The organism is Nocardiopsis sp. NPDC007018 (assembly GCF_040635075.1).
GTDB lineage: Bacteria > Actinomycetota > Actinomycetes > Streptosporangiales > Streptosporangiaceae > Nocardiopsis.
Genome location: NZ_JBEYHA010000008.1, coordinates 56,836 through 152,652 on the forward strand (window position 1 = coordinate 56,836; position 95,817 = coordinate 152,652).

At 72.0% G+C, this 95,817-nt stretch carries 82 protein-coding genes, 2 tRNA genes and 4 pseudogenes (1 of these 88 only partly in view); 38 read left to right on the forward strand and 50 right to left on the reverse strand.

Features of this window, described 5'->3' with window-relative positions; genetic code table 11:
- Positions 1-288, forward strand: partial view of an aldo/keto reductase gene (locus ABZ635_RS06115; RefSeq protein WP_357759672.1) — the final stretch only. It extends 660 nt beyond the left edge of the window; 288 of the gene's 948 nt are visible here — the last part of the coding sequence; its start codon lies off the left edge, out of view; its stop codon occupies positions 286-288.
- A gap of 30 nt (positions 289-318) precedes the next feature.
- Here ABZ635_RS06115 and ABZ635_RS06120 read toward each other — a convergent pair whose 3' ends face one another.
- Entirely contained in the window at positions 319-1,536 is a 1,218-nt protein-coding gene (locus tag ABZ635_RS06120; RefSeq protein ID WP_357759674.1) for a homoserine O-acetyltransferase, read from the reverse strand.
- Positions 1,533-2,849 carry a bifunctional o-acetylhomoserine/o-acetylserine sulfhydrylase gene (locus ABZ635_RS06125; RefSeq protein WP_357759677.1) on the reverse strand — a complete coding sequence of 439 codons (1,317 nt, stop codon included), beginning with the start codon at positions 2,847-2,849 and terminating at the stop codon, positions 1,533-1,535. Before ABZ635_RS06125 ends, ABZ635_RS06120 begins: the two co-directional genes overlap by 4 nt.
- A 224-nt stretch (positions 2,850-3,073) precedes the next feature.
- Between ABZ635_RS06125 and ABZ635_RS06130 the strand changes: the two genes are divergently transcribed.
- Positions 3,074-5,572: an ATP-dependent Clp protease ATP-binding subunit gene (locus tag ABZ635_RS06130; protein ID WP_357759680.1), complete on the forward strand. Its 2,499-nt coding sequence runs from the start codon at positions 3,074-3,076 to the stop codon at positions 5,570-5,572.
- Between the two features lie 96 nt (positions 5,573-5,668).
- On the opposite strand, the gene ABZ635_RS06135 is transcribed toward ABZ635_RS06130, so the two are convergent.
- From ABZ635_RS06135 to ABZ635_RS06185, 11 genes and pseudogenes are all read right to left on the reverse strand, one after another.
- The gene (locus tag ABZ635_RS06135) at positions 5,669-6,760 is read right to left on the reverse strand and encodes a glycoside hydrolase family 5 protein (RefSeq protein ID WP_357759682.1); all 1,092 of its coding nucleotides are present in this window, start codon (positions 6,758-6,760) and stop codon (positions 5,669-5,671) included.
- A 241-nt stretch (positions 6,761-7,001) separates the two neighbouring features.
- Positions 7,002-7,208 carry a hypothetical protein gene (locus tag ABZ635_RS06140; protein ID WP_357759685.1) on the reverse strand — a complete coding sequence of 69 codons (207 nt, stop codon included), beginning with the start codon at positions 7,206-7,208 and terminating at the stop codon, positions 7,002-7,004.
- A 21-nt stretch (positions 7,209-7,229) separates the two neighbouring features.
- On the reverse strand, positions 7,230-8,399 hold the full coding sequence (locus tag ABZ635_RS06145) for an SDR family oxidoreductase (RefSeq protein WP_357759688.1): 1,170 nt from the start codon (positions 8,397-8,399) through the stop codon (positions 7,230-7,232).
- Positions 8,400-8,570: 171 nt separating this feature from the next.
- Positions 8,571-10,391 carry a hypothetical protein gene (locus ABZ635_RS06150; protein WP_357759691.1) on the reverse strand — a complete coding sequence of 607 codons (1,821 nt, stop codon included), beginning with the start codon at positions 10,389-10,391 and terminating at the stop codon, positions 8,571-8,573.
- Between the two features lie 118 nt (positions 10,392-10,509).
- Positions 10,510-11,157 carry a VOC family protein gene (locus tag ABZ635_RS06155; protein ID WP_357759694.1) on the reverse strand — a complete coding sequence of 216 codons (648 nt, stop codon included), beginning with the start codon at positions 11,155-11,157 and terminating at the stop codon, positions 10,510-10,512.
- A 273-nt stretch (positions 11,158-11,430) separates the two neighbouring features.
- Positions 11,431-12,276: an endo alpha-1,4 polygalactosaminidase gene (locus ABZ635_RS06160; RefSeq protein WP_357759697.1), complete on the reverse strand. Its 846-nt coding sequence runs from the start codon at positions 12,274-12,276 to the stop codon at positions 11,431-11,433.
- A gap of 384 nt (positions 12,277-12,660) precedes the next feature.
- Positions 12,661-13,013: pseudogene (cas2e, locus tag ABZ635_RS06165) on the reverse strand (type I-E CRISPR-associated endoribonuclease Cas2e).
- A gap of 51 nt (positions 13,014-13,064) precedes the next feature.
- Entirely contained in the window at positions 13,065-13,961 is an 897-nt protein-coding gene (gene cas1e, locus ABZ635_RS06170) for a type I-E CRISPR-associated endonuclease Cas1e (protein ID WP_357759700.1), read from the reverse strand.
- Entirely contained in the window at positions 13,958-14,740 is a 783-nt protein-coding gene (gene cas6e, locus ABZ635_RS06175; protein ID WP_357759703.1) for a type I-E CRISPR-associated protein Cas6/Cse3/CasE, read from the reverse strand. The genes cas1e and cas6e overlap by 4 nt, the downstream gene beginning before the upstream one ends.
- 350 nt (positions 14,741-15,090) lie before the next feature.
- Positions 15,091-16,266: a UDP-N-acetylglucosamine--N-acetylmuramyl-(pentapeptide) pyrophosphoryl-undecaprenol N-acetylglucosamine transferase gene (locus tag ABZ635_RS06180; RefSeq protein ID WP_357759706.1), complete on the reverse strand. Its 1,176-nt coding sequence runs from the start codon at positions 16,264-16,266 to the stop codon at positions 15,091-15,093.
- Positions 16,267-16,457: 191 nt separating this feature from the next.
- Positions 16,458-17,669 carry an FAD-dependent monooxygenase gene (locus ABZ635_RS06185; protein WP_357759708.1) on the reverse strand — a complete coding sequence of 404 codons (1,212 nt, stop codon included), beginning with the start codon at positions 17,667-17,669 and terminating at the stop codon, positions 16,458-16,460.
- Between the two features lie 82 nt (positions 17,670-17,751).
- On the opposite strand from ABZ635_RS06185, the gene ABZ635_RS06190 reads away from it, so the two are divergent.
- Complete coding sequence (locus ABZ635_RS06190; RefSeq protein WP_357759711.1) at positions 17,752-18,396, forward strand: PadR family transcriptional regulator; 645 nt, start codon at positions 17,752-17,754, stop codon at positions 18,394-18,396.
- Here ABZ635_RS06190 and ABZ635_RS06195 read toward each other — a convergent pair.
- The 3 genes from ABZ635_RS06195 to ABZ635_RS06205 form a co-directional block, all read right to left on the reverse strand.
- Positions 18,393-19,394: a sigma-70 family RNA polymerase sigma factor gene (locus tag ABZ635_RS06195; RefSeq protein ID WP_357759713.1), complete on the reverse strand. Its 1,002-nt coding sequence runs from the start codon at positions 19,392-19,394 to the stop codon at positions 18,393-18,395. The genes ABZ635_RS06190 and ABZ635_RS06195 overlap by 4 nt on opposite strands.
- A gap of 95 nt (positions 19,395-19,489) precedes the next feature.
- The gene (locus ABZ635_RS06200; RefSeq protein WP_357759715.1) at positions 19,490-19,888 is read right to left on the reverse strand and encodes a VOC family protein; all 399 of its coding nucleotides are present in this window, start codon (positions 19,886-19,888) and stop codon (positions 19,490-19,492) included.
- Positions 19,885-21,618 carry an MFS transporter gene (locus tag ABZ635_RS06205; protein ID WP_357759718.1) on the reverse strand — a complete coding sequence of 578 codons (1,734 nt, stop codon included), beginning with the start codon at positions 21,616-21,618 and terminating at the stop codon, positions 19,885-19,887. The genes ABZ635_RS06200 and ABZ635_RS06205 overlap by 4 nt, the downstream gene beginning before the upstream one ends.
- Before the next feature lie 271 nt (positions 21,619-21,889).
- On the opposite strand from ABZ635_RS06205, the gene mgrA reads away from it, so the two are divergent.
- Positions 21,890-22,885, forward strand: a complete 996-nt coding sequence (mgrA, locus tag ABZ635_RS06210) for an L-glyceraldehyde 3-phosphate reductase (protein ID WP_357759720.1) — start codon at positions 21,890-21,892, stop codon at positions 22,883-22,885.
- 85 nt (positions 22,886-22,970) lie between these two features.
- On the opposite strand, the gene ABZ635_RS06215 is transcribed toward mgrA, so the two are convergent.
- The gene (locus ABZ635_RS06215; protein WP_357759723.1) at positions 22,971-23,354 is read right to left on the reverse strand and encodes a VOC family protein; all 384 of its coding nucleotides are present in this window, start codon (positions 23,352-23,354) and stop codon (positions 22,971-22,973) included.
- A 234-nt stretch (positions 23,355-23,588) separates the two neighbouring features.
- Between ABZ635_RS06215 and ABZ635_RS06220 the strand changes: the two genes are divergently transcribed.
- The gene (locus ABZ635_RS06220) at positions 23,589-24,638 is read left to right on the forward strand and encodes an NAD(P)-dependent alcohol dehydrogenase (protein WP_357759726.1); all 1,050 of its coding nucleotides are present in this window, start codon (positions 23,589-23,591) and stop codon (positions 24,636-24,638) included.
- Here the strand turns inward: ABZ635_RS06220 and ABZ635_RS06225 are convergent.
- Positions 24,639-24,976: pseudogene (locus ABZ635_RS06225) on the reverse strand (aminoglycoside phosphotransferase family protein); the annotation flags it as partial.
- A 292-nt stretch (positions 24,977-25,268) separates the two neighbouring features.
- Between ABZ635_RS06225 and ABZ635_RS06230 the strand changes: the two are divergent.
- On the forward strand, positions 25,269-26,054 hold the full coding sequence (locus ABZ635_RS06230; RefSeq protein ID WP_357759730.1) for an SDR family oxidoreductase: 786 nt from the start codon (positions 25,269-25,271) through the stop codon (positions 26,052-26,054).
- A gap of 47 nt (positions 26,055-26,101) precedes the next feature.
- Here ABZ635_RS06230 and ABZ635_RS06235 read toward each other — a convergent pair whose 3' ends face one another.
- Together ABZ635_RS06235 and ABZ635_RS06240 are read right to left on the reverse strand one after the other, a co-directional pair.
- Positions 26,102-26,998, reverse strand: coding sequence for a VOC family protein (locus tag ABZ635_RS06235; protein ID WP_357759734.1), 897 nt, complete (start codon positions 26,996-26,998; stop codon positions 26,102-26,104).
- Entirely contained in the window at positions 26,995-27,675 is a 681-nt protein-coding gene (locus tag ABZ635_RS06240) for a class II aldolase/adducin family protein (protein ID WP_357759737.1), read from the reverse strand. Before ABZ635_RS06240 ends, ABZ635_RS06235 begins: the two co-directional genes overlap by 4 nt.
- Before the next feature lie 168 nt (positions 27,676-27,843).
- On the opposite strand from ABZ635_RS06240, the gene ABZ635_RS06245 reads away from it, so the two are divergent.
- The 7 genes from ABZ635_RS06245 (at position 27,844) to ABZ635_RS06275 (ending at position 34,141) form a co-directional block, all read left to right on the forward strand.
- On the forward strand, positions 27,844-28,581 hold the full coding sequence (locus tag ABZ635_RS06245) for an FCD domain-containing protein (RefSeq protein WP_357759740.1): 738 nt from the start codon (positions 27,844-27,846) through the stop codon (positions 28,579-28,581).
- Positions 28,582-28,696: 115 nt separating this feature from the next.
- A complete protein-coding gene (locus ABZ635_RS06250) occupies positions 28,697-29,524 on the forward strand; it encodes an ABC transporter permease (protein WP_357759742.1) in 828 nt (275 codons plus the stop codon).
- A complete protein-coding gene (locus tag ABZ635_RS06255) occupies positions 29,521-30,441 on the forward strand; it encodes an ABC transporter permease (protein ID WP_357759745.1) in 921 nt (306 codons plus the stop codon). Before ABZ635_RS06250 ends, ABZ635_RS06255 begins: the two co-directional genes overlap by 4 nt.
- 10 nt (positions 30,442-30,451) lie before the next feature.
- Positions 30,452-31,270, forward strand: a complete 819-nt coding sequence (locus ABZ635_RS06260) for an ABC transporter ATP-binding protein (protein WP_357759748.1) — start codon at positions 30,452-30,454, stop codon at positions 31,268-31,270.
- Positions 31,271-31,346: 76 nt separating this feature from the next.
- Complete coding sequence (locus tag ABZ635_RS06265) at positions 31,347-32,327, forward strand: ABC transporter substrate-binding protein (RefSeq protein ID WP_357759750.1); 981 nt, start codon at positions 31,347-31,349, stop codon at positions 32,325-32,327.
- Between the two features lie 79 nt (positions 32,328-32,406).
- Positions 32,407-32,661 carry a tautomerase family protein gene (locus tag ABZ635_RS06270; RefSeq protein ID WP_357759753.1) on the forward strand — a complete coding sequence of 85 codons (255 nt, stop codon included), beginning with the start codon at positions 32,407-32,409 and terminating at the stop codon, positions 32,659-32,661.
- A gap of 1 nt (position 32,662) precedes the next feature.
- A complete protein-coding gene (locus ABZ635_RS06275) occupies positions 32,663-34,141 on the forward strand; it encodes an aldehyde dehydrogenase (RefSeq protein ID WP_357759756.1) in 1,479 nt (492 codons plus the stop codon).
- Between the two features lie 68 nt (positions 34,142-34,209).
- On the opposite strand, the gene ABZ635_RS06280 is transcribed toward ABZ635_RS06275, so the two are convergent.
- The 6 genes from ABZ635_RS06280 to ABZ635_RS06305 form a co-directional block, all read right to left on the reverse strand.
- On the reverse strand, positions 34,210-35,013 hold the full coding sequence (locus ABZ635_RS06280; protein ID WP_357759759.1) for a DUF1295 domain-containing protein: 804 nt from the start codon (positions 35,011-35,013) through the stop codon (positions 34,210-34,212).
- Complete coding sequence (locus tag ABZ635_RS06285; protein WP_357759762.1) at positions 35,010-36,269, reverse strand: cyclopropane-fatty-acyl-phospholipid synthase family protein; 1,260 nt, start codon at positions 36,267-36,269, stop codon at positions 35,010-35,012. The genes ABZ635_RS06280 and ABZ635_RS06285 overlap by 4 nt, the downstream gene beginning before the upstream one ends.
- A gap of 5 nt (positions 36,270-36,274) precedes the next feature.
- Positions 36,275-37,054 (reverse strand): DUF1365 domain-containing protein, encoded by a 780-nt coding sequence (locus ABZ635_RS06290; RefSeq protein ID WP_357759766.1) that lies wholly within the window; start codon positions 37,052-37,054, stop codon positions 36,275-36,277.
- The gene (locus tag ABZ635_RS06295; protein WP_357759768.1) at positions 37,048-38,340 is read right to left on the reverse strand and encodes an FAD-dependent oxidoreductase; all 1,293 of its coding nucleotides are present in this window, start codon (positions 38,338-38,340) and stop codon (positions 37,048-37,050) included. The genes ABZ635_RS06290 and ABZ635_RS06295 overlap by 7 nt, the downstream gene beginning before the upstream one ends.
- 119 nt (positions 38,341-38,459) lie before the next feature.
- Positions 38,460-40,478, reverse strand: a complete 2,019-nt coding sequence (locus ABZ635_RS06300) for a hypothetical protein (RefSeq protein WP_357759771.1) — start codon at positions 40,476-40,478, stop codon at positions 38,460-38,462.
- Positions 40,479-40,674: 196 nt separating this feature from the next.
- Positions 40,675-40,998 (reverse strand): hypothetical protein, encoded by a 324-nt coding sequence (locus tag ABZ635_RS06305; RefSeq protein WP_357759774.1) that lies wholly within the window; start codon positions 40,996-40,998, stop codon positions 40,675-40,677.
- A 318-nt stretch (positions 40,999-41,316) separates the two neighbouring features.
- Here ABZ635_RS06305 and ABZ635_RS06310 point away from each other — a divergent pair, with 318 nt between their 5' ends.
- Positions 41,317-42,789: a phosphatase PAP2 family protein gene (locus ABZ635_RS06310; protein WP_357759777.1), complete on the forward strand. Its 1,473-nt coding sequence runs from the start codon at positions 41,317-41,319 to the stop codon at positions 42,787-42,789.
- A gap of 19 nt (positions 42,790-42,808) precedes the next feature.
- Here the strand turns inward: ABZ635_RS06310 and ABZ635_RS06315 are convergent, their stop codons facing one another.
- Both ABZ635_RS06315 and ABZ635_RS06320 read right to left on the reverse strand, forming a co-directional pair.
- The gene (locus ABZ635_RS06315) at positions 42,809-43,783 is read right to left on the reverse strand and encodes a phosphotransferase (protein WP_357759779.1); all 975 of its coding nucleotides are present in this window, start codon (positions 43,781-43,783) and stop codon (positions 42,809-42,811) included.
- An 86-nt stretch (positions 43,784-43,869) separates the two neighbouring features.
- Complete coding sequence (locus ABZ635_RS06320; RefSeq protein WP_357759782.1) at positions 43,870-44,610, reverse strand: maleylpyruvate isomerase family mycothiol-dependent enzyme; 741 nt, start codon at positions 44,608-44,610, stop codon at positions 43,870-43,872.
- On the opposite strand from ABZ635_RS06320, the gene ABZ635_RS06325 reads away from it, so the two are divergent.
- The 3 genes from ABZ635_RS06325 (at position 44,609) to ABZ635_RS06335 (ending at position 47,269) form a co-directional block, all read left to right on the forward strand.
- On the forward strand, positions 44,609-44,782 hold the full coding sequence (locus tag ABZ635_RS06325; RefSeq protein ID WP_357759785.1) for a hypothetical protein: 174 nt from the start codon (positions 44,609-44,611) through the stop codon (positions 44,780-44,782). The two genes, ABZ635_RS06320 and ABZ635_RS06325, sit on opposite strands and share 2 nt — an antisense overlap.
- Positions 44,783-44,798: 16 nt before the next feature.
- On the forward strand, positions 44,799-45,740 hold the full coding sequence (locus ABZ635_RS06330; protein ID WP_357759788.1) for an MBL fold metallo-hydrolase: 942 nt from the start codon (positions 44,799-44,801) through the stop codon (positions 45,738-45,740).
- A gap of 95 nt (positions 45,741-45,835) precedes the next feature.
- Complete coding sequence (locus ABZ635_RS06335; protein ID WP_357759791.1) at positions 45,836-47,269, forward strand: WGR domain-containing protein; 1,434 nt, start codon at positions 45,836-45,838, stop codon at positions 47,267-47,269.
- Between the two features lie 55 nt (positions 47,270-47,324).
- On the opposite strand, the gene ABZ635_RS06340 is transcribed toward ABZ635_RS06335, so the two are convergent.
- Entirely contained in the window at positions 47,325-48,110 is a 786-nt protein-coding gene (locus ABZ635_RS06340; protein WP_357759793.1) for a class I SAM-dependent methyltransferase, read from the reverse strand.
- A gap of 298 nt (positions 48,111-48,408) precedes the next feature.
- Between ABZ635_RS06340 and ABZ635_RS06345 the strand changes: the two genes are divergently transcribed.
- The 8 genes from ABZ635_RS06345 to ABZ635_RS06380 all read left to right on the forward strand — a co-directional run bounded on the left by ABZ635_RS06345 (position 48,409) and on the right by ABZ635_RS06380 (position 58,947).
- Positions 48,409-49,020, forward strand: a complete 612-nt coding sequence (locus tag ABZ635_RS06345; RefSeq protein WP_357759796.1) for a hypothetical protein — start codon at positions 48,409-48,411, stop codon at positions 49,018-49,020.
- Positions 49,017-50,162: a PrsW family intramembrane metalloprotease gene (locus ABZ635_RS06350; RefSeq protein ID WP_357759799.1), complete on the forward strand. Its 1,146-nt coding sequence runs from the start codon at positions 49,017-49,019 to the stop codon at positions 50,160-50,162. The genes ABZ635_RS06345 and ABZ635_RS06350 overlap by 4 nt, the downstream gene beginning before the upstream one ends.
- An 81-nt stretch (positions 50,163-50,243) precedes the next feature.
- Positions 50,244-50,738, forward strand: a complete 495-nt coding sequence (locus ABZ635_RS06355) for a GNAT family N-acetyltransferase (protein WP_357759801.1) — start codon at positions 50,244-50,246, stop codon at positions 50,736-50,738.
- A 164-nt stretch (positions 50,739-50,902) separates the two neighbouring features.
- Positions 50,903-54,769 carry an FxSxx-COOH system tetratricopeptide repeat protein gene (gene fxsT / locus ABZ635_RS06360; RefSeq protein WP_357759805.1) on the forward strand — a complete coding sequence of 1,289 codons (3,867 nt, stop codon included), beginning with the start codon at positions 50,903-50,905 and terminating at the stop codon, positions 54,767-54,769.
- 55 nt (positions 54,770-54,824) lie between these two features.
- Positions 54,825-55,895 (forward strand): TIR domain-containing protein, encoded by a 1,071-nt coding sequence (locus ABZ635_RS06365; protein WP_357759808.1) that lies wholly within the window; start codon positions 54,825-54,827, stop codon positions 55,893-55,895.
- 10 nt (positions 55,896-55,905) lie between these two features.
- Positions 55,906-56,988: a hypothetical protein gene (locus ABZ635_RS06370; RefSeq protein ID WP_357759810.1), complete on the forward strand. Its 1,083-nt coding sequence runs from the start codon at positions 55,906-55,908 to the stop codon at positions 56,986-56,988.
- 147 nt (positions 56,989-57,135) lie between these two features.
- Positions 57,136-58,377 (forward strand): helix-turn-helix domain-containing protein, encoded by a 1,242-nt coding sequence (locus ABZ635_RS06375; RefSeq protein ID WP_357759813.1) that lies wholly within the window; start codon positions 57,136-57,138, stop codon positions 58,375-58,377.
- 132 nt (positions 58,378-58,509) lie between these two features.
- On the forward strand, positions 58,510-58,947 hold the full coding sequence (locus ABZ635_RS06380) for a hypothetical protein (RefSeq protein WP_357759817.1): 438 nt from the start codon (positions 58,510-58,512) through the stop codon (positions 58,945-58,947).
- Positions 58,948-58,969: 22 nt separating this feature from the next.
- Here ABZ635_RS06380 and ABZ635_RS06385 read toward each other — a convergent pair whose 3' ends face one another.
- Positions 58,970-60,979, reverse strand: a complete 2,010-nt coding sequence (locus ABZ635_RS06385) for a prolyl oligopeptidase family serine peptidase (RefSeq protein WP_357759819.1) — start codon at positions 60,977-60,979, stop codon at positions 58,970-58,972.
- 161 nt (positions 60,980-61,140) lie between these two features.
- Here ABZ635_RS06385 and ABZ635_RS06390 point away from each other — a divergent pair, with 161 nt between their 5' ends.
- Entirely contained in the window at positions 61,141-61,626 is a 486-nt protein-coding gene (locus ABZ635_RS06390; RefSeq protein ID WP_357759822.1) for a hypothetical protein, read from the forward strand.
- A 747-nt stretch (positions 61,627-62,373) separates the two neighbouring features.
- Here the strand turns inward: ABZ635_RS06390 and ABZ635_RS06395 are convergent.
- The 4 genes from ABZ635_RS06395 to ABZ635_RS06410 are packed head-to-tail and all read right to left on the reverse strand — an operon-like array spanning position 62,374 to position 66,592.
- A complete protein-coding gene (locus ABZ635_RS06395) occupies positions 62,374-63,237 on the reverse strand; it encodes a carbohydrate ABC transporter permease (RefSeq protein WP_357759824.1) in 864 nt (287 codons plus the stop codon).
- On the reverse strand, positions 63,237-64,187 hold the full coding sequence (locus ABZ635_RS06400) for a sugar ABC transporter permease (protein WP_357759828.1): 951 nt from the start codon (positions 64,185-64,187) through the stop codon (positions 63,237-63,239). The genes ABZ635_RS06395 and ABZ635_RS06400 overlap by 1 nt, the downstream gene beginning before the upstream one ends.
- Before the next feature lie 24 nt (positions 64,188-64,211).
- On the reverse strand, positions 64,212-65,567 hold the full coding sequence (locus ABZ635_RS06405) for an ABC transporter substrate-binding protein (protein WP_357759830.1): 1,356 nt from the start codon (positions 65,565-65,567) through the stop codon (positions 64,212-64,214).
- Positions 65,568-65,584: 17 nt separating this feature from the next.
- Positions 65,585-66,592: a LacI family DNA-binding transcriptional regulator gene (locus tag ABZ635_RS06410; protein ID WP_357759833.1), complete on the reverse strand. Its 1,008-nt coding sequence runs from the start codon at positions 66,590-66,592 to the stop codon at positions 65,585-65,587.
- Between the two features lie 166 nt (positions 66,593-66,758).
- Here ABZ635_RS06410 and ABZ635_RS06415 point away from each other — a divergent pair, with 166 nt between their 5' ends.
- Together ABZ635_RS06415 and ABZ635_RS06420 are read left to right on the forward strand one after the other, a co-directional pair.
- Positions 66,759-67,757, forward strand: coding sequence for an ADP-ribosylglycohydrolase family protein (locus tag ABZ635_RS06415; RefSeq protein WP_357759835.1), 999 nt, complete (start codon positions 66,759-66,761; stop codon positions 67,755-67,757).
- Positions 67,747-68,793, forward strand: coding sequence for an ADP-ribosylglycohydrolase family protein (locus tag ABZ635_RS06420; RefSeq protein ID WP_357759838.1), 1,047 nt, complete (start codon positions 67,747-67,749; stop codon positions 68,791-68,793). The genes ABZ635_RS06415 and ABZ635_RS06420 overlap by 11 nt, the downstream gene beginning before the upstream one ends.
- An 8-nt stretch (positions 68,794-68,801) precedes the next feature.
- Here ABZ635_RS06420 and ABZ635_RS06425 read toward each other — a convergent pair.
- A pseudogene (locus tag ABZ635_RS06425) lies at positions 68,802-69,502 on the reverse strand (IS5 family transposase); the annotation flags it as partial.
- A gap of 137 nt (positions 69,503-69,639) precedes the next feature.
- Here ABZ635_RS06425 and ABZ635_RS06430 point away from each other — a divergent pair.
- Entirely contained in the window at positions 69,640-70,302 is a 663-nt protein-coding gene (locus ABZ635_RS06430) for a tyrosine-type recombinase/integrase (RefSeq protein WP_357759841.1), read from the forward strand.
- Complete coding sequence (locus tag ABZ635_RS06435) at positions 70,299-70,505, forward strand: hypothetical protein (protein WP_357759845.1); 207 nt, start codon at positions 70,299-70,301, stop codon at positions 70,503-70,505. Before ABZ635_RS06430 ends, ABZ635_RS06435 begins: the two co-directional genes overlap by 4 nt.
- Before the next feature lie 100 nt (positions 70,506-70,605).
- Here the strand turns inward: ABZ635_RS06435 and ABZ635_RS06440 are convergent.
- From ABZ635_RS06440 to ABZ635_RS06455, 4 genes are all read right to left on the reverse strand, one after another.
- A tRNA-Pro gene (locus ABZ635_RS06440) sits at positions 70,606-70,679 on the reverse strand.
- A gap of 74 nt (positions 70,680-70,753) precedes the next feature.
- The gene (locus tag ABZ635_RS06445; protein ID WP_357759848.1) at positions 70,754-72,565 is read right to left on the reverse strand and encodes a hypothetical protein; all 1,812 of its coding nucleotides are present in this window, start codon (positions 72,563-72,565) and stop codon (positions 70,754-70,756) included.
- The gene (locus tag ABZ635_RS06450; protein ID WP_357759851.1) at positions 72,562-74,373 is read right to left on the reverse strand and encodes a PQQ-binding-like beta-propeller repeat protein; all 1,812 of its coding nucleotides are present in this window, start codon (positions 74,371-74,373) and stop codon (positions 72,562-72,564) included. Before ABZ635_RS06450 ends, ABZ635_RS06445 begins: the two co-directional genes overlap by 4 nt.
- Positions 74,374-74,480: 107 nt before the next feature.
- Positions 74,481-75,254 carry a hypothetical protein gene (locus ABZ635_RS06455; RefSeq protein WP_357759854.1) on the reverse strand — a complete coding sequence of 258 codons (774 nt, stop codon included), beginning with the start codon at positions 75,252-75,254 and terminating at the stop codon, positions 74,481-74,483.
- Between the two features lie 474 nt (positions 75,255-75,728).
- On the opposite strand from ABZ635_RS06455, the gene ABZ635_RS06460 reads away from it, so the two are divergent.
- Positions 75,729-77,489: a TIGR03767 family metallophosphoesterase gene (locus tag ABZ635_RS06460; protein WP_357759857.1), complete on the forward strand. Its 1,761-nt coding sequence runs from the start codon at positions 75,729-75,731 to the stop codon at positions 77,487-77,489.
- 181 nt (positions 77,490-77,670) lie between these two features.
- Here the strand turns inward: ABZ635_RS06460 and ABZ635_RS06465 are convergent, their stop codons facing one another.
- The 3 genes from ABZ635_RS06465 to ABZ635_RS06475 form a co-directional block, all read right to left on the reverse strand.
- The gene (locus tag ABZ635_RS06465) at positions 77,671-79,035 is read right to left on the reverse strand and encodes an HNH endonuclease (RefSeq protein ID WP_357759861.1); all 1,365 of its coding nucleotides are present in this window, start codon (positions 79,033-79,035) and stop codon (positions 77,671-77,673) included.
- An 884-nt stretch (positions 79,036-79,919) separates the two neighbouring features.
- On the reverse strand, positions 79,920-80,984 hold the full coding sequence (locus ABZ635_RS06470) for a glutathione S-transferase C-terminal domain-containing protein (protein WP_357759864.1): 1,065 nt from the start codon (positions 80,982-80,984) through the stop codon (positions 79,920-79,922).
- Positions 80,985-81,101: 117 nt separating this feature from the next.
- Positions 81,102-82,202, reverse strand: a complete 1,101-nt coding sequence (locus ABZ635_RS06475; RefSeq protein WP_357759867.1) for an NAD(P)-binding domain-containing protein — start codon at positions 82,200-82,202, stop codon at positions 81,102-81,104.
- Between the two features lie 154 nt (positions 82,203-82,356).
- Between ABZ635_RS06475 and ABZ635_RS06480 the strand changes: the two genes are divergently transcribed.
- Both ABZ635_RS06480 and ABZ635_RS06485 read left to right on the forward strand, forming a co-directional pair.
- Positions 82,357-82,854 (forward strand): DUF2975 domain-containing protein, encoded by a 498-nt coding sequence (locus ABZ635_RS06480; RefSeq protein WP_357759869.1) that lies wholly within the window; start codon positions 82,357-82,359, stop codon positions 82,852-82,854.
- Entirely contained in the window at positions 82,854-83,078 is a 225-nt protein-coding gene (locus tag ABZ635_RS06485) for a helix-turn-helix transcriptional regulator (protein WP_357759872.1), read from the forward strand. The genes ABZ635_RS06480 and ABZ635_RS06485 overlap by 1 nt, the downstream gene beginning before the upstream one ends.
- 9 nt (positions 83,079-83,087) lie before the next feature.
- Here the strand turns inward: ABZ635_RS06485 and ABZ635_RS06490 are convergent, their stop codons facing one another.
- Positions 83,088-83,495 carry a Rid family hydrolase gene (locus tag ABZ635_RS06490; protein ID WP_357759875.1) on the reverse strand — a complete coding sequence of 136 codons (408 nt, stop codon included), beginning with the start codon at positions 83,493-83,495 and terminating at the stop codon, positions 83,088-83,090.
- Between the two features lie 200 nt (positions 83,496-83,695).
- On the opposite strand from ABZ635_RS06490, the gene ABZ635_RS06495 reads away from it, so the two are divergent.
- Complete coding sequence (locus ABZ635_RS06495) at positions 83,696-85,921, forward strand: APC family permease (protein WP_357759879.1); 2,226 nt, start codon at positions 83,696-83,698, stop codon at positions 85,919-85,921.
- Positions 85,922-85,971: 50 nt separating this feature from the next.
- Here the strand turns inward: ABZ635_RS06495 and ABZ635_RS06500 are convergent.
- Positions 85,972-86,045, reverse strand: a tRNA-Pro gene (locus ABZ635_RS06500).
- 151 nt (positions 86,046-86,196) lie between these two features.
- Between ABZ635_RS06500 and ABZ635_RS06505 the strand changes: the two genes are divergently transcribed.
- A complete protein-coding gene (locus ABZ635_RS06505) occupies positions 86,197-87,150 on the forward strand; it encodes a helix-turn-helix domain-containing protein (protein WP_357759882.1) in 954 nt (317 codons plus the stop codon).
- On the forward strand, positions 87,147-87,695 hold the full coding sequence (locus ABZ635_RS06510) for a dihydrofolate reductase family protein (RefSeq protein WP_357759885.1): 549 nt from the start codon (positions 87,147-87,149) through the stop codon (positions 87,693-87,695). The genes ABZ635_RS06505 and ABZ635_RS06510 overlap by 4 nt, the downstream gene beginning before the upstream one ends.
- 48 nt (positions 87,696-87,743) lie before the next feature.
- Here the strand turns inward: ABZ635_RS06510 and ABZ635_RS06515 are convergent, their stop codons facing one another.
- Positions 87,744-88,241, reverse strand: a complete 498-nt coding sequence (locus ABZ635_RS06515; protein ID WP_357759888.1) for a DUF523 domain-containing protein — start codon at positions 88,239-88,241, stop codon at positions 87,744-87,746.
- 98 nt (positions 88,242-88,339) lie between these two features.
- Between ABZ635_RS06515 and ABZ635_RS06520 the strand changes: the two genes are divergently transcribed.
- Both ABZ635_RS06520 and ABZ635_RS06525 read left to right on the forward strand, forming a co-directional pair.
- Positions 88,340-89,788, forward strand: coding sequence for an MFS transporter (locus tag ABZ635_RS06520; RefSeq protein ID WP_357759890.1), 1,449 nt, complete (start codon positions 88,340-88,342; stop codon positions 89,786-89,788).
- A gap of 276 nt (positions 89,789-90,064) precedes the next feature.
- Positions 90,065-90,247: pseudogene (locus tag ABZ635_RS06525) on the forward strand (hypothetical protein); the annotation flags it as partial.
- 75 nt (positions 90,248-90,322) lie between these two features.
- Here ABZ635_RS06525 and der read toward each other — a convergent pair.
- The 5 genes from der to ABZ635_RS06550 all read right to left on the reverse strand — a co-directional run.
- On the reverse strand, positions 90,323-91,759 hold the full coding sequence (gene der, locus ABZ635_RS06530; RefSeq protein WP_357759947.1) for a ribosome biogenesis GTPase Der: 1,437 nt from the start codon (positions 91,757-91,759) through the stop codon (positions 90,323-90,325).
- A gap of 221 nt (positions 91,760-91,980) precedes the next feature.
- A complete protein-coding gene (cmk, locus tag ABZ635_RS06535; protein ID WP_357759893.1) occupies positions 91,981-92,670 on the reverse strand; it encodes a (d)CMP kinase in 690 nt (229 codons plus the stop codon).
- Positions 92,671-92,767: 97 nt separating this feature from the next.
- The gene (locus tag ABZ635_RS06540) at positions 92,768-93,910 is read right to left on the reverse strand and encodes a prephenate dehydrogenase (RefSeq protein WP_357759949.1); all 1,143 of its coding nucleotides are present in this window, start codon (positions 93,908-93,910) and stop codon (positions 92,768-92,770) included.
- Between the two features lie 105 nt (positions 93,911-94,015).
- Positions 94,016-94,378 (reverse strand): chorismate mutase, encoded by a 363-nt coding sequence (gene aroH, locus ABZ635_RS06545; RefSeq protein WP_357759895.1) that lies wholly within the window; start codon positions 94,376-94,378, stop codon positions 94,016-94,018.
- Positions 94,379-94,493: 115 nt separating this feature from the next.
- Positions 94,494-95,817 (reverse strand): pseudouridine synthase (locus ABZ635_RS06550; RefSeq protein WP_357759898.1); only part of this gene is annotated, 1,324 nt, incomplete at its 5' end.

Consider the following 95,817-nt stretch of genomic DNA (forward strand, 5'->3'; position numbering starts at 1 on the left):
AAGTACCGGCGGGGCGCGGCCGACGTCGACAGCCCCCGGGCGGCGGGGGCCCGCGTCTACCTGGACGACCCGCGCGGCGAACGGGTGCTGGCGGCCCTGGACCGGGTCGCGGCGGAGCGCTCGGTGCGCCCGGCCACGGTCGCGCTGGCCTGGTTGGCCGAGCGCCCCGGGGTGACCTCGGTGCTGTCCAGCGCCCGGGACCTGGAGCAGCTAGAGGCCCTGGTGGCGATGACGGACCTGCGTCTGGGTCCAGAGGAGACCGCCCTGCTGAACGCGGCCTCCGCCTGACGCGACCGCGCGGGTGCGCCGGTCCCGCGCTCATTCCGAGCCGGTGAGCAGCTCCTCGACCAGCGCGGCCACCTGGTCGGTCTCGACGAGGAAGCCGTCGTGCCCGTGTGCGGACCGGATCACCCGCACCTGGCCGGGCCTGGGCAGGTGACGGGCGATCTCCCTCTGCTGCGCGAGCGGGTACAGGTGGTCGCTGTCGACACCCGCCACGATCGTCCGCTCCGGCAGGCCCGCCAGCGCGGCCGCCGCTCCCCCGCGCCCGCGTCCGACGTCGTGCCCGTTCATCGCCTCGGTGAGCAGCACGTAGCTGGCCGGGTCGAAACGGCGGACCAGCTTCCACGCATGGTGGTCGAGGTAGGACTCCACCGCGTACCGGCCCTGCGCGGCCGGGTCCTCTCCGCTCTGGGCGGCCCGGCCGAACCGGGCGTCGAACTCCGCCGCCCCCCGGTAGGTGACATGGGCGATCCGGCGCGCCACCCCGAGCCCGTCGACCGGGGCCCGGCCGGTGGAGTGGTAGTCGCCGCCGAACCAGTCCGGGTCCGCGCGCACGGCGTGCAGCTGCGGCGCGGCCCAGGCGATCTGCCAGGCCGTGGTGGCGGCCGGGCAGGCCATGACCAGTGCGCGACGCACCCGGCGGGGGAAGGTGAGCGCCCACTCCAGGGCGCGCATCCCTCCCATGGAACCGCCGATGACCGCCGCCCACGCCCGCACGCCGAGGGCGTCGGCGAGGGCCTCCTCGGCCCGAACGGTGTCGCGCACGGTGACGCGCGGGAACCGGCTCCCCCAGGGTCGTCCGTCGGGTGCGTCCGAGGAGGGGCCGGTGCTCCCCTGGCAGCCGCCGAGGACGTTGGGGGCCACCACCAGGTGGCGGTCGGTGTCCAGTGCCAGACCGGGGCCGACCACCCCCTCCCACCAGCCGGGGCTGGGCTGGCCGGGGCCGGGCGGTCCGGTCAGGTGGGCGTCTCCGGTGAGCGCGTGCAGAACCAGGACCGCGTTGGTGCCCTCGGCGTTGAGCCGTCCCCAGGTCTGGTAGGCCAGGCGTACACCGGGCAGTTCCTCCCCCGACTCCAGCGGCAGGGGGCGGTCGAGGCGGAGCCAGCGGCGCCCGGCCTCGGGGTCGCCCTCGCGCCAGCCGCCCCGGACGGGGCCGGAACCGCCGGGGGCGTCCGCGGTCCCGTCGCGGTGGGGCCGGTCCGGGCCGCCCCCGTGGGTACGGTCCGGACCGGCCGGTCTCGGCGGAGCGGTCACTGGTGGGCCTTGGCCGCTCGGAAGCCCAGTTCGAGGTCGGCGCGCAGGTCGTCGACGTGTTCCAGGCCCACCGCGAGCCGCACCAGCCCGGGTGCGACTCCGGCGGCGGCCCGGTCCTCGGGGGAGAGCTGGCTGTGGGTGGTGCTGGCCGGGTGCACGATGAGGCTGCGCACGTCGCCGATGTTGACCAGCTGGCTGAACAGCTCGGTGCCGTCGACGAAGGCCCGACCGGCCTCCACCCCGCCGTGCAGCTCGAAGGAGAGGACCGCTCCGGCCCCCTTCGGCAGGTACTTCCGGGCCGCGGCGTGGAAGGGGCTGGAGGGCAGGCCCGCGTAGTGCACGCGCTCGACCTCGTCGCGCCCCTCCAGCCACTCGGCCAGCGCCTGGGTGTTGCTCACGTGCCGGTCCAGGCGCAGGGAGAGGGTCTCCACGCCTTGCAGAACCAGGAAGGAGTTGAAGGGCGCGATGGCCGCGCCGGTGTCGCGCAGCAGCTGGACCCGGAGTTTGGCCGCGTAGGCGCCGGGGCCCAGGGCCTCCCAGTAGCGGAGCCCGTGGTAGCTGGGGTCGGGTTCCACGAACCCGGGGAAGCGGTCCCCGTGCGCGCCGAAGTCGAAGGTGCCCGCGTCCACGACGACCCCCGCCACCGTGGTGCCGTGGCCGCCGAGGTACTTGGTGGCGGAGTGCACGACGACGTCGGCCCCGAAGTCGACGGGGCGCAGCAGGTAGGGGGTGGGGACGGTGTTGTCCACGACGAGCGGGACCCCCGCCTCGTGGGCGGCGTCGGCCACCGTCCGCACGTCCAGGACGTTGCCGCCGGGGTTGGCGAGGGTCTCGGCGAAGTACAGCTTGGTCTCGGGGCGGGTGACGGCCCGCCACGACTCGGGGTCGTCCTGGTCCTCCACGAACGACACCTGGATGCCCAGCCTGGGCAGGGTGTGGTGGAGGAGGTTGTGGGTGCCGCCGTAGAGCAGCGGGCTGGCCACCAGGTGGTCCCCGGCGCCGACGAGGTTGAGCAGGGCCGAGGTGACGGCGGCGGACCCGGAGGCGAAGGCGACCGCCGCCACTCCGCCCTCCAGGGCGGCGACGCGCTGTTCGAGCACGTCCTGGGTGGGGTTGCCGATGCGGGTGTAGATGTTTCCGGGCTCGGCGAGGCTGAACAGGTCGGCGCCGTGCTGGGTGTCGCGGAAGACATAGGAGGTGGTCTGGTAGATCGGTGTGGCCCGCGCCTGGGTGGCGGGATCGGGCTCGGCCCCGGCGTGGATCTGCTGGGTCTCGAACGACCAGGACCGGATGCGGGTGGTGTCGGTGCTCAACGAACGCCCCTTCAATCTAAATCCGACCGGAAAAGTAGGGAATAGGCACGAGGCTAGCACCGACCACCGGGATTGACCAGAGACGCTCACCGCCGACCCGCACCGCACCCCCCGGGCCCCCGGGCGGGTGGTACCGACCAGTTCGGGTGGTTTCACTTAGGGTGATGGTGCGACTCCGACGGGCCGCCGCGCCCGTTCGTCAACACCACGGGGGACGACACGACATGAGCACCGACTTTCCCGACGGTCCCGGCGACGACCCCGGTTCCTTCGACGAGTTCCTGGCGCGGTTCCTCGGCGGGGCCCGGGGCCCCGTCCGCCGCGTCGACCTCTCCCAACTGATGGACCCCGAGGCCCGCAGGGTGGCCGACGCCGCCGTCCGGCGCGCCGTGGAGAGCGGCGGGTCCGACGTCGACTCCGTCCACCTGCTGTGGTCACTGCTGCGCTACCCACCCGTGCGCGAACTCCTGGGCCGCGCCGACACCGACCTGACATCCCTGGACGACGTCGTCGACCAGGCCGTCGCGCAGACGCCCCGCGCGGTACGCGGCGGCGCGGCCCGGCTCACACCCGCCGCCAAACGCACCTTCCTCGACTCCCTCCAGATCGCCCGCGCCACCGGCAGCGCCAGCATCACGCCCGAACACCTGCTGTTCGCGCTGGCCGTCAACCCCGACGCGCCCGTCGGCCAGCTCCTGCGCGACTCGGGGGTCACCCCGCAGACACTCCAGAAGGCCGCCGGAGCGGTGCCCGCGAGAGAGCCGGGCGAGGGGGCGCCCTCCGACACCCCGCACCTGGACGAGTTCGGCACCGACATGACCGCGCTCGCCCGCGAGGGCCGCCTGGACCCGGTCATCGGCCGCGACGACGAGGTCGAACAGTGCATCGAGGTGCTGGCGCGGCGACGCAAGAACAACCCCGTGCTCATCGGCGACCCGGGTGTCGGCAAGACCGCCATCGTCGAGGGCATCGCCCAGCGCATCTTCGACGACGACGTCCCCGAGACCCTGCGCGGACGCCGACTGGTCCAGCTCGACCTGTCCGGTATCGTCGCGGGCACCCGCTACCGGGGAGACTTCGAGGAGAGGCTCAACGCCATCGTGGACGAGATCCGCGAACGCTCCGACGAGCTGCTCATCTTCATCGACGAGATGCACACCCTGGTCGGGGCGGGCGCCTCCGAGGGATCGACCAGCGCCGGGAACATGCTCAAGCCCGCCCTGGCCCGAGGCGAACTGCACATCATCGGCGCGACCACCGTCGACGAGTACCGCAAGAACATCGAGAAGGACGCCGCCCTGGAGCGCCGGTTCCAGCCGATCCAGGTGCCCGAACCGTCCGTGGAGGACACGGTAGAGATCCTGCGGGGGCTACGCGACCGCTACGAGGCCCACCACCAGGTGCGTTTCAGCGACGACAGCCTGGTCGCGGCGGCGGAGCTCTCCGACCGCTACGTCACCGACCGTTTCCTGCCGGACAAGGCCATCGACCTCGTCGACCAGGCCGGAGCCCGGGTGCGGCTGCGACTGAAGACCTCCAGCTCGGCCCTGCGCGAGCTGGAACGCCGCCTCAAGGACCTGGAGGAGCGCAAGGAGAAGGCGGTCCAGGAGGAGGACTACGAACGGGCCTCCGCGCTGCGCGACGAGATCAACGCGGCCAAGGGCAACGTGCACCAGGCGCGCGGGACCGGCTCCGCCGTCCCCGAGGTGGGCCCCGCCGACATCGCCGAGGTCGTCTCACGCAGCACCGGTATCCCCGTCTCCCAACTGACCCAGGAGGAGCGGGACCGGCTCGTCAACCTCGAGGAGGTGCTGCACGACCGGGTGATCGGCCAGGACGAGGCGGTCACCGCGGTCTCGGAGGCGATCCGCCGCAACCGCGCCGGACTGGGCGACCCCGACCGGCCCGTGGGCAGCTTCCTGTTCCTGGGACCCACCGGTGTGGGCAAGACGGAGCTGGCGCGCGCCCTGGCGGAGGCGCTGTTCGGCTCCGAGGACGCCATGGTGCGGATCGACATGAGCGAGTTCCAGGAGCGGCACACCACGAGCAGGCTCACCGGGGCGCCGCCCGGGTTCGTGGGCTACGAGGAGGCCGGGCAGCTGACGGAGGCGGTACGGCGTCACCCCTACTCGGTCCTGCTGCTCGACGAGGTCGAGAAGGCCCACCCGGACGTGTTCAACCTGCTGTTGCAGCTCCTGGACGACGGGCGGCTCACGGACGGCCAGGGCCGGACCGTGGACTTCCGCAACACCGTGGTGATCATGACGAGCAACCTGGGATCGGAGGCGATCACCGGCGGCGGTCCCATGGGTTTCACCTCGGGCGGACAGATGGACCCCGACACCGAACGCCGGGTGATGCGCCGACTGAAGGAGGAGTTCCGCCCGGAGTTCGTGAACCGGGTGGACGAGATCATCGTCTTCCACCAGCTGGGCGAGGACGAGATCAGGCAGATCACCCTCCTGATGCTGAAGGACACCGAGGAGCGGCTGCGCGCCCAGGACATCGGGGTGCGCTTCACCGACGAGGCCGTGGACTGGCTGGCCCGACACGGCTACCAACCCGAGTTCGGCGCCCGCCCCCTGGCCCGGACGATCCAGCGCAACGTGGGCAACCAGCTCTCCCGCATGGTGCTGGACCGTCGGGTGCTCTCCGGTGACCGGGTGGTGGTCGACGTCGGCGAGGCGGACGATCTGGTCTTCACCGCCTCCCCCGCGGAGTGAGGAGGGGCCGGGTCCGGGAGGAGACCTCCCCGACCCGGCCCGGGGCCGCCCGCGCGCCGGGCGGCCGCAACGGTCGACCGCCGGTCAACCGACCGCTCAGGCGGACAGTCCGCTCGTGCGGATACGCTCGCGAATCCACTCCCCCGCGGGCTTGAGCGCGTCGGTCCCGGCGAACGGCCCGCCCGCCGCGCAGGTGCCGGTCTCGAAGACCGCCCCGGAACGGAAGTCGTCCGAGAAGTTCCAGTTCACCCAGCTGATCTGCTCCTGGGCCATGAAGTCGAGGTAGGCCTGGGCGGAGGCGAAGTCGTTGGGACCGTCGCCGGTGTGCTCCTGGGTGCCGAACTCCGTCACGAACAGCGGCAGTTCCCCGGCCGCCTCGCGGAACACGTCGAAGTGCACACCGTCGTGCGAGGCGGCGTAGAAGTGGTAGACGTACATGATGTTGTCGGCGTCGACCGGGTTCTCGACGATCTCGGTGTGGTCCGAGCCCTCCGAGACACCCAACGAGGACCAGGCGCGGGTACCGACCAGGACCACCGCCTCGGGGTCGCGCTGCCGGATCACCGGGATGACCTCCTCGGCGTAGCCCTTCACCGAGTTCCAGGAGACCCCGTTGGGCTCGTTGGCGATCTCGTAGAGGACGTTGTCCTTGTCCGCGTGCTCGGAGGCGATCTCGGCGAAGAACTCCTTGGCACGCGCGGTGTTGTGGTTGGGGTCGCCGGGTGTGAGCATGTGCCAGTCCACGATCACGTAGAGGCCGCGCTCGGTACCCTCCTCGATGAGTTCGTGCACCCGGTCGGTGAAACCGCGCGGGTCGGTCTCGTAACCGCCCTCCTGGATGTACATGGACACCCGCAGGACGTCGGCGCGCCAGTCCTGGGCCAGGGCGTCGAGCGAGGCGTCGGTCAGACAGTGGTCGAACCACTGGAGCCCGTGCGAGCTCATCCCGGTGAGCTGGATCGGCTGGCCGTTCTCGTCGCAGAGCTTGAGGCCGCACACCTCCAGCTGTCCGTGCTCGTCGACGGCGTTCATCGCGGTCTCCCCGGAGACGGGGACGGCCCCCTCCGTGGAACCCCCGGGGAAGAGGGCGGCGCCCATCAGGAGCGCTCCCAGGGCGGTCACCCCCAGAGTGCGGAAGGGGTGCCTGCGGGGAGAACCGGGGACGGGGGTGGTGCGGTGACGCGCCATGGAGGACCTCCAGCGGGGTGCGGACCGGCCCGTGCGACGGGGTTCGCGCGGGCCGTATCCGGAAGGAGTGTTATCTGAAAAAGCTAGGCTCCGGTAGCGCAGACGTCAAGGGCCGTGACCCACGGTGACCGACGGGCCCCGCGGCCGGGCACGACGGCGCGCACACGACCCGGCGCCCGGGTCCGGGACTGCCCGGCCCGCAGGACCCGGCGGGCCGGGCAGGGCGCCGGGACCGGCGGGATCAGGCGGGCTCGGGCTGCGGGTCGGGGCCGGGCGGCTCCGGAACCGGCAACGGGCCCGGTTCCGGGACCGGGTCGGGTTCCGGGCTCGGCTCCGGCGGGATCGGCTCGGGCGGCATCGGTGCGGGCGGGAACGGGTCGGGCGGCATCGGATCGGGTTGGCGCTGCACCGGTCCTCCGGCGCTCGGGGCCACGCTGTCGGGGTTCATGGGGTGCCCTCCTCTTCGTCCTTACTCGTCTCGTCGGGGGTTCCTCGCTGCCCTCTCGTCGCCCCGGCCCTCGACAGCGGAGCGCTGGTTCATACGGCGGCCCGCCCGTTCGTTGAGGACGGTGAGGGCGCCGACCAGGCGCCCCAGAGCGCCCTGCCCCGCCTCCGACCCGGGCCGCTCCTGCGCGTCCCGGGGCATGGCGGGCAGCAGACGGCCGACCACACGCATCGACGCCTGGGTGAACCCGGGAGCGACCCCGTGCACCGCCATCCCCAACCGGGCCACGGGCGAGATCACCAGGAACCCCCGGCGCCCGGCGGTGGCGCGCACGATGCGCCGGGCCGCGTGCTCGGCGCTCACACTCACCAGCGGCAACCCGGCGGCCAGGGCGAACCACGCGTACTCGCGTTCGGGGTCACCGCTGAAGACCACACCCCGGTGAGAACCGGTGCGCATCAGTCCCGGCACCACGGTGGTGACGCTGACGCCGCCGCGCGCGCTCTCGGCCGCCATGCCCTCCGACAGCGCCGCCCAGGCGTGTTTGGCCGCCGAGTAGGGCAGCATGTGCGGCACCGAAAGGTAGGCGCCGATCGAGGTGACGTTGACGATGCCACCCCGGGTCCGGCGCAGACGCTCCGTCGCGGCGCGGGACAGGTGGAACGGCGCCCAGAACATGACGTCCATGGCCTGTCGGAAGTGTTCCTCGGTGAGGCTCTCCATCGGTCCGACGCGCATGATCCCGGCCGAGTTGACCACCGTGTCGAGCCGCCCGAAGTGCCGTTCGGCCTCGTCGAGCAGCTTCTCCACCGCGTCCGGATCGGTGACGTCGCAGACCACGCCGTGGGCGGTCACACCCCTGCCGTTGAGCTCGGCGACGGCACGGTCCAGGTCCTCCCGGCCCCGGGCGCAGACCACCACGGAGGCACCGCTGGCGCCGAACTCACGGGCCAGCTGGAGGCCGAGCCCCCGGGAGCCCCCGGTGATCAGCACCACCCTGCCGTTCATCAGCCCGGACCGGCGGCGCTCCGACAGCGCGGAGGCGCCCACACCCAGCACCGCCCCCGCCGCGCCCCAGGCGAGGAGTTCGAGACCGTCACGGGGCGGTGGGGGTTCGGGCAGGCGACGACGACGGGCCCTGGACCACGCCCAACGCAGACCGGCCAACGCCAGGGGCACCTTCCAACCGTTCACGGCGCACCACCGGTGCCCTCGCACCCGTGACGCCCGTGCTGGGCCTGCGGCATGTGCTCCCCTGTTCGTCGACGTCGGCTGGCGTGAGGATGTGGGTGCTGCGGTACCCGGCATTCGACGGCCGAAAACGACGCGGACGAAGAGATGGGGGAATCCGGGAGCACCCGTTGGTCAGGGCAGGAGCCCGTACACCGGAGCGGTCCGGCCGCCGTCGGCGTCCGCGTCCAGGACGAAGGAGACCACAGCACCCGGAACCGCCAGGAGGCGGTGGTCGGCGTCGCCGGACCGGGGGGCGGACTCCTCGTCGGACCGCGGCCACCTCAGGTCCTCCTCGGTGACGGTGCCGCCGTCGAGCGGCGCGACCAGCACCGACCGGCCCCCGGGCCCCTCACCCGCCATGAGCGTCCCGGTACCGGTGGCCACCAGGGCGTCCGCCAAGAGCAGCGGCGAACCCAGGGCGTCGGCGGCGCCGGGCGCGGCCACCTCGGTCCGCCTCCTCACCCCGCCCTCCGCGTCCGTCTCCTCGACGAGGACCGCCTCCCCCTCATCCGACCCCGTGAGGACCACGGCACCGGCGGTGTCGACGGCGAGCACCCCGGTACCGGCCGGGGCGTCGGCGCCCGAACCCGTTCCGGCCACCGGTTCCCCGGTCTCCAGGGCGAGAACACCGTCACCGGTGACCACCACCGCCTCGCCGTCCGTACCGGGGCGGCCCTCCCGGACCGTCGCGGCCCCGATCGGACCGGCTCCCCGTGGCCGCCACTCGTGGCTCCACAGGCGCGCACCAGTGACGGTGTCCAGGACCACGACACGGACCCGCGCGCTCTCGGCGACGTCCCCGCCCGAGGACACGACGTGTGCGCCCCGGTCGGAGTGCCCGTCCTCGTCGAGACAGACGCGGGTCACCAGCAGACGGTCGCCGTGCCCGACGACCGCGTCCCTGTCGGGCCCGAGGCAGACCAGCCCCGGCGCCGTGTCGACCTCCAGCGGGAACTCCCACAGCCGCCGCACGGAGTCGGTCGCGTGGGCGACCACCCGGTCACCGCCGCTTCCGCGCTCGAGGTGGAAGCGGCCCTCCGGGGTGAGGTGGTCCGGGCCGCCCTTCGGAGCGTCCGGAAGCTCGGGCATGACGGCGTCCGCGACCACCGCCCCCGTGGCGGTGTCGAGCACGACCACGGTCGGGTCCTCCCCCTGGTGCGCCCGGTGGACGAGTCGGGCGTGGCCGTCGTCTCCGGGAAGGAAGCCCGTCTCCACGTTCCTGGCGAGGGGGTGCCGGTAGCTCCAGAGCTCCGCCCCGGTCGCGCCGTCCAGGCCCACCAGCCCGTCCTGGTACAGCACCACCGGGCCGAGCGGCCCGCGCCCCACACCGACGACCGGGTGTTCGGGCTGCCAGGTCCACCCCACACGGGTGACGTCGGCGGGAACCGGCGCGGGTTCCAGCACCCGCGCGGCCGTGGTGTGCTCGACCGTGGCCAGCCGGGTGAGAGCGGGCGTCTGGGTCACGATGAGCGCGACCATGAGCGCGCCGCCCCCCGCCCCCAGGAGTGCGCGGCGCCACTCGCGGACCTGGAGGGCACGCGAGGCACCGAGCACGAGGAACAGCCCGAGGGAGATCGAGCAGACCGCGATCCACAGTTCCGCGATCGGGGTGGGCAGGTCGCGCGCGCTCGAACCCGCGTCGGAACCCAGGTACCAGGCGGGCAGCGCGGCCACCGCCATACCCAGCCCCAGGACCGCCGAGGCGGCGCGCGACACCAACCGCCCGCGTCCCGGAGGACGCTCGGGGTCCCCGTCGCGATCGGCCGCGCCCAACAACAGGGCCACGACCGTGATCAGGGCCAACAGCGCGGCCGACCCCGCCACCCAGGCGAGAGCCGGGGTCGGGGTCCCGTCAGCGGTGTACCCGTCCAGGCACACCACCGTCAGCACCGCGCCGCCCGCCAGCACCGTGATCCCGGCCCAACCGAGGACCCCTCCCCATCGCCCGCCCATGCGTCCTCGAAGTCCCCTCGTGTCCCGGTCGTCGCCCATGCGACTCGTATCCTAGGAACGCGGTGCGTCAGCGTGGTGACCGGGGGCGTATGGACCGGGCCGCCGGACGAGCCCGGGGTCAGCGCAGGACGAACTCCCCGTGCGGACCACGCAGATCGGCCTCCAACAGCGGGCGCGGACCACGCCGGAGGTCGAGGTCGACCCCCAGGGCGGCCAGGGCCGGAGCCAACGACGCGGGGTCGGGGTGCTCGGCGCGAAGGCCCAGGAGTTCGAGCGCGGGAAGGTCACCCAGACCGGGCTGCGGTGTGCTCCCCCAGTCGATCAGGAAGGGCACCGGCTCCGGATACGCGTCCGGCTCGCGCTTGGCCAAACGCCACCGCAGGACCCTTCCGTCCGGTGTGGTCCGGGACCACGGTTCCACGTCGCCGGGGTCGTGCCCCTCGGCGCGGGCCCGCTCGACGACCGTCGCGAGGTCCTCGTCCACACGCACCGCGAAGGTCGCCAGGTGGGGGCGGGCCAGGTCGGCGAGCCCGAACACCCGCACCGGGCCGGGGTCGTCCCGTTCGGGGTCGGGTCCGACGACCTCCAGGTAGTGGGGCGCTCGACGGCCCGCGACCGTCAGCGCCAGCAGGGCGTTGGCCGACCCCACCGGATGCGCCCCGCCGGGCGCGGGCCGTACCCCGGTCCGCCGGGCGACGTCGGCCACCCCCTCGGCGAGGTCCGGAACGGCGTACACGAGGTGGTCCAACGTGCTCGGAAAACTCATCCAACCCTCCTTGTCGACCGGCCCCGCACGCACCACGCGCGGTGCCCGGACCGGTCGAGCGCAGTATGGCATCCACCCTCCCGAGCACGCTGACCAGGGCCGGAGCACGCCATCCGACCGGGCCCGCGCTCACGGCACGCCGTTGACCTCAACCGAAGTCGAGTTCCTAGGGTGGCGGCAGAAGGAGGACACGATGACCACCAGCCGGACCTATCTGTACGAACACCCGGGTCTGTACGAACACCCGGGCGCCGACTTTGGTGAGGCCGCTTCCTAGGGGCACCGTTCGTACACGTGGCCGGGCTGGTCCGGGGGCACCAGCCCCAGGTCCCGGAGCAGGGATCGGGGCGGGGTCGCCGGGTCGTCGCACACCGCGCCGAAGGAGGTCCCCGCCGCGTCCAGGTCCTCCGGGTACTCGATGTCGAGCACCCCGTCCGGGCCGTAGACGTCGGTGTAGGCGGAGCACTCCGACCAGGCCGCGCACGACTCGGTGACGGCGAAGTCGAACCCGGCCTTGTCCCTGCCGCGCTCGGCCTCCTCGGCCGCGTTCTTCTGCGCGGCCGCGAGCCCGCTCCCGTGGGCCAGGGCGACGATCTCCACCGCCAATGCCAGGTTGTCGTCCACGGTCAGGGCCCCGCCGGAACGCAGGTGGGAGTCGAGGTTGTCGAACTCGACGGCGTCGAACCCCGCCCGCGCGCAGCCGTCGACGGTCTCACCCAGGCGGCGGGCGATCCGCTTCCGTTTCTCCCCGGTGGAGGTGTCCAGGAGCATCTCGTCCGGCCAGCCGGGGTCGGCGACCGGTGCTCCGTCCTCGTCCAGCAGTACGAGGTCGTCCTCCAACCAGGCGGTTTCCTCCCCTGGCTGGGTCTGGAACCCGTTGACGTAGCAGACGGAGTAGGTGCCGGAAGCGGGTTCCGCCGAGGAGTCACGAACCACGATGGTCGCCTCTTCGGGAGGCGGGTAGGCGCCACCCAACTGGTAGTCGAACCCGCCCTCGGGCAGGGCTGCGTCGACCTCCCCGGCCTGAGCACCGCACCCCGTGAGCACCACGGCCAACCCGACCACGCACCAACCCCGACCACCCACGGCGTCCCCCGTCCCGTTGTTCCCGTCAGTCAAGCAGGCTACGGAGACAGTGGAGGCCGGGTGGCCCCGTGGGCATGGAGACGAACGTGTCGGCCGCCTTTACATCGTAGATTCTCGCCCCGCGAGAGGGGAGCAGTTCTCGCCGCAGGTGGTCAGTTCGTGGGCCCTGGACACATCCCCGCATGCGCGGGGAGCAGTTGTCGCCGGTGGCGTTGGTGGCGGCGCGGCGGGGTCCATCCCCGCGTGCGCAGGGAGCAGAGGCCTCTTTCTGGGTCTCAGTTTGGATCTCAGGGTCCATCCCCGCGTGCGCGGGGAGCAGACTCTTCGACCTGGCAACTTACCAGTGGCAAGCGGCTGTTTTTCCAACTTCTCGAAAATCGGACACTCGGAACATACAGTCGATAATCACCATGGGATTCAGCGCTTTCCGAACCTGCGTCGTTTGGATGCCTTGCTCCAGCCGGTCTTCGGGCTGGCCGGGTTCCGTCTGGCCCGGGACTCCTTGGGTCGGTGCATCAGGACCAAGCCCTCGTGGTCCTTGGGTTCCCAGGCATGGTCGAAAGTCTCGAACGAGAATCCCTGTTCCGAATCGTTCCCATAGGCAAGCAGGGCCCTGCCGTTGTTCGCGTACTCCTGAACCTCGGCCCATAGTGCCTCTCTGACCCTTCGGGACGGGTTACCGATGAACACCCCCGACGAGATCTCCATCAGCAGCGGCTCAGGAACCCCCTCAGTCCCTTGGGGCACTTGGCCAGAACGATGACGGTCACCACACCACCTCGTCCGGATGGTGCCGTCCAGCCTCCAACAGTTGGCCCCTGTCACCGACGAGTCCGACCTGGTCCTCCCCCGCCTCTTCCCCCTTCACCAACCGCATCACCGAGAAGCAAGCGGCGAACGTCGCGGACACAACGTTCGAGCAGACCATCCCCGTTGATCCGGTCCCGGAGCAGCCGTCGCGTCAGTCCGTCCACGTCCTCGTCACCCTGCGCGGCCGCGTCGAAGGCCACCGGGATGCCGATCTCCACCTTGTACAGGTCGGCCATGTCCATGACGAAGCCCCGATCGTGCCCGGAGTGCACGAAACCCAATCCGGGGCTGCAACCCAGAGCGACCGTCACCGTGTGCGCCACTCCGTAGAGACACTGCGCCGCGGAGGTGATCGCCTTGTTCGGCGCGTCGGACATGTCATGTTGGCCGGGCTTGTACCTGCGCCCCTTCCACGTCACCCCGGTGCGTTCCGACTCGGCCCGATAGCACTTCTTCACCCGGTCGCTCTCCTTGCCGAGCAACTGCTGGCGGCTGAAGGCGTCCACGTCGAGGTCCGGGAAGCGCATCCTGTACATCGCCCGTGCCACGTCCAGCCGACGCTGACGGTTAGCCCAGGCCGCGGCCTGGGCCTCCACCATCCGGGACGAGGTCGTCAGCCCTCGACCCGCCGCGTAGAAGCGCACACCGTGTTCGCCGACCCACACGACGCTGGCTCCGCACTCCCCCAGTACCTTCATGGCGGCCTGGGTCACCGTCGTGCCCGGGCCCAAAAGGAGCGTTCCGATGGTGGCCCCGGGGATGTACCTGGTCCCGTCACCGTCCTCGGCCGTGATGGCGTTGTCCTCCCGGTGCACCACGCAGCGCTCCAGATAGACGAACGACACCCGGTCCCGCATCCTGGTCAGCTCACGGGGTGAGAGCGTGCGTCTCCTCCCGGCCGTCGTCATCGTTCGCCCGCCGGGGCCAGGGTCATGAGACCGCAACCGTAGGCCTTCGCCCGGCCGATGCCCGCGGTCAGGGCCGAGCGCAACGCGTCGGGGTCGGTGACGGTCAGTCTCCCGTCGAAGGTCGCGGTCACCACCGGCACCCGCATGCGCTTGCCCTCGCGGCCGGGGCGGGGGTCGCGCTTGTCGAACCCGGCGCTGTTGCGGTCGTGCACGAGGAGCTCGTAGCCGTCCACCTCCGGCATGGCGGGGTCGTGGTCCGGGCGGCGCAGCACCTCGAAACCGCAACGCTCCTGCTTCTTGAGCAGCCATCCGGCCTGGTGCCGGGGAGTGACGTGCGCGGTCGGCTTGGTCTCCTCCCCGTCCTTGCGCCTGATGCTGTGCACGGGGTTGGCCGTCAACCGGAACGCCCAGGTCTGTCCGGCCTCCAGACGGGACAGGAACCCCGAGTAGTCGTAGGTCTGCCATCCCGCGTCGCCGTCGTTCCAGCCCGCCTGCTCGACCAGGTGCGAGAGTGTGGGCCTGCTCGGGCTGACCACGTACAGGAACACCTCGGCGCTGGCGTTGCGGTCGACCCGCCACAGCACCCGTGGTGGTGTCGTGTCACCCTTCCGTACCGTGGCGGGGTCGGTGATCCCCGCCAGGGGATCGTGCGGAGACGGGGAGCCGGGCAGCAGGTCGGGGAAGGCACCCATGACGGCGGCGTGCAGAGACTGCGGCGAGGACAGCAACCTGCGCGCACCGGACCGGTGGGTGTGGAAACGGAACCGGGTGAGGTGCATCAGCTTTCCTCCAACGCCAAGAGGGGTTCGTGGTTCGGTGGCGTGGCAACGCGCCCGCGCGGGGAGCTGGGATCAGGCACCGGGGGCGGGAAGGGGCTGCGGCCATCCCCGCGTGCGCGGGGAGCAGTGATCCCGCACCTGGTGCCCGGCAGCTACCGGGGGTCCATCCCCGCGTGCGCGGGGAGCAGCCATCAGTGACCTGCGCGAACGCCTCGGCGGTGGGTCCATCCCCGCGTGCGCGGGGAGCAGACTTCCCGAACAGGGAACTTACCAGTGGCAATGGGCTGTTTTTCCAACTTCTCGAAAGTTGGACACAACAGATGCAGACCTGGTTCGGCGATGCCCGAGGCTCAGTTGGCGGCGGCCAGGAGGACGTCCACGAGGCGTTCGGCGGCGTCGGGCATACCGTGCGACCTGGCCCGGGAGGCGATGGCGTCACGGGTGGCCGGGTCGGCGAGCAGCGGCTCGACGGCGGCCCGGAGGGTCGTCGGGTTGACCTCGCCGAGGAGGGCGACGGCCGCGCCGGACTCCTGGAGGTGGCGGGCGTTGTGCGCCTGCTCGTTACCCGCGGAGGAGGCGAGCGGGACGAACACCGCGGCCTTGCCCAGGGCGGTGAGTTCGGCGATGGTTCCGGCGCCGCTTCGGGAGATCACCACGTCGGCGAGCGCGAGCACGTCGGGTAGTTCGGGGCCGACGAAGGCGGTCAGGTGATAGCGCCGGGCCAGGGCCGGGTCAAGCTTCTGGGCGCTCTCCAGGAGGGCGTCGACGTTGTTCGCGCCGCACTGGTGGACCACGTTGGCCTGGGTGAGCAGCCACGGGAGGATGTCGCGCACGTTCGTGTTGATCTGGGCCGAGCCCTGGGCTCCGCCGGTCACGTAGACGGTGGGCAGCTGCGGGTCGTGGCCCTCGAACCCCAGCCCCTGGGCGGCCAGTTCGGGCTTGCCGGTGAGGACCTCGGGGCGGACCGGGTTGCCGGTCACCACGGCGGTGGGCTGCGACGCCTCGGGCAGGAGCGCCACGGAGGACTGCGCGGACACGGCGATCTGGGCGCCCGCGCGCGCCAGGACCTTGTTGGCCAGGCCGAGGCGGACGGTCTGCTCGTGCACCACGAGGGGGCGGCGGCACATGCGAGCGGCGAGCCCGACGGGCACCGCGACGTAGCCGCCGGTGGCCAGGACCACGTCGGGGGCGAAGTCCGAGACCAGGGACCGGGCCTGCGCGACCCCTCGGGGGACGTTGGTCATGTCCTTGACGTTGGCCGGGGAGACCATCTTGATCGGGTTCTTGGACCGGCGGATCTTGCCGGTCGCCACCGACTGGAACGCGATGCCGTTGCTGGTGGCCACGCGCTGTTCCAGGCTGTCGGCGGCCCCGACCCACAGCACCTCCAGGGAGTGGCCGGTCGCCGCCAGGCGGGCGCGCAGGGCGTTGACCGCGGTCAGTGCCGGGTAGGTGTGGCCGCCCGTTCCCCCTCCGGTGACGATGAGGCGCAGGTCCCGGGGCGATCGGTCTTGGGTGCTGTTCACACGTGTCCCATCTGGCTGCCCGCTGGCGCGGGTGGGAGAAATGGTCAGAAGGAGGGGCCGCGCACTGACGCGGCCCACCAGCACGGTAGTCGTGTTCGGGAGCCCTTTGTGCCAGAGGGCGGGGCGAATCATGACAAATCAGACCGAAGCCCTGGTCACACACGGGTGGTGGCCGAGTTCTCGCGGCCGTCTCAGGGGAGCGTGACCCGCTGGTCGAAGTCGACGCGGTGGTCGTTGATCCAGGAGTGGCCGCCGAACCTCGCGATCAGCGCGAACACCACCCGGAGGGTGAGGTCCCGCGCGAACAGTGCCGCCGGGTGCGAGGAGCCCGCCTTGCGGTTGCCGCGTCTGCGCCCCTCCTTGGCGACGCGCTCCACCCGGTCCCGGCGCAGGCGCTCGTAGGCGGCGAAGGCCTCCTCGTGCGAGGGCAGGTCGCGCAGGCACGCGGCGAGGACGAGGGCGTCCTCCGCCGCCAGGGAGGCACCCTGGCCGCTGGAGCTGGACACGGCGTGCGCGGCGTCCCCGGCGAGCGCGACGCGCCCGCGGCTCCAGCGCGGCAGGGACGCGAGGTCGTACACGCCCAGGGGCCGGAAGCGCGCCGGGGCGGCGGCCTCCAGGATGGCGGTCACGTCCGGGTGGTCGTCGGCGAACAACTCCAGGACGCGCTTCTTCCAGGTGTCGTCGTGGAGCGCGGCGAGCCGTTCACGGGTGTGCTGTTCGTGACCGAAGTTGGCGAACCAGTACACGTCACCGGAGGGTGCGGTCTGGTAGCCGAAGAAGGCCCTGGCTCCGAAGAGCATCCGGGCGGTCGCCTCGGGGGTGGGTGCCACAGCCACCGCGCCGACCCTGCCTCCGACGTTGAGCAGCCCGGTGTACTCGGGGCCGGGCGCCTCGGGGTCCATCTGACGGCGTACCGGGGAGTGGATGCCGTCCGCCCCGATCAGCACGTCGGCCTCGGCGGTGGTGCCGTCGGAGAACTCGGCGACCACCCCGGTGGCGTTCTCGGTGTACCCGACGAACCGTTTGCCGTACTCGACGGGCACGCCCTGTTCCCGGGCCGCGTCGGTCAGGGCCCGCTGGAGCGCGTCCCGTTCGACGGTGACCGTGCGCAGCTCCTCGGGACCGCTCGCGGAGCCGTCGGGCAGCAGGCCCAGGCGGCGGCCAGCGCCGTTGACGAACTCGATGCCGGTGGTGGCGCATCCGGCCGCCGCGCGCACGGCGCCGAGCATGCCGAGGGCGCGTAGCGCGGCGAGGCCGTTGGGGGCGAGTGTCAGGAAGGCGCCGACCCCCGCGCCTGGGCCCGGGTGCGCCTCGTGGACCCGGGCGTCGATTCCGGCGCGGCGCAGCGCCACCGCCGTGACCGGACCGCAGATCCCTCCTCCGATGACCAGTGCCCTCGTCATGTCCGCTCCCCCTCAATGTCGTTAGTTATAAAATGACTATACATACAATGACGTGGTGACGGAAGACCACGAAGGAGATCGGGTGGCACCTCGGACCCCACGGCGCTCGCCCCTGGCGGTACAGATCCTGCTCCTGCTGGCGGAGCGGCCCATGCACGCCTACCGGATGCAACGGATGATCAGGGACCGGCGCAAGGACCGCATCGTCAACATCGCGCAGCGCAACAGCGTGTACCAGACACTGGACCGGCTGCTCCGGGCGGAACTGGTCGAGGTGGCCGACCGCGAGCGCGCGGCGGGCCGCCCCGAACGCACCGTCTACCGGCTCACCGGGCCGGGACGCGGCACCCTGGACACGTGGCTCCGGGAGATGCTCACCGCCCCCGCACGGGAGTTCCCCGAGTTTCCCGTGGCGCTGGCCTCGCTCGCCCATCTGGCGCCCGAGACGGCGGCCGGATACCTGGAACTGCGGTGCGAGGCGCTCCGGGAACGGATCGGTGAGGCCGACGCCGACGCCGGGAACGCCCGCGCCATGGGCCTCCCCCGGCTGTTCACCCTGGAGGACGAGTACCAGCGGGCCCTCGCCGAGACCGAACTGCGGTGGGTGGAGGGACTCGTGGACGACCTGCGCTCCGGGCGCCTGACCTGGGATGCCGCCTGGCTGGAGGAGGTGGCCACGCGCCTGGAACCCGAGGACTCCGGGCCGGAGGCCCCGGAGGCGGGTTAGGGTCGGCGCAGGGTCCGCGGGAGGTCGAACAGGCGGAAGAGCCCCGTGTCGAAGAAGACCGCGCAGTGGTTGACGCCCTCCGCGCCGAGGTCGAGGACGTGGAGGCCGAACGGCCGGTACGTTCCCTCCTCCGTGTACCGGTACATGCCGAAGGCGGGTTGTCCGTTGGCGGAGGTCGGCACTAGGGCGAGGTCCCCCGCGGCGCGGGCCGGGCAGTGGGTCTCGACGAGCCGCCCGATGGCGCGCGGGCCGCGCACCCAGGTGGTGAACGGGGGCATCTCGAAGACCGCCTCGGCGGTGAACAGTTCGGTGAGCGCGCCGATGTCGTAGGTCTCGAAGGCGGCGACGTAGCGGTCGAGGATCTCGCGCTGGTCGGAGCGTACCTCGGGGACGGTGTCCTCCTCGGGGGCGACGCGGCCCAGCTGCGCGCGGGCGCGTTGCAGGAGGCTGTTCACGGCCGGAACCGAGGTGTCGAGGGCCTGGGCGACCTCGGCCGCGCTGAACCGGAGCACGTCGCGCAGGATGAGCACGGCGCGCTGCCGGGGCTGGAGGTACTGGAGCGCGGCGACCAGGGCGAGCCGCACGCTCTCCCGGGCGGTCACCACCGTTCCGGGGTCCGCGGCGTGGTCGGTCCCGCCGAGGAGGTCCGGCATCGGTTCGAGCCACGGAAGGTCCGTGCGCTCGGCGAGCGGGCCCTCGGGGCGCCCGGTCGGGCCGCCCAGCCCGGTGGGCAGGGGCCGCCGGCCCCGTCTGTCCAGGGCCGTGAGACAGGCCGTGGTGGCGATCCGGTGCAGCCAGGTGCGCAGGCTGGCACGCCCCTCGAAGCGGTCGTAGCCCTTCCAGGCGCGCAGGTAGGTCTCCTGGACGAGGTCCTCGGCGTCGTGCGCCGAGCCCAGCATGCGATAGCAGTGCGCGTAGATCTCCCTGCGGTAGGGGGCCACGAGCCGCTCGAAGTCCTGGTCGGTCGTACCGATCGCGTGTTGCACCACGGTCGCCACGCTACGCCTCCCCTACGACAGAACGCGGTCCCCGGCTGCCCCCGCCAGTGCCGCCGGGGGCGGCGGGTTCCTCCCCGCCGCCCCCGTGTGCGGGGTCACCCGCCCAGGTCGCCGCGTTCCATGGCGGCCAGGTGCTCCTCGCTCATCTGGATGATCTGGACGTAGTTGCCGTCCGGGTCCTTCGCGGTCGCGAACAGGCTCCCGTCGCGGGCCTCCAGCGGCGCCACCCACTCGGTGCCCCGCTCGTCCATGAGAGCCGCGACGGCGCGGGCGTCCCCGACGTCGAAGTTGAGGATCATCCGGGTGGGGTCGGCGGCTTCGGAACCGACGTCGTCGCGCTGGTCGATCAGCAGGTGGAAGGTGCCAAAGCGCAGCACCCGGTAGCCGTCCATCCGATCGTTGGCCGAGGGGTCGAGCACGGCGGCGTACCAGTCGCGCAACCGGTCCGGGTCGGTGCTCGCGAGGAGCATGCTGTCCAGGTTGGGGCGCTTCATCGGGTTCTCCCTGTGGTGTCGTCCGAGTCTGCCTGCGGCCGTACCGGCTCGGAGGGGGACACGGACTCGTCGGTCCGGGCGAATCCGGTCGCGCCCGTCTCCGCGGGCGGGGCCGCGCCGACCGGCGTGAGATCCGCCGCGACGGGCTCCCCCGTCTCCCGGGCTGCGGGTTCCGGTTCCCCCTGTGCCTCGGTGGGCTGGGCGGTGTCGGCGCCGCGCAGCAGCCACAGGGCCAGGGAACCGAACACCACCATCACGATCACACCGCCCACCGCGATGACGTTGATTCCCATGGTGAACGCCTCCTGTGCGGAGGTCAACAGCTCCGCCGCCACCGCCGGGGGCAGGTCGTCGGCCACGCTGGCGGCGCCGGGCAGGGTCTGGCCGGCGGTCTCGGCCGCGGCGCCGACCGACACCTCCCCGGGGACCTCCACCCGGGTCCGGTACACGACCGCCGCGAGGCTTCCCAGGAGGGCGACCCCCGCCGCGATGCCGAACTCGCCGCTGGTCTCGGACATGGCCGCCGCCGACCCGGCCTTCTCGGGGGGAGCGGAGCCCACCACGATGTCGGTGATCAGGGCGGCCCCCGGGCCCAGGCCGACGGAGGCGAGGAGCAGGCCGAGGACCACCGGGACCGTGCCGCTGTCGGCGGAGACGAACACCAGGACGAGGAAGCCCACTCCGGTGACGAACATGCCTCCGCCGATCACCGTGGCCCGGCCGACCCTCCGGGCGAGGGACGCGCAGCACAGGGTGGCGGCGATCATCACCAGGACCGGCGGCAGCATCCACGCTCCGGCCGCCAGCGGTGAGTTGCCCGCGACCAGCTGGAGGTACTGGACGAGGAGGAAGTTCATGCCTCCCATGGTCACGGCGCCGACCAGCATGACGCCGAGCGCGGCACTGAAGGGGCGCGACCGGAACAGGGTCAGGTCCAGGAGCGGATGGCGCAGGCGCAGCTGCCTGCGCACGAACCACGTACCCATCGCGGCGCCGATCGCGATGGCGGCCAGGGAGGCGGTGCCGGAACCGCCCTCGGCGGCGGTCTTCAGCCCGTAGACGACCGGCAGGATGGCGGCCAGGGACAGGGCGACGCTGAACAGGTCGAGTCGGCCCGCGTCCGGGTCCCGGTACTCGGGAAGGAGCAGCGGAGCGCAGACCAGGAGCAGGAGCATCACCGGCACACCGAGCAGGAACACCGCTCCCCACCAGAACCACTGGAGGAAGAGCCCGCCCACCAGGGGGCCGATCGCGGTTCCGCCCATGAAGCAGCTGGTCCACAGGGAGATCGCCACCGCCCTCTGGGTGGGGTCGCGGAACATGTTGCTGATCAGGGCCAGGGTGGAGGGCATGAGGGTGGCCCCCGCAAGTCCCATGAGGGTCCGGGTGGCGATGAGCATCTCGGCGCTGGTGGAGTAGGCCGCGGCGACCGAGGCCAGCCCGAAGGCCGCGGCGCCGATCATGAGGAGCCGCCTTCTGCCGATCCGGTCGCCGAGGGTGCCCATGGTGATGAGGAACCCGGCGAGCATGAACCCGTAGACGTCCATGATCCACAGGGTCTGCGCCCCCGTGGGCCGCAGCTCCGCGGCCATGTGCGGGAGCGCCAGGTAGAGCACGCTCATGTCCAGCGACAGCAGCAGGGTGGGCAGGGCCAGCACCCCCAGCCCGAGCCACTCGCGTCTGGTGGCGCGGGGGCGCGTGTTCGGGGGCGGGGAGGGTGTCGTGTTCATCGGGTCCGTTCCTCGGATGGGTGGTCGAACGAGCCAATTCGTTCACCTGTACGGACCACCAAGGCGCGGGGAACTCATCGGCGGGGGGAGAATTCTTCCGGTCTCCGGCGGGGACACGTCGGCCCGGGTCCACGTGGGGGGCGCCTCGTCGCGCGGTCGCCGCCGGACTCGACCGCCGCGGATGCGGGCCTGTGGACAGCCGTCACGGCCGGGCCCGACGTGCCAGAATGTGGCGCAGTGACCCCTTCCCACCAGCCACGAGGGACCCGCCATGACCTACGTCGCCGCACCCACGCGCTACGACACCATGCCCTACCGGCGCTGCGGCCGCAGCGGTCTGCGCCTGCCCGCCCTCTCCCTGGGGCTGTGGCACAACTTCGGCGGGGGCCGTGGGCTCCAGACCCAGCGCGAGATCCTGTTGCGCGCCTTCGACCTCGGTGTCGTCCACTTCGACCTGGCCAACAACTACGGTCCCCCGCCCGGCGCGGCCGAGGAGAACTTCGGGCGGGTGGTCGCCTCCGACCTTCGGCGGTACCGGCACGAGTTCGTCGTCTCCACCAAGGCCGGGCACCTGATGTGGCCGGGCCCGTACGGCGAGTGGGGTTCGCGCAAGGGGCTGCTGGCCAGCCTCGACCAGAGCCTGGAGCGGATGGGCCTGGAGTACGTGGACGTGTTCTACTCGCACCGGCCCGATCCGGACACGCCCCTGGAGGAGACCATGGGCGCGCTGGACACGGCGGTGCGCCAGGGCAAGGCGCTGTACGCGGGGATCTCCAACTACTCCCCTGAGCAGACCCTGGAGGCCGCCCACCTGCTGCGGGAGATGGGCACCCCGCTGCTCGTCCACCAGCCCTCGTACTCGATGTTCGACCGGTGGGTGGAGGACGGTCTGCTGGACGTCCTGGACGAGGTCGGCGCGGGATCGGTCGCGTACTCGCCGCTGGCCCAGGGGCTCCTCACGGACCGGTACCTGAACGGTGTGCCGGAGGGGTCCCGGGCGGCTGGGGACAGCCCCTTCCTGAGCCGGGACGGGATCACCGACACGGTGGTGGAACGGGTCCGGGCGCTGAACGCGATCGCCGGGCGGCGCGGCCAGACCCTGGCCCAGATGGCACTGGCCTGGGTCCTGCGCGGCGAGCGGGTGACCTCCGCCGTGGTGGGCGCCAGCAGTGTGGCGCAACTGGAGGGGAACGTGGCCGCCGTCGGCGGGCTGGGGTTCTCCGACGACGAAATCGCCGAGATCGACCGCTACGCCGTGGCCGGGTAGGGACCGCTCCCGTGGCCGCACCCGGCGCGGGGGACATCCGGGCGATGCCACCCGAGGGTGTCCTCCCCCTCGGGTGGGCCCGGGCTCACTCCTGGACGAGGCCGATGACGTTGCCCGCAGGGTCGGTGAACCAGGCGACCAGCGGCCTGCCGCCCCTGACGATCCCCTTCTCGTCGTGGTCGAAGCCGTCGTACCTGAGCATGGTGACCCCCCGTTCCGCGAGCGCGTCGACGGCGGCGTCGATGTCGTCGACGGTCAGGTTGAACACGGTGAACACGGCGGGCCGGTGGTCGGGCTTGGGGTAGACGAGGACGGCCCGGTCGTTGCCGAGGTCGATCTCCCACAGGCCCTCCTCCTCCATACCGGGGACGTCCCTGACGGTGAGGCCGAGGGTGTCCTGGTAGAAGGCGCGGGCCCGTCCGCTGTCGGGGACGGCGAAGGAGCCGAAGGCGCGGGTGCTGTCGAACATGGTGTCCTCCCTCAGGGATGCGGTGTGTTCACCCGTACTGACCTCGGTCGTTCCCGAAACTCGTCGCCCGGACCGGCGGAACGGGGTCAAACAATCAGGACGGTTCCGTGCACGCCCCTTGGGTGACGGGCGGATCGGACCGGTGTTAGCTTCGCGTGGACGGCCGGGCACGCGGCGTGTCCCGGTCCCGGTGACCCCGTGGGGTGCCGGAACTCACGCGGGGGGAGACGGCACATGCGCGCAGTGGTGTTCGAGAACTACGGGGAGTTTCCCTCGCTCACGGAGGTTCCCACGCCTCGGCCCGGCCCGGGTGAGGTCCTCCTGCGGGTGGCGGGCTCGGGCGCGTGCCACTCCGACATCAGCGTGTACCGCCTGTTCGAGGAGGGCCAGCCGGGGGCGCAGAAGCCGCCGTTCGTGCTGGGTCACGAGAGCGCGGGCTGGGTGGAGTCGGTCGGTGTCGGGGTGAGCGACCGGGTGGAGCTGGGTGCGGCCTACCTCGTGTACGGGCCGATCGGCTGCCAGCACTGCCGCAGGTGCGCGTCGGGTCTGGAGACCTACTGCGAAAACGCGGCGACCATGCCCTACCTGGCGGTGGGTCTGGGCCGCGACGGCGGGATGGCCGAGTACATGACGGTGCCCGAGCGGCACCTCATCCCGTTGGGGGACGCCGATCCGGTCGCCGCCGCGCCGCTGGCCGACGCCGGGCTGACCCCCTATCACGCGATCCGGGCGGCCCTGCCGCACCTGGCCGGGGGCGGCCGGTCCGCTCTGGTGATCGGGCTGGGCGGCCTGGGCCAGATCGGTGTGCAGATCCTGCGCGCGTTGAGCGGCGCGACGGTGATCGCCACGGACGTCAAGGAGGAGGCGCGCCTGCGGGCGGAGATCAACGGGGCGATCACGGTCGAGGCCGGAGAGGGCCAGGTGGAGCGGATCAGGGAGCTGACCGGGGGCCGGGGCGTGGACGCGGTGTTCGACTTCGTGGGCGCGGGCCCGACCGTGGCGACGGCGACCGCCTGTGTGGCCCAGGGCGGCCGGGTGAGCGTGGTCGGTATCGCGGGCGGCACCCACGAGTTCTCGTTCTTCACCAACCCGTACGAGTCGTACGTGACCAACACCTACTGGGGTTCGGTCGGGGAGCTGTGGGACGTGGTGGACATGTACCGGGCGGGGCAGATCCGACCGGACGTCGAGCGGTTCTCCATGGACGAGGCCCTGGAGGCGTACCGGAGGCTGGAGGCGGGCGAGGTCAACGGCCGCGCGGTCGTGGTGCCCAACGAGGCGTGATCACCGGCGGCCCAGTGCCTCGGCCACGGTGGTCTGGGAGGGGTCGATCGTGGTTCGTCCGTCCTCGACGTCCCACAGCGTGTTCTGGAGCAGCCGGGCCAGGGTCCATCCGACCGCGCGCTCGCGGTCCAGCCCGAGCGCCTCGGTCAGGAGGTCGAAGCGGCGTCGCACCAACCGGGGTACGGCGTCGGCGCGGACGCCCTCCCAGCCGGTGTCGAGCGCGGGCCACAGGTCGAACCCCGGGTCGCCGACGAGGGGTTCGGGGTCGATGACCGCCACGGTTCCCGCTCGGCGGCGAGAACGTTGTCGTAGTGCAGGTCCCAGTGGTCGAGCAGGTCCGTCACCTGTGCGGGCAGGCCCGCGATCCAGGCCCGTCCGGCGTCGTCACCGTTCTTGGTGTGGGAGGAGACCAGTGCGTCGGGGACCTCGATGACCTGCGGATCAGTCATGGGTGGGCGTCCTTCGGGGAGTGGGCCGACCATGGCGGGCCAGGGTGAGGAGGGGTCCGTTCGCCGAGCCTGGCGGGGCCGGGCGGGCCGACCGATTCCCGCTGACCAGGCCCCGGGTGCTCCGTGATCTCCTCCGGCCTGCCAGGATGCCGTCAGCAGTCGTAGGAACCTGAGGAGAACCATGGATCTGGGAATCGCTGGCAAGGTCGCGCTCGTGACCGCGGCCAGCTCCGGGCTGGGCCGGGCGATGGCCGTCGCCCTGGCGGCCGAGGGCGTCCGGGTGGCCGTGACCGGACGTGACGAGGGACGTCTGGCCTCCACGGTCGAGGCCTGCCGCGCGCACGGCGCGGACGCCGCCGGGATCGCCTGGGACCTGGCCGAGCACGGGCGCGCGGGCGAGGTCGCCGCGCGGGTGGCCGACACGCTCGGGCCGGTGGACATCCTGGTCAACAACACCGGCGGTCCGCCGCCCACCCCCGCGCTCGGGCAGGACCCGGCCCTGTGGGAGGCCATGTACGGGGCGATGGTGCTCCCGGTGATCGAGCTGACCGACGCCGTGGTCGGCGGGATGCGCGAGCGCGGCTGGGGCCGGATCATCACCAGCACCTCGGGCGGTCCCATCACGCCCATCGCGAACCTGGGGGTGTCGAACACGCTGCGCGCCTCGTTGCACTCCTGGTCCAAGACGGTCGCGAACGAGGTGGCCGCCGACGGGGTGACCGCCAACGTCATCGTTCCCGGCCGGATCGCCACCCCGCGTGTGGAGTCCCTGGACCGTGCCCGCGCCGAGCGGGAGGGGCTGTCGTTCGAGGAGACCCGGGCCAAGGGCCGGGCCAGCGTCCCCGCCGGCCGTTACGGCGACCCCGAGGAGTACGGCGCGGTGGCCGCGTTCCTGGCCAGCCGGCAAGCCGCCTACGTCAACGGTTCCATCATCCGGGTCGACGGCGGGCAGATCCCGTCCGTCTGAGCCCGCGGGCGCGGGCGGGGGCCTCGGCCCCCGCCCGGGCGCCGGGTTCACTCGGACAGCGGCACGCTGTCCGTCGACACCTGGGGCTGGGTGCTCACGCGCTTGTTCTCGCCCAGCCACATGTCGATCGCGCCGGGCTCGTTGAGGTCGAACCAGCGGGGCTGCCAGTCCTGGTCCTCGGGAATGCGGCGCACACCGAAGGAGTACTCGTAGGTGAGACCCTCGGGCCCCTTGAAGTAGAGGAAGATCGCGGTGGACTGCGGGTGGCGGCCCGGCCCCTGCTCGATCTCCACGCCCTTGCTCTTGAGGAAGTTCCAGGAGCGCATGACGTCGTCGATCGACTCGACCTGGAAGTTGATGTGGCAGAGCCCCGGCCGCTCGCCGTGGAAGACCGCGAGCTTGTGGTGCACGGGGTCGATGCGCATCAGGCAGGCGACGTCGCTCACCCAGTCCGAGACCTTCGCGTTGAACCGGGTGGTCCAGAACCGCCCGGCCTCGTAGATGTCGGGGGCGTCGAAGCAGATGTGCCCGAACTCGGTGATCCCGGCGGGCCGTGAGAAGGCGACCGGGGTGGTCAGGTGCGTCTGGCCGACGACGAGGTCGATGCGGTTGCCGAAGGGGTCCTCGAAGGTCAGGTAGTCGTGGACCTTCCTGGAGCGGGCGCCCTCCTTGCTGCCGCGGCGGACGGGCAGTCCGGCCGCCTCCAGTTCGGTCTCGGCGGCGGCGAGCGCGTCGAGGTCGGCGACGGTGAAGCCGGAGCTGATCACCCCGGACTCGCCCTCGACGAAGGCCAGGCAGTGGTGTCGGTGGTCCACGCGCAGGTAGGCGACGCCGTCCTGTTCCTGGACCAGTTCCATGCCGACGACGTCGGTGGCGAAGTCGACGGCGGCGCGCAGGTCGGCCGCGCCGGAGCGCACGTAGGCGATGTCCTTGAGTTCGATCATGGTCGCGTGAGTCTCCTTCGGGGGGTTTCCTCGTTGACGAGGTGCAGCCAGATGCGGCGGCAGAGTTCCGGGGCCGCCTCGCGCCAGGCCCGCTGTTCGTCCTCGTCGAGGGGGCGGGGGGTTCCGGCGGCAGAGGCGGTGGCGTTCATGGCGGCGGAGCGTTCGAGCACCCACATGAGGGCGACCGCCTCGGCGACGGTGGCCCCGACCGTGACGGCGCCGTTGCCGCGCATGAGGACCGCCGGGGCCCCGCCCAGGTCGTGGGCGAGGCGTTCGGCGTGGCCGGGGTCGCGGACCAGGCGGGGGTCCTCGTGCACGGGTACCTCGGGCCCCAGGAAGGCCCCCTGTCCGTGCAGGGGCACGATGGGGACACCGGCCGAGGCCAGCGCGGTGGCGGTGGGCGGCTGGGCGCGGCAGACGGCGCCCGCGTCGGGGCGGGCCCGGACGACGGCGCGGTGAATCCACCCCTCCTTGGGCAGGTCGGGGCCGAGGGTGTCGGCGCCGGGGTCGAAGGGGCGAACGTCCTCGGGGCCCAGCGAGTCGAGGGGGACGCCACGGGTCATGGCCCAGCCGTCGTCGGGGGTGCGGGTCGACACGTGTCCGAAGGCGTCGACCAGACCGTGCCGGGACAGGGCGGACCCGGCCGTGATCAGCGCGTCGGTCGTCGTGGGGTCCACGGGATCTCCTGCGGGGGTGGGGGTGGGAGCGGGGGCGGCGGCGTGCGGGGAAGGGGGGCCGCGGCACGGGCCGGGCGCGTGCCTCGGGGCGCGCGCAGTACGCGTCGGACCTGGTCGCAGGCCGCTCACCAGGGTGATTCGCGGGAAGGTCCTATAGTTATGATCATTATGGCGAATCGTTTCAGCGACTGGCCCACCGTTGGCGGCCCTCTTCCCGAGCGCATGTCCAAGGCTGAGGGCGTGGTGCGCCACATCAGTGAGATCATCATGAACAAGCAGGTCGAACCGGGTGACCGCCTCGGCACCAAGGAGGAGCTGCGCCAGCGCTTCGAGGTCTCGGTGGGGACGTTCAACGAGGTGGTCCGGCTCCTGGAGACGCGGGGCCTGGTCGAGGCGCGCCCGGGACCGCGCGGGGGGATCTTCGTGAGCTCCCCCAGCGCGCACATCCGGCTGAGCCACCTCATCCTCGGGCTGGGTGACGACGCGCTGTCGGTCGCCAACAGCCTGGAGGTCCGCGAGGCGCTGGAGGTGACCATCGCCGAGCACGCGGCCCGGGAGGCCGGGGAGGAGCAGATCGGGCGTCTGCGGGAGATCGTGGCGCTCATGGCCGACCTCAGGGACGACCCGGCGGGCTACCTGGCGCGCAACTGGGAACTGCACGAGGAGATCGCGCGGATCTCGCCCAACCGGCTGCTGTGCACCCTCTACGTGTCGCTGCTGGACACCGCCCGCGAGTCGGTGCGCGAGATCGCGCCGGACCCCGGCTTCGCGGCGGGTTTCGAGGCCAATCTCCAGCTCCACCGCGACCTGGTGGACGCGATCGCCTCGGGGGACGCGCGACTGGCCAGACGTGCGGCAGAGGCGCACACTCCACCGCGCAGCAGCGCCCCCGCCCCGCGGGGCTGAACCGGACGGGAGGGCCGACGAGGCGGGCTTCGTGGAGTTCGGGGGGCACACGTTGACATATTAACCATAATCAATAGAGTGATTGCATTCCGTCATCCCCCTGGAGCGTTCCGACGTGACCCCTCAGAGCACCATCACGTACCGTGACCGCAGGGCCCACAGTGCGCGCACGTCGACCCTGGGTACCCTACGCCGCGGGCTGGTCGGCGTGGTCGCCGCCCTCTGCATCGCCGAGGCCCTGGCCCGCTGGGGCGTGGACTCCTCGGCGCTGCCCCCCGTCTCGGTGGTGCTGGCCAACACCGCGGGGCTGGTCGTCGACCCCGTCTTCCTCGCCGAGGTCGCCGCGACGCTGACCGCCGCCCTCACCGGGCTCGGACTGGCCACGCTCGCCGGTGTCGGACTGGGCCTGCTCCTGGGTTCACTGCGCTGGGTCGAGCGCGCCTCCTCGGTGGTGGTGGAGTTCCTCCGCCCGATCCCCTCCGTGGCCCTCATCCCGGTCGCCATCCTCGTGTTCGGCCAGGGCGCCGAGATGAAGGTCGCCCTGGTGACCTACGCGGCCCTGTGGCCGATCCTCTTCAACACCCTGTACGGGGTGCGCGCCGTGGAACCCCTGGCCCGGGAGTCGGCGCGGGTGTTCGGCGTTCCTCGCCTGGCGGTCCTGGCCCGGGTGGTCCTTCCGTCCACCGCCCCCTTCGTCGCCGCCGGGGTACGCATCTCGGCGGCGATCGCGCTGATCGTCACCGTCAGCGCCGAACTGCTCGCGGGCGCCGCCGAGGGGCTGGGCAGTTGGATCTTGCGCATGAGTTCGGGCGGCGCCAACACCGACATGGTCTACGCGGGAACGATCGTGGCCGGTCTGCTGGGTGTGGCCGTGAACGGTCTCCTGCGCGCCGGTGAGCACCGGCTCTTCCGTTGGAAGCGCCTGATGGAGGCACAGACGTGAAGACGTTCCCGACCACCGAACCCCCCTCGGACACGTGTGGGCCCGGTGTGGTGCGGCCCGCCCCGGTGGACCGGGGCCGGGGACACCGGTCACCGGCCCGCGCCGGTCGTACCGGACGCGCCCTGGGGTCGTTCCTCCTGCGGTGGGCGGTCCTGGCCGGGCTGCTGCTGGTCTGGGAACTGGCGGCGCTCAACGCGCGTTCGCCGTTCTTCCCGCCGCCCACCGAGTTCCTGGCGCGCGCGGGCGAACTGTGGCTGCCCGCCCCCGAGGCCTGGCTGAGCGACGGCTTGCGCGACGACGTCCTGCCGAGCCTGGGGCGCATGCTCACCGGGTTGGCCCTGGCCACCGTCACGGCGGTCGCGCTCGGGGTGGCGATCGCCCTGAACCGGCGGGTCGGCGACTACGTCGACCCGGTCATCCAGTTCGCCCGCGCCCTGCCGCCGCCCGCGCTCATCCCGCTGTTCCTCGTCCTGTTCGGCCGGGACGACCTGATGCGGGTCCTGTTGATCGGCTTCGGAGCGTCCTGGCCGATCCTGATCAACACCATCGAGGGGGTGCGCTCCATCGACCCCCTCAAGCACGCGACGGCGAGGGTGTTCGGGGTTCCGTTCCACACCAGGCTGACGCGCATCGTCCTCCCGGGCGCCTCGCAGAAGATCCTCGCGGGGGTGCGTACGGCCCTCGCGCTCGGCCTGATCCTGATGGTCATCTCCGAGATGGTCGCCGCGACCGGGGGGATCGGCTACCACATCGTGCAGGCCCAACGCGGTTTCCAGATCCTCGACATGTGGGCCGGGATCGCTCTCCTGGGGGTCCTCGGCTACCTGCTCAACCTCGCACTGACCGCGGTGGAGCACCGGTTGCTGGCCTGGCACCGGATCGCCAACCGCCCCAGTTCCGACCCCGTGGGCCCGTGAGGCCCCGACCATGAGGACCACACCCATGCTCGACGTCAGCGGTCTGACGCACACCTACGGGAGCGGTGCCACGGCGCACACCGCGCTCGCGGACATCAGCTTCTCGGTCGCCGAGGGCGAGCTGGTCTCCGTGGTGGGGCCCTCCGGTTGCGGCAAGACCACCCTGCTGCGCATCCTCTCCGGGCTCCAGCGTCCCACCGGAGGCGAGGTCTCCTTCCAGGGACGGCCCGTGAAGGGGGTCCCCGAGGGGCTGGCGATGGTCTTCCAGGACTACGCCCGCTCCCTGTACCCGTGGCAGACGGTGGCGGGCAACGTCCGCTTCCCCCTGCGCCACCTGGGTCTGGGACGCGCGGAGGCCCAACGGCGGGTGCGCGAGTCGCTGGCCGCCGTCGGGCTGGAGGGCCACACCGGCAGGTACCCCAGCCAGCTCTCCGGCGGCATGCAGCAGCGGGTGGCCATCGCCCGGGCCCTGGCCTACCAGCCGGGGGTCCTGCTGATGGACGAACCGTTCGCCTCCATCGACGCGCAGACCCGCGAGGACCTGGAGGACCTGGTCCTGAAGGTGCGGGAACGCTACGACATGACCATCGTCTTCGTCACCCACGACATCGACGAGAGCGTCTATCTCGCGGACCGCGTGGTCGTGCTCTCGGGCCCGCCCACGACGGTCGTGACCACCATCGACGTGCCGCTCCCCCAGCCGAGGGACCAGATCGAGACCAAGGAACTACGGGAGTTCGTCGCCCTGCGCGGCGAGGTCGCACGCCTGATCCGGCGCCCCTCCGAGCGGGTGCCGGAACCCCTCCACCACCAGCCCAGCAACCACTGACCGAGCAACCCGCCGGGAGCGCGGCCCCCGGCCGTGCCCTGCCAACCCCCCTAGGCGCTTATCCATCATGATGATTATGACCGAGAACACCCCGAAGAGCGGGCGCTGGACCTTCGCCTGCGCGGGCGCCGCCCTCGCGCTCGCCGCCACCGCCTGCTCCGGCTCCTCCGCCGAGTCCGACGACGGCCCCACCGACGAGGTCACGACCCTGATCGTGGGCATCACGCCGATCATCGACCACGCCTCCGTCTTCATCGCCATCGAGGAGGGCTTCTTCGACGAGGAGGGCCTGAACGTCTCCGCCCAGCCTGTCCAGGGCGGAGCGGCGGCCGTTCCGGCGATGGTCTCCGACGACCTCCAGGCGGCCTTCGCGAGCTATCCGTCCTTCTTCCTCGCCGAGAGCCAGTACATCGGTGTCACCATCGTCGCCGAGGGCGTGCGCGGCACCGAGGAGACCGCGGGCATCTACGTCAACGACGACTCGTCCATCGAGGGACCCGCCGACCTCGCCGGCACGACCATCGCGGTCAACACGCTCAACAACATCGGTGACGTGAGCATCGCCGCCGCGCTGGAGGAGCAGGGGGTGGACACCGCCGGGATCGAGTTCGTGGAGTACCCCTTCCCGGACATGCTGCCCGCCCTGGAGTCGGACGCGGTGGACGCGGTCTGGCTGGTCGAGCCGTTCCGCAGCGGCGCCGAGAAGGACGGGGCCCGCAAGGTGTTCTCCTCCTACACCGGCGTCGCGGAGGCCATCCCGGTCTCGGGCATCGGCATGGCGGACGAGTTCGTGGCCGCCAACCCGACCACCGTCGAGGGCTTCGCGCGGGCGATCGAGCGCGCCAACGGCATGCTCGCCGAGGACCCGGCCCTCGCCGCCGAGATCGTGCAGACCTACTCCGAGACCACCGAGGAGCAGGCCGAGGCCATGGAGCTGCCGGTGTGGACCGAGGGCGCGGTGGACGTTGACGAACTGGCCCGCTGGAACGACCTGCTGCTGGCCACCGGCGTCCTGCACGAACCGATCGAGATGTCCGAGCTGACCCTCCAGGACTGACCCGACCGGTCGGGGGCGGCGGCCGCGCCGTCCCTGACCCGGCCCCGCACCGGCCCGACCCCCGCACAGGAGAGTTCCCTTGCCGTTGATCGAAGTGACCCTCACCGAGGGCCGGGACCCCGCCCGGCTGCGCGCGCTCATGAAGGCGGTGCACGAGGCGGTCGAGACGAGCCTGGACACCCCCGCCAGCAGCGTCCGCGTCATCGTCCGCGAGGTGCCGCCCGCCCTGTGGTCGGCCGGGGGCACCACCCTGGCCGAGCGGCGCGGCCTGGACACACCGCCCGGCACCGACGCGGGCGACGCCGTCGACAGACACACGTCGAAGGGGAACTGACATGGCCGGGCAACAGCCGGACGTCGAGGTGTTCGGTCATGTCATCGGCGGTGAGGAGGTCACCGCCGGGGACGGCGCGCACTTTGACAGTGTCGACCCGTACACCGGCACGGCCTGGGCACGCCTGCCCCTGGGCGGGGCCGCCGAGGCCGACCTGGCCGTGGCCGCCGCCCGACGCGCGTTCGACACCGGCCCCTGGCCCCGCATGGGCGCCGCCGAGCGGCGGACGATCCTGCACCGCCTGGCCGACCTGGTCCTGGAGAACCGCGAGCTCCTGGCCCTGGCCGACACCCGTGACATGGGCAAACCGGTGACCCAGAGCCTTACCAAGGACGTTCCGCGCACCGCCGAGAATCTGCGCTTCTTCGCCGACCACGCCTGTCTCACCCCCGCCGAGGTCTACCCCTCCGACACCGGCCACCACGCCTACACACGCTACGAACCGGCCGGGGTCGTGGTGGCGATCGCGCCGTGGAACTTCCCCCTCATGCTGGCGAGCTGGAAGATCGCGCCCGCGCTGGCCTGGGGGAACACGGTCGTGTTGAAGCCCGCGGAGGACTCCCCCGTCTCGGTGACGATGCTGGCCCGGCTGGCGCTGGAGGCCGGGATGCCGCCCGGGGTGCTCAACGTGGTGCACGGCTACGGCCCCGACTCGGCGGGCGCGGCGCTGACCGCCCACCCGGGGGTCGACCGGATCACCTTCACCGGCGAGAGCTCCACCGGGGTGGCCGTCGCGCGGGCGGCCGCCACCCACCTCACCCCGGTCAGCCTGGAACTGGGCGGCAAGGGCGCCAACGTGGTGTTCGCCGACGCCGACCTCGACCAGGCCGTCGAGTGGTCGGTGCGCGCCGCCTTCACCAACGCCGGACAGGTGTGCCTGGCGGGGTCGCGCCTGTACGCGCACCGGTCGGTGGTCGGGGAGTTCACCCGGCGCCTGTGCGCGGCGGCCGAACGGCTGGTGCCGGGCGACCCCAAGGACCCGGGCACCCTGCTGGGTCCGCTCTCCTCCGAAGCCCACCACGACAAGGTGACCGGGTACCTGGACACCGTCACCGCGTGGGGCGGCTCCGTGGAGACCGGCGGGGCCGGTTCGGGGCTGTTCGTCCGGCCCACGGTCATCACGGGCCTGCCGAAGGACGCCCCCCACCGTACGGAGGAGATCTTCGGCCCGCTGGTGACGGTCACCCCGTTCGACACCGAGGACGAGGTGGTGGCGGAGGTCAACGACAGCCCCTACGGCCTGAACGCGATGCTGTTCACCGAGGACCTGTCCCGGGCCCACCGTGTGGCCGCCTCGCTGCGGGTGGGCACGGTGTGGGTCAACTGCTTTTTCGTCCGCGACCTGCGCGCGCCCTTCGGCGGGGTCGGGCGTTCCGGGCTGGGTCGTGAGGGCGGCACCTACAGCCGGGAGTTCTTCACCGAGCCCAAGGCCGTGGTCGTGCGGATCGGCGACGACACGGACACCGGCGCGGGCGCCTGAGCGCTCCCGCCGCACGAACCGCCCCCGGCCGGGCCACTCCACACCTGTCGGCCGGGGGCTCCTTTCCGTCACCCGTCGGCCCGCCTCGGGGGCCGGGGCAGGAAGGCGCTGGTGCGTCGCGCGTACTCCGCCCAGCCGGGGCGGCCCTTCATGTGTTCGTCCAGCAGGCGCTGTCCCGAGCCGCGGGTGAGCAGGTAGGTCATCACCAGGGGCGCGGGCAGGGTGAGCAGCACCCACCAGGACCCGGACGCGACCAGGAACAGACCCCACCACACGAGAGCGTCCCCGAAGTAGTTCGGGTGCCGGGTCCAGGCCCACAGCCCCCGGTCCATGATCCGGCCCCGGTGGGCGGGATCGGCTCTGAACCGGGCCAGCTGGGCGTCTCCCACGGACTCGAAGAGGAATCCGGCCAGCCAGACGAGCACCCCCAGCAGGGCCAGCCATCCCAGCGGACCGGCGGTGTACGCCGCGACCTGGAGGGGGAGCGAGATCAGCACCACCAGGGAACCCTGGAGCAGGTAGACCACGCGCAGGGCGTACAGGTGCGGGTTCCCGGGCGCCCGGGCGAGGAACCGCTCGTAGCGGGGGTCCTCCCCCTTCCCACGGGCGCGCAGCCCGATGTGCGCGGCCAGGCGCACGCCCCACACGGTGGTCAGGGCGGCCAGCAGCCAGGTCCGAGCGGGGTCGCCCGCGCCCGAGGCGGTGGCCAGCACCGCCGTGGACAGGGCGGCGCCCACGAAGCCGAGCCCCCAGGCGACGTCGACCACGCTGTGGCGGCCCAGCCGCACGCCGAAGGCGAACGCGGTGAGCATGACCGCGCCGACCACGGCGGCGGTGACGGCGAGGTTGAGCAGCGGCGCGGTGGCGGTCATCGGGCACGCTCCATGGTGATCTGCTCGACGTCGATGATCCCCGAGCGAAAGCCCGCCTCGCAGTAGGCCAGGTAGAAGGACCACATACGGCGGAAGGTGTCGTCGAACCCGAGGGCGCGGACTTCTTCGGCCGCCGCGGTGAAGTTCTCCCGCCACACCCTGAGGGTGTCGGCGTAGTCGTGGCCGAAGGCGAGGCGGTCGGTGATCCGCAGGCCGGTCCCGTCCGCGATCCGCTCGCGGATGGCGGTGACCGAGGGGATCAGCCCGCCGGGGAACACGTACTTGTGCATCCACGTGTAGGAGCCCCGGGAGGCCCGCATGAGCCGGTGCTCCATGGTGATGGTCTGGAGGGCGACGCGCCCGCCCGGCCGGACCAGCCGGTCCAGGGCCCGGAAGTAGGCGGGCCAGTAGCGGGCGCCGACCGCCTCGACCATCTCGCAGCTGACCACGGCGTCGTGGCTGCCGGTGGCGTCCCGGTAGTCGCACAGTTCGACGGACACCCGGTCGGACAGTCCCAGCGCGGCCACGCGCGCGCGTGCATGGTCGCGCTGTTCGGTGGACAGGGTGAGGGAGGTGACGCGGGCGCCCCTGCGCGCGGCGCGCACGGCCAGCTCCCCCCAGCCGGTGCCGATCTCCAGCAGACTGGTGCCGTCCGTGACCCCCGCCGCGTCCAGCAGCCGGTCGGTCTTGCGTTCCTGTGCCCGGGCCAGGCCTTCGGAGTCGCGCGGGTCGTCGTCGGAGAACAGCGCCGACGAGTAGGTCATGGTGCGGTCGAGGAAGAGCGCGAAGAGCTCGTTGGACAGGTCGTAGTGGTGGCTGATGTGGCGGCGGGCGCCGTCACGGGTGTTGCGGTCCGAGGCCGGTCGGCGCGGCAGGGTGAGGTGGCGCAGGGGCTGGAGCGGCCGGGGGACGAGGTCCTCGTAGCGCTCGGCGAGTCGGGTGAGCACGGTGACGGGGTCCGGGGAGTCCCACTCCCCCGCCATGTACGACTCGCCGAACCCGATCAGGCCGTCGTGGGCCAGGCGCGCGTGGAAGGCGTCCGGGTCGCGCAGCCACAGCACCGGAGCGCCGTCCCGGATGAGGGCCGCGGGCGGCGGCTGGGGGCCCTCGTGCCGGTGGACCCCGGCCGCGGGGAGCGCGCGGTCGGCGAGCAGACGGGCCACGGCGGTGCGCAGGGCGCCGGACGGGACCCGGGCGACGTCGGGCCAACGGTGCGGGTCGGCAGGGCCGGTCGGGCGGGGGTGGGTCGTGGTCATGGTCGCTATCCTCGTCGTCGTGGGTGTCCGGGACCGTGCGGGACCGGTTCCGGGCACGGTGCGGGGGCGGTGCGGGCGCCCGGGGCGGGACGGGGCCGCACCGGGAGGCCGCGCAGGAACAGCCGCACGCCGTGAAGGCGGATGCGCGCGGCGTTGACCAGCGGTGCCAGCGGGTGGCGCAGGGACAGGCGCAGGAGCTGGCCGGGTGTGGCGGGTCGGCGGCGCCCGCGTACCGACGCGGTGAAGGGCGGTTGGCCCTCGCGGTGGAGCGCGACGGTGAGCGCGAGCCGCTCCCCGGGGACGGGCAGAGCCAGCCGGTACTCTCCGTCCACCGCGTTGAAGGGGGACACGTACAGGGCCTTGGGCACGGTGGTCCGCCCGTGCTCGTCCGGATGGAGGAGGTACCGGTGCCGCTCGCCGTAGGTGTTGTGGACCTCGGCGACCACCACGCGGAGCGCGCCGTCGGGGTCGTGGCACCAGTAGACGGTCAGCGGGTTGAACACGTGGCCGAACACGCGCGCGTGCGCCAGCATGAGCACCCGCCCGCCCTCCAGGTCGACCCCGTGCGCGCGCAGGTGGGCGACGATGTCGGACCTCAGGGTGGCGGAGCGGCCGCCCCCGTGGTCGGCGGGGTGGAACCCGGCCAGCGCGCGCAACGGCCACGGGAGGCGGGGCGGGTCGTCCAGGTCGACCAGCCAGTAGTGGGTGCGGTGCGCGAACGCGTACCGCAGGGGTGCGGCGCGGGTGTGCCGTACCTCCGCCTCGTAGAGGGCGGGGGTCACCACCGCCTCCCCAGGGCCGCGGCGGCCTCGACCCCGGCCCGGCACCCGTCCTCGTGGAAGCCCCAGCCGTGGTGGGCTCCGGCGAAGGCCACGAGTGGGGTGTCGAGGGTGCGCAGGCGTCGTTGCGCGGCGACCGACTCGGGGGTGAACACGGGGTGGGCGTAGTCCATGGCGGCGACGGTCCGGTCGGGGTCGACGCCGTCGTCGTCGTTGAGCGTGACCACGTAGTCGGTGTCGCCGGGCAGCCCATGGAGGCGGTTCATGTGGTAGCTGACGCGTACCGGAGCGCGGCCCGGCTCGCACGTGGCCAGCCGGTGGTTCCAGGAGGCCCAGGTGGCGGGGTCCGAGGGCAGGACCGAGGTGTCCGTGTGCAGCAGGACGCGGTTGCGGGCGTAGGTGAAGGCGCCCAGTACCTCCCGCTCGTCGTCCGTGGGGGCGTCGAGCAGCGCCAGGGCCTGGTCGGCGTGCGTGGCGACCACGGCGGCGTCGAACAGCAGCTCCTCGGTGTCGGTGCGCAGCCGCACTCCGTCGCCGTCGCGGGCCAGGCCGCGCACCGGAGTGCCGAGGCGGACGGTGTGCAGGCCCTTGAGCACGCGCTCCACATAGGTGTGGGAGCCGCCCTCCACGGTGCGCCAGCGCGGTGAGCCCCAGACTCCGAGCATGCCGTGGTGGTCGAGGAAGGTGAACAGGTGGCGGGCCGGGTAGTCGAGGGCGGTCCCGGCCGGGCAGGACCAGACCGCCGAGACCAGGGGCAGGAGGAAGTGCCCGGTGAAGTACGGTCCGAACCGGTGGCGCTCGGCGAACTCCCCCAGGGTGGGGCCGATCGCCGTGCCCTCGGGGTCGGCCCTGCGCGCGACGGAGAGCAGGCGGCGGGCGGCCCCGTGGAACCGCGGGATGTCGAGCAGCATCCGGACGTGGGCGACGCGGCGCCGGGACCCGGACGGCCACAGGGCGCGCGGCCCGCGCGCGCCCGCGTACTCCAGGCCGCACCCCCCGCAGCTCACCGACAGGCTCATCTCGGTGGGCCGGGTGGTCACGCCGAGTTCGTCGAAGAGCCGCAGCAGGTGGGGGTAGGTGCGCCGGTTGTGCACGATGAAGCCGCTGTCCACGCACAGTTCGGTGCCGTGGGGCGCGGCGATCCGGTGGGTGTGCGCGTGCCCGCCGGGGCGGTCGTCGGCCTCGAACAGCGTGACGTCGTCGTGACGGGCCAGGACGTGGGCGGCGGTCAGTCCGGAGACCCCGCCGCCGATGACCGCGACCCGGCGGCGCCCCGTGTGGTGTGTGCTCATGTGCCCTCTCGCGAAACCGGTGTGTGGCTGGTACCGGTGATTCGGAGCGGGTCGCGGAGCGGATGGGTCCCTTTCGGAAAAGTTTCACGGAAACCGAGAGGGCAGCTGCTTCGGGTGGGTCAGGATTGCCAGCCGTACACGTGCCCGCCCTCCCGGCTCAGGTAGGAGACCACCGCTCCGGGGACCGCGAGCGCACGCGGCCGGGGACCGTCGCTCAGGCGGAGGGAGCTCTCCCAGCGCTCGACCTGTCCGGTCAGCACACCCGTGCCGGCGGTCGGCTCACCGAACCCGGGGTCGGTGGCCCGGAAGTCCGCGGCGGTGAGCACGAGGGCACCCCGCTTCTGCGCTTCCCGGGCGTCCAGGGCCGCCTGGGCCACCCCGCCGGTGAGGCCCACCGTGCTGCCCTCGGTGGCCCCGGAGTTCTTGGTGGGCCGGATCGACGCGGGAAGGCGGACCGTTCCGACGACCTCTCCGGAGGAGTCCCGCCGTTCGACGACGAGGTCGGAGTCCTCCTCCCGGTCCGGGCTCCGGTCGAGTTCGGCGGTGACCGCACCCTCGGTGTCGGCTTGGACGACCCCAGTGAACCGAGCGTTGTCCTCGTTGGTGAGCACGTCCGAGCCGTCCCGCGCGTCCAGGATGACGGACCCCTCGTCCAGCATGTTCGCCACCACGACGACCGGTGCGGCCCCGGGGTTCAGGACCGGGCCGCCGTCGCTGAGGTAGACGCGTTGGCCGTAGGCCCCGTCGGAGGCGTCCCAGGTGCGGTGCCACCGCTCCTCACCGGTGCGCAGGTCCAGGGCGACCAGGTGGGTGACGAACCGCTCGTCGGAGGAGTTGACCAGGTCACGGGCCTCCCACTCGCTCTCGAAGTCGCCCATGTCGGCGCACCGGTAGGAGACCAGGACCTGGTCGCCCCGCACCAGCAGATTGCTCCCCCCGGTCCCGGAGTCGAGTCGCAGCTCGACGGTGCCGCACACCATGCCGTCCTCGACCTCGTCCCGGCCACCGGGAACCGGGAACGACCACAGGCGGTCGGAGTCGCCGGTCGCGCTCACGCCCAGTTCCATGTCACCGAAACGTTCACCGGCCGCGAGCACGAACCCGGGCAGCAGGCGCTCGGTGTCGTCGCTCGAACCGAGGGAGTCCGCCTCGAACTCCTCCTCGATCCGCCCCGTGGACGTGTCGAGCAGGACCACCACGCCGCCGCGCAGGTGGTCACCCCCTTCGTTCCAGCCAACGGCGGTCTCGTTCGACCGCAGGACCACCTGGGCGCGGTCCGACCCCGGGTGCAGGGTCACCTGGACGTCACCGCCCGGGCGCCGGTAGCTCCACAGCTCCTCTCCCGTCCCGCCGTCCAGGCCGACCACGCCGTCGGAGACCGCGACGACCGGTCCGAGGGGCCCGCGTTCGACATGCCGCACGGAGACTCCCTCGGGCGGCCGCCACTCCCAGCCCAGTCGCGTGACCGAGTCGGGGTAGGGGGCCGCGTCCGGAACCTGGCCCAGGGAGGTGTGCCTGGTGGGCACGTACTCGGACAGGGCCCGCGCCGCGGGGTCGGCGAGCAGGGAGAGCGCGACACCGATCACGAACGGGGCCAACCACCAGCGCCGGGCGCGGGTTCCGGTCCGGGGCCAGCGGTGGGAGGCCAGCAGAAGGATCAGGCCGAACAGCAGCGGAAGAGCGGTTCCCCACAGAGCCACGTCGTCGGACCGGACGCCGTACCGCTTGTCGAACAGCTCGGCGGTGAACACGAAGGAGGTCTGCGGCAGGTTGGTCCAGAGGGTGAACTGGAGGAGCGCCAGCACGGAGAACAGGAGTGCGAAGAACCCGGGGGTGACCAGCCCGTCCGGGTCGGGGGCGGGCTCGCGCAGATTCCGGCGGACGAGGGCGTAGACCACCACCGCAGCCAGGAAGAGCGGGAACTGCCAGACTCCGCGTCCCTCCTCGGGGAGCAGCAGCGCCCAACCGAAGTCGTCGCCCTCCACCCGCCGGAGCACGAGGAACGCGGCCAGGAACGATCCCACGACCAGGCCGAACCCGACCCAGCCCACCACCTCCCAGACGCGGTCGGCCCGTCTTGCGGGAGTGGAACCGGCCCCCGTCTCGGCGGAGGGCTTCGGGGTGGAGGTGGTGCTCACGCGTACTTCCCACGGGTGTGCGGCGGAGGAGGGGGCGCGCCGGACGTCGCGCGGCCCGGCGGGGTCGACGCCCCGGCTCCGTGCGGGGCACCGGGCCGAGCGTCGTTCGCCACGGCCGACCGTCGCGCGCACGACAACCTAGCAGTGGCGGCTCGGGCCCGGGCTGGCACCCCGGGGGTGTGGGAGGGGCCGGGGTTCAGCGGTCCGCGGGAGCGGCGGGCCGGGGCTCCAGCCCGAGACCGGCCCGGAGCGCGTCGCACTCCTCCTGGCAGGTCGCGTCGGCGCTCACCACGTCCACCTCACCGCCCCTGGCCCAGCGGGCGAGCTGGTCGGTCCACTCCGCACGCGGCATGGACACGACGTCGACGAGCTCGGCACCGTCGCCGACCTCACCGGGCGCGCCGTCGGTGAGCACGGTGACCCTGCGGTCGGGGTGGAGTTCGGCGAGGTCCTCGGTGATCGGCTGTTCGGAGTGCAGGACCACGACGTGGATCGGGTCGGGGGTCTCGGTGGTGGACATGGGTGCCCTTCCTGTGGGGGGAACGCCCATGGACGTACTCTCCGTGGCCCCCTCCGAAACGTCTTCCCCAGGGCCGGAACCGGCCACACAGGGGCGAACTCGGACAGTGACGAGAATCCCACCCCCAGCCGAGTAGGACAGGCTAACCTCAGAGTGGACCCATACGGGTGACAGCGGCGACCGGGCCGCGGCACCCGGGGGCGACGGCCCTTCCCCAGTCGTCATCCCCGGGTTCCGCCCCGCCCGCGCTGACGCCGGTCCGGAGGGGACGAAGCGCGCCTGATCGACATCTCACCCCCAAAGGGTCAGGCTGGCCCCATGCCGTTCCTCCCTCGACTCCACCGCATCGACCGACGCGTGTACGACCGGGTGACGCGAGTGGGCGTCCCCGCCCTCGACAGCCACACGCCGAAGTTCGTCCAGAGCACCGACAACATGGCTCCCTGGGTCCTGGTCTCGGCCACCCTCGCGGTCACCGGCGGGCCTCGCCTGCGCCGCACCGCGCTGCGGGCGATCGTCGCCGCCGGGCTGGCCAACGCCGGGGCCACCGCGATCAAGTACCTGGCGCGCCGCCCCCGACCGGACAGTTCGGGAGTGCCGGCCGCCCGCGTCCCCTACCGCACCTACACCAGCTCGTCGTTCCCGTCCGGACACACCGCGGCAGCGGCGGGCTACGCGGGCGGCGTGATCTCCGACGCCCCCGCTCCGCTGTCCGCCCTGGTGTCGGTGATCGCGGGCGCGGTCGCCTTCTCCCGTGTGCACAGCGGGGTCCACTATCCCGGCGACGTCCTCGGCGGGGTCGCGGTCGGCGCCGCCTCCGCGCTGCTCGCCCGGGCGCTGCTCCCGCCGCGCCCCGAACTCGTCTTCGGCGCGGACACCGTTCCCGCGGGCGAGGCCGACACGGACCCGGAGGGCGCGGGCGTGACCGTGGTCGTCAACCCGCGCGGCGGGGACACCGGGGTGCCCTCACTGACCACCGCCGACACCACCACCCGGGTCGCGCGCCAGCTGCCCCGCGCCCGCATCGTGCCGCTGTCCGCCGACGACGACGTCGCCGCCGTGATGGACGAGGCGGCCCGCGACAGCGCCGTCCTGGCCGTGGCCGGGGGTGACGGCACGGTGAACGCCGGGGCCGTCGCGGCCCTGAGGCACGACCGGCCGCTCCTGGTACTGCCGGACGGCACCCTGAACAACTTCGCGCGCACCCTGGGCCTGACCTCGGTGGAGACCGCGTTGCGCGCCTACTCCGGGGCCCGGCTGGGGCGGGTGGACGTCGGAGAGGTGAACGGGCGCGTCTTCCTCAACACGTCGTCGTTCGGGTCCTACCCGCGCATGGTGGAGCGCCGGGACCGGTGGGCCGAACGGATCGGCAAGTGGCCCGCGTTCGCACTCGCCCTCTGGCGCGACCTGCGGGAGGTGCGCCCCACCCCCGCTCTGGTGGACGGCCGACCCGTGAAGGTCTGGTGGGCGTTCGTGGGCAACTGCCGGTACCGGACCCACGCCCGGGTGCCGGGGCTGCGCGAACGCCTGGACGACGGGCGCCTGGACGTGCGGGTACTGTGCGCGCGGTCACCGTTCCCCCGGCTCCGGGCCGTGGCGGACGTGTTGTTCGCGCGTACCGCGTCGGGGGCCGGTTACTCGGAGCGCCTGACCGGCTCGCTGACCCTGGCGATCCCGGACGAGCCCCGCCTGCTCGCCGTGGACGGCGAGGTCGTGGAGGGTGCGCCGGAGGTGGTCTTCCGCAAGCGACCGGCAGCGCTGCGGGTGTTCGTGCCGCTGGTCGGCGGCTGACGGGGCCGCTGCCGGGCTCTCAGCCCGCCAACCCCCGCACGAGGGAGCCGAGGTCCCGCCAGGTCTGTTCGGTGTCGGGGCCGCGCTGGTGCGGGGCGGCGAACCAGTCCACGAACTCCACGACGTCCTGGAGGTCCCACCGCAGTCGGTACAGGGCCAGGAGCCCGGGGTCGGGCCGGTAGCCGGTGGCCTCGGTGTAGCGGGTGAGCTCGTCGGGGTCGTCGGTGACCAGCCACAGGTCGCGTTCGGGGGAGGCCAGCCCCACCGTGTCCCAGTCCACGAGGAGCGGTCCGGCCGAACGCCACAGGAGGTTGCCCGGGTGGGGTTCGCCGTGCGTGGTGACCTTCCGGGTGGGGGTGACCCGGGCCGCGCGTCGGCCGAACTCGTCCAGGCGCGCCCCCAGCAGAGCCCCGTGTTCGGCCAGGAGTTCGGCGGTCGGCGCGGAGAAGGGCCCGTGGTCACCGATAGCGCCGGGGTCCGCGGCGAGCTCCGCCAGCCGGTCGGCGCCCTCCAGGGTCGGCGGCGTGGCCCGCAGGCCGCTCGGCGGGGTACGCCGGTGCAGGCGGGCGAGGGTGTCCAGGACCCGCCCGCGCTGGTCGGCGGTGAGTTCCTGCCCGAAGTCGCCGGGAGTGCCCTGTGTGTGCGGGAAGACGCTGAGGGCGTAGCGGTCGCCGATCCGCACGGCCGTGGCCCCCTCCCCCGAGCGCAGCGGCGCGACGACGAAACCGAGGCCGTGTCCGTCGTGCAGGTCCGCGGCGGCGTCCATGGCCCGTCGCAGGTTCCGCAGGACGGTGTCGGCGTCCCCGCCGAGAAAGGGTTTGTGTTCGAGGTCGGCCAGCGTGAGGAACCAGCGCCGACCCGAGGTGTCGGTGGCGCTCCAGTGGTGGTCGCCGAACCCCAGGGGTAGGTGCGCCAGCGCCTCCGTGTGGATGCCCCAGTCCGCCAGCGCGTCCCGGAGGTGGTGTTCGTCGACGTTCGCGGGCCTGTCCAACATGGCGGCGACGCTAACACGCGAGGCCGCCGACCGGCACGGGGTTTTTGGGTACGGTGCCCCGGCCGACCGGCACAGGGCACCGGGGTTCACTCGGTCTCGGCCACTCTGAGGAACCGCGCGAGGGCCTCACCGTCCCCGTCGATCCTGAGGGTGTCGGTCCCGATGCGCCGCCACAGCGCCAGCAGCAGGTCGGAGGCGGTGCCCTCCACCGTGGTGTCGGCCCGGTGCGCGCCGTGGGCGAGCCGCCAGTGCTGGCCGGTGTGGTCCACCGTCCACGACAGGTCGGCGTCGGTGCAGGTCAGCACGACCACGCCGACCGGGCCGACCGGCTCGCGGGGCAGGTCCAGGGCCTCGGCCAGTCCGAGGAAGTAGGCGAGGAACTCGTCCACGCCGTCGACGGCGACGTCGACGGGCAGCGCGGCCGGGCCGCCGATCGCGCGGAGCGCGTCCCAGGCGTGCACCGCCGTCTCCTGGGCCATGCGCCTGTGGATGAACCCGCCGTCCTGACGCGCGGACCAGGTCCAGCGCGGTGCCTCGGGGTCCAGCGCGGTGAGGACGGTGAGTGTCTCGGCCAACCCCTCCCGGTACCAGTCCAGGAGCGTGTCCTCGTCGGGGCGCTCCGGCTGGACGTACCCGTCATCGGGGTCCTGGATCTCGCCCGAGGCGATCGACCGCCAGAAGTGGTGCGTCTCGCCGACGTGCCAGACCAGGTCGGCGACGTTCCACTCGGGGCAGGTGGGAACGTGCGCGTTGAAGCGGCCCTCAGCGGCGTCGGCGAGCAGGGTACCGCTCTCGCGGAGGACGGTGAGGTATCGAGGGGTGTCCATGACGGGGACGCTAGCACCCGGTGACGACAACGGCGGGACCGGGAACCTCGGCGGCGGGGCGGGCGCGGTCGGGTTCGAAGACGCACCGTTGGGCCGTCTCCTTCCGCCCCTGCCGGGCGAGGCCGCGCGCTACGCTGCCCGCGACGGACCGGGGGCGGCCCCGGCCCGCTGACGACGGGAGGAAGGCCATGGGACAGACCGCGCGGACCGGGCCGGAGGCCGGGGCCCTGACCGAGGTCGTCGACGGCGTGTACGCGTGGGTGCAGCCCGACGGCACCTGGTGGGTGAACAACGCGGGCGCCGTCACCGGCGAGGACGGGCTCCTGGTGGTGGACACCTGCGCCACCGAGACCCGCACCCGACGGTTCCTGGGGGCCCTGGCCGCCGCCACGGCGGGCACTCCCCCGCGCTGGGCGGTCAACACCCACCAGCACGGCGACCACACCTACGGCAACAGCCTCCTGCCCGACTCCACCGTCCTCATCGGCCAGACCGGAATGCGCGCGGCACTCGACGCCGACCCCCTCTTCGAGAACCCTCCGCCGGTGTGGGAGCCCGCGCCCGACTGGGGCGGGGTCACCCGCAGGCTCCCCTCCGTCACCTTCGACCGGGAACTCACCCTCCACCTGGGCGGCCGCCGGGTCGACCTCCGCCACCCGGGGTACGCCGCGCACACCGTCGGGGACGTGGTGGCCTGGCTGCCGGAGGAACGGGTCCTGTTCACCGGCGACCTGCTCTTCCACGGGCTCACCCCACTCCTGCTCATGGGGTCGCTCGACGGGGCCCTGCGCTCCTTGGACTGGGTGCGGTCCTTCGCGCCGGACCACGTCGTGCCCGGTCACGGACCCGTTGTGGGCGGGAGCGGACTCGACGCGGTGCTGGCCGAGCACGAGCGGTACTACCGGTTCGTCCTCGACACCGCGAAGAGGGCCGTACGTGAGGGCCGTACGCCCCTGGAGGCCGCGTACGCCGCCGACCTCGGCGAGTTCGGCGCGTGGGCCGACCCGGAGCGGATCGTGATGAACCTGCACCGGGCGCGGGCGGACCTGATCGGGGAACCCCTGGACCTCGACCTGGCGCTGGGCGACGCCGTCGAGTGGAACGGCGGCCCGATGCCCACCTCGGTCTGAGGCCGGTCGGGGGCGGGAGCCCCGACTGTCGGTGCCCGCGGCTACCTTCGTGCCCGTCGACACCGCCTCCCCACCGAACCGTCGAAGGGCCAGCCATGACCAGCACCCGCACCTACCTGGAACTCTCGGAAGAGGGTGCCGGCGCGCACAAGTTCTACGAGGTCACCCTGGACGGCACCGACGTCACCATCCGCTACGGGCGGATCGGGGAGACCGGGCAGACGCGTACCGCCAGCCACTCCACCCTCGCCAAGGCCCGGGCCACCGCCGCGAGGAAGATCGCCGAGAAGCGGCGCAAGGGATACGAGACCGCCGTCGCCGGGGTTCGCCAACGGCGCTCGGTGACCCGCCGGAGCATGGTCAGCCAGCGGTCCACCGCCAATCTCGCACCCGTGCTGTGGCGGTTCCGGTCGGGCGGCCCCGCCTACGGCGTCTTCGTCGACGACGAGCGCTGCTGGGTCGGCAACGAGCGCGGAGACGTGTACACCCTGACCCACCGGGGGGAGGTCACCGCCCGGTACGGGCTCCCCGACGGCGTCAAGTGCATCGTGGCCGACGACTTCTGGATCTACGCCGGGTGCGACGACGGCCGGGTCTACGACCTGGGCGCGAAGATCCCGCACGTCGCGTACGAGATCTCCGACGACGTCGACATCTTCTGGCTGGACATCCACGACGGCGTCCTCGGGGTCTCCGACGAGGCCGGGAAGATCACCGTGATCGACCACGAGGACGAGTTCCAGTGGTCGCGGCGCAGCGCGGGCCGGCACGCGTGGATGGTGCGCCACGACGACGCCGGCGTCTACCACGGGCACTCGTACGGCGTCACCATGTACGACGCGGGCAGCGGGGACGAACGCTGGTCGGTGCGGACCAGCGGCTCGGTGCTGTTCGGCTGGCAGGAGGGCGAGGAGCTGTTCGCCGCCACCAACCGGCACACCGTGGACCGCGTCGGCAAGGACGGCACGCTCCGGTCCACGTACCGCTGTGACGGCGCGGTCTTCTCGTGCGCGGCCTCCCCGGACGGCCGGTACGTGTTCGCGGGCGACAACCACTCCTCCGTCTACTGCTTCGACCGCGGCGGGCGCCGCCTGTGGAAGCTCGCGACCGGCTGCGGTTCGGCCTACTCGATGCAGTTCCACCAGGACCGGCTGTACATCGTCACCACCGACGGGTCGCTGGCCTGCGTCGACGCCTCCGAGGCCGCCATCCTCGCCGCGGAGGCGGGGAGCGTCCCCGAGCCGGTGTGCGTCAAGGCTCCGTCGTGGGACGCGGTCACCCCGGCGACCGAGCTGGAGACCGTGCGGACGAGCGATCTCCCCGACGTCGGCGGCGTCGTGGTGGAGTGCGTGGACGAGGGCGGTCGACTCCGGGTCCGGGTGGTCTCCGACGGCTTCGACCGCTCCCTGCGGGTGCAGTTCCCCAAGGACATCCGCCGCGCGGGCGCCCGTTACGTCGTCAACGAGGTCCTCACCTCGGGCAGCGGCGGCTTCTACCGTGTCAGGGGCGACATCCGCCGCCTGGACTGAGCGCCGGAGCCCGTCGGGCCTCGGCCGCGCCCCTCACGGGGGTGACCGCGGCGGCTCACTCCGGTGCGGTGACCCTGATCTTCGACTGCCCGTGCGGGCGCTCCTCCCAGTCCTCCATGAAGCGGGCCCGCAGTCCGTGCGCCTCGGCGAGCGCGACGAGGGTGCCCGTGCGGTAGTAGAAGTCCTCGCGCAGCACGTGGTGCTCGGCGCCCTCGGTGCGGTCGAAGGTGAAGTCGAAGAACCCCCCGGGGGCGAGCACCCGGCGCACGTGGCCCAGGCACTCGTCGATGACCTCCAGCGGGGAGTGCGAGAAGACGCTGTGCGCGTGGACGACGTCGAAGGCGCCCTCGGGGAGGAAGTCGAAGGTGAGGTCCTGGGTGAGGGTCAGGTGCGGCAGCTTGTGCTGGAGCCCGCGTTCGGCCAGGACCCTCTTGCCCGCGATGAGGATGTCCGGGGAGATGTCGATGCCGTAGTAGCCCCCGGTGTCCAGGTAGTCGATGAACCGCCACCCCGCCCTGAGGTTGCCGCAGCCGATGTCGAGCATCCGGTGGCTGGGCTTCAGGCCGTGTTCGACGAGGTAGTCGAACTGCATCTCGCCGAGGGCGAGCCAGCGTTCCTCGTTGCGGCTGCCGACCGCCGCCCGGGGGTCGCGCGCGGCGTCGGAGGCCATGACCGCGCGGTAGTAGGAGACGTGGTCCCGGTGGGTGAGGCGCAGACGCAGGTCACGCGCGGACCGCAGGACGTGGGGTGCGATGCGGCCGGGATGGCGCAACGCGTAGCGCAACCGGTGGACCAGGGATGAGCGGTCCGTGTTGAGGGGGTCTGTGCTCTGCTTCGGCATCGGTCGCCCGTGCTTCCGTCGGTGGGTCTCACACTGAAGGTGGCATCCCATCACGGGTGGACCGATTCGCCAAGGGGGCTGCGCCGGTGAACCGCGGCCACCTTCGGCCACCGGAGCGGGCGGGGCCGCGCCGTCGGCGGGGTCCTCGCCCCGGGGGCCGCCTCGTCTTTGTCGTCGGTGAAATCACCGCAAAATAACGCCAAGTATCGCCATGTGGACCTTTCGCGACCTTTGTCGGTGTTTCGCTGATGCGAGTACGGCAGTCAGGCACCGGAACGAACGCGGAGACGGGGGCACGATGGTGAACGACAGCGTGGAGCTACGCCACGCCAGGGCCCGGGGCGCACGGAGCGGATGGGTCCCCCTGGGGGTGACGGCCGCGGTGATCGTGGTCCTGACCGGAGGGTGGGCCCTGGTGAACGCGGGCCTGCCTTCGTCCGAGGCGGTGCCCCCGGGCCAGTCCGTGGCCCTGGGCTCCGGAGAGGGCTACGGGGCCTCGCTGACCTTCGACGAGGGCTGGGAGCTCGACACCGGCTCCAGCACGCACGGCCAGCAGTTCCTCTTCGCCAAGGGCCCGGTCAACCTGCAGGTGAGCTTCGTGGAACCGACCGAACGGGTCGACGCCCCCGAACTCTGGAACGGCCTGCGCGAGATGGTCCGGGTCGGCGACGCATCGGCCACCCTCGGGGAACCCCGGCCGATCACCTCCGAGGCGGGCGCGGAGGGGCTGACGGGAGACCTGAGCATCGGGGAGCACACCGGTGTCGCGTCGGTGTTCCCCTCACCGAACGGAGGCTTCGCAGTGGAGACCCAGGCCATCGGCGCCGAGGCCACCACACAGGACATCACCGAGGCGGAGCGGGTCGTCCGGACGATCCGGTTCGACCGGGACACCGGGGGGACCACATGAGCCACGCACGACCCGAACGCGACGTCCCGTCCACCACCGGCGGACGGGTACCGAACCCGCGCGGCTCCGACCAGGGGCACGAGGGCACCGAACGCGGCCCCGTGCCGCGGGCGACACGGCCCCCCGCGCGTCGCCCGCCCGCACTCGTGGCCGCCGTGGCCCTGGGTGTGCTGTGTGCGGGCGGGCTCCTCTACACCATGACGAACTTCTTCGGCGTGATGTGGGTCTTTCCGGCCGAGACGCTGGCGGCCGCCGTCGTGCTGGGGGTGACCGGGCTGGTCGGATTCTGGATACTGCGCCGTATCCGCCCCGTCCGCGCCCCGAGCGCGCTGTTCTCCGTGTTGGCCGTGCTGTGGGGGCTGACGGCCGCGATCGGCCTGTCCCTGTTCGCCAACTCCCAGCTGATGTCGGTGTGGTCGCGGTTGGGTGGCGTCGAGTTCGGTTCCGCGTGGGGCGCCGCGCTGACCGCCCCCCTCAACGAGGAGCTGCTCAAGACCGCCGGAGTGGTGCTCATCGCCGTGATGGCGCCGCGTGTCGTGCGCGGGCCCGTCGACGGCTTCGTGATGGGGGCGCTGGTGGGTCTGGGGTTCCAGCTCGTCGAGGACTTCACCTACGCCCTCAACTCGATCATGATGCAGGGTGCCACGGACGGTGTGGCCTCGGTGCTCCAGACCCTGTTCGTGCGGGTGGGCCTGACCGGACTGGGTTCGCACTGGGCGATGTCGGCGATCGCGGGCACCGCTGTCGGTCTCCTGGCCGCCGCGTCCTGGCGCCCCGACGGGCGAAGGGCCGTCGGGGCGCTGCTGTTGTTCCTGTTGGCGGTGGGGGTCCACTGGTTCTTCGACGCCCCGCTGCTGATGGGCATCCTCGGTGTGCTCGTGAAGACGATGGCGGTGTTCCTGAGCGCGCTGGCCGTGTACTTCGTGGCCCGGCACGCCTACCGGCGACGGGTCCGCCAGTCCCTGTCCGACCAGGGGGAGGAACTGGGAATGCGCCGGTCGGCGGCGGCGTCGCTGTCCAACCGGCGCGTGCGCCACGGCGCCGTGGGCCGGGTTCCGGCCCCGGAGCGGCCGGCCCTCCGCGAGCGGCAGGACCGGATGGTGGCGACGGCCGAGGACCACGCCTCGCGGTACCGGGGCTGAGGCGGGGCCGGGAGAGCGCCCGGGGCGTGATCCACCGCCACGGGCGCTCCTCCGTTCCCGGCGGGCTGGCATCATCGGCCCATGCCCGAAATCACGGAGATCGTCGTCCGCCCGGCCGCCCCCGAGGACCTGCCCGCCGTGGCCGAGCTGCGCTGGTTCTGGGAGAGGGAGAACCGCGGGGAACCGGAGCCGCCGCTGTCGGACTTCGCCGCCCGGTTCGCCGACTGGGCCGCGCTCCACCGGGGCACCCACCACTGTTTCGTGGCCGTCGCGGACGGCGCGGTCGTCGGCATGGCGTGGCTGGCCGTCACCCCGCGCGTTCCGCAGCCGCGCGCGTTCGACCGGGCCTCGGGCGACGTGCAGTGCGTCTACGTGCGCCCCGAGCTGCGCGACCTCGGACTGGGTGGTCGGCTGATCCTCGCGGTGCTGGGGCTGGCCCGCGAACACGGGCTGGAGCGGGTGAGCGTGCACTCCAGCGACCGTGCCGTCCCCGCCTACGCGCGGCACGGTTTCGCCGTCTCGCCCGTTCTCCTGCAAGCCGATCTCAGAAAGAACACCAATACCACTGGTCACTGAATTCACGGCGGTCGTTTTCCCGAACCACCCGCCCAGGTTCCCCGGGGTTCCATTCCGCGAAAAGTGGGAACATCCCCTCTCCCAGGCCGAAAGCCCGTCCGCACGGGACACACGGGCCGACGGGAAGGACCAGGAAAGGGAAGCCTCCCTCCCCCGGAGCCGCGTTGACCAGCAAAGAAATCGGCGCCACGAACTCCGCCGGAAGAATACTCGTGTTCCATTCCCCGCTGCCGGGGAGCAGTTGTACCACCTCCCTGGCCAACGTGGCCTGGAACATCGCCAGCACCGGTCGGAGCGTCCTGCTCGTCGACTTCAACCTGCGCTCCCCCGAACTACGCGAGTACTTCTCCCCCTTGTTCGGGCTACGCGGCGGACGTCCCCAGGGGCTGGTCGACATGATCACCGGGGTCATCGAGGGCTGCCACGTCCCGGGGGCCGATCCCGCCGGGGTGTGCGCCCGCGGCGCCGACCTCGGCGACCAGATCGAGCGCCTGAGCCGCTGGCCGGTCATCCCCGGGGTCCCCGAGGGGGAGATCGGTTATCTGGGTCCGGGCACCGACCACGCGGCCCGGCTCACCCGGCTGGACACCATCCACGGTTCCGGGTTCGCCCGAGGCGGCCTGTCCACGCTCTTCCTGCGCGCGCTGCGCTCCGCTCTGGAAGACAGCGGCTACGACCACGTCCTGGTCGACACCGCGCCCGGCGACGGGCTGCTGGGCCGCCGGTGCGCGGCCGTCCTGGCCGACCAGGTCGCCCTCTGCCTGACCCTGGGCACCACCGCGATCCACAGGTCCGCCCGGATCGCGGCCGATCTGCGCGCCGAGGCCCCGCACGTGCCGGTCCGGCCGGTGCTGACCCGCGTCGACCTGGAGCTTCCCAACCTGGACGAGCTCCGCGACCGGGTGTACGCGACGTTCGCCCCCTGGGTCGAGGCCGACCAGGACGACCCCTGGCGCTACTGGGGGCGGGTCGAGATCCCCTACAAGGCGAGGATCGCCGAACGCCTCACGCTGGCGGCGTTCCTCGAGCGCACCTGGATGCCCAGCTCCCTGTTCCACGCCTACGAGAGGCTCACCTCCGTCCTCACCGGCGGCGAGGTGCCCCGGGGCCGACACCTCACCCAGGAGCAGAGCGAGCAGGTGAGGCTGGTCTTCGAACAGATCAGGCACGGGGCGGTCGCCTCGGTGGTGCTGCTGGCCGACTCACGGGATCGGTCGTGGGCGGACTGGGTGCAACCCCAGCTGGAGTGGGTCGGTATCCGGGTGCACCGGCCCCGCCCGGACCGGGGCTCGCCCCTGCCCGATACCGGTGGTCAGGGCATCATCATGGCGCTGGTCTCGGACCACCTGCACGGGTCACCCGCGTTCGCGCTCCTGAACCGGCTCCTGGAGGCCCCGCAGGGGCGGGGCGGCAACGGCGCGCACCGGGTGCTGGGCGTGACCATCGGCGAGGGGACCCCGCCCCCCGACTTCCCGGACGCCGAGTGGATCAACCTGCGCATCCGTGAGGAGGACGACGCGCGGGGCGCGCTGCTCGCCCGCTTCGACCCCAGGTTTCCCAGCCACCGGTCGCGCGGGCCCGGCCAGGGCCCGAGCTATCCGGGCGCGCCCAACCCGGAGCTGATCAGCAACGCTCCGCACGGCAACCAGAACTTCAGCGGCAGGGAGGGCTTCCTGGAGCGCCTGCGCGACCTCCTCGGCCAGGGCATGGAGGACAAGCCACCTGTGGTGCTGGTGGGGATGCAGGGCAGCGGGAAGTCGGAGATCGTCCGCGAGTTCGTCCGGCGCTTCCGCAGCGACTACGACCTGATCTGGTGGATACGCGCCGACCGCCCGGAGAAGGTCGAGGCCTCCCTCTCCGAGCTGGCGGCGACCGTGGCCGAACGGTTCCCGGACCACCGCTCCCCCGGCGCCGAGCCCGTGCTCGCCGCGCTCCGGGCCGGTCGACCGCTCAACCGCTGGCTCCTGGTGTACGACAACGCGGGCCCGCCGGGCGGGTTGGACGCGCTCATCCCGCACGACCACGGACACGTGATCATCACCTCCTACCATCGGGAGTGGGAGGCCTACGGCCACCGTCGCTGCCTGCACGTCGGCCCCTTCAGCGAGGGCGAGGTGGCGGAGCTCTTCCGGGACCGTCTCCCGGAGGTCGGCGCGGAGGACGCGCTGGCACTGTCCCGGAGGTTGGGCCACCTGCCCGCCCAGCTGCACCGCGCCCTGGAGTGGCTGAACTCGGGGCAGCGGCTGGACGGCGCCGCCGAGGCGGTGGCGGAGTACGCGCGGCTGCTCGACGAGCGCGAACCCTCGGTGGTGCGGGGAGCGGGGTCGTTCGAGGAGCGGTTGAGCAGTTCGCTGGCGCTGGACGAGCTGGAGCAATACCACCCCGCGAGCCTGTGCCTGATCCGGTTGGCCGCGTACCTGTCCCCCGACGGCTTCCCCGAGGACCTGCTGCGCTCCCCGCGCGCGGTCAGCGAGTACGGCGAGGCCGACCCCGCGTACCGTGCGGGGCGGGTCAACTTCAACCACGTCCACTTCCAGCTCACCCGGGTCCTGCTGATGGACTTCGACCGCCAGTTGCGGATGTTCTCGGTGCATCCCGCGGTCCAGGAGGTGGTGCGCGACCGCATCCCGGCCGGGGAGCGGGCCCGGGTGCGCGAGTCGGTGTGCCAGGTGCTGGCCTCCTACGCCCCGCACGACGAGGAGGCCGACGACCCCCGCCACGACCGCCGGTACCAGAACCTGCGCTGGCAGATCATCCCGTCCGGAGCCCATCGGAGCCGGGACGACGAGGTCCGCCGCTGGTTGGTCAACCAGGTGCGCTACCACCACCGCAAGGGCGAGCTGGAGGCGGCGCTGGAGCTGGGTTCCCCGCTGCTGCGTCACTGGACCGACGCCTTCGGCGAACGCGACCGTCTGCGGCTGCACCTGGCCACCCAGCTGGCCAACGTCCACCGATCGCGCGGAGAGCACCGCGAGGCCGGTGCGCTCAACGGCCGCACCCTCGAACTCCAACGCGAGGTCCTGGGCGAGCGGCATCCGTTCACCCTGCTCACCCGGCGGGGCATGGGCGCCGACCTGCGGGCGCTGGGCCGGTTCCGGTCCGCGCTCGACCACGACCGGGAGACCTACTCGGCCTATCTGGCCGGGCGCGGGCCGCATCACCAGCACACCCTGCTGGCGGAGCACAACCTGGCGCTGTCGTTGTCGGCGGCCGGCGACTACCCGCAGGCGCTGAGTGTCGGAGAGGGTGCGCACCGGGTCACCCGGGAGGTCCTGGGCCAGGGCCACCCCTACACCTGGATACTGTCCTCGGCCGCGGCGACCTACCGCCGCCGGACGGGCGAGTACGTGATGGCGCACCGGCAGATCCAGCAGGCGGCGCGGATGCTGAGCCGCACCATCGGCGAGCTGTCCTCGCACACACTGCACGCCCTCAAGGAACTGGCCGCGAACGAGCGGCTGGTGGGCGACCCCGGACAGGCGCTGGAGCGTATCCGACGGACCCACGAGCGGCACCGTCGCGAGTACGGCGGGGAGCACCCCCGCAGCCTGGCGATGGGGCTGGAGCTGGCCGCGTGCCTGGCCGCCCGCGAACGCCACGACCTAGCCCGAACACAGGCTTTGACCTGTACGGAAGGCTACGCGGAAGTGTTCGGTGAGGACCATCCCTTCACCCTCGTGGCCCGGGCCAACCTGGCCGCCTACGCGTGCCGTTCGGGGCACGTCCGTGAGGCCGAGGTCCAGGCCCGGCGGGCGCAGGAGGGACTGACCGCCGACCCCCAGGTGGGAGCGGGGCACCCGCTCGCGTTGGGAGCGGCGGTGAACCTGGCCAACGCGCTGGTGGCCAAGGGGGAGATCGCGGAGGCGGTGGCTCTGGACGTGCGCACCCAGGAGGAGCTGCACCGGGTGTGTGGAACTCACCATCCGCACTACGAGCTGGCCTACGCCAACTACCTCAACAGCACCGCCCGGCACATGGGCGACTCGGTGAGCGAACGCGGGCACGTCGACCTGGAGGTGCCGGAGATCTGAGCGCGGTCGGCGGTGACGGTGGCGTCGCGGGAGCGACCGGGAGGGGAGGTCCAGGGTGGAGACGGCCGGGGTGGAGACGACCGGGGCACCGGGTACGGGAGCGGACGGTGTCAGCGCCTTCTTCACGAGCTACGGCGGGCGCAGGGCCGACCGCGAACACGTGCTGCGCTTCCACGCCGATCTGGAGGGCATGGTCCGGCTGCACACCGACGACCACGCCTTCGGCGCGACCGGACCGACCCTGGAGCCGGGCGGGGGCTGGCGGGCCGAACTCCACCGGCACTGCGCCACCACGCGCACCCTGGTGGTCCTGTTGAGCGAGACCCACCTGAACAGCGCCTGGTGCGCGCGGGAGTGGTGGATCGTGGAGGAGCGGGTGCGGCGCTTCCGGAGCGGCGGGGGACCTCCGCACCACATCCTGCCCCTGGTCTGGCAGCCGCTCACCGGTCCGCTTCCCCGGGCCGTGCGAGAACGCCAACGCCTGGACTGGGTGGGGGTGGCCGGACACGCGGACGCCGGAGTGCTGGAGTTGATGCTCACCGACACGGCCGCCTACCGGGCCCTGTGCTACCGGATCGGCGCCCTGGTGGCCCGCTCGGCGGCGGTCGCCCTGCCCGCCCTCCCGGAGGCGCTCGCCCGGCGTGCCGTTCCGGCCTGGGACGCGGCCGCGCGCAGGGCGGGCGGCGACCCGGACGGGGTGGACGCGGAGGCGGGCGCCCCGGAGCGCGTCCGCGGGGTCGAGACGAGCGCGGACCGCGTGGCCGAAGCGGGCGGCGGTCTCCCGCGCGGCGCCGTCGGCGAACGGGCCGTCCGCGTCCTGCTCACGGTCGCGGCGCTGGACGATCCCGCCTGCTGGGAGGCCTTCCTGAGCAGGCTCGGAGAACTCCGCAGGGACCGGGCGCTCAATCCCCGGTACTGGTCACTCACCCAACCCGCCCCCGAACGCCTCGACCACCTCGTGTCCCACCTGCGCGCCCAGCACCCCGACCCCCACGCCCTCGCCTGGCTCGCCCGGGCGGTGGCCGACACCGCCGGTGCCTCCGACGCGGCCCACGCCCTGCTCGCCCTCCTCCCCCGGGACGGGTCCGCGCCGGAGGACACCCCGACCGACCTCACCGCACCGTGATGGAGCCCCCGTGAAGAACGCACCCCCTCCGGCGAGGCGGCCCAGGATCGCCGTCGTCGGCAGCGTCGACGCCTCCCGCGAGTACGAGCCGGCCCTGAGCGCCACCGACCAGGTGGGCGCCGCGTGTCACGAACTCGGCCGCGAACTGGCGCTGGCCGGTTACGATCTCGTGGTCTTCGCCGACGACGAACACTACGTGGAGACCCTGGTGGCGCGCGGGTACGCGGCGGCCGCCGCCCCGGACGCGCGCATCATCGCCCACCCGCCCCGGCACCAGGACTACGCGCCCGACCTGCCGGAGGGGTCGCGGGTGCGTGTGACCACCGTCCGCGACACCGGCGCGGAGTGGGAGGTGCCGTACTACCGGACGCTGTTCGAGGTGGACGGGATCGTCCTGGCCGGTGGCGGCCGTTCCACCCGGGTGACCGGGGTCGTGGCGCTGGCCCACGGTATTCCGGTCGTGCCGCTGGCCGCGTTCGGCGGTGCCGCCCGCCAGGTGTGGGTGTACCTGGACGGCTCCGGTGAGTACGTCGACCGCGAGGACGTCCGGGCCCTGGGAGAGTCGTGGTCGCCGGGCTCGGCGCGGCGGATCACGGCGGTGCTGCGCGGGCAGATGGAGCGCCGTGCCGAGCGGCGGCGTGCACGCGAGCGGGCCCGGAGGTGGGGACGCCTGCGCGAGTCGGCCGGGTTGGTGGGCGCGATCCTGCTGCTGCTCGCCGCCCTGGCCTCGATCGTGCTGGCCGGGGGACCGGGCCCGGCCGACCCGGTCGGCCTGAGCCTGCTGTTGGCCGGTCCCATGTGCGCGGCGGTCTCGGGGGCCCTGATCCGTGACTCGTTCGGTCCGGCTCCCTCCGCGCTCCGCGCCTGCGCCCGCGGTCTGGGCGCCGGTGCGGTGTCGGTGCTGCTGTACGTGGCGGCCCAGCTGTTGACCGTCCCGGAGCTGTTGGCGGAACTGGACGCCCGGCGGCTGCTGTTCTTCGTGGTGCCGGTGGGGTTCACGGCGGGGTTCACCTTCGACCTCGTCTTCGAGCGTCTGCGCAGCCCCGCCGGGCCCCAGGTGGCTCCCGCGCCGACCCAGAGCACTCGCGCCTGAACGGTGTCGTCGCAGTTCGGAGGGGGTCCGACCGGGCTATGGGCGGGGTGAGGGGCCCGACTGGGCGAGGTCGAGCGATTTCCGCCCTGGGGCACGGACCCGGCTCGTAGCCTGGACCCCGCCACTCCCCCAGGGAAGGACGACGCGATGCCCGTGGACGGCGACCCGGACCCGAACGAGGCCAGAATCCCCTTCGGTACCCGCCTGAAGCTCAACCGCACCAGACGGGGCCTGACCCGTGAGGTGTTGGGGGGCCTGGTGGGCCGGTCGGCGTCGTGGGTGAAGGCCGTGGAGACCGGGCGGTTGGACACCCCCAAGCTCCCGATCCTGCTCGGGCTGGTGGAGGCGCTGCGCCTGCGCGACCTGGCCTCGCTCACCGGCGAGCAGTCCGTGCCCGTGGAGCCGTTCACCGGACCCGGGCACGCGATGCTGCCCGGTGTGCGGGCGTCGGTCAACGCCCTCGCCCTGGACGACGACCGGCCCGCTCCCCCGCCCGAACGGCTGCGCGCCCGGTTGGCCGGAGCCTGGCGGGCCCGGCACTCCTCGCCCCACCACCGCGACGTGCTGGGGCGGCTGCTCCCGGGGCTGTTCGCGGACGCCCAGTTGTCGGTGGACGGCGCCGTGGACGGGCCCGCCCGCCGCGCCGCGTGCTCGGTGCTCTCGGAGGTGTGCTCGCTGGCCCAGTTCTTCGTCGCCTACCAGCCCGCGCAGGGGCTGCTGTGGCGGGTGGCCGAACGCGGCATGGTGACCGCACGGGAGGCGGACGACCCCCACGCACTGGGTGTGGCGTCCTGGCTGCTGGCCCAGGCGCACCGGGACGCCGGTGACTGGGAGGCCGCCGACGCGGTCACCGAGGACGCCAGCGCGCACCTGGAACGGCACCTGGCCGACGCGGGGCCTGACCTGCTGGCGGTGTGGGGCGCGCTCCGGTTCGAGGCGGGGTACACGGCCGCGCGGCGAGGTGAGGCGGGGACGGCCTGGCGGCACTGGGACACCGCCCGGCGCGCCGCCGAACGGCTGCCCGACTCCTACTACCACCCGATGACCTCGTTCTCGCGACCGGTGATCGGCGCGCACGCGGTCACCGTGGCCGTGGAGCTGCGCAGCGGCCACGAGGCGGTACGCCAGTCCGCCCGGGCCCCGGCGGAGGCGATTCCGTCGCGACCGCGCGGGGCCCGGCACCGGATCGAGCAGGCCCGCGCGTACCGGTTGGCCGGGCGACCGGACGAGGCGCTGCGGGTGCTGGAGTCGGCGCACGCGGCGGCTCCCGAGACGGTCCGCTACAACGGCTTCGCCCGACGCATGGTCGTGGAGGAGCTGGAGTCGCGGGACCCCCGGCGACGGGAGGGGGCGGGCGTGCTCGCCGAACGGATCGGGCTGCTGGCCTGAGCTGGGCCGCGCGCGAACCGGGGGCACAATCTGTACCCTTCGCATTCGTCCACGCACTTAGGGTCACAGCATGTCACGGTCCCGGGCGCCGCTAGGGGCGCCCGGGGCCCGTCCAACAACGCGGGGGGCGCCGTGAACGACGCGGCCGTCATCGAGGCCGGAGACCGGCCGACCCTGGAGGCGTGGGCGCGGGCCATGCGCGCGACGGTCCTCCCGGTCGCCGAGGACTGGTGGTCGATCACCTACCAGGCCGAGGCCGTGCTACCCGACGGCCGCCGGGTGCGCTGCCGCTACCGGTACGTGATCCCCCACCAGGCCGCGCTGCGACGCTGGCGGCGCACCTATGTGGTGGGGCTGGTGCACGCCACCGGGCGGGCCCGGTGCCACCACGTGCGCAGGGTGATCCCGCCGGGTGACACCGAGGCCGAGGAGCGGCGCCGAGCGGAGCTGATCGCCTCGGCGCAGGTGGCCACCGAACGGCAGGACGCGTGCGGCGCGAGCGTGGACAACCTGGAGGTGTACGTGGTGGAGCGGGCCACCCGGTGGCGACCGGGAACGGCCCGCTACTGAGCGCGGATGTCTCCACCGCCCCTCACCAGGGCAGGGACTCGGGGATCGGCGCGGCCCCCAACAGGTGCTGGTCGCAAAAGGCCAGCACGGTCTCGTTCCACACCCGGCTGTTGGAGGGCGTGAGCACCCAGTGGTTCTCGTCGGTCAGTTGCAGGAACCGGTGCGGCATGGTCTCCGGCGGGCCCTCCCACCCGGAGACCAGGTCCCACCACATGCGCAGCGCCTCGCTCACGGGCACCCGGTAGTCACGGTTGCCGTGGGTGATCAGCACGGGGGTGACCACGCGTGACGCCCCCTGGTGCGGGGAGAAGTCGCGGTACCACTCGGGCTGCTCGTCCTCCAGCCCGTGCACGCGCATCTTCTTCGAGGCCGCGTCGGTGGTGCGGTGCTGCTGGCCCATCGCCCACGACCCGGCGTGCGTCACCACGGCCGAGAAGCGGTCGGTCCGCCCCGCGATCCAGCTGACCATGAAGCCGCCGAAGGAGGCGCCGAGCAGAGCCGTGCGCGAACCGTCCAGTTCCGGGCGCTCCAGCACCTGGTCGAGGAGCGCCTCGCACTCCCCGTAGACGACGTCCGGCCGCCGGGGCCACCCGCGGTTGAGCCCCGCGTGCCCGTAGCCGGTGGACATGGCGGGGTCGGGCATCAGCACGGCGTAGCCGCGCGCGACCGCCAGCCACGGGCACCATCGCCAGGACCACGCGTTGAAGGAGCTGTGGGGTCCGCCGTGAATCCACAGCATCACCGGGGCCGGAGCGGCAGCGGAGGCGCCGTCGGGAAGACACAGCCAGGCGCCGACCCGCACGCCGTCGACGTCGGCCCACACCCGTTCGAGCCGACCCGGGAGCGTGTCCACCGCCCCCGGGGCGGGGAGCCCGGTCCGCTCGCCGCCGGGGGCCAGCCGCACCGGACGGGCCGGGGTGGCGACGTCGGAGCGCAACGCGTACAGGGACCCGTCGGGCGCCGGGGCCAGGGACGTGAACACACCGGCCTCCGCCAGGGTTCGCACCCGCCCGGTACCCGGGTCGACGGAGAGCACCGCTCCCGAGGAGCGCAGGTCACCGGTGACCAGGAGGGAGCCTCCGTGGTCCCACACGTACCCGCCGAACGTGAGGTCCCCGACGTCGACCGCCGTCGGCTCCCCTCCGTCCAGCCGGTGGATCTCCAGGAAGGCGTAGCCGGTGTCCTTGGGGGTGGAGACGGTAGTCCGCGTGACCGCGAGAAGGGAGCCGTCCGGGGAGAAGACCGGCGCGCCGTACTCCTGGTGGTCGTCGGCGGCCAGCACCACGGTGCGCTCACGGGTGCGGGTGTCGATCAGCACGAGGCCGGTCCGGGTCTGCCCGCGCTCGACCCGCTCGGTCCAGGTCGTGGCGACGGTACGCCCGTCCGGTGAGAGGTCGGCCGACGCACCCGACAGCGCCAGGGTGTCGGCGTCCTCCGTCAGGTCCCGCACGCGGCCGTCCGGAGCGACGAGCACCAGGCGCGGACTCACGTCGCCGAGCTCGTGGTCCCACCTGCGGATCGGCATACCGGTGTGCCAGATCGCGCACCGTTTGGCCTGGCCGCGGGCGCGGCGGCGCTCCGCGTCCCCGTCGAGGGCGCCACCGGCGAGCACGCTCGTCGTGGCGAGGACCGAACCGTCGGCCGCGACACCGACCAGTCCCAACCCCCCGGGAGTCCGGGCGACGAGTGTCGCCTCACCCTGTTCGGGCAGTCGCCAGAGGCCCGCCGCGTCGGCGGGGTCGTCCTCCCCCGGGGCGGGGCGCCGCGAGGTGAACAGCAGCGCGCCGTCCGAGGAGAAACGCGGCGTGCCCTCACCCTGCGAGGAGAACGTCAGTCTGCGGGCCGGGGCGAGACCCTCCGGATCGAGCTCCCACAGGGCCGTCCGCCGGGCCGCCCCGTGGTCGTCGACCTCGTCGACGGAGGCGACCACCCGGCCGTCCGGTCCGGCGGCCACGGACGTGACCCTGGGAATCCGCGTGAAGGCGTCGATGTCGGCGAAGTCGGAGAACGGAGCAGGTGTCGGTGAGGGCATCGGGTCACGTTAGCGTGCGGGGCGACCGGCGAGCCAGCGCGGGAGGAGGCGCGCGCGACGAGCGGGTTCGCCGCCCGCCCCGGGAGACCGCTCCGCCCGATGTCTCGTTCCGGGTTTATTGGGAGGCTCGGAACGAGACACTCCTCGTCGGACTGGACGAGATGGACAAAGCCCTGACCGCGGACCCGCAGTTGGCGCGCGCCGGGCGGCTGTGTGCCTTGATCCTTCGCACCATGCTCGACCTGCCCCTGGCTCGACGTCTGCACTCCGGCGACGAGGACACCTTGCGGTTGATGGCGCACCACAGCACGAGCGGTTCGGTTCTGGCACGGGCCAACCCCGCAGCCCTGTGCACCGAGGTGCTCGGGATCCTGCGTGACCACGGTCTGGCACGCACCGACCGGCCACTGAACGAGCAGTCCTACGCGCTGCACGCTCTGATGGCCGGTTTCGTCGCCGCTGAAACCCTCGCCGTGTTCGCCGGGCCTCCGATCGATTGCTCCTCCGATCAGGTCCTGGGCGACACCGTGGGACTCCTTGTGGACCGCGCCGACGGCTCTGACCATCAGGCTGTTCAGGCCGCAGCCACGCAGATCCTGGCGGTCATGAGCGAGGTACGCGAAGAGATCTCCACTCAGCTGGGCTAGGAGTCCATCGGAAGCGGACTGTCGGTGGGGCCTCGGACGCGTTGGGTCCAAGTCCCACCACAGTCGGCGTCACCCTGACAGCTATGGGACGGAAGGAGGTTTCTGGCAGGGGGAGCCGCTACAGGCGACTACCCCGAATCCCGGCTTCAGAGGCAACGGCCTGCCCCCGCCCCTCAGATCCTCCGGGTGGAGAACCCAGCTCGCTCTCCCCCGGAGCGACGAACACTGTGCCCGACCGAATAGGGGTCTCAACCCACCAGAGCGCGGAGCACAGTGAGTCGCACTGACGCCGTCGTTTCGCCTGGAACGCCCCCACGCCGAGGTCGAAGGACCGGCATACCCGCGCTGTTGCATACGCCGTTGGCGAGAAGCCAAGCCAGTTGCGGCTGGGCCGACCCGGGGGTCAGGACCACACGGCGGTCTCCACGATGTCGGCGACTTGCTCGGTGATGGCTGCGTGGTCCTCCTCGAACTCCGAATCGGTGACCCCATCGTCGGACCCCAAGTACAAAATCGGATTCTGATTCGTTCTATGCGCCTGTGGGTCACTACAGGATCCTTATCGACGAGGGTTCTTTTCCTTCAGAGGAGCGCCACCGGAGGCTCCTCGAACAGTGCGGGCTCGGGCGGCGCTGCTGCACCGCCCGAGCCTGGCATCCCCCTGGGCGCCGGAGCACGGCCCGTGGACGGTGGCCGTGCTCCGGCGCCGTGTGGAAGGACGGCCGTGTCCGTGGCCGCCCGTCGTGGTCAGTTCGCCATACCGGTGGAGGCGTAACCCTCCACGAAACGGCGTTGCAGGAGAAGGAAAAGCAACAGGACCGGCATGACCATGATGATTCCGGCCGCGCTGACCAGCGCGTAGTTGACGGTAAAGCCCTGCTGGAAGGAGTACAGCGAGATCGAGACCGGCAGAGCGCCCCTGTCCTGGATGAAGGTCACCGCCAGCAGGAACTCGTTGTAGGCCTGCAGACCCGCGACCAGGCCGGCGGTGAGTACTCCGGGCCAGATCAGCGGCAGCACGATCCGGAAGAAGACCGTGAGTTCCCCGGCGCCGTCCAGACGGGCCGCGGCCTCGTAGTCGGGCGGGATCGCGATGAGGTAGGACCGCAGCAGCAGGGTGCTGAACGGGCTGTAGATGGCCCAGTAGATGAGGACGAGCCCGAACTGTGTGTCGTACAGGCCCAGGCGTGTCCACCACGACACCAGCGGGACGAGGAAGAGCTGAAGGGGAAGAGCCGTCACGACCAGGAGGTACATGGTCAGAGCGCCCGGGGCCGGCACGCCCAAGCGCACCATGGCGTAGGCGGCGGCCCCCGAGATCAGGCACACTCCCACCGCCGTGGCACTCACGATGACGGCGCTGTTGTACAGGCCAGTGGCCATGTTCGCGTTCTGCCACGCGGTACGGAAGTTCTCCCAGGCCGCCTCGGCCGGCGGACCCATCGGGTTGGTGCTGAGTTCGGCCGGGTTCTTCAGGGCGCCGAAGAGCAGGATCAGGATCGGGCCGATGGCGTACAGGGCCAGGACCGCGAGCAGCAGGTAGGTGAGCGGTCCGCTCCGGTGGAGCGGTCGCGGGCGTCGGTGTGAGCGCGAAAGTCGTGTCGCCGTCATCACACCTCCCACCGGAGTCGGCGCCGGATCACGAGGTAGCCCGCGATGGTGGCGGCACTGATCAGTGCCATGACCACACCGATGGCGGAGGCCGATCCGGCGCGTCCCTCGCTGAAGGCGGTGCGGTAGAGCAGGGTGCTGAGCATGTCGGTGGATCCGGCCGGTCCGCCTTGGGTGAGGATGTAGACGTAGTCGAAGACCAGGAACGACCAGATGATGGTCATCAGGAACAGGAAGACCAGAGTCGGCCGGATACCGGGCAGGGTCACGTGCCAGAACTCGCGCCACGGCCCGGCCCCGTCCAGGCGGGCCGCCTCGTACAGGGACGGGTTGACCGACTGCATCGCGGTCAGGAACAGCATGACGAGGAAGCCCCACCACTGCCAGTTGTTGATCATGGCGATGGCGCCCAGTGCCAGGTCGGGGTCGCCGAGGGGGTTGAGGCCGCCGATCCCGGGGACGCCGAAGGAGTCCAGCAGGGGAACGATCCCGGCTGTGGGGCTGAGGATCTGGCGCCACACCGCGGCGGAGACCACGGTCGCCACCACGTAAGGGACGAAGAACAGGACCCGGAAGAGGGTCCGGCCGCGCCGGATCCGACTGAGCAGGTAGGCGCCCAGTAACCCCATGCTCATGGGCACGGTGAGGAAGAAGAGCGTCCACAGCAGGTTGTGCCAGAGCGCGTTGAGGAAGGCGGGGTCGGCCGCCAGGGCGGTGTAGTTGGCCCAGCCGACGAACTGCGGTGTGTTGATGCCGTCCCAGTCGGTGAAGGAGTAGGCGACCGAGGTCATGGCCGGACCAGCGATAACCAGGGCGTTGACGGCCAAGAGCGGGGCGAGGAACAGCCAGCCCACGAGTCGGCGGCGCGACCCGGGGCTCTGCCTGCGGCGCGCCGACAGGGTGGGCGAAGGGATCGTTCCCCCGTCGGCGTGACGTGTGGTGACGGACATCCGTGACGGTTTCCCGTTCCCTGTCTACTGGGGGGTGAAGGGGGTGGGGGCTCCCCCGCTGCCCAGTTCCTGGCGGAAGGTGGAGTCCAGGAGCTCCACGTACTCTCGGGGAACCATGTCTCCGGTGATGACCTTGTCGAACTCGGTGTAGAGCACGGTGTTGGTCTCGGGGGGCAGGAAGGTCCAGCTCGCGTAGCCGAGGTTGTCCGAGGTCGGGATCTCCTCGTACAGGCGTTGCACTCGGGGGTCGGTGCCTTCGGGGAAGTCGGAGGGCTCGTAGGCCACCGGGGGCGGGTTCTCCCCCTGTTCGGCGAGGTATTCCAGGGACCGGGAGGTGTCGCCCACCAGGTGGTTGAGGAACTCGGCCGCGGCGTCGGGGTTCGCGCTGTTCGTGCTGATCGAGAGTGCGGTGCCGATGGCCAGGGGGAAGACGCCGGGTTCCACGTCTTCAGCCAGGGAGGGCAGGGGTGCCCAGTCCCAGTCCTGGGGGTCGTTGCCGGAGTCGGAGAAGAAGGTGCCCATGGAGCTGAAGCTCCAGGTTCCGCTCATGTACATGGCCACGTCGCCGTTGGCGAGCCCGGTGACGATGTCGGGGTCGGTGTTGGTGAAGTAGCGGTCCGCGCCGCCGCCCCACCATCCTTTGTCCAGTTGCTCCTTCATCATCTCGATGGCCTCGATCACGGCGTCGTCGGTCCAGTCGAGGTCGCCGGTGAGGATGTCGTACATGGCCTGGGGGCCCACAGCGGCGTTGAGCACGCAGGTCAGGTACCACTCGCTCTGGGGCGGGTAGCCGCTGTTGCCGGCGCCGACCGGGATCAGGCCCTGGGAGTCGGCGTCCTCGCACAGGTCCTCGAACTCGGCCCTGGTCGTGGGCGGGGTCCAGCCGTTGGCGTCGAACACGGACCGGTTGTAGTAGAGGACCGTCGACCCGTAGCTCATGGGTACCGAGTGCATCCGATCGTCGACCTGGCTCAGCTGCGCGGCCCAGGGCAGGAAGCGCTCGTTCCAGCCGTAGTCGGAGGCGTAGTCGTCGAGCTCGACGGTCTTGAGGCCTTGAGCGTAGGAGACCGACGTGGTCGGGCCGGGCGAGTAGATGATGTCGGGGGTGTTGCCCGAGGAGACCGCGGTATCGGTGAGCGATGCCAGGTCGGTGAGCTGCTGGACCGTCATCCGGGCGGTGTGTTCGGAGGAGGCGTTGAAGGTGTCGATGAAGTGGGTCTGGAAGTACTTCTCCGTCTCCGGGGTGGGGAAGGCTCCCCAGTACTCGATGGAGGAGGTGGAGGCACCACCGGAGTTTCCGCATCCCGACATCAGCCAGGCACCGGCGAAGGCGCCTCCCGCGAGTTTGAGGGCGTCGCGGCGAGGCAGGGGGTTGGTCACGGGGGTCCTTTGAGTCGTCAGGTCGATTCGCGAACGATGAGTTTCTGGGGCAGGACGACCTCGCGTACACCGTCGACGGGGTCTCCGGACAGGCGGTCGAGGAAGAGGCGCGCACAAGCCCGGCCGATCTCGAAGGCCGGGTTGTGCACCGTGGTCAGCGGCGGGGAGACGAGTGCGGCGGCCTCGATGTCGTCGAACCCGGTCACGGCGACGTCGCCGGGCGCGGTCAGACCCTTCTCGCGGACCGTGTCCAGGGCGCCCACGGCCATCAGGTCGTTACCGCAGACCAGCGCCTCGGGCGCCGTGTCGAGCCCCAACAGGGCATGGGCTCCACGGGCGCCACCGCTGCGGGTGAAGGCCTCGGAGATGATGAGTGACTCGTCGGGTTCGAGGCCGAAGTCCCGCAGGGCCCGGAGGTAACCGGCCAGGCGCAGATGTCCGGGAGGGGTCTCGGGGGTGCCGTTGACGAGACCGATCCGGCGGTAGCCGCTTTCGAGGAGGTGGGTGACCACGTCGGCCATGCCTCCGGTGTCGTCGGCTCGCACGATATCCCCGAAGCGCGGGTCGAGCTCGCCGCTCAGGCGCACGAGCGCGGTTCCCGCCGCCGTGATCGAGGCGAAGTGGCGCTCCTGGGCGTTCAGGGCCGCCATCACGATGCCGTCGATCCTTCGGTCCAGGAGGTGCCGCACCACGACGTCGAGATCGTGTGCGGTTCCTTGTGCCGCGCAGACTGAGATCAGGAAGCCCGCGGGTTGCAGGACCTCCTGGAGGCCGGCTGCCAGCAGCGGGTAGAAGGGGTTGGTGACGTCGGTGACGATCAGGGCGACCGATTCGCTCCGTCCGGTCCGCAGTCCGCGCGCGGACGGGTCGGGGCGGTATCCGAGCTCGTCGATGACGCGCAGGACCTTGGACCTGGTTTTCTCGCTCACCGGCCGTCTCCCGCTGAGCACGTGCGAGACGGTCGTGACGCTCACTTCGGCCCTGGCCGCCACATCGGCGATACCGACGCGGTTCTCCTTACGCATCGCCCTCATTCCAGCCGTATGCAAAACGTCTTGCTAAAGATAGGGTTCATAGTGTCTAAGGTGTAGGGCAGTGTCAAGGAGAACCTTGACGAAAATCCCGCTTTACCGAGCAAGATGCCTCACTGGCTCTGTGCGAACATGCGCAAAACGATGCGAGAGGACATGAATGGTGACGCGTGATCGGTGCCGAGGGGCACTGTTAGGGCTGGCGATCGGCGACGCCTTGGGCGCACCCACCGAGGGCATGACCCCGGACGCCATCCGTGCTGCGCACGGACGGGTCGAGGACTTTCTCGGACAAGACGTTTCCGGCACCGACGACACCGAGTACGGGGTGCTGTGCGCCCAGGGTCTGCTCGAGCTCGGGCACAGGCTGACCTCGCATGACGTGGCGGCGGTGTGGAACAAGGCCGTGGTGTCCCAGAACGGCGGCTTCCACGGGGCGGGTTTCAGCGAGATGGTCGCCATCGCCAACCTCCGAGCCGGTATCGGCCCACCGGTCAGCGGCAACGACAGCTACGAGTCGTGGAGCGACGGAGCGGCGATGCGGGTGGCTCCCATCGGAGTCTTCTGCGCGGGTGAACCCGCGGAAGCGGCGCGCCTGGCCCGTGAGGACGCCCAGGTCAGCCATGCCGCCGACGGCATCTACGGAGCCCAGGCGATCGCCGCGGCCGTGGCGCGGGCACTGGTCACGGACGATTACACCGAAGTCGTCGCCGCGGGGCTGGCCGCCGTGGCCGAGGACTCCTGGACCGGTCGGCTCCTCCGCCGGGCCCTGGCCGTGGCGTCGGCCGCCCCCACCCTGGAGGACGCGGAGCGAGACCTCTACCGGGAGGTGCCGCTCTTCCACTACCCGTGGCCCGACAGCGCACCCGAGGCGGTGGCGCTGGCGTTCGGCCTGTTCGCCGCAGCCGGGGGCGCCTTCGTCCCCAGCGTGCTGAGTGCGGTCAACATCGGCAGGGACTCGGACACCATCGCGGCCATGGCCGGAGCCATGGCCGGAGCCCTGCACGGGGAGTCGGCCCTCCCGGAGCGCTGGCGTACCAGGGTCAGACACGTCTCCGGAGTCTGCGTCACCGTCACCGGCGGCACCGATCTGGTGAAGCTCGCCGACGATCTGTACAACGCGGCCCATGCGAAGCAAGGAGTACGAGATGAGCGTTGAAACCGCCCGCGGCGCCCTGCTGGGTCTGGCGATGGGGGACGCACTCGCCCTACCCGCCGAGTATCACCGCCACGCACGCGCCGGTTGGGGGCGCAACGTGCTGTGGGAGAAGAACGCCGAGCTGGACCAGCAACATGTGTCCCGCCCCCTGTTGCCCTTCGGGCTGAGCAACACGGAGCACAAGGCCATGTGCGGGACGGACGACACCGAGACCGCGGCCACCGCCGCCCTCGTTCTGCTGGGAACCGCCGAACACGACCTGGACTCCCTGTTCCGGGGTTGGCGCGCACACTATGTGGACACCGACGGGGTCTGGTGCGGGGTAGCCGAGCGGGGCGCCGTCGTCGCGACCCTCAAGGGCTACGCACCACCGGTGACCGGAAGTGACAACCCCGTGTACTGGGACGACGGCGCGGTTCCCGCAGCCGTGTCCATCGGTCTGCACCACGAAGGAGACCCCGGAACTGCCAGGAGGGTAGCCGAGGACTATGCGCGGATCACCCACGCCAGGGACGGTGTATGGGCGGCGGGCGCGATGGCACACGCCGTCTCCTCCCTGGCCGCCGGAGAGTGCCTGCGGCCGGCTCTGGAAGAGGCCGAGCGGACCGTTCCCTGCGACAGCTGGCTCCACCGCGGCTTCGAGCGCACCGCAGTCGTCGAACGGGACTCCACGGGAGACGTGTTCGACACCGTGCCCGCTCTGATCGACACTTTCGGCCGCCCCGGATACAGCCACGGCGGAGTGGCTCCCGAAACCCTCCCTCTGGCGTTCACCATCACGCGGATGGTTGATGCCGACCTCACAACCGGTCTGCAGACAGCAGCGCTGTTCCCCCGCCAGTCCGACAGCCTTCCCGCGATGGTGGGAGCCTTGTGCGGAGCCGTGGGCGGGGAGAGGCGGATCCCCCGCGCATGGCACGAACGCGTGAACCGGCTGGAGGGAGTGCTGCTACCCGGGGTTACCGGACAGTGCTTGACCGATCTGGCGGACCGGATGACCAACCACCGCGCGACTGTTTCGTGCCGGGTCCTTTAGAGTTCGTCTCATTTGGTGAGTCGGCGGTAGCAGATCAGCGTGCAGGTGATACCGGCGAAGGCCAGGAAGTGGTCTGCCTTGCGCTCGTAGCGGCGGTGCAGGCGGCGGCATCCGGCCAGCCAGGCCATGGTGCGTTCCACCTGCCACCGGTGCCTGCCCAGCCGCTGCGAGGACTCCACAACCCAGCGGGCCAGACGGTGCACGATCCCACGCTCGCGCAGCCAGCGGCGCAGGTGGGCGTAGTCGTAGCCCTTGTCGCCGTGCAGCTTGCCTGGTTTGCGCCGCCGGGGGCCGCGGCGGGAGCGGATCGGCGCGATCCCCTCCACCAGGGGTTGCAGCGCTTGGCTGTCGTGGGTGTTGGCCCCCGAGATCGCCATGGACAGGGGCAGACCGGACCGGTCGGTGATCAGGTGGATCTTCGACCCCTTCTTGCCCCGGTCGACAGGATTCGGACCTGCCAGGTCCCCCCTTTGAGGGCCCGCATGTTCACCGAGTCGATCGCGCACCGCGACCAGTCCGGCTCACCTTGGGAACCGAGCTCGTCCAGGACCAGGCGGTGGAGCTTGGCCCACACCCGGGCCCGGGCCCACTCGGTGAAGCGCCGGTGCGCAGTAGGCCCGGAGGGGCCGAACACCGGAGGGAGCTGAGCCCAGGTCCAGCCGCTGGTGGCCACGAAGATGATCGCGGCCAGCACCTGCCGGTCGCCGTGTCAAGCTGTCCAAGGCCCTCGAAGCGGCCGATCAGGGAGTCAACTCCCCCGCCCGTTACACCGACGCCGACTGCGTTGCGGAGTTCCTGAGGGACCAGCTGGACGACGCCGTCACCAGCACACGAGACAACTACACAGTGCTCGCCAACACCCACATCACCCCCTACCTCGGCCGGCACCTGCTGGCGGAGTTGCGGGTGGCGGACGTGCTCGCCTGGCTGCGGGGCAGGAAGAAGCACCTGTCCTCGCGGACGTTGCGGTTGGTGCTCGGTCTGCTGGAGCGTGCCATCCGCTACGCCCAGGTGCAGGAGTTGGTGACCCGCAACGTCGCCGAGCTGGCCCGGATCGATCAGCGGGGCAAACTCAAAGGCAGCAGGCCCGGGCGCCCGTCGAAGTCGATGACGCTGGACCAGGCCGTTGCGGTGCTGCAGGCGGCGCAGGGCACTCGGTGGTACGCCTATCTGGTGCTCTCCATCGTCACTGGCACTCGCACCGAGGAGATCCGGGCGCTGAGCTGGGATGAGATCGACATCGAAGGTGAGGTCCCCACGATCCATGTGTGGGTCTCGGTACGCGAGGACGGGGACACCAAGACCCGTAGGTCGAGGCGGTCGCTGGAACTACCCACCCTGGCGGTCAAGGCCATCGGGGCCCACCGAGCAGCACAGGCCCGTGAGCGCCTGGCAGCGGCGGAGCTATGGCAGGACAACAACCTGGTGTTCTGCACACGCACCGGCACCCTGCTGGACCGCCACAACGTCCTGCGGGAGCTGCGCACGATCATGAGAAAGCGGGATTGAACGAAAAAGAGTGGAGCGCACGCGAGCTACGGCACACGTTCGTGTCCCTGCTGTCCGACCACGAGGTGAGCATCGAGGAGATCTCCCTGTTGGTCGGCCACAACGGCACCGACACCACTGAACGCGTCTACCGCCTCCAGCTGCGGCCGGTACGCCGATCCGCGGCAACCGCGATGAACGAGATCCTGCACGACGTGGGCTAACACCCCACACGACCCCGGTTCTACCCCACTTTTACCCCACCTGAGACGCAGAAAGAGGCCCACCACTTGGTGGACCCCTTCGCGACCTGCTACTTCTCTGTCGGGACGGCGGGATTTGAACCCACGACCCCTTGACCCCCAGTCAAGTGCGCTGCCAAACTGCGCTACGTCCCGGCCGCCGGGCGGGCGCTCGCGCGCCTCGCCAACAGGTGAAACCCTACCGTATTCGGGAGGGCGCTCGAACCCGGTCAGGCTCGGGCTCCGGGCCCCACGCCGACGACGTGCGCCCGGTCCCCCACCGCGAGACCGGACACCACGACCGCGTCCGGGGCCAGCGCCACGCCGAAGGCGGAGCCGTACGCCTCCAGCCCCTCGACCGCCGTGTCGAGCCTGACCACGGACCCCTCGGAACCCCACGCGCCGGCCAGCAGGTAGGCGGCCGCTTCCCCGGCCGCGCCGACCGGGGCGCGCGGCACGCCCGGAACGGCGGCGAACAGTTCGGGCCCGGTCGCGACGGCGCCCAGCTCCAGGGAGCGTTCCTCCTCGTCAGCGGTGAGCGCGTCCTCGAACGCGAACTCCAGGGAGGCCTCGGTCTCGGTGGTGGGCTCGTCTCCGCCCGGAGGGACGACCACCGGCCGTTCCAGGCGGTACTCGACCCGGCGGGCGCCGTCGTCGTACGCGGTGAACAGCAGCCGCTCCCCGTCGACGGGGTCCACACGCGCAGCCCCGTCCACGGGGAGGTCCTCGGCGATCACCGCTCCGTCCCGCCCGCGCAGCGCCAGCGCCCCGGGGTCATCGCCGCCGTAGCGTGCCAGCACGGCCCAACCGTCCGGGGCCGACACCAGCTCTTCCACGGGGCCGGGGAGGTCGCCGCGCTCGAACCACTCGCCGTGCGCGGCCAGGACCCGTACCGGGTCCCGCCCCCGGTGGCGGCTCTCCTCCTCGCACGCGTCGGGCACCAGTATCCGGGCGCCCGCGACCACGGGGGCACCCGCCGCCGCGCACCCGTCCGGGACGTCGGCGTGCTGCCAGATGGCGCCCGTGGAGTGGTCCCGGACGACGAACCCGCTCTCCGGCCCGACCTCGACGAACGTGGCGTTGGTGAACAGGACCCCCTCCACACGGTCGTGGACGGTGTGCCGGCCGACCAGCCTGCCGGTGTCACTCTCCAGGATCGCCAGCGCACGCTCCCGCCCGTCCATGGCCGACGCGTCCCGGTAGAGGACCCCGACGCGTTCGGTGTCCGGGGAGACTCCCGACCACAGGGTCTCGCCCACCGGCCGGAACCGCCAGCGTTCGGTACCGTCCCCGCTGTCCAGCGCCCAAACCCCGCCGTTGTCGAGGACCAGCGCCCCCGTCCCCGTGGCGGCCACGCGGACACCTCCCGCCGACCCCTCCTCCGGGTGCTCCCACACCCAGGCCACCTCGTCCCCGCGCACCGGCTCCCCCGGCTCCCCGGAGGGGGCGGCGAGGGTGTGTTCGAGCCGGTCGCGGTCGAGGACCACGGGGACCGCGAACGCCGCCAGTGCGACCGCGGGGGCGAGCGCGGCCGCCAGGGCCGCGCCCCGGGCCCGCCCGGGGGCGGGCCGCAACGGTTCGGGGCGGCCCGAGACCGCGAGGGCGAGGCCCCCGACGAGCAGCGCCACGGCGACCAGGAGCCACAGGTGGGAGACCCAACCCGGGTCGGTCAGCACGTCCGGGGCCGACCGTGCCCCGCCGCCCTCCTCCTCGCTCGGGGACAGCGCCTCACGCAGGAGGGTCGGCAGGGCCAGGAACGCCACCAGGGCGGCGCTGGCCCGCACCGGCCCCGACCCCTCTCCGGGGCCGGGCACCGGACCGTCCCATACCGGCCGTTGGGCCCGTCCGCCCCGGCCCCAGGCGACGACGAGCAGTGCCACCGCACCGCCCAGGGCCCAGTGGAGGGGGCCGGGCCCGCCCCACCCGGCGGGACCCCCCGTCACCAGCAGGGCCACCAGCGGCGGGCCTGCGGCGAGCACCGAACCGGTTCCCACCCAGGCCAGCGGCGTCCACAGATCGTCAACGTCGATCCGGCGCGTCACGGAACCAACCCCTCCACTCGACTCCCGCCCTCCTCCTGGCCCACCAGGGCCGCCACCGCCCCCGGGGCCCGTGCCAGCTGGCGCACGTCCCCCGGCGCGCTCAGAACGATCCGCTGGTCCAACCCCGCCCCCCACCGCTCCCCCGGTGACACCGCCAGGACAGCGGCGGGTTCGCGCCCCGCGGTGTCCTGTTCGACTTCGGTGAACAGCACCTGGTCCGAGAGCACCGTGTGGTCCTGGACGAAGAGGTCCCTGAACAGACCCCCCGCACCCACCAGCGTGGTGCGGTCACCCGAGGTGTCCACACGCTGGATCTCGGCCCCCTGGCCGGACCGGGTGAAGAGCACGTCGGCGCCCGCGCCGTCGGCGGTGAGCAACAGGTCAGGGGAGAGATCATCGTCCCCCTCCAGCAGATCGGACGAGAGATCCAGCAGCTCCTCACCGGTGTCCGGGTCCAGCAGCAGGCCACGGACGCTCGACGACCTGCGCTGCACGACCAGGGCGTCACCCCGGTCCTGCGTGCCCGGAGCCACCCACGGGTCACCGGGTACGAAGGCGTCCTCCCAGTCCCGCCGTTCGTGGCTCCACAGCTCCTCGCCGGTGCGCAGGTCCAGGGTGGCCACCCGGAACACCGTGGGGACCTCGCCGCGATCGACGAGCTGGCCGACGTCGGTCCGCTCCTCGTAGACGACGTCCTCGTCGACGCAGACGACCGCGAGGACGACCGTGTCCCCCCGCACCCGGCCCCGGCCGCCGTCGCAGACGTGGTCCTGGTCCGTCCCCAGCGTCCGGTGCCAGAGCTCCGCGCCCGTCCCGGCGTCCCAGGCGCTGAGCCCCGCCGCCCTGTCGTCCTCCGGGCGGGACCGCCAGTCCGTGTGGACGCGCACCCCATCCGACCACCCGAGCAGTCGCCCACCGTTCACCGGCAGGGTGTACTCGGCCAGGCGCTCTCCCGTGGCCAGGTCGAACACCTCCGTGACGGGGACGGGTTCGGTGTCGTCGTCCGTCACCGGTGTGTACGTGAGGTAGGCGCCGTCCCGGCCCACCAGCACGGAGACCTCCTCGTCGGCGGCGTGCACCTCGGGTCGACGGTACGACCACACCGGTGTGCCGTCGGTGCCGTCCAGGGCCACCACGCCGTCCTGGAGCACGACGAGGGGGCCGTGGACACCGGGCTCGACCCGGTCGACGTCGGCGCCCCGCTCCGGCCGCCACACCCAACCGGCCTCCCGCACCCGGTCCGGGAGGGGGACCGCCGAGGGCGGGTCCCCGGCGACGACGTGGCGTGCCCGGGTGCCGTCACCGGTGCCGACGACCAGTGGGCCCAACGTCCCGACCAGCACCACGGCGAACGCGCCCGCACCGAACCCGGTCAGGGTGCGCGAACGCCGGTGGGGCTCGGGGCGTCGCACGGCGGTGAGCAGGAGCACCAGGCCGAGTGCGACGGCGCAGACCACCGTTCCGGCACGGAACTCGCTGGGCGTGAGGGTGTTCCGGTCCGGTGCTCCTGCGCCCAGGAACACACCGTTGGTCGCGATGAGCGACACCACGAGCGCGGTGCCGCCCACGAGCACCACGTAGTCCCAGCCGCCCTCAGCGGCCTGATCCCCGTCATACCGGGCGCGGCGCCAGCGGACCCCGGCCAGCAGGACGAACGCCCCGATCAGGCAGGACCAGAACCAGCCCCACCCGGTGGCCGCGAACAACCCCTCCTCCAGCTCCGAGGGGTGCAGGACCAGTGCCACGACGGCCAGGACGAGCGCCCCGGCGATCGTTCCCGCCCCGACCCACGCCGGAACGCCCTCCATGCGCCGCTCGCCCGCCAACCCGCACCGTCCCACCCGTGATCACGTGTACCAAAAGCCCCACAACGTGACGAGAAGGTAGCAGGGGCGGGACACGGGTCGGTGTCGCGTCAGCCGAACAGGTCGGGGCGGTGGCGGCGGGCCTGGTCCACCAGCGGGTTGTCCCACCCGCTGCCGCCCGCGGCCTGGAAGGAGACCGCGACCAGCTCGGCGCCGGTCTGGGGGTGGCGGGGCTGCGCGGACAGCACGGACCTCATGCGCGCCGCCCTCTCGGGGATGACCCTCTCCCCCCAGCCGACCAGACCACGGGACTCCAGGTCCTTGACCTGGACCTGCCGCCCGCCGACCCCGACGCCCGGACCGGCCGCCACACGGTCGATGGTCCTGCCGATCTGCGTGGCGTCCCGCCAGCGCAGACGTACCTCGAACCCCATGTGGTCGCGAAGCTCCACCCCGACCGGGGAGATCACCACGACGGTGCCCATGAGCATACGCCGGGTGTTGCGGATCGGGATGGCGGTGAGGCACAGCGTGGCCAGGGCGCCGACGACGACTCCACCGGCCACCCCCGTCCCGGGGTTGGCCGTCTCGAAGAAGATGGACGCCAGGACCAGGATGACGAGGAAGAACACGCCCAGGAGTGGGCTGAACGCCAGCAGGTAGCGCAGGTAGGTGCCCGCGTCTCCCTCGGGGCGCGCGGTGAGGGTCCACGGCTCGCCCGGCAGCGCCCAGCCGGGAGAGCGCGTCCACCCCTGGGGGAGGCCCTCCACCGGAACCCGCCACTGGTGGTTCGGGTGTTGGGGGTGCTGGTGCGGGGGCTGCGGGCGCCCCTGATGTTGGGGGACCGGGTACGGGTTCCCGTGCGAAGGGTCCGACCAACTCACGACCGCACCTCCCGGCCCGGTTCGGGTCTCGTGGTCCTGTCCATGGATTCCCCCGTTCGCTCGTGTCCCGGCCAGGACCCCTCGCCCCGGCCCCGGGCGCCAGCAAAGTGTGCCAGCGAGAGCGGACCGGTTCGCCCGTCGACCGCCGGGACCTGGGAAGAATTGGCCGCATCCGGCCAAACATGAGAAGTACTCACCTTTGTGACGGCTCGCCACGGCCGAGAAGAACAACCCGCCACACCCCGGCGACGCGCGAAAGGACGCCGGATGATCACCCTCGGTGACACCCCGCCGGAGCCCCAGCACCTGGAAGGAGCCCAACCGGTGATCGTACCCACCCGCCCGCGAGCCGCACCGGCACGGCTGCGGCCCCAGCGCGCGAACCCCGTTGCCACCCGCCCTGACTTCGGCCTTAAATGACGGCGCCCCGCTCTCCCCACAGGCCCTCCCCGGGCCGAAAGGACGCCGCCACCCATGTCCTCCCTCAACCGGCGCGGATTCCTCACCGCCTCAGCGGGACTCGGCTTCGCCCTCGGCCTGCCCGCCCTCCCCGTCTCGGCATCCACCCACGACCGGCTCGTACGGGAGACCCTCGAACGGGTGGTCAACCCCGAGGGCACGACCTTCGCCGAGGTCGCCTCCCCCGTCGGCGACGGCTACCGACTCCTCACCGCCGGACCCGGCTGGCCCCTGCGCGTACGCGAGGACCTCGTCCCCGCACAGTCCGGTCGGGACGACCGACGCGTGCCGCTGAGTGCCTTCGTGCAGTTCACCGACCTGCACATCCTCGACGTGCAGAGCCCCGTGCGCTTCGAGTACACCCACCCGATCCTCGGTTCCAGTGCGCACCGGCCCCAGGAGGCTCTCGCCATGGTCGGGGCGTCCGCGCTGGTCTCCCGCGTGAACTCGCTCAGGAACGGGCCCGTGACCGGCCGCCCCTTCGACTTCATGATGACCACGGGCGACAACACCGACAACCACGAGCAGATCGAGCTCGAATGGCTCATGTCGATCCTCAACGGCGGCGCACTCACCCCCAACACCGGCGACCCGAACCGGTTCGAGGGCGTGCAGAACTGCGGCTCCGAGCTGTACTGGCAACCCGAGAGCGAACGCTCCGACCGGTACAAGGCGCGTGGCGGCCTCCCCCACCTGCCCGGGCTGCTGTCCGCCGCCACCGCCGAGTTCACCAGCCCCGGGCTGGACGTCCCCTGGTACTGCACTGTTGGCAACCACGACAACACCCCCGCGGGCACCCTGCCCGCCGGCACCCTCGGCGACGTCTACGTGGGCGACCGCAAACTCATGTTCGCCGACGAACGGGTCACCGCCGAGATGGCCGAGGCCATGACCGACGAGGACCAGCTCGGTGACGTCCCCGACGAGGTCGAACAGGCCGACCCCGATGCCGTGACCACCGCCGCGCTGACCTCCCGGGTGACCCCCGACGAACGACGCGCCCCCTTCGACACCGCGGGCTTCGTCGCCGCCCACCTGGCGGAGGCCAACACCGGCCCGGGCCCGGTCGGCCACGGGTTCACTGACGACAACGCGGACGGAGTGAACTGCTTCTACCGATTCCGGATCGCCGATGGCATCACCGGAATCAGCATGGACACGACCACCCTCGCCGGTCTGGCCAACGGTTCCATCGGCAAGACCCAGTACGACTGGCTGGAACGCACCCTGCACGCCTCCAGCTCGGTCTACTACGACCTGCTCGGGCGGCGCCGCACCCAGCAGGTGGGAGACGAGCTGTTCGTGCTGTTCAGCCACCACACCAGCGACACCATGACCAACCCGCTGCCGGACCGGCGCCGACCCGCCGAGATCCGCTACATCGGCGACATCCTGGTCCGCATGCTCAAGCGCTACCCCAACGTGCTGGCGTGGGTGAACGGGCACACCCACTACAACAAGGTGCGGGCACACACCTCCAGCACCCCCGAGCGCGGTTTCTGGGAGATCAACACGGCCTCGCACATCGACCACCCGCAGATGGCCCGCAGCATCGAGATCGTCGACAACGCCGACGGAACGATGTCGCTGTTCACCACCCTGCTGGAGGCCGACAGCCCCTACCAGGTCGACCACGGCGACTTCTCCGTGGACGGACTGGCCTCGCTGTACCGGGAGCTGTCCGTGAACGACCTGTACGCCGACCCGGCCAACTACGGCGAACCGCTCGACCGCAACGTCGAGCTGCTGGTCGCCGCCCGCCACCCGGGACGCTAGGACGGACGGGGCTCCCCGCACCGCGCGGGGAGCCCCCGCCACCGCCACGCCGAACAGCAGCACCAGCAACGAGTACGGCAAGCGCCACCGCGGAGGCTGCGCATGGTGGTGTCTCCCTCCTGGTGGTGGGCGTGCCGGGGTAGGAGCTGAGCCTGTCTCATCGGGTTGGGTTGGCGGTGGACTATTCGCTGGGTGGGCGTGGACGGGGCACGAGCCCTGACCGTCCCGGCGGATCTGGTGGCTCCGGCGGCTCCGGTGACTCCGGTGTGGTGGAACGTGCTGGTGGCGGCGCTGGCCCGGGAGGTGGGTCGGGCGCTGAGCCCGGTGGTGTCGGTGGGTGGCCCCTGTTCCTGCCCGCCCACATCGTGCGGTCCTTGCGCAGTCCCCACCGGTGCTTGAGCCGGTTGTGGGTCGAGCACAGGGGCTGGATGTTCTCGGCGCTGGTGCGGCCGCCCTGCCACCACTCGATGATGTGGTCGGCCTGGGTCCACTTCAACGGCACGTCGCACCCGTGCCGCCAGGCGCACGTGGTGTGCCCGGCGAACGCCGCCGTCTTGATGGCCGGGGTCGCGGTCCGGTACTCGTGCCCCACGTCCAGCACAGCGCCGGTGCGGTGCTGCACCATCAGGTGCCGCACCAGGCTCTCCCCCAGCAGCTCACGTACCGCGCTGGTGGGAACGACCCGACCGTTCTCCGTGGTGGCGGGGTCGTCGCCCGGGGCACCGGCCAGGGTGGTCGCGGGGATCAGGACGCTGATCATCGCCACCGGAGAGGGCGCCCTCTCGCACCCGTGGTGGGTCTGGGCGAAGGAAGCCGCGTTGAGGAACGCGTCGAAGGTCCGCTGCTCCCGAGACAGACCGCCCTCAGGGTCGTGGGGGTTGGCGAACCCCTCCAGCACCGCTTCCACACGCAACGCGTCCGCGGCCGAACCCCAGGCTTGGAAGAGGAAGCTCCCTGCGTCCGTGCGTGACAGGCGGGCTCCACGCTGAGCGTGTGCGGTTGCGTGGTCGCGTTCGGCCCGGTGAGGGTCGAGCCGGGCCCCCAGTTGGAGGGCGGCCCGGCCCAGACCGACTACGGAGGTGGTGGGGTGTTCGGCTTTGAAGGCGAGCAGTCCGTGTTCCATGTTCTTTCGGAACAGGTCGGGGTCAGGGTGGTCGGTGGTGTTGAGCTTGAGCCGGTCCACCGCCCGCTCCACACTCCTGACCACCGCGGCCGCTTCCCCGAACGAGAGCGACCCGGATCGCAGGGCGCGGGTGGTGTCGGCGAAGGTGTGCCGGGCGGTGGCGCGTCCCACCCCGGCCATCTCGTTGGCCTGGGTAGCGCTGACGCCGAAGGAATGGCGCATCCACGTGGCCAGGTCCCGCTGACCGCCCTGGTCGAGAAGTTGTCCGCTGGCCTCGACGCGGGCCACGGCGGCCACCAGGTGGAGTTTGATCAGGTCGAGTTCCTCCCACACGCGGGTGGCTTGGTCCAGGACCTCACCCTCGGACCCGGGCGCCCATTCCCGGTCGAAGAAGAGCGCGGCCTGTTCCCGGGCAGCGCGCATCACTTCCTCGGCCGGGCGGTGTCCGGTCGAGGGAGTGGGCACTTCAGGGAATAGGTCCATGTCTCCACAATAGCGAATCACCCCAGCACATTCCATATCCGGTCGGCCATAAAACCCTGGCCATTCGACAAAACAAATGTACTATCGACTCTGTGGATAACTCGAAAAGCGTCGCAATGTCATGCTAGGGGGCACTCTCTCGGGGGTGTCCGTTCGGATTTCGGACAGCACGACATGGGAGGGATTTTAGGCTCCCCAATATCGACCTTAGAACGACGTCCGCCCAGGTCGCCAGCGAGCCTTGCCTACCTGTGGATAACCGGGGCCACCCACCCGTAGGCGATCTCTGTTGTTGCTTCTCTGGGCGCCTGATCGGCCGCGACACCCGGCCCGACGTACTCCGGCCGCGACGCACACCGGCCCGACGTACAACGGCCAGGGGAAACGCCGGGGCGCATGACCGACCCGGAGGCAATGAACGATGAGCGCAGGTGTGGGAAAACGTCGAGGTGGCTGTTGGCCCCTTGGGGCCGTTGCCCCTTCCCGTCCCTCCCCCTTTTCCCGGTGACCGCTCACCGGCCGATGGAGCGAAGCGGGTCACGGTGGAGCGCCCTTCCTGGACGTCCACGACGCGACGACCTCGACGCGCGCAGCGCAAGCGGCCACACTCACGCGGCGGGGAGAGAAGGGGTATCGCCCCGCCTTTCTCGTTCGGCGGCGAAGTGCCCGAACTCACGCACCTATGCGATCCCGGAATTCAGTCTTCACCCGTGCTTCTCCCCGACATACTTCTTCGCGTCCCCTACCCGGACATCACCTGCCTGCCCGGAGACAGCCGGGCTCCGCCCGGTGAGGACCCGACTCCATCCCGACTCAGATCCGGCTCAGACCACGGGGGCGTCCCAGGTGCCGCCTGCGGGGCGGTCCTGGACCTCCAGTGGCGGGACGCGTTCGACGGCGGGCACCGGGCCGGGAGGCGTGCCCTCACCGAAGGGGTGTCCGTCGAGCTCCTCGCGACCGTGCGGGGTGAGCCAGGCGTGGGGGTCGGGTCCGACAGCCACCACTCCGGTCGGGTTGATGGCCGTGTGCACCCGGTAGTAGTGGACTCTGATGTGCTCGAACTCGGTGGTGTCTCCGAACCCGGGCGTCTGGAAGAGGTCGCGCGCGTACGCCCACAGTGCCGGATACGCGACCAGTGTGCGCCGGTTGCACTTGAAGTGGCCGTGGTAGACCGCGTCGAACCGGACCAGGGTGGCCCACAGCCGGAGGTCGGCCAGGGTGATGTGGTCGCCCACCAGGTAGCGGCGGTGGGTCAGGCGGTCCTCCAGGGCGTCCAGCCGGTCGAAGACTGCGGACACCGCCCGGTCGTAGCGGCGCTGGTCGGGCGCGAACCCGGACCGGTACACGCCGTTGTTGAGGTCGCGGTAGACCTCGGCGCTGACGGTGTCGATCTCCTCCCGCAGGTCACGCGGGTACAGGTCGGGCGCGCCCTGGCGGGTGAGTCCGCCCCATGCGGTGGCGAAGTCCACGCTGATCTGGTCGAAGTCGTTGGAGACCAGGTGGCCGCTGGTGACGTCGACCAGACCGGGCACGCTCACCCCGCCGTCGTAGGCGGGGTCGCGGGCCAGGTAGGCCTCTCGTAGGGCGTGGATGCCCAGAATCGGGTCACGGCCGCCGGGGCTGCCGGTGCGCTCGGTGAACACCCAGTGCGGGTCGCCCTCGATGATCTCCTGAACGGGGTCGGTGACGGCCAACGAGACGACGTCCTCCAGGCCCATGAGCCTGCGCGTCATCACCACCCGGTGCGCCCACGGGCAGGCCCGGTTGATGACCAGCCGGTAGCGTCCGGGTTCGGCGGTGCGCCCGTGCCGGCCGTCCGCGGTGACCCGGTCGGCGAAGGCCGCCGGGGCGCGCTTGATCTCCTCGGTGGGAAGCTTGTTGGCCCGCATACCGGCTACCTCCGACGGTGTGGATCGAGTGGGTACGTCACCGACCCTAGCCGTCGGGGAGGCGGCGGAGCCGGTGGTCCACAGGGAGAATCACCCGTTTTCGCGCGGTGAGGGCGGTCAGTGCCGCCGCGTCGGCCGTGCGGCTCCGAGTTCGGCCATGACCTGGCGGGCGATGGCGCGTCCGGCCCGGTTGGCGCCGATGGTGCTCGCCTGCGGACCGTACCCGGCCAGGAACAGGCGCGGTTCACTGACGGAGCGGCCGTTCTCGACCCGCGGGCCGCCGCCGGGTTCGCGCAGCCGCAGCGGGGAGAGGTGGGTGAGCTCGGGCCGGAACCCGGTGGCCCACACGATCGCGTCCACGGGGGTGAAGGAGCCGTCGGCCCAGCGGACCCCGTCGGGTTCGATCGCGGTGAACATCGGCCGGGCCACGAGGAGGCCCCGGTCGCGCGCGGCGAGGTTGTCCGGTGTGGCGGGCAGCCCGGTGCCGCTGATGATGCTGGGCAGCGGGCGCCCCGCGCGGGCCGCCTGGTCGGCCTGCCGTACGGCGCGTACGCCGCCCTGGGGGTCGTTGACGAACTCGACGGGCCGCCGGGTGGCCCACACCGTGCTCGCGGCGACGCCCTCCAGTTCGCGGAGGAAGCCGACGGCGGAGGTTCCGCCGCCCACGACGAGCACGCGCATCCCGGCGAAGTCCTGCGCGGCACGGTATTCGGGTGTGGACACCTGCGCGCCCCGGAAGTCGGCGGCCCCGGTGAAATGGGGCCGGAAGGGCCGCGCCCAGGTACCGCTGGCGTTGACCACCACGCGTGCGGCGACGTCTCCCTTGTCGGTGGAGACGAGGAGTCGGTGGCCTCGTGCGCGCACCGAGCCGACCCGGACGGGCCGCACCACGTGCAGCCCGAACCAGCGCTCGTAGCGTTCGTAGTAGTCGCGCACCACGTCCCGTGCGGGTCGGGAGGCGTCGGCGGTGGCGAAGCTCAGGCCCATCTCGCGCATGCCGGGCAGGTCGTCGACCTTGTGGGCGTCGTCGAGTCGGAGCGACTCCCAGCGGAACTGCCACGCTCCGCCGGTGTCGGGCCCCCGGTCCATGACCACGAACTCCGTGCCGGGTTCGAGTCCGAGGCGCCGCAGGTGCCAGGCGACCGAGAGCCCGGCCTGTCCGGCACCGATGACCACCGCGTCCGCCGTCTCGGGCAGTACGTCCCGAACACGCTCCACGACCGCTCCTCCCGTTGTCCGCCACCAGTGGGGAACAACGGGGCGCCGCGGTTCATGCCTGCCACGGTTCCCTTGGCCGGTGTCGGTCGTCGTACCGGGCGCACACGACGCATCTCCTATTGACTTTCGATAGACATCTATCGATAATCGACAGATGCACCGTTACATCACCCTTCTGCTGCGCACCCTCGTCGTCGGGGCGATCACCCTCGGCCTCTTCGGACAGATCGTGGTCATTCCGGGCGCGATCGCCGAGGAGGCCGCGTCCTTCCCGCCGTACGCACCGATCGTGGTCCCCTACACGGTCCTGGGCATCCTCGGCGTCGCCTGTGTCCAGGTCGCCCTGGCCGCCACCTGGAAGCTCCTCGGCATGGTGGAACACGACACGCTCTTCGACGCTCGGGCCCTGCCCTGGGTCGACCTCGTCATCGGCGCGAGCCTCGTGGGGACGCTGCTCGCCGCCGGGGTCGCCGTCCACCTGGCCGTGACCGACATGCCCTTCGCCAACGGCGCCATGGAGGCGGTGTCCGCCCTCGGCGCCGCCGCCCTGACCAGTGTCGCGGGAGCGGCCTTCGCCGCGCTGGTCGTCCTCATGCGCGGACTGCTGGGCAGGGCCACACGCCTGCGGACCGAGCTGGCCGGGGTCGTCTGATGGCGATCGTCGTCGACCTCGACGTCCAGCTCGCCCGGCGCGGGATGTCGGTCGGGGAGTTCGCCGAGGCCGTCGGGATCACCCCCGCCAACGTCGCCGTGCTGAAGAACGGCCGCGCCAAGGCGGTACGGTTCACCACCCTGGACGCGATCTGCCGGGTCCTGGACTGCCAGCCCGGCGACGTCCTGCGCCGGGTTCCGGACGAGGCCCGCGAACCGGCCTGAGGGCCGCCGTCACTCCCGGACGGCGGCCACGGCCTCGATCTCCACGAGCTGGTGGTCGTAGCCGAGGACGGTCACGCCCAGCAGGGTGCTCGGGACGTCGTGCTCACCGAAGGCGTCCCTGACCACCTCCCAGGCGGCGACCAGGTCGTCCTGGGAGGAGGAGGCCACCAGCACCCGGGTGCTGACCACGTCGGTGAGCGCGGCCCCCGCCTCGGCCAGGGCGGTCCGCAGGTTGTCGACGCACACGGCCGCCTGGCCCGCGTAGTCTCCGACCGCCGCGGTGGTCCCGTCCGGGGCGAGCGGGCACGAACCGGCGGGGAAGACCAGGCGTACGCCCGGCGGGACGGTGGCCGCGTACGCGTACTCCGCGGCGTCGGAGAGGGCGGCGGAACGGACAAGGGTCACGGCACTGTTCATGGAGGTCTCCGGTGGGAAGCATGGGACACCGGGAACGATAGCCACACCTCCGCGCCGACCCCACCGGTTTTCCGCCTGTCGCACCCGCCTTCCACACCGTCGACCGGATTCCGTAGCCCCGACGTCCACACAGGTGGGGACGGGTGCGACACACGGCGAAAATGCCGATCCGGGAATCACCGGTGGACGACACTGGGCCCATGACCCAGGAGAGCGCCGCGCGTCCCCCCGATCCGAGCGACCCGCTTCCCGACCTCACACCCGACCAGCTGGAAACGCTCCACCAGGTCGGCGACCAGTGGTCCCGCGTCACCCGCCCACCCCGTGAGTGGCGCGACGCCCTCCCGGTCGACCCCAACGTCGGCAGCTACCCCGCGCGGCACCAGATCCACCCGCCGCGCTACGAGCGCTTCGTCACCGTGAGCGAACTCGGCGACGAGAAGCGGGCGTCCGAGGTGTCGAGGGTCAGGGCCCTGAGTTCCTCCTCCACGAGCCCGCTCGGCTCCCGGGTCCGGCGGGTACTCCTCGGCCCGGCCCTGAAGAGCACGGCCCTGGTCCGCGAACGCATGCGCAAGCTGGTCGCCCTGCCTGTGCTCTCCTCCGACGCGTTGTCGTCGGTGGCGTACGGGCCCGAGGCGATGATCACCATCCTCGTCATCGCCGGTGTGGCGGGGCTGGCCCTGTCGCTGCCCATCGCCCTCGCCGTCATGCTGTTGATGCTGGCCGTGGGACTGTCGTACCGCCAGACCATCCGAGCCTACCCCAACGGGGGCGGCTCCTACATCGTGACCAGCGACAACCTCGGCCGGGTGCCGGGGCTGGTGGCCGCGGGCGGTCTGATGGTCGACTACGTGCTCACCGTGGCCGTGTCGATCGCGGCGGGGGTGGCCGCGATCACCTCGGCCGTCCCCTCGCTGAGCGGGTCGGCCGTCCCCCTCGGTCTGGGCGCCATCGCCCTTCTGCTGGCCGGAAACCTCCGGGGCATTCGTCAGGCGGGCCTCATCTTCGCCGCGCCCACCTACCTGTTCGTCGTCTGTGTGGGCTCGATGATCGTCGTCGGCCTCGTCGAGTCCGCGCGCCAGGGGTTTCCGGCCCCCACTCCTCCGCAGGTCAACGCCACCACGGGGGTCACCCTGTTCCTGATCATGCGCGCCTTCTCCTCGGGGGCGACCGCGATGACGGGCATCGAGGCGATCAGCAACGCCGTGCCCGCCTTCAAGCCCGTCGAATGGCGCAACGCCCGCACGTCCCTCACCTGGATGGTCTCCATGCTGCTGGCGCTCTTCGGTGGGATCATGGCCCTCGTACTGCTCACCGGTACTCTGCCGAAACCGCACGAGACGGTCCTCTCCCAGCTGGGTCAGCACACCTTCGGCCCGGGCGTCATGTACACGCTCCTCCAGGCGAGCACGGCGGGCATCCTCCTGCTGGCGGCGAACACCGCCTACAACGACTTCCCCCGGGTGCTCTCGCTCCTGGCGCGCGACCACCATGCGCCGCGCCCGTTCATGCGCATGGGCGACCGCCTCGCGTACAGCAACGGCATCCTCCTGCTGACCGTCTCCGCGGCGTTGATCTTCGTCGCCTTCGGTGGCCAGACCAACGCCCTGATCCCCCTCTACGCCGTCGGGGTCTTCCTGGCCTTCACCCTCTCCCAGAGCGGGATGGTGGTGCACTGGTGGCGCGCACGCACCCGGCACTGGCGCAAGAGCCTCGCCTTCAACGCGGCGGGGGCGGCCATGTGCGCCGTGGTGTTCGTGACGGCCGCGATCGCCAAGTTCACCGCCGGTGCCTGGGTGGCGCTGCTGGCCGTGGTGGTGTTCGTCGTCCTGGCACTGCGCATCCGCGTCCACTACGACAGGGTCGGGCGGGCACTGCGCCTGCATCCGCACACCGCCTCCCTGCCCGGGAACACCCCGCCCGCACCGCTCTGTCCTCCGGACCGGGTTCCGCCCGGCCCGGAACGGTCGGAGCGGGGGACGGACAGGGACGGCACGGAGGCGGAGGCGGAGGAGACGCCGGAGGAGATCCACCACCTCTCGGTGGTCGCCGTGGAGACCCTGGACCTGGCCAACATCCGCGCCCTGGCCTACGCGGCCTCGCTCCAGCAACCGGTGCTGGCGGTCCACCTCAGCCCCACGGACGAGGAGGCCGAGCGGATGACCCGGTACTGGCGGCACTGGGGGAACCACCTCCCCCTGGAGGTGGTCGTGTGTCCCTACCGGACGATCATCGCCCCGCTGGTGGACTACGTCGGCGCGCTGCACGAACAGCGCCCGGACCTGACGATCACGGTGATCCTCCCGGAGCTGGTGCCCGCGCACCGACGGCACCGGCTGCTGCACGACAGGATGGCCTTCCGGCTCCGGCATGCGCTGCGGGAGCGGCCCAAGATCGTGGTCACCAGCGTGCCGTTCCACGTCTAGTCGGCAGGCACGCAAGAAGGGCGTTCACCTGGGTGAACGCCCTTCGTCTGTCGGGACGGCGGGATTTGAACCCACGACCCCTTGACCCCCAGTCAAGTGCGCTGCCAAACTGCGCTACGTCCCGGCCGCTGGGCGGCGGCGTCTCCGCCCCGCCAACGGGAACGACTCTATCGCATCCTCCGGGCGGTTCGCACCACGATGCGCCCTCCCCGTCGCGCCGACACTGCGCAAGAACGGTCAAGCGGCGGCGGGGCCCCCCGGAACATACTGGTGGCATGACCGAACCCACCACAGCTCCCCCCACCGGGCGGGACCGCCTGCGGGAACTGCTCGACGCGGTCCTGGACGAGGACAACTCGCGGCTGAGCGCCATGGCGGGGCGGGCCCACGCCTCCCCCTTCCACTTCAGCCGCCAGTTGAGCGCGGGCACTGGTGAGTCGCCGGTGGCCCTGCGCCGCCGGGTGCTGTTGGAGCGGGCCGCCTGGCGGATCGGGCAGGGACGCAGCGTCACCGACGCGGCGTTCGAGGCGGGGTACGCGTCCGTGGAGGGGTTCACCCGGGCCTTCGCCCGAGCCTTCGGGCATCCGCCGAGCGCCACCACGTCGGGCAGCGGGCGCTGGCTGCCCGCACCCAACGGCGTCCACTTCCACCCGCCGATCCACCTGTGGGTGGAGGAGGACCCGAGGGGACGACCCAGCATGGACATGACCGTACTCCAGGTCCACCACGACGTGGACGACACCGCACTGCTCATCCGGATCGCCGCCGAGCTGCCGGAGGAGGAGTACCGCAGAGTCCGGGAGCCGGAGCTGACCGTTCTGTCCTGGGACGGCCCGGAGGGGTCGATCGCCGCCACCCTGGACCGCCTGGTGGCGGGCAAGGAGACGTGGCTCGCCTCCATCGAGGGAGCGGACACACCCGCCCGGGGAGCCGACGACCCGGAGTCGTTGCGAGTCAGGCACGAGGAGGCGGGGGCGCGGTGGATCGCCACCGTCACCGACATCGGTCGGCGGGACGCGTGGGGCGACCGGCTGATCGACGCCCTGTGCGACCCTCCGGAGAGCTTCCTGCTCGGCGGGGTGGTGGCGCACGTGCTCACCTACTCCGCGCACCGCAGGCTGAACGCGCGGCGCATGCTGCGCGCGGCGGGGGTGGAGGTCGACCAGGGCGACCCACTGGAGTGGTTGCCGAAACGCTACACACCGAGGAAACAGGGGGACGCGACATGAGCAGGACCGTCTACGAGACCGCCACCAGTCTGGACGGGTTCATCGCCGACCAGGACAACTCCCTAGACTGGCTGTTCGCCGTCGAGGGCGCGCAGGAGGGTGAGGCGATCGACTCGACCGCCGAGTTCATCGCGAACGCCGGGGCCATCGTCCTGGGGGCGACCACCTACGAGTGGATTCTGGAACACGAGGGGCGCGGGCCCTGGCCCTACGAGGCGCCCACCTGGGTACTCACCCACCGGGAGCTACCCCGGATCGAGGGCGACCTCCGCTTCGCCAGTGCCGACACCGACGAGGAGCTGCGCTACCTGCACGCGGAGATGGTGCGGGCCGCCGACGGCCGCGACATCTGGGTGGTCGGTGGAGGGCGGATCGCCGCACGTCTGGCTCGGCTGGGGCTGCTGGACGAGGTGTCGGTGTCCGTCGCGCCGGTCAGTCTGGGCAGCGGGGCTCCGCTGCTGGACGGTCGAGTCCAGCTCAGGCCGCTGGAGGTGAGGCTCGCGGGCGCCTTCGCCTGCCTGCGTTACGAGGTGGTCAAGGGCTGACCCGCCTGGGCCGGGGGGCGGCGCGACGTCGACGGCGCCCGCCGCCCCTCAACCGGTGTCCAGGGCACGCAGGGCCTCGGCGGCCTCGGCCACCTCGTGTTCGTTGAACACCGCTATGCCGTTCTCGCGGAGCAGGTGCGCGGTCACTCCCCCGCCGGGCACCCGGCGCCCCGTGAAGGTCCCGTCGTAGACCTCGCGCAGTCCGCACGAGGGGCTGGACTCCTTGAGCAGGGCCACCGCCACGCCCTGGGCCCGCGCGGTGGCCAGTGCCGCCCGCGCTCCGGAGACGAAGTGCTCGGTGACGTCCGTTCCCTCGGGGGTACGGATCGTGGCCCGACCGGCGAGAACCGCGGCCGCGTCGGCGCCGGGCTCGATCTCGGCGGGCGGCCGGGGCACGGGCAGTCCCCCGGCGACCTCGGGGCAGTGCACCACCAACCGCCCCTCCGCGCGCCAGCGCTCGATCGTGGCGTCATCCACCGGTTTGGCCCGTCCGTCGAAACGGACCCGGCGTCCCATGAGACAGGCACTGACCAGCACTTTGCGCATGCTGCCACGCTACCGTCGGGCGACACGTACGCCTCCCACGCTTTGGCTACCCCAAGTGGTTATCTGGGTACTTCTGGTGATTTCACCGAGGGGGAGACGTGAGCGAACAGCAGGGTCAGCCAACCCTGACCACCCAGCACCGGACCACGCGCAAGGCCGTGGTCGCGGCGGCGATCGGTAACGCGACCGAGTGGTACGACTTCGGTGTCTACAGCTACCTCGCCGTGACGATCGGGCTGGTCTTCTATCCGTCGCAGTCCTCGGGTGTGCAGCTCATCGCCACTTTCACGACCTTCGCCGCGGCCTTTCTCGTGCGCCCCCTCGGCGGCATGTTCTTCGGCCCCCTCGGCGACCGGATCGGCCGCAAGCGCGTGCTGGCCGCGACCATGCTGCTGATGGCGGTCAGTACCTTCGCCATCGGCCTCATCCCGTCCGCGGCGTCGATCGGTATCGCCGCGCCGATCCTGCTGCTGGTCGCCCGCATGCTCCAGGGTTTCTCGACCGGCGGTGAGTACGGCGGCGCCACCACTTTCATCGCCGAGTACGCACCGGACCGGCGCCGGGGGTTCCTCGCCTCGTGGCTGGAGTTCGGAACGGTGAGCGGCTACGTGGGCGGCGCGGGCATCGTCACCGTGATGACCCTGCTCCTGGGTGCCGACACCATGCACGACTGGGGCTGGCGCATCCCGTTCCTACTGGCCCTGCCGCTGGGTGCCATCGGTCTCTACCTGCGGGTGAAGCTGGAGGAGACCCCGGTCTTCAACGAGAACACCGACGGCTTCGCCAAGGACGAGGAGGGCGAGCGCCGCAAGGGCCAGTTCAGGGAGACCATCGTGGGCCAGTGGCGGGCCATCGTCCTGTGCATCGGTCTGGTCATGGTGTTCAACGTCAACAACTACATGGTCACCGCCTACATGCCCACCTACCTTGAGGCGGTGCTGGGCTACAGTTCGACCCTGGCCCTGGTGGTGACGCTGGGTGCCATGGTGTTCATGCTGCTCACGGTGACGCTGTTCGGGTTCGCGAGCGACCACGTGGGCCGCCGACCGGTCCTGATGTCGGGCTGCGTGCTCGGGATCGTGCTGTCCCTGCCCGCGTTCTGGCTGCTGCAACAGGGCAGTCTGTGGGCGGCCTCGCTGGGCGTGCTGGCGCTGGCCGTCACTCTGGTGCACTTCTCCGGGGCGGGCCCCGCGGCGCTCCCCGCCTTCTTCCCGACCAAGGTCCGCTACGGAGCCCTGGCCATCAGCTTCAACGTCTCGGTGGCGCTGTTCGGCGGCACCACACCGCTGGTCTCGGAGTCCCTGGTACAGGCCACCGGGAACCTGTACTCGCCGGCGTGGCTGGTGATGGCGGCCAGTGCCGTCGGACTGGTCGTGGTGTGGCGGATGAGGGAGAGCGCGGGCCAGCCGCTGCCGGGCGCTCCGGCCATCCCGGTCCCGGAGCGGAGGCCGGGCGCCTCCGGCGGCCCGCCCTCACCGCGCGAGAGCGGCGAGTCCCTCCCTGGCGAGTGGAACGGCAACGTCCGGCGTCTGCCGACGGAGAACTGAACCGGAGGGTCGGGCACGGGTGAGGGGGCGTTCCCTGGGGGCGCCCCCTCACCCGCGTCAAGGGCCTGTTGTGTGGATCATTGCGCCCGCCCGTCGCCCTCCACCACCCTCAAGGGACGCCTGGCGGCGCGGATTTCTCACGGAGCCAGGCTGCCTCTCACCACGCCGATGAAGCTCGGACAGCCAAACCCGGGCGGGCCCCCGCTGTGCGACACCGCGGAGCTTGCGTAGCGGAGCACAGTAGGGGGCAGCATCCCTCATCGTCTCGCGAGAGATGGCCTGACAGCCGCCCTCGGCGTGGCCGCCCTGACCTGGATGGTCTCCCTGGTCGCCGCCGACCTCATGCGTCGGCGCGGATACCGGGGGCCAGCCGAACGACTGCTGCGCCGACTGGTCGGACCGCCGAGTCCGGGGTCCGCGCCCCGGAGCGGCGCCCCGGCCACCGAGCACGCCCGGTAGGCGGGCACGACGCAGGGGGCGCCCCGGCTGGGACACCCCCTGCGAACCCCGGACCCGTTCGGGTCGGGTCGGCCGTCAGCGGCGGGCACCGCCGCGCTGCTTGCGGTCCGGACGCACACTGCCCTTGGACGCGCGCCCCGGAGTCCCGTTCTTCTTCTCCCGGATGCGCATGCTGATGTGCACCGGAGTGCCCTCGAAACCGAAGTCCTCGCGGAGACGACGCTCGATGAACCGGCGGTAGTTGTCCTCGAGGAAACCGGTCGTGAACAGGACGAAGTGCGGCGGACGCGCACCGGCCTGGGTCGCGAACAGGATCTTGGGCTGCTTGCCGCCGCGCACCGGCGGCGGGGTGGCCGCCACCAGCTCCTTGAGCCAGTTGTTGAGCTGACCGGTGGAGATGCGCTGGTTCCACCCGGCGAGGCTGGTCTCGATCGCGGGGACGAGCCGCTCCATGTGGCGGCCGGTCATCGCGGAGATGTTCACCCGGGGCGCCCAGGAGACCCGCGCCAGCTGGCGGTCGATCTCCTTCTCCAGGTAGGTGCGGCGCTCCTCGTCGAGGATGTCCCACTTGTTGAACGCCAGGACCAGGCCGCGGCCGGCCTCCACGACCTGCTCCACGACCCGGATGTCCTGCTCGGCCAGCGGCTCGCTGACGTCCATCAGCACCACGGCCACCTCGGCCCGCTCCAGGGCGGTGCCGGTGCGCATCGTGGCGTAGTAGTCGGCGCCCTGGAGGGCGCGGAACCGGCGGCGGATACCCGCGGTGTCGATGAACTTCCAGGTCTGGCCGCCCAGCTCGATCAGCTCGTCGACGGCGTCGCGGGTGGTACCGGCGACCGAGTCCACGACCACGCGGTCCTCACCGGCGAGCCGGTTGAGCAGGCTGGACTTGCCCACGTTCGGGCGGCCCAGCAGAGCGATGCGGGGCGGGCCGTCCTCCTCGTCCTCCGCCTCGCCCGCCGGGGTCTCGGGGAAGGCCTCCACCACGGCGTCCAGCATGTCGCCCGTGCCGCGACCGTGCAGGGCGCTGATCGGGAACGGCTGTCCCACCCCCAGGTTCCACAGGTCGAGGGCGTCGGCCTCCTGCTGCCCGCCGTCCACCTTGTTGGCGGCCAGCACCACGGGCTTCTTGGTGGCGCGCAGCACCCGGGTGACGGCGGCGTCCGCGTCGGTGATGCCCACGGTCGCGTCGACCACGAACAGGATGACGTCGGCGGTCTGCGCGGCGTACTCGGCCTGGCGGGCGACCATCGCGGCCAGCCCGCTGACGCTGGTCTCCCAGCCGCCGGTGTCCACCAGCGTGAAACGGTTGTTCTGCCACTCGGCGTCGTAGGCCACCCGGTCACGGGTCACGCCCGGGACGTCCTCCACCACGGCCTCGCGACGGCCGATGATGCGGTTCACCAGACTGGACTTGCCGACGTTGGGCCGACCGACCACGGCGACGACGGGCAGTGCCGTCTCCTCGCCCTCGGAGGCGGTGCCCACGTCGGACACGTCGAACTCACTCATGTACTCGTACTCCCGGTTCCAGGTCCCCACGCGCCCAGGATGCGTGCCGCGAGGATGTCGAAGGATTCAGCGCGATCGCCACGTGAATCGCCCACGGGCGCCACCGCGGGCGCCCGTGTCCTGCCACGGGGGGCAACCCCCGTGGATGTTCGTGTGTTCCCCCTGGCGGGGGTGGTGTGGCCGGTCTCTCCCCGACCCGCCGCCGTCTCCGGCGGGTCGTGCTAGCCCTCTCGGGCCTCGTCGGCCAGCTTGACGACCAGGGCGACGACCTCGTCGAGGGTCAGGCCCGTGGTGTCGAGCTCGGTGGCGTCCGCGGTCTGGGTCAGCGGCGAGTGGGCACGGCTGGAGTCCAGCCGGTCCCGGCGGGCCAGGTCGGCCTGGGTCGCCGCGACGTCGGAGCCGCGCACCTCCTTGCTGCGCCGCTGCGCCCGCGCCTGGGCGCTGGCGGTGAGGAACAGCTTGACGGGGGCGTCGGGGGCGACGACGGTCGTGATGTCACGCCCCTCCACCACGATACCGGCGCTCTCCAGACGAGCGGCCTCGATGACCTCTCGCTGGGTGCGCACCAGCAGTTCGCGCGCCTCGGGCACGGCCGAGACCGCACTCACGTTGGTGGTGACCTGCTCTCCCCGGATCTCGACGGCCACGTCGCGGCCGTCGACCGCCACGGAGGGGGCGGAGGGGTCGGTGCCCATGGTGATGACCGGACGGCCGACGTTGGCGGCCACGGAGGCCGCGTCGTGGACGTCCACGCCCTGGTCCAGCATCCACCAGGTCAGGGCCCGGTACATGGCCCCGGTGTCGAGGTAGCGCAGCTCCCGCGCCCTGGCGACACCCCTGGCCGTGCTCGACTTGCCCGACCCGGAGGGACCGTCGATGGCGATGACGATGCCCTTGCCCTGCGCGCTCACTGCTGCTGACTCCCGAGTTCACTGTGCCTGCGTCGGCGCCTGCTGCCGCCGACGCCCCAGCCTACCCTCGCGCCGGGGTCCGCAGGACGGGGCCGTCTCACAGCCCGGGGTGCACCGACCAGCCGTCCGCGGACAGCGCCCCGGCCAGGGTGTCCACGGCCTCGGGGAGCACGTACAGCTCGGCCACACCCAGCGGGAGGCCGGGGCTGTGTTCGATCCGCACGTCCTCGATGTTCACGCCCGCCGTGGCGGCCGCCGCGAACAGACGGCCCAGCGCGCCGGGCTCGTCCGGGATGACCACCGGGATGACGGTGTAGTCGGGTCTGCGGACCGACCCGTGCTTGCCGGGGATGCGCCGCTGGCCGGAGCGCCCGCGCGCGAGGAGGTCGCGAACAGGTTCGAGTCCCCGCCGCGGGTCGGCGCCGTGCTCCGCACCGCTCCAGTCGCGCAGGGCGTCGGCGGTGGCGGCCAGGTCGGCGGCGACACCGTGCAGCACCTCGGCCACGGGCCCGGCGTTGTGTGTGAGGATCTCCGTCCACATGCCCGGGTCGCCTCCGGCGATCCGGGTGACGTCGCGTACCCCCTGTCCGGCGAGGGACAGCGCGTCGCCGTCCCCGGACAGCAGCCGGGCCGCCACGGCGGAGGAGGCCACGTGCGGGGCGTGCGAGACCAACGCCACCGCCCGGTCGTGCGACCGGGCGTCCAGCACCAGCGGATCGGCCCCGCACAGACGGGCCAGGGCGGCCACCGCCTCGACGGACCCGGGGTCCGTCGCGGGAGTCGGGCACAGAGCCCAGGAACGGCCGAGGAAGAGGTCGGCGCGGGCCGCGCCTGGACCGTGCTTCTCCCGTCCCCCCATGGGGTGGCCGGGCACGAAGGTCGCCATGTCGCAGCCGAGCCGCTCGGCGCCCTCCAGGACGCTCGTCTTCACGCTGGCCACGTCGGTGTACACCTGGGCGAGCTTGCGTTGCTGGGCCTCGCGCAGCACCGCGGGGACCACGGCGGGCGGGGCGGCGATCACCGCGACGTCGGCGGGGGCCCCGTCACCGGCCTCGTGCAGGGGGCGCCCGGCCCCGAGGTCGCTGGCCAGCCGCAGCGAGGCGGCGTCCGGGTCGCTCAGGGTGACGTCAGCGTCTCGGGCCCGCAGGGCCAGGGCCACGGACGTCCCGATCAGACCGGTCCCGACCACCGTGACCCGTAGCGGCCCCGTCCGGCCCGCCCCGGTCGTCTCCTCGCCCACGGCACCCCCCCGCCTCACCGCGCCCACGGAGGTCGCGGGCACGGTCCCAGGGTACGACCTCCTGACCTGGAGTCCCGCCCCGCCGCCGAGGTCCGCTCGGGAACGCTACTGGGCGATGTCCAGGCGCAGCGCCTGGGCACCCCTCAGGTACACGTGCTGCACCTCGGTGCGCGCGAGCGGGGTCTCCACGTGCGCCATCAGCCGCACCACCCGGGGCAGCGCGCCGGGCACGGCGATCTCGGACGCGCACATCAGCGGCACGTCGGCGAAGCCCACACCGCGCGCCGCCAGTGCGGGGAACTCGCTGGTCAGGTCGGGGGTGGCCGTGAACAACACGCTGATCACGTCGTCGGTGGTGAGTCCGTTGCGCCGCATCACCTCGGAGACCAGTTCGGTCGTGGCCTCCAGTACCTGCTCGCGTTCGTCCGCGTCGACCTGCACCGCACCGCGAATGGCCCGTACCGCCACGTTCGTCCCCGCCCTCGTCCTCGCCGGTGGTGCCGCCCGCCAGGGAAAGACGGCGGACGGCGGCCGCCCCCACACAGGGTGCGACCGCCGTCAACTGTAGCGACAGAGCCTCGGGTCAGAGCCCCGCGGCCTTGTAGAGCTCGCCGACCTCACGCGAGCTGAGCGCCCGCATGGTGCCCAGGCGCAGCGTGTTGAGGTCGATCGGGCCGACCTGGGTGCGCGCCAGGTCGGCGACCGGGTGGCCCACCGCCTCCATGAGGCGGCGCACGATGTGCTTGCGCCCCTCGTGCAGACGGATCTCCACCATGGCCTGGGCGTCGTCGTTGTCGACCACGCGGAAGGAGTCGACCCTGACCGGCCCGTCCTCCAGCTCCACACCCTTCTGGATCTCGCGCACCACGCGGTGCGGCACCGGGCCGGGCACCTTCGCGATGTAGGTCTTGACGACCTTGTAGCGCGGGTGGGTGAGGCGGTTGGCCAGGTCACCGTCGTTGGTCAGCAGAATGAGACCCTCGGTCTCGGTGTCCAGCCGACCCACGTGGAAGATGCGCTCGGCGGTCTGACCGGCGTAGTCGGCCAGGGTCGGGCGGCCCTCCGGGTCCCACATGGTGCTGACCACTCCGCGCGGCTTGTTGAGCGCGAAGTACAGCTTGTCGGGAGCGGTGACCACGCGCATGCCGTCGACGCGGATCTCCGAAGCCTCGGGGTCGACGCGGGCGCCGAAGCGCTTGACGATCTGGCCGTCGACGCTCACCCGTCCGGCGGCGATCATCTCCTCGCTGGCCCGTCGGCTGGCGACACCGGCCGCGGCCAGTGCCTTCTGGAGGCGGATGCCGTTGGGGACGTCCGTGTAGGTGTCCCGGGAGTCACCCTCGTGGCGGTCCTCGTCGCGCGGGTTGTAGTCCGCGCGCAGGGCCTGGAGCCGCTCACGGGCCGCCTTGGAGAGCTGGTTCTCGCGCTTGACGTCCCTGACCGGCTCGTGGTCGCGGCGGACCGGACGCTGGTCGGGGTCGCGGCGCGGCCGGTCGTGGCGGTCCTGGGGACGGCCTCCGCGCTTGTCGTCGCGGCGCTGGTAGCCGCCGCCCTTGGTGTCGCGGCTCTGGAGACGACGCCCCTGGGCGTCGCGGCGCGGGCGCTCGTCGCGGTTGCCGCCACGGTGGTCGTCGCGGCGGTCGTAGGAGCGACCACCACGGTCGTCACGCCGGTCGTCCCGGCCCTGGAAACCACCACGACGGTCGTCCCGACCCTGCGGACGACCACCACGGTCATCGCGACCCTGGTAGCCACCACGCCGGTCGTCCCGGTCATAGCGACCACCACGGTGGTCGTCACGCCGGTCGTCACGGCCCTGGAAACCACCACGACGGTCGTCCCGACCCTGCGGACGACCACCACGGTCATCGCGACCCTGGTAGCCACCACGCCGGTCGTCCCGGTCT

What these genes read in the sequence shown, in the direction of transcription:
- ABZ635_RS06130 (WP_357759680.1), top strand. Translation starts at nt 3,074, where the DNA reads ATGAGCACCGACTTTCCCGACGGTCCCGGCGACGACCCCGGTTCCTTC.
- ABZ635_RS06135 (WP_357759682.1), bottom strand. Translation starts at nt 6,760, where the DNA reads ATGGCGCGTCACCGCACCACCCCCGTCCCCGGTTCTCCCCGCAGGCAC.
- ABZ635_RS06140 (WP_357759685.1), bottom strand. Translation starts at nt 7,208, where the DNA reads ATGAACCCCGACAGCGTGGCCCCGAGCGCCGGAGGACCGGTGCAGCGC.
- ABZ635_RS06150 (WP_357759691.1), bottom strand. Translation starts at nt 10,391, where the DNA reads ATGGGCGGGCGATGGGGAGGGGTCCTCGGTTGGGCCGGGATCACGGTG.
- ABZ635_RS06155 (WP_357759694.1), bottom strand. Translation starts at nt 11,157, where the DNA reads ATGAGTTTTCCGAGCACGTTGGACCACCTCGTGTACGCCGTTCCGGAC.
- cas1e (WP_357759700.1), bottom strand. Translation starts at nt 13,961, where the DNA reads ATGACGACGGCCGGGAGGAGACGCACGCTCTCACCCCGTGAGCTGACC.
- cas6e (WP_357759703.1), bottom strand. Translation starts at nt 14,740, where the DNA reads ATGCACCTCACCCGGTTCCGTTTCCACACCCACCGGTCCGGTGCGCGC.
- ABZ635_RS06185 (WP_357759708.1), bottom strand. Translation starts at nt 17,669, where the DNA reads ATGACGAGGGCACTGGTCATCGGAGGAGGGATCTGCGGTCCGGTCACG.
- ABZ635_RS06200 (WP_357759715.1), bottom strand. Translation starts at nt 19,888, where the DNA reads ATGAAGCGCCCCAACCTGGACAGCATGCTCCTCGCGAGCACCGACCCG.
- ABZ635_RS06205 (WP_357759718.1), bottom strand. Translation starts at nt 21,618, where the DNA reads ATGAACACGACACCCTCCCCGCCCCCGAACACGCGCCCCCGCGCCACC.
- mgrA (WP_357759720.1), top strand. Translation starts at nt 21,890, where the DNA reads ATGACCTACGTCGCCGCACCCACGCGCTACGACACCATGCCCTACCGG.
- ABZ635_RS06215 (WP_357759723.1), bottom strand. Translation starts at nt 23,354, where the DNA reads ATGTTCGACAGCACCCGCGCCTTCGGCTCCTTCGCCGTCCCCGACAGC.
- ABZ635_RS06220 (WP_357759726.1), top strand. Translation starts at nt 23,589, where the DNA reads ATGCGCGCAGTGGTGTTCGAGAACTACGGGGAGTTTCCCTCGCTCACG.
- ABZ635_RS06230 (WP_357759730.1), top strand. Translation starts at nt 25,269, where the DNA reads ATGGATCTGGGAATCGCTGGCAAGGTCGCGCTCGTGACCGCGGCCAGC.
- ABZ635_RS06235 (WP_357759734.1), bottom strand. Translation starts at nt 26,998, where the DNA reads ATGATCGAACTCAAGGACATCGCCTACGTGCGCTCCGGCGCGGCCGAC.
- ABZ635_RS06245 (WP_357759740.1), top strand. Translation starts at nt 27,844, where the DNA reads ATGGCGAATCGTTTCAGCGACTGGCCCACCGTTGGCGGCCCTCTTCCC.
- ABZ635_RS06260 (WP_357759748.1), top strand. Translation starts at nt 30,452, where the DNA reads ATGAGGACCACACCCATGCTCGACGTCAGCGGTCTGACGCACACCTAC.
- ABZ635_RS06265 (WP_357759750.1), top strand. Translation starts at nt 31,347, where the DNA reads ATGACCGAGAACACCCCGAAGAGCGGGCGCTGGACCTTCGCCTGCGCG.
- ABZ635_RS06275 (WP_357759756.1), top strand. Translation starts at nt 32,663, where the DNA reads ATGGCCGGGCAACAGCCGGACGTCGAGGTGTTCGGTCATGTCATCGGC.
- ABZ635_RS06280 (WP_357759759.1), bottom strand. Translation starts at nt 35,013, where the DNA reads ATGACCGCCACCGCGCCGCTGCTCAACCTCGCCGTCACCGCCGCCGTG.
- ABZ635_RS06285 (WP_357759762.1), bottom strand. Translation starts at nt 36,269, where the DNA reads ATGACCACGACCCACCCCCGCCCGACCGGCCCTGCCGACCCGCACCGT.
- ABZ635_RS06295 (WP_357759768.1), bottom strand. Translation starts at nt 38,340, where the DNA reads ATGAGCACACACCACACGGGGCGCCGCCGGGTCGCGGTCATCGGCGGC.
- ABZ635_RS06305 (WP_357759774.1), bottom strand. Translation starts at nt 40,998, where the DNA reads ATGTCCACCACCGAGACCCCCGACCCGATCCACGTCGTGGTCCTGCAC.
- ABZ635_RS06310 (WP_357759777.1), top strand. Translation starts at nt 41,317, where the DNA reads ATGCCGTTCCTCCCTCGACTCCACCGCATCGACCGACGCGTGTACGAC.
- ABZ635_RS06315 (WP_357759779.1), bottom strand. Translation starts at nt 43,783, where the DNA reads ATGTTGGACAGGCCCGCGAACGTCGACGAACACCACCTCCGGGACGCG.
- ABZ635_RS06325 (WP_357759785.1), top strand. Translation starts at nt 44,609, where the DNA reads ATGACGGGGACGCTAGCACCCGGTGACGACAACGGCGGGACCGGGAAC.
- ABZ635_RS06320 (WP_357759782.1), bottom strand. Translation starts at nt 44,610, where the DNA reads ATGGACACCCCTCGATACCTCACCGTCCTCCGCGAGAGCGGTACCCTG.
- ABZ635_RS06330 (WP_357759788.1), top strand. Translation starts at nt 44,799, where the DNA reads ATGGGACAGACCGCGCGGACCGGGCCGGAGGCCGGGGCCCTGACCGAG.
- ABZ635_RS06335 (WP_357759791.1), top strand. Translation starts at nt 45,836, where the DNA reads ATGACCAGCACCCGCACCTACCTGGAACTCTCGGAAGAGGGTGCCGGC.
- ABZ635_RS06340 (WP_357759793.1), bottom strand. Translation starts at nt 48,110, where the DNA reads ATGCCGAAGCAGAGCACAGACCCCCTCAACACGGACCGCTCATCCCTG.
- ABZ635_RS06345 (WP_357759796.1), top strand. Translation starts at nt 48,409, where the DNA reads ATGGTGAACGACAGCGTGGAGCTACGCCACGCCAGGGCCCGGGGCGCA.
- ABZ635_RS06350 (WP_357759799.1), top strand. Translation starts at nt 49,017, where the DNA reads ATGAGCCACGCACGACCCGAACGCGACGTCCCGTCCACCACCGGCGGA.
- ABZ635_RS06355 (WP_357759801.1), top strand. Translation starts at nt 50,244, where the DNA reads ATGCCCGAAATCACGGAGATCGTCGTCCGCCCGGCCGCCCCCGAGGAC.
- ABZ635_RS06375 (WP_357759813.1), top strand. Translation starts at nt 57,136, where the DNA reads ATGCCCGTGGACGGCGACCCGGACCCGAACGAGGCCAGAATCCCCTTC.
- ABZ635_RS06385 (WP_357759819.1), bottom strand. Translation starts at nt 60,979, where the DNA reads ATGCCCTCACCGACACCTGCTCCGTTCTCCGACTTCGCCGACATCGAC.
- ABZ635_RS06390 (WP_357759822.1), top strand. Translation starts at nt 61,141, where the DNA reads ATGGACAAAGCCCTGACCGCGGACCCGCAGTTGGCGCGCGCCGGGCGG.
- ABZ635_RS06395 (WP_357759824.1), bottom strand. Translation starts at nt 63,237, where the DNA reads ATGACGGCGACACGACTTTCGCGCTCACACCGACGCCCGCGACCGCTC.
- ABZ635_RS06400 (WP_357759828.1), bottom strand. Translation starts at nt 64,187, where the DNA reads ATGTCCGTCACCACACGTCACGCCGACGGGGGAACGATCCCTTCGCCC.
- ABZ635_RS06410 (WP_357759833.1), bottom strand. Translation starts at nt 66,592, where the DNA reads ATGCGTAAGGAGAACCGCGTCGGTATCGCCGATGTGGCGGCCAGGGCC.
- ABZ635_RS06415 (WP_357759835.1), top strand. Translation starts at nt 66,759, where the DNA reads ATGGTGACGCGTGATCGGTGCCGAGGGGCACTGTTAGGGCTGGCGATC.
- ABZ635_RS06420 (WP_357759838.1), top strand. Translation starts at nt 67,747, where the DNA reads ATGAGCGTTGAAACCGCCCGCGGCGCCCTGCTGGGTCTGGCGATGGGG.
- ABZ635_RS06450 (WP_357759851.1), bottom strand. Translation starts at nt 74,373, where the DNA reads ATGGAGGGCGTTCCGGCGTGGGTCGGGGCGGGAACGATCGCCGGGGCG.
- ABZ635_RS06460 (WP_357759857.1), top strand. Translation starts at nt 75,729, where the DNA reads ATGTCCTCCCTCAACCGGCGCGGATTCCTCACCGCCTCAGCGGGACTC.
- ABZ635_RS06465 (WP_357759861.1), bottom strand. Translation starts at nt 79,035, where the DNA reads ATGCGCGCTGCCCGGGAACAGGCCGCGCTCTTCTTCGACCGGGAATGG.
- ABZ635_RS06470 (WP_357759864.1), bottom strand. Translation starts at nt 80,984, where the DNA reads ATGCGGGCCAACAAGCTTCCCACCGAGGAGATCAAGCGCGCCCCGGCG.
- ABZ635_RS06480 (WP_357759869.1), top strand. Translation starts at nt 82,357, where the DNA reads ATGCACCGTTACATCACCCTTCTGCTGCGCACCCTCGTCGTCGGGGCG.
- ABZ635_RS06485 (WP_357759872.1), top strand. Translation starts at nt 82,854, where the DNA reads ATGGCGATCGTCGTCGACCTCGACGTCCAGCTCGCCCGGCGCGGGATG.
- ABZ635_RS06490 (WP_357759875.1), bottom strand. Translation starts at nt 83,495, where the DNA reads ATGAACAGTGCCGTGACCCTTGTCCGTTCCGCCGCCCTCTCCGACGCC.
- ABZ635_RS06495 (WP_357759879.1), top strand. Translation starts at nt 83,696, where the DNA reads ATGACCCAGGAGAGCGCCGCGCGTCCCCCCGATCCGAGCGACCCGCTT.
- ABZ635_RS06505 (WP_357759882.1), top strand. Translation starts at nt 86,197, where the DNA reads ATGACCGAACCCACCACAGCTCCCCCCACCGGGCGGGACCGCCTGCGG.
- ABZ635_RS06510 (WP_357759885.1), top strand. Translation starts at nt 87,147, where the DNA reads ATGAGCAGGACCGTCTACGAGACCGCCACCAGTCTGGACGGGTTCATC.
- ABZ635_RS06515 (WP_357759888.1), bottom strand. Translation starts at nt 88,241, where the DNA reads ATGCGCAAAGTGCTGGTCAGTGCCTGTCTCATGGGACGCCGGGTCCGT.
- der (WP_357759947.1), bottom strand. Translation starts at nt 91,759, where the DNA reads ATGAGTGAGTTCGACGTGTCCGACGTGGGCACCGCCTCCGAGGGCGAG.